We start from the raw sequence: 109,707 nt of genomic DNA on the forward strand, positions 1-109,707 counted from the left end.
CTCGAGCTCACGCAGCCGCACGGCCTCGCTGACCTGCWGGCCGCCGTACTTGGCCCGCCACTTGTAGAAGGTGGCCTCGCTGAAGCCTTCCTTGCGGCACAGCTCCTTGATGCCCATCCCGGCTGTGGCCTGGTTCAAGAAGCCAATGATCTGCTGCTCGCTGTACTTGCTGGTTCTCATATCCGTCATTCTCCAAAAGGACGGACTCACTCTCGTTTAGATTGGTACGGCGGGGAGGGAGCAGGTCAGAAACCCTGGCTGCCGTGATGCCGGGGCGTCCACTCATCTTTGACCTTTGCCTTGACCTCTTCAACCGTTCCGACGATTGGGAAGACGGTGACCTTTGGACTGACGGCGAGGTACTCCAGTTTCTGGATACGGTGGGTCACCACGTCAAGAACGCAGTGATGGTCACCGTCTCGATTTCCTTTGGCTACTCCGGTACGGCCGAAGACTCTCGGCATTTGGCGGAGCTCGTAGTTCCTCGAATTTTGGAAATGCGGAGCTGACTGCTCAAAGAAAAGCCTGCGGCCAACAGCCTTGATCCTTCGGAGCGGCTCAGCAGTCGGTGGCGCGACTCCTACTGCTTGGAGCCGTGTGAGCGTCGGCTTAGAAGCGCCTTCAAGCGCACATTGAGAACGGTGCGCACATGCTTCATGACCTCATCGAAGTCGCCACTCTTCGGCGGGGCCTTCACACCCGGAACAAACATGTCGCAGACGTGAGCCGTAGCCTCTTTCAAGTAAATCGGCGACGCCGTGACGCAAGCGACCAGTCGCGCATAAACCTCGCAAGTTCTCCACACCGATCCTCATCGACCAGTCAACATTGATTTGGGTACGGTGGCGTTCACGGTCGCTGGGCGCGGGCATGCAGGGCTATGGCGAGGGCAGCCGAACGAGATTCACCGTGACTGGGTGACCAAAATGCTGCGTGCCAACGGCTTCCGGACGGCGCTGGTGCCGGCGGTCGAGCGCGAAGACGGTGTTCTGGAAGGCCAGTGGCCAGACTTCATAGAGGAGTCCTTGCGGCGCAGGCGACTCCAGCTGCGTGATAGCGCGGCGCGCGGCATGCGTCGCTCGCTCGGTGCGCACGCGCCTCAACGCGATGGCATTACGGGTACTTCTACGAAGCCGCCAAGAAAAAAGCACCTGGCATTACTGCAAGGTGCTTGAGACTTTTGGTGCGCCCGGTTGGGATCGAACCAACAACCCCTGCCTTCGGAGGGCAGTACTCTATCCATTGAGCTACGGGCGCGAAGCCGTGCATTCTAGCAGCGGGGTACCAGGGCCCCGGGGCAGTGTCGGGGCCTGCCTATAATTCGGCGGTTTTTCGTGTCGCGCACCCAGCCCGGCATGAAGCGAGACCCGACCGACGAAGATCGACAAGAGGAATTCATGAGCGCCAGCCACGATCACGACCACGACGACGCCCACACCGGGCCGATCAAGACCCCCAAGCAGCTCGCCTGGGCCGTGCTGTTCGCCTTCGTGGTGCCGGTCATCGTCATCATCCTGCTGGCCAATTACGTCACCACCGACACCAAGCCGGCGGCCGGCACGGCTGCCTTCGAGGCCCAGGCCATTGCCGCGCGCATTGCGCCGGTCGCTCACGTCGAGGTCAAGGACGTCAACGACGCCGCCACCATGAAGACGGGCGAGCAGGTCTTCCAGGCCCAGTGCTCGGCCTGCCACGCCACCGGCGCCGCCGGCGCACCCAAGCTGGGCGACGCCTCGGCCTGGGGCCCGCGCATCAAGAGTGGCTTCGACACGCTGGTGCATTCGGCGCTCAAGGGCAAGGGCAATATGGGCCCGCAGGGCGGCGGCGATTTCAGCGACTTCGAAGTCTCCCGTGCCGTCGTCTACATGGCCAACCAGGGTGGCGCCAAGTTCGACGAGCCCAAGATGGCCGCGCCGGCTGCTTCGGCCGCGCAGTAAAGCTTCGGCTTGAATCCCGCCAAGGGCTGCTTCGGCAGCCCTCGTCGTTTCTGGCTCAGGCGCCAGGGCGGCGCACGAAGCCGAAGCGCTCCGGCAACTCGCCCGACAGGAACTCCTGTGGCGTCCAGCGGCCCTGCTCGACGGCGTCGGCCGCCGGACCCATGTCGGCCGTGTGCACCAGGCCCAGGCCGAGGTTGGTGAGCAGGTAGAGCCGCCCGGCTTCGTCCAGCCAGCTGGACTCCACGGCGGCTTCGATGCCGGTGTGGCTCAGCACGCGGCCATCGGGCTGCAGCCGCCAGATCCACGGCGTTGACTCCAGCTCCACATAGACCCGCTGCGGCCCGTTCTGGAAGAACCAGCAGCCAGCCGCGTCGGCCGCGTAGTTGCGCTCGATGAAGGCACGCAGCTTGTCGTGGTTGATGCGGCTGCCTTTGACCTCGGGGAAGGGGCCGGCGTGCTGGATGCGTTCGTCGCGCATATACCAATCACCACGGGCGTCCAGCGCCAGCCAGCCGTAGCAGTGCGGGACGTTGGGCCACTTCTTGAGGGCCGCTTCGACGATGGGGTCCATGCAAGACCTCCTTCAGCGTTGCTTCCAGAGCCAGTCGCAGACCTGCTCCGGCATGGTCAGCAGATGGCCCGGCAGGCGGCCGGCGGGGAAGCCGACATGGCCGCCGTGGCCAGGCTGCCAGAGTGTCACATGGGCACCCACCTCGGCGGCGTGTGGCAGGCTGCCCCCGGGCACGAAAGGGTCGTTGCGGGCGTTCAGCACCAGGGCCGGGATGCGGATGCGGTGCAGGTGCGGTTTGGCGGCCGCGCGGGTCCAGTAGTCCTCGGTGTTCCTGAAGCCGTGCAGCGGCGCGGTGAACAGGTTGTCGAACTCGTAGATGGTCGACGCGCGCTTGAGCCGCTCGCCATCGAACAGGCCCGGATGCTGCTGCAGCTTGCGCAGGGCCTTGGGAATCATGGTGCGCAGGAAGCGGCGCGCATAGACCTGCCTGTTGAAGCCGCGATCGATGGCCGCGCCAGCGGCGGCGAGGTCGATGGGCGAGCAGATCGAGCAGACCGCCTGGGCGACCTGGGCGGCGCTGTGGCCGGCCTCCTCGGCCCAGCGCATCAGTGCATTGCCGCCCAGGGACACGCCCGCGACGAGGAGCTTGCTGCCATGGTGCTCGCGCAGGCGTTGCAGGATCCAGCCGATCTCCTCGAAGTCGCCCGAGTGGTAGGCGCGCGGGCCGCGGTTCAGTTCACCCGAGCAGCCGCGGAAGTGGGGCAGGGCCATGGCCCAACCGCGTGCGCGGGCGACGCTGGCGAAGGCGACGCTGGAGTGGCTGGTGCGGTCGCCCTCCAGGCCGTGGAACAACACCAGCAGCGGCGTCTCCGGCGGGCGCCCAAGTCGGTCGCCGGGCCGCTCCCAAGACCGACTTGGCCCCCCCGGGGGGCCGGACGCGTACTCGCGTGCGGGCGGCTCACCACCAGCCAGGAAGTCGACATCGATGAAGTCGCCGTCCGGTGTGTCCCAGCGCTCGCGCGTCCAGTTCGGCGGCGGGCCGTCGTGTTGGCGGCTGAAGAGGGCGGGCCAGATGGTCTGGGCGTGGCCGCCGGGCAGCCAGCGGGGGGCGCGGTACTGCATGCGCCGACTCCTAGTGAAGCGTGCCGGCGTCGGCGACGAGCTCCTGGACATCGCCCGCATTGCCGGGGCTGGCGTGGTGCAGCACCAGGCGCCAGCCGAGCGCCGTCTTCAGATAGACATTGGTCGCGATGACCCAAGCCTGCTGGGCCTCGCCATGCAACTGCACGCGCTCCAGCACATGGTGGATGGCGCAATCGCCGCTGTGCAGGCGGCGCACGCGCTCGGGGTGGACGCTGACCGCGCCGCGCTGGAACACCGCTTCGAAGGCCGCGCGAATGGCAGGCAGGCCGACGATGCGCGGGCCGCCCGGGTGGACGCAGGCCACTTCCTCGTCATCGGCCCACAGGGCCATCAGGTGATCCAGGTCGGCGTGCTGCAGCGCCTCGTAGAACTGGGCCTCGGTGTCGTCGGGCGAGGCAAGCAGGGCGGCGGTCTGGGCGGCGGAGCGGGGCATGGCGCGATTGTAGGAAGTCGGACGGCGCTACATTGACCCCGCCCCAACCGCTGCCTGATCCCAACCGATGTTTTCGCTGAAAGCCGTTGCGTCCCTGTTCCTTTGTCTGTTGCTGGTGGCCTGCGGTGGCGGTGGCGGTGATGCCGCGCCAGCGCCCGGGCCGGTCACCGTGCCCCCCCTCGGGGCCCAATGCCTGAGCGGCTCCGTCGCGCGCCTGGCTCTGCCCGCCGCAGCCGGTGCGGGGCACAACCAGGAGCTGGCGGTGCTGGCCTGCCCCGGCTCGCGGCTGGACACGGTGCAGTGGCGCCAGACCGATGGCGCCGCGCAGGCCCTCGGTTCGGCGCGTTCGCAGGCCCTCAGCGTCGCACCGGCTGCGGCGGGCCGTTTCACGTTCAGTGTGGACTTCACCGACGCCAAGGGGGCGAGCTACAGCGGCCAAGCCGAGCTCAACGCCACGGCACCCGACGCGACGCCGATGGTGATCCGCGGCGAACCGTCGGTGTGGGCGGGCGGCCAGACGTCGTTGCGCGCCTGGGTCGAGGGGCTGGCCGTGGCCGACTACCCGCTGGCGCGCGTGCGCTGGAGCCGCGTCGACGGCCCGGACGTGAACCTGGGCGATGCAAGCCAATGGCGCGTCATCTTTACCGCGCCTGCGGTGGCCGAAGACAGCCTGCTGCGCCTGCGCGCCGAGGCCACGCTGGCCGATGGGCGCAGCCTCAGCCAGGATTTCAGCCTGCTCGTGCAGGCCTCACCGCCCGCCGTGGCGTCGCCGCTTTTCGGCGCTGGCAACCTGTCCTCGCGCGCCTACCCCTATGTGGCAGGCGGCGCACACGCGGCCGAATTGCGCGACTGCATCTACACGCCGGCCCTGACCAATGCCACGCTCTGCACGCTGGGCCGCCTGCCGCTGCTCGGCACCGAGACGCGCGGCGAGCTGCCCACCGTGGAGCAGGTGATGGCCCGCGTGCTGGTGTCCAACGACTGGATGGGCCAGCGCTTCGAGGCCTTCCTGCGCGAGCAGGACGTGAATGGCGACTTCCGCCGCTTGCTCAACGCCACCACGGCCATCGTCATCGGCGGCCGGGTGCGGCCGGCCTTCTACTGGAGCGCCACCGGCGCCATCTATCTCGATGCCGACTACCTCTGGCAGACGCCTGCCGAGCGCGACAGCGTCAGCGAAGCGCCCGACCCGCGCAGTGACTATGGGCTAGACCTCGCCTACGCGATGCTGTGGCGCTATGTGCAGGGCAATCAGTCGGCCGGTGGGCGCCCGTCCGTGCTGGCGCGCGGCTCACGCGACAGCGCCGCGCTGATCCCGGCACTCGGCCGCCTGCTGTACCACGAGCTGACGCACGCCAACGACTTCCTGCCGCCCCGCGTGCACCTGCTGCTCAACAGCGGCTTGCGCGTCTACGAGGCCATTCCCGCCAACACTGCGTCCGAACAGCTGCGCACGCAACTGCCGTTCTATTCACAGGAGATGGTCGACCTGGGCCGCGTGCAGTTCTTCGGCGTGGCGTCCACGGCGGTGCAGCGCGCCTACCAGCCGGCCGACATCGTGCGTTTCTTCAGCAGCGACCGCGTCACCGACGACTACAGCTATTCCTGGCCCAGCGGCCAGAGCGTGCCGCGCGAGGATGCGGCGATGCTGGCCGAGGAGGCGCTGATGCAGCTGCGCCACGGCGTGCTGCGCGATGTCGCGGTGACGCCGCAATTCCTGAGCGGATCAAGCGCCGACCAGCCCGTGAGCTGGGGCCAGCGCGGCCGCGTGGGTGATGCCGCCATCAAATCGCGCGTGGCGTTGGTGCTGTCGCAGACCATGCCCTGGCTGCCCGCCGGCTTCACCGACGGCCTGGCTGCGCCGGTTCAGTTGCGCGCCGGGCTGACCTGGGGTCAGAACCTCGACCAGGGTGCGCTGGCTGTTGGGATGGTGAAGCCGCTGTCGGCGACGGAACGCGCGCTGGAGGCTGATCTGGACACCCAGCGGCGCGGCAGCCGCAGGGCCGCCGCGCTGATGCGCTAGTTCATGCGGGCCGAGCGCCGGGCCGCTCCCTAGCCGGCCCGTTCAAGCGATGTGCTTGCGGCTCGATGCCGCAAGCATCGTTGTCCCCTCGGGGGCTGAGGCCGGACACGGTGCGCCCGGTGGGCGCGCTGTGCCTGCCGAAGCGCTGCGGCCTCTGGCCGCGGCGCGGTCCCGCCCAAGGTACTCCTTGGGCGAGGGGCTCAGTGGTGGCCGCCCACCACCTCCCCGGCCTTTAGCTTGTAGGCCGTGCCGCAGTAAGGGCACTGGCCCTGGCCACCATGGGTCAGGTCGATGAAGACCTTGGGATGCGCGCTCCACAGCGGCATCTTGGGGTTGGGGCAGAAGACCGTGCCGTTGTCGTTGCAGTCCTTGGCGGTCACTTCGACAGTGGCGGCGGGCGTGGTGGTGGTGCTCATGTTGTTTGCTCTCAGACCGCGGTCAGCCACTCGGCGTACTTGGGGTTGCGGCCGTTGACGATGTCGAAGAAGGCCGACTGGATCTTTTCGGTGATGGGACCCCGCGACCCCGAACCAATCTCGACACGGTCCAGCTCACGGATGGGCGTCACTTCAGCGGCGGTGCCGGTGAAGAAGGCCTCGTCGCAGATATAGACCTCGTCGCGGGTGATGCGCTTCTCGACCAGCTTGAGGCCCAGGTCCTGGCAGATCGCGAAGATGGTGTTGCGGGTGATGCCGTTGAGCGCGCCGGCCGACAGGTCGGGCGTGTAGACGACGCCGCCCTTGATGACGAACAGGTTCTCGCCGGCGCCTTCGGACACGAAACCGGAGGCGTCCAGCAGCAGGGCCTCGTCGTAGCCGTCGTCGGTGGCTTCCATGTTGGCCAGGATGGAGTTGGTGTAGTTGGACACCGTCTTGGCCTGCGTCATCGTGATGTTGACGTGGTGGCGCGTGTAGGAGCTGGTCTTGACGCGGATGCCGCGCTTCATGCCTTCCTCGCCGAGGTAGGCGCCCCAGCTCCAGGCGGCCACCATCAGGTGCACCTGGTTGCCCTTGGGGCTGACGCCCAGCTTCTCGGAGCCGATCCAGATCAGCGGGCGGATGTAGGCGCTCTTCAGGCCGTTGGCCTTGACCACCTCGCGCTGGGCCTCGTTGACCTGCTCCATCGAGAAGGGGATCTTCATGCGCAGGATCTTGCCGCTGTTGAACAGGCGCTGGGTGTGCTCCTGCAGGCGGAAGATGGCGGTGCCGTTGACCGTGTCATAGGCGCGCACGCCCTCGAAGGCGCCGCAGCCGTAATGCAGGGTGTGGGTCAGCACGTGGATCTTGGCGTCGCGCCAGTCGACGAGCTCGCCGTCCATCCAGATCTTGCCGTCGCGGTCATGCAGGGGGGCGGGAACCATCGTTACTCCAGTGCGTGCGGGGTGAAAGCGGGCGATTTTACGAAGCTTGGGCTGCGCGGATCAGCCGCCACTCGACGAGCTTGCCTTTCACCAGCTTGACTTCGACGGCGTCGCCACCCGCGTCACGCCAGACAAAGGTCTCCGGCGCCTGCTTTTGCCCCAAGCTGCCGGCCAGGCCGATCAGGTCCACCAGCTTCATGCCGGCGTGCAGTTTGCTGTTCAGCATGACAGCATTGGCCACCGAGCCCAGCGGGGCCGCGCCGGCCACCTTCATGACCCGCATCAGCCGCGAGATCTGCAACAGCAGCCAGAAGACGATGCCCGTCGTCGCGAAGATGACGCCCTGCCAGCCGAGCAGCGCACCGCCACCAATGAGGGCCACCAGCGCCAGGCCAACACCGATCCACGGATTCATGCTTGCGGGTCCTTCAGCCCATCGTCGCGTTGCCAGGCATAGGCGCGCTCGACCTTGGCCACGCGCAGCGTGTAGTGCTGGTACCAATCGCTGCGGCCGGTGTCGCGCGCGATCTTGTGCTCGGCGTTGCGGCGCCAGGCGGCAATGTCCTCGGGGCTGCGCCAGTAGGAGACCGTGATGCCCAGGCCATCCTCGCCGCGGGTGCTCTCCACGCCCAGATAACCCGGCTGCTCGGAAGCCAGGGCCGCCATGCGGTCAGCCATGTCGCCATAGCCGCCGTCAACGGGCGTGCGCTGGCTGGTGAAGATGACGGCGTAGTAGGGGGGCTCGGGCAGTGCGCTCATGGCGCACATCCTGCCACGCCGTCAGGCCGCTAGCGGCAGGCGGGTCACCTCGACGCTGTCGGCCGAGCGTTGCGTCGGCCCATGGTAGACAGCCTCGATGTTGTTGCCGTCGGGGTCCAGCACGAAGGCGGCGTAATAGCCCGGGTGGTAATGGCGCGGCCCCGGGGTGCCGTGATCGCGGCCGCCGGCGGACAGCGTCATCGCATGGAAGCGCCGGACCTCATCCTCGCTGTGGGCCTGGAAGGCCAGATGCACATGTGACACGCGGCCATCGGCCTTGTCGACGTAGAACTCGTCGGCGTAGAAGCAGCCCTCTGCTTCGCCGAAGGCCTCGAGCCGCCCGATGGCGTCCAGCGCCGCACGGTAGAAGCGCCGGCTGGCCGCCAGGTCGCTCACGCGCAGATGCACGTGGTCGAGCAGGCGGCCGCAGTGCTCCATATTCGTCCTACTTGGTTACTTTGAGCAGCACGCAGCGCACCCACTGGCCAGACTCCAGCGCGTCCTTGTGGCCGTTCAGGAACTGTTCGGCCGTCGAGTTGCGCGCGGTGAAGCACATGCCGTGCAGGATGCCCATGCGTGGCACGGGCCGCGACCATTTGCGCTCGACGACGCCGTTGAACCAGGACACCTGCTCATCGTCGCTGTCCACGTCGGCGCGGCCCAGCAGCAGCACGACCTCGTATTTGTCCTCGGTCAGCGGCTCCGCGGCGCTGGTCAGCACCTGCAGGCCGCCGTCGCTCATGTTCAGCACCAGGCCGGCCGGCCCCTGGCTGAACTGCACCGGCTTGAAGACCCAACCGGGCAGGGAGTCGGCATCGTGCTGGGCGGCCAGGAAATCGGTGCGGGCGTGCTGCCTGAGATTGGCGGGATCTGACATGAACGGGGTCCTCCGGTGCGAGGCCCCGATCCTAAGCAGACTTTGGCGTGGCGTGCACCATGGAAACCTGTTGTCTCAGTTTCAAATGAGCCCGCGCAAGACCTCGATGGCCTGCTCCACCCGCTCGACAGCATGGATGGTCAGCCCCTCGATGGCCTTCTTGGGTGCATTCGCCTTGGGCACGACGGCGACGCTGAAGCCCAGCTTGGCGGCTTCCTTCAGGCGCTCCTGGCCGCGCGGCGCGGGGCGAACCTCGCCGGCCAGGCCGACCTCGCCAAAGGCGATGAAGCCACGCGGCAGGGCCTTGCCGCGCAGCGAACTCTGGATGGCCAGCAGCACGGCCAGGTCGGCCGCCGGCTCGCTGATGCGCACGCCGCCGACCGCGTTGACGAACACGTCCTGGTCGCCCGTGGCCACGCCCGCATGCCGGTGCAGCACGGCCAGCAGCATCGCGAGGCGGTCGCGGTCCAGGCCGACGGACAGGCGCCGCGGGCTGACGCCGCCGCTGTCCACCAGCGCCTGCAGCTCGACCAGCAGCGGCCGCGTGCCCTCCAGCGTGACGAGCACGCAGCTGCCCGGCACGGGCTCGGCGTGGGTGGACAGGAAGATGGCGCTCGGGTTGGTGACGCCCTTGAGCCCCTTCTCCGTCATCGCGAACACGCCGATCTCGTTGACCGCGCCGAAGCGGTTCTTGATGGCGCGCACCAGGCGGAAGCTGCTGTGCGTGTCGCCCTCGAAATACAGCACCGTGTCGACGATGTGCTCCAGCACACGCGGGCCGGCCAGCGCACCTTCCTTGGTCACATGACCCACCAGCACGATGGCACAGCCGCGCGCCTTGGCCGTGCGTGTGAGCTGGGCCGCGCACTCGCGCACCTGGGCGACCGAACCGGGCGCGGACGAGAGTTGCTCGGAGTAGAGCGTCTGGATGGAGTCGATGACGCAGAAGTCGGGCTCCTCGACGTCGATGGTGGCGAGGATCCGCTCCAGGCTGATCTCGGCCAGCACGCGCACCTTGGCGCCCGACAGGCCCAGGCGCCGCGAGCGCATCGCGACCTGGGCGCCGCTTTCCTCGCCGGTCACGTACAGGACTTTCACGGTTTGCGACAACGACTCAACCGCCTGCAGCAGCAGCGTCGACTTGCCGATGCCCGGATCGCCGCCGATCAGCACGACGCCGCCGGCGACGATGCCTCCGCCCAGCACCCGGTCCAGTTCCTCCTGGCCCGTGGGCGTGCGCTCGAAGTCGCTGGCCTCGATCTCGGAGAGCGTGGCCACCGGCTGGCTCTTGGCCAGCGACTGGTAGCGGTTCTTGACGCCGCCGGTGGGCTCGGCGATGCCCTCGGTCAGCGTGTTCCAGGCGCCGCAGTGCGGGCATTTGCCCAGCCATTTGGCGTTGGTGCCGCCGCATTCGGTGCAGGTGTAGATGCTCTTGCTTGTCGCCATCAGCGCATTGTCTTAGGGTCTGCTGACACGGTGGCAATGGGCCGCGTTGTGACCAGAAGGGTCGCGAGCAAGGCGCAAAGCGGAGCCGGGTTGGGCACCCGGCGAGCATTTGCAACGCCGCGCGCGGCCTTTCTGGTCACAACCCTTCGGGAAGACCGGCAGCCAGGGGCCACTCGGCGTTGCACCGCTTGCCCGCACATGAGTGCGGGCGGCTCGTTGCGCCTTGATTGGCCCCTGGCTGCCGGCCTTCGCGGCCCATTGCCGCCGTGTCAGCAGACCCTGGGGCGCACCCAGGCTGTCAGCAGCAGTGCCGCGGCCAGCGCGCAGCCGGCCGAGAAGCCGAAGGCGACGGTGGCCGACAGGCCTTCCCACAGCCAGCCGAACAGCAGCGAGGCCGGCAGCAGCATGGCGCCCATGACGAGGTTGAGCCAGCCGAAGGCGGTGCCGCGCTGTTCGGCCGGCGCCAGGTCGGCCAGCAGCGCGCGCTCGACGCCCTCCGTCGCGGCCATGAAGATGCCGTAGAGGCCGAACAGCAGGTACAGCCGCCAGCCCGGCGCGGCCCACGCCGCCATGCCGATGTAGAAGGCGGCATAGGCGACATAGCCGGCCACCAGCAGGTGAACGCGGCCGACGCGGTCCGACAACCCGCCCAGCGGCACCGCGAACAGCGCCGCGACGCCCGACACCGCGGCCCACAGCAACGGCACCTGGGCCTCGGCCACGCCGAGCTCCTTGGCGCGCAGCAGCAGGAACATGTTGCTGGAGTTGCCCAGCGTGAACAGCGAGACGACGACGAGGTAGCGCCGCAGCGGCCGGGGCAGGCCAGCCAGCCTCCAGCTGAAGCGCGGTGGCGCGGTGGCCGGTGGCGGGCCTTCCCGCACCGCCAGCGTCAGCCCCAGGCAGAGCAGGCCGGGAATGATGGCCCACAGGAAGACCTGGCCCAGCGGCACGCCCGCACGCAGCAGCGCCCAGGCCAGCAGCGGCCCGATGACGGCGCCGGCGTTGTCCATGGCGCGGTGCAGGCCGAAGGCCAGGCCGCGCTGGCCCGGCTCGATGTTGGCAGCCAGCAGCGCGTCGCGCGGCGCGGCGCGCACGGCCTTGGCGATACGGTCGGTCAGGCGCAGGGCTAGCAGCATGGGCCAGCCGGTCACGAAGGCGATCAGCGGCCGTGCGATGCCGGCCAGGCCGTAGCCGGCGATGACCCAGGGTTTGCTGCGCCCGCTGCGGTCCACCATGACGCCGGCCCAGAGCTTGAGCAGGCTGGCCAGCGCCTCGGCCAGGCCCTCGATGAGGCCCAGCACCCGCGGGCCGGCCATCAGCACGCCGCTCAGATACAAGGGTACGAGGGGGTAGACCAGCTCGCTGGCGCTGTCGTTGACGAGGCTGATCAGGCCGAGCAGCCAGACGCTGCGCGGCAGCGAGAAAAGGGCCCTGAGCATCGGGGCATGTTATGTCCTGGGTGCCAGACCGCCCGAGCGCAGCGAGTAGCTCTGGCATCCACTGAGCAGGGGCGTGGGACACTCGGCGCCTTGCAGTTTCTCGATGGAGCCGGTCATGGAGTTTTCGGTCTGGTTGGCCTTTTTTGCCGCATCCTGGGCGATCAGCCTGTCCCCCGGCGCAGGTGCTGTCGCGGCGATGAGCGCCGGCCTGTCGCATGGCTTCAGGCGCGGCTATTTCATGACCTTCGGCCTCATCCTGGGCATCCTGACCCAGGTCGTCCTCGTCGGCGCCGGCCTGGGCGCGCTGATCGCGGCCTCGTCGCTGGGTTTTGCCCTCGTCAAATGGGCTGGCGTGGCCTACCTGGTCTGGCTGGGTGTGCAGCAATGGCGTGCACCGGCCAAGCCCATGGTGGCGGCGGATGACGGCGCCGTGCTGGCCACGCGCCGCCAGCTGGTGCTGCGCGGCTGGGGCATCAATGCCGTCAACCCCAAGGGCACGGTCTTCCTGCTGGCCGTCGTGCCGCAGTTCCTCGACCTGCATGCCGCGTTGGCGCCGCAATACCTCGTCATCGGCTGCACGCTGGCCTTCACCGACCTGGTCGTCATGGCCGGCTACACCGTGCTGGCCGCGCGGGTGCTGGCGGCGCTGAAGAGCGAGAGCCACATCAAGGTGCTCAACCGCGTCTTTGGCTCGCTGTTCGTCGCGGCCGGTGCGCTGCTCGCGACCTTCAAGCGCGCGGCCTGATGGCGGCGGGAGACAAGCCCGGCCGCCTGCCCACCTGGTTCCTCTTCCTGGCCCCGGTCGCGATCTGGGCCAGCACCTGGCACGTCATCCTGTACCAGCTCGCGTCGACTGTGCCGGCGCTGACGTCGGTGGGCTGGCGCTTCGCGCTGTCGGCGCTGATGCTCGCCGGGCTGGCGCGCTGGCAGGGCACGTCGCTGAAGCTGCCGCGTTATGCCCACGGCTACATGCTGGGCACCGGCGTCATCCAGTACGCCGGCAACTACTGGTCCATCTACGAGGCTGAGCGCTTTGTCCCCAGCGGCCTCGTCGCGGTGCTGTTCTGCCTGATGGTGTTCATGAATGCACTCGTCGCCTGGCTGCTGTGGCGCCAGCCGGTGAGCCGGCGCTTCCTCGTCGCGTCCAGCGGCGCGGTGCTGGGCGTGGCGCTGATCTTCTGGCCCGAACTCGCGTCTACCGGCGCGCGGCCGAATGCGGCCCTGGGGCTGGGCCTGAGCTTCTTCGCCGTCGTGGTGGCGGTCATCGGTGGCTTCTTCACCTTGGTGTTGACGCGCCGCGGCCTGCCGCTGGTGCCGGTGCTGGCCTGGAGCATGGGCTATGGCGCGGCCTTCCTGCTGGGGATGTCGCTGGCGCTGGGCCACGGCCTGCCCTTCGACGGCGCCTGGACCTATGTCGGCAGCCTCGTCTACCTGGCCGCCTTTGGCTCGGTCATCGCCTTCACGCTGTACTACAAGCTCGCCGAGCGCCGCGGCCCCGCTCAGGCGGCGCTCATCGGCGTGCTGGTGCCCGTCATCGCGCTGATCGTGTCGGCCGTGCTGGAGGGCTGGCAGGCGACGCCGCTAGCCATCGGCGGCATGGTGCTGTGCCTGGCCAGCCTGTTCGTCGCGACGCGGCCGCAGCGCTAAATGCGCTCGGCCGCCGCTTCGGCCTGGGCCCGCCGGACCTGCTTCAGCGCGGCCAGCGAGGTGGGGTCGGTCAGCGTGGGTGCGATGACGATCTCCTGCGCCACTTTGATGCCCAGGAAGCCGAGCCAGGCGCGCATCGCGGCCTTTTGCGTGTCCAGGTGACCCTGGGCCGAGCGGCCCTCGCTGCCATAGTCGCTCGCGCTGCTGTAGACCAGCACGGCGCGCTTGCCCGACAGCAACGGCCGGTAGCCGGTGTCACGCTGCCAGGCCCAGTTCTGGCCTGGCAGCGTGACCACGTCGATGTAGTGTTTGAGGCGGTAGGGCAGGCCCAGGTTCCACATCGGCAGGTTGATGACGTAGTGGTCGGCCCGGTTGAAGGCTTCGGCCAGCGCGACGGCGCGCGCCCAGTGGCGGCGCTGGTCGTGGGTCGCCTGCTGGCTGCGCAGCACGGCGAACTTGGCCGCGATCATGTCGGCGTCGAATTCGGGCAGCGCGAGCTGCCAGACGTCGGCCACTTCGACCTGGGCGTCGGCGCGGACGGCGCGGTAGCGGGCGACGAAGGCCTCGGCGATCTCGCGCGATGTGGAGGCCGGATTCGGCGAGCCCTGGATGTGCAGCAGCCGGCTCATCTTCAGCCCTCCAGCCAGCGCAGGCCGGCGATGCCGGCCACGATGAGGGCCATGCAGCCCAGCCGTGCGGGCGAGGCGCTGTCGCCGTGCACCCAGACGCCCAGCAGCGCCACGCCAACGGCGCCGATGCCGGTCCAGACTGCATAGGCCGTGCCGGTCGGCAGGCTTTTGAGCGACTGCGTCAGCAGCACGATGGACAGCAGCGCGGCGAGCACGCCGGCCGCGCCTGGCAGCGGCCGGCGCCAGCCGTCGGACGCCTTCAACGCCGCGGCCATGGCGATCTCGACCAGACCGGCACTCACCAACAGAAACCATGCCATGGGGTCTCTCCAAGTTGCAATGGGCTCACTGTGGGAGGCCAGGCACAGAATCGGAAGTACGCACCTTTTGGTAACCAGGGAAATCCAGACGATGGCCGACACCTCAACCGGCAATGTGCTCAGCGCCAACTGCCCCTCGCGTGCCGCACTGGAGGTGGTGGGCAGCAAATGGGCGCTGCTGATCGTGCCGCTGCTGGCCCGGCAGCCGCTGCGCAACAACGAGCTGCTGCGCCAGGTGGGCGGCATCTCGCAGAAGATGCTGACGCAGACGTTGCGCGAACTGGAGCGCCACGGCCTGGTGCAGCGCACCGACCATCAGACCGTGCCGCCGCACGTCGACTACCAGTTGACCGAACTGGGCCGGTCCCTGAGCGAGGCGCTGGTGGTGGTGGACCGCTGGGCCGAACGGCACTACCCCGCCGTAGCATCGGCGCGCATGGCGTTCGACCGCCGGCGCTAGCCCTTCAGCTGCGCCTGTGCGCCGTCGATCAGCAGGCGCAAGGCGCGGTCGAACAGGCTGTCGGGGTCGCCGCCCAGCGTCTGCGCCCAGCCGGCGGCCAGCAGCGGGTATTGCACCGCGTCGGGCTCGCTCAGCATCGACGAGGGCGGCGCATCGGGCGCTTGCGCGGACTGCTCCTCCAGCACCCAGCCGACGACGAAGCGCCCCACCGACATCATCAGCCGGGTGGCCTGCCCCGGCTCGAAGCCGGCATCGCACAGCAGGCGCAGGCGGGCCTCGATGGAATCGAAGTGCAAGGGGCTCGGCCGTGTGCCGGCATGCAGGCGCGCGCCGTCGCGGTAGGCCAGCAGCGCGCGGCGAAAGCTGTGGCCGTTGGCCATAAGCCAGTCCTGCCAATGCTGGCCCGGCGCCGGCTCCGCCTGGGCGTGGTTCTCCAGCACGACGGCCTCGGACATCGCGTCCAGCAGCGCCGCCTTGCTCTTGAAGTGCCAGTACAGCGTCGGCGACTGCACGCCCAGGCGTTCGGCCAGCTTGCGGGTGCTCAGCGCGTCGATGCCGACCTCGTTGAGCAGGTAGAGGGCGGCACGCAGCACATCGTCGCGGTTGAGTCGACTGGAACGTTCGGTGGCATTCATCTCTAGCAATGATAGAGAGGCTGCGGCAGAATGTTCCCTATCAACGATAGAGAGACCGACGTGAATCGAGCCTTGACCGTCATCCTGATGACGCTGCTGCTGGACGCCGTGGGCATGAGCCTGGTGTTCCCCATCCTGCCCGGCCTGCTGCGCGAGCTGGCCGGCGCCGAGGCCACGACCCACCACTACGGCGCCCTGCTGGCCGTCTACGCGGCGATGCAGTTCCTGTTTTCCCCGGTGCTGGGTGCGCTGAGCGACCGTTTCGGTCGCCGGCCGGTGTTGCTGGCCTCGCTGGGCGGCGCCGCGGCGGACTATGTGCTGATGGCGTTGGCGCCCAACCTGGCCTGGCTCTATGTCGGGCGGGTGCTGTCCGGCATCACCGGCGCCAGCATGGCCGTGGGCACGGCCTACATCACCGATGTGACGCCCGAGGCCGACCGCGCCAGGCGCTACGGCCAGATGGGCGCGGCCATGGGCCTGGGCTTTGTCGTCGGGCCGCTGATCGGTGGTGCTTTAGGCGAGTGGTCGCTGCGAGCGCCCTTCGTCGCCGCGGCCGTCATGAATGCCTTGAACCTGGGGATGGCCTGGTTCGCCCTGCCCGAATCCAACCAGAACCGCACGGCCCGGCTGGACGCCAGCAAGTTCAACGCCTTCTCGGCACTGCATCGCCTGGAGGGCAAGCGGCCCTTGCTGCCGCTGGTGGGGGTCTTTGCCGTCGTCGCGCTGGTGTCGCAGGTGCCGGCGGCGCTGTGGATCCTGTACGGCCAGGACCGCTACGGCTGGACTGCCTGGGTGGCGGGCCTGTCGTTGGCCTGCTATGGCGGCCTGCATGCCATCTCGCAGGCCTTTGTCACCGGGCCGATGGTGGCCAGGCTCGGCGAGAAGCGCGCGCTGCTGGCCGGCATGGCGGCGGACGGCCTGGGTTTTGTCGGCATGGGTGTGGCGGTGGCGGGCTGGATGCCGTTTGCGCTGCTGCCGCTGTTCGCCATCGGCGGGCTGGCCCTGCCGGCGCTGCAGGCCATGCTGGCGCGGCAGGTGGACGAGCAGCGCCAGGGCGGGTTGCAGGGCACGCTGGCCAGCCTGACCAGCCTGATCGGCATCGGCGGGCCGCTGGTGGTCACGGCCGGCTTTGCGGCGACGCAGGGCGCCTGGCCTGGCTGCGTCTGGGTGATCGCCGCGGTGCTGTATCTGATCGCGCTGCCCATGCTGTTCAGTCGCCGCGCTCGCACCGCGTAACAACCAGCCGTTCCCCACCACTCGGCAAGGGCGTTACGCTGGCGCGCTCTTCACGGGGAGAACAGATGGCCTGGCAATTCGCTCTGACGCGCCTGTGCGGCGCTTTTGCCCTCGCGGGTGCCGCGCTGCTGGCCCATGCCGCCGACCCGGGCGCGCCGCCGACGCCGGTGACGCCGGTCACCGACCGCTACGGCGACGTCAGCGTCAGGGACCCCTACCGCTGGCTGGAGAAAGCCAGCGACCCCAAGGTGAAGCAGTGGAGCGCTGCGCAAGACAAGCGCACGCGCGCCTATTTCGGCAAGCTGCCGGCGCGCCAGCCGATGTTCGACTGGCTGATGAAGCAGGCCACGGCCAGCTCCAGCGCCTATTACGACCTGCACGCCACGCCGGGCCAGCTGTTCGCGCTATACAACCAGCCGCCCAGGCAGCAGCCCATGCTGGCCGTGCTGGGCCAGGACGCCGACCCCGCCAAGGCCCGCGTGGTGCTGGACCCGAACACGCTCAACCCCAAAGGCACGACGGCCATCGACTGGTATGTGCCGTCGCCCACGGGCAAGCTGGTGGCGGTGTCGATGTCGGAGAACGGCAGCGAGGACGGCTCGCTGCACATCGTCGACGTGGCCACGGGCAAGGATGTCGACAAGGTCATTCCCAACGTCCAGTACCCCACCGGCGGCGGCAGCCTGGCCTGGCGCGAGGATGGCTCCGGCTTCTGGTACACGCGCTACCCCGGCGCCAAGGAACCGGCCGAGCGCCAGCACTTCTACCAGCAGATCTACTACCACCGCGTCGGCGACGATCCGGCAAAGGACGTCTATGTGCTGGGCAAGGACTTCCCGCGCGTCGCCGAAATCGCACTGGACGCCCGGCCCGGCGCGCCTGGCGTCATCGCCTCGGTCGCCAATGGCGATGGCGGCGAGTTCGCCCACTACCTGATCGCCAGGGATGGAGGCATCCGCCAGGTCACACGCTTCGAGGACAAGGTCGTCGCCGCAGCCCTAGGACCGGACGGGCTCTATCTCATCTCCCGCCAGGACGCGCCGCGCGGCAAGCTGCTCAAGCTGGCGCTGGACGACCTGACGTTAGCCAAGGCGCAGACCATCGTGCCCGAGTCCGATGCCGCGCTGGAGCCCGGCGGCGAGTTCGGCGCGGGCAACATCACCCTCACCAGGAACGCCATCTACCTGCGTGAGATCGTCGGCGGGCCGTCGCGCGTGGCCATCTACGGCCTGGACGGCAAGCCTCGCGGGCAGCTGCAGCTGCCCGAGGTGGCGACCGTGGACGAGATGACCGTGATGGACGACGGCAGCCTGCTCGTCGCGGTGAAGACCTATCTCGAGCCGCCGCAGTTCATGCGCGTCGACGCCGACAGCGGCAGGAGCAAGCCCACGGCGCTGCGCCAGACCAGCCCGGTGTCCTTCGGCGACGTGGAGGTCGTGCGTGAGTTCGCGACAAGCAAGGACGGCACCCGCATCCCCCTCAACATCGTGCGCAGGAAGGGGCTGAAGCTGGATGGCAGCGCGCCGCTGCTGCTCAACGGCTATGGTGGCTACAACGTCAGCCTGGTGCCGCGCTTCCTGGGTGCGGCGACAAGGCTGTGGCTGGACGCCGGCGGCGTCTACGTCATCGCCAACCTGCGCGGCGGCGGTGAGTTCGGCGAGACCTGGCATACCCAGGGCGCGTTGACGAACAAGCAGAACGTTTTTGACGACTTCGCCGCCTCGGCCCAATACCTGGTCGACAAGGGCTACACCTCAAAGGAACGCATGGCGGCGATAGGCGGCAGCAACGGCGGGCTGCTGATGGGGGCGGTCTTCACCCAGCACCCGGAGCTGTTCCGCGCCGTCGTCTCGACGGTGGGCATCTACGACATGCTGCGCGTGGAGTTGGACCCGAACGGCGCATTCAACGTCACCGAATTCGGCACGGTGAAGAACCCTGAGCAATTCCAGGCGCTGTACGCCTACTCGCCCTATCACCACGTGAATGGCGGTGCGAAGTACCCGGCCATCTTCATGGCCACCGGCGAGACGGACGGGCGCGTCAACCCGATGCACTCGCGCAAGATGGTTGCGCGCCTGCAGGCGGCAACCGGCTCCGGCCGGCCGGTGCTGCTGAGCATCAACGCCCACGCCGGCCATGGCATGGGCAGCTCGCTGTCCATCCGCGTGAACCAGATGGCGGACATCTACGCCTTCCTGTTCGACCAGCTGGGTATGACGTCCCCGCTTCAGTAATCCTTGCTGCGCCGCCCGGCCTTGATGTCGCTGCGCTTGGACTTGCCTTCCAGCCGGCGCTGCTTGGAGCCATAGGTCGGCTTGGTCGCGCGGCGCGCCTTGGGCACGTGGGCGGCGGCCTGCACCAGCTCGATCAACCGCGCGACGGCGTCCGCCCGGTTGCGTTCCAGGCTGCGCGAGTCCTGGGCCTTGATGACGACGACGCCCTCCGAGGTGATGCGCTGGTCGGCCCAGTTCAGCAGCCGCGCCTTGACGGCCTCGGGCAGGCTGGAGGCGCGGATGTCGAAGCGCAGATGGACGGCGTTCGAAACCTTGTTGACGTTCTGGCCGCCGGGGCCGCTGGCGCGGATGGCGTCGAACTCGAGTTCGTCCGGCCGCGGGGTCCAGTGGAGATCAGGCATTGCCAACACTGCGAACAGGCACGCGCGGCGCGACGGCGCACATCAACTCGTAGCCGATGGTGCCGGCCGATTGCGCCACTTCGTCGATGGGCAGGCGCGAGCCATGCGGGCCTTCGCCCCACAGCGTCACCTCGCTGCCAAAGCCGCTGGCAGGCAGCTCGGACAGGTCCACCGCCAGCATGTCCATCGACACCCGGCCCAGCGTGCGCGTGCGCTTGCCATCCACCAGCACCGGCGTGCCGGTGGGCGCGTGGCGCGGATAGCCGTCGGCATAGCCGCAGGCGACGATGCCTGCGCGCGTGACCTGCTCGGCCGTGAAGGCGCTGCCGTAGCCGATGGTGTCGCCGGGCTGCAGCTGCTGCACGCCGATGATCTTTGAGCGCAGCGTCATCGCCGGCCGCAGGTCCCAGTGGGCGGCATCGTGTTCGGGGAAGTCGGGCACGCCGCCATAGCTCATGATGCCGGCGCGCACCCAGTCCTGGGCTGTGCGAGCTGGGTGGCGCAGTGTTGCCGCGCTGTTGGCGATGCTGCGCTCGCCGGCCAACCCCTCGGTCACGGCTTCGAAGGCGGCGAGCTGGTGGGTGATGCCGTCGACACCTTGCCGCAAGCTGTCGGCGTCCGAAAAATGCGTCATCAAGCCGATCTCGTCGACCTGGGGCAGGGCGTCCAGGCGCGCATAGGCGGCGCGAAAGGCGGCCGGCGTGAAGCCCAGCCGGTTCATGCCCGAGTTCAATTTGAGGAAGACGCGGTGCGGCTCGTGCGTCTTGTGCATGGCCAGCCAGTCGATCTGCTGCTCGCAGTGCACGGTGTGCCAGAGCTTGAGGCGCGAGCACAGCTCCAGGTCGCGAGGCTCGAACACGCCTTCCAGCAGCAGGATGGGGCCGCGCCAGTCCAGGGCGCGCAACCGTTCGGCCTCGGCCAGGTCCAGCAGCGCGAAACCGTCGGCGGCGCGCAGGCCCTCAAAGGCGCGTTCGATGCCGTGACCATAGGCATTGGCCTTGACGACGGCCCAGACTCGGGCGTTGGGGGCTTGAGCGCGCGCGCGACCCAGGTTGTGAGCGAGCGCTTCGGTATGAATCAGGGCTTCAATCGGGCGAGGCATGGCCGGATTTTGCGCCCGGGTTTGGGGCGCCGCTGCCGAACTAGGGGCGTGCTATAAACCCGCGCCGCTCCCGTTTTACCGGCCTACAAGCAGAAGACAGTTCAGGATTGCGCTCCGACCGATGAAACGCGGCTTTTACACCATCATGTCGGCGCAGTTCTTCAGCTCGCTGGCTGATAACGCACTGTTCGTCGCGGCCGTCGAGCTGTTGCGTTCCTCCGGCGCCGCCGAGTGGCAGCGCGCCGCGCTGGTGCCGATGTTCGCCCTGTTCTACGTCGTGCTGGCGCCCTTCGTCGGAGCCTTTGCCGACGCCGTGCCCAAGGGCAAGGTGATGTTCTTCTCGAACAGCATCAAGGTGGTGGGCTGCCTGATGATGCTGTTCGGCGCCCACCCACTGGCGGCGTATGCCATCGTCGGCCTGGGCGCGGCCGCCTATTCGCCGGCCAAGTACGGCATCCTGACCGAACTGCTGCCACCGTCCCAGCTCGTCAAGGCCAATGGCTGGATCGAGGGCCTGACCATCACGTCCATCATCCTGGGCGTGCTGCTCGGTGGTCAGTTGATCGGTGACCGCGTCTCGCACCTGCTGCTGCTGATCGACATGCCGATGATGGAGACCGGCATCGACTCCCCACCCGAGGCGGCGATCGCCAGCCTCGTCGGCCTGTATGTGCTGGCGGCCCTGTTCAATCTGCGCATCCCGCGCACCTCGGCGCCGCTGCAGCCCTATGCGCACAGCTTCCTGGGCCTGGTGCGCGACTTCTCGTCCTGCAACAGCAGGCTCTGGCAGGACAAGCTCGGGCAGATCTCGCTGGCGACGACGACGCTGTTCTGGGGTGTCAGCGGCAATCTGCGCTACATCGTGCTGGCCTGGGCCGCGGCCGCCCTGGGCTACGGCACGACGCAGGCGTCCTCGCTGGTGGGCGTCGTCGCCATTGGCACGGCGGTTGGTGCCGTCGTCGCATCGCTGTATTGCCGGCTGGACCGCGCCACCTCCGTCATCCCGCTGGGCATCGCGATGGGGCTGCTGGTCATCTTCATGAACCTCATCCACAACGTGTGGGTGGCCGCCCCCTTCCTGATCCTGCTGGGCGGCATCGGCGGCTACCTCGTCGTGCCGATGAACGCGCTGCTGCAGCACCGCGGCCACAACCTGATGGGGGCCGGCCGCAGCATCGCGGTGCAGAACTTCAACGAGCAAGCCTGCATCCTGGGCCTGGGCGCCTTCTACACGGCGATGACCCGCTTCGGCCTGTCGGCCTTCGGCGCGATCACGATCTTCGGCGTCGTCGTGGCCGGTGCCATGTGGTGGATCCGGCGCTGGCACCAGCGCAACCTGGTCGTGCACAAGGAAGAGGTCGAGCATCTGCTCGACCTGGCCCGCACCGATCACCTGCCGCAGGACCGGTAATCCGGGCCCGGCAGACCTGGCAGACCTGCCAGAAAGACGGGACGTTCAGCTGCTGGCGCTGCTGCCGCGGCCCTTGCGGCCGGTGGGAACCGGGATCAGGTGCTTGCCTTCCAGCACCATCTCGATGTGCTCGCTCCAGGCGCGTGCGATCTTGAAGCAGCCGCTGTGGTTGAGGTGGATCTCGTTGTGCCAGTCGCCGCTGATGCCGGTGGAGCCCGGCGCGGCCAGGGCTAGCGGCACGGCGGTCGAATCAAAGATGAAGAGGCCGCGGAAGGCTTCCTTGTCTGCGGCCATGCTCTTCAGCAGCTGGGCCAGATGGAAGACCATCAGCCGGCTGACGGCAGCCCAATCGGCGGCGGGCACGCCATAGGCCTTCAGCGCCGGGTAAAGCCAGGGGCCGCCCGCGCCCAGGTCATCGCCGCCCTCGGCGGCCGCCGGGCGCGGCATGGGCACGGCGTAGCAATGCATGAAGACGGGCTTGCCCGTGGACGGGCCCTGGTCGCGCAAGGACAGCAGGTGCTTGACGTTGGCACGCAGGTAGTCGGAATAGGTCGCCCAGCCGGGCTCGGAGAAATAGCGCGCGACGCCGGCCGAAGGCGGCCCCCATTCGGTCTGGCGGCGCAGCAGGCGCAGCTCCAGGGGGATGGGCTCGCCATTCCAGTTCTGGGCCGGCGTGCGTGCCGCGGCGATCAGGTCATTGCCACCGACGGACAGCAGGATGCCGTCCCAGGTCGGCGCGTCGGGGCCGGTCAAGAGGCGCACGAAGTCCGGGCTGGACTCGAGGTCCACCATGTGCGACAGCGCATTGCCGGTGCCGGCGCAATTGACCGCGGCCGTGTTGGACTTGAAGACCAGCTCCTGCAGCAGGTTGGCGTGGGCGTTGAGCTTGGCGCGCGCATTCGAGAACCACGAGTCGCCCTGGGCCAGCAGCTTCCAGCGGAAGGTGCTGAAGTCGGGCGGGGTGCGTCCGGCCAGGTCGGCCGGGGTGTAGCAAGCCAGGTGATCCATGAATGGGGTGGTTTCCGAAGTTGCTGACGTGAGCCTGTCCCGGAGGACGGGGCGCCAAGTTCGCGCGATTGGACGGCCAGCCGCGCGGGCGGCGCCATGCTACAAACCCTCGGGCCTGCCTGGGGTTAGTATGGACGGCCTTTCTAGGGAGGAAGCCCATGAGCGAGAGCGTCTTCGACTTCCAGGCCGTTTCCATCCGCGGCGAGCCGGCCGACCTGGCCTCGCAGCGCGGCAAGGTCCTGCTCATCGTCAACACGGCCAGCGAATGCGGTTTCACGCCGCAGTTCAAGGGCCTGGAGCAGCTTTGGGAGGATTACGGCCCCAGGGGGCTGGTCGTCATTGGCTTCCCGAGCAACGAGTTCGGCGGCCAGGACCCAGGCAGCAACGACCAGATCGCGTCTTTTTGCGAGCTGAACTACGGCGTCAGCTTCCCGATGATGGCCAAGACCAAGGTCAATGGCGGCGAGGCCCACCCGCTGTGGAAGTTCCTGAAGAGCGAGAAGCCGGGCTTCCTGGGCACCGAGGCCATCAAGTGGAACTTCACCAAGTTCCTGATCGGCCGCGACGGCCAGGTCATCAAGCGCTATGCGCCAAATGACCCGCCTGAAAAGATGCGGGGCGACATTGAAGCGGCACTCGCCGCGACCTGACTCGCTTCAGTGAGCTGTTACCTGCGGGGCCATCCCCTGCTGGCTGCGCAGATAGTCCCGCATCGTCGGTGACTGCTCCGATGCCGCGCGGCGGACGTCACGCACATGGGCCAGGGCCTGCTGGCTGACCTCCGCGGAGATGTGGGCGGCCAGGCCGATGCCCTGGCTGGGCAGGCGATGCAGGCCGGCCAGCACATAGGACCAGTTGGACGGGCCGAAGGGCGACAGGCGACTGTCCAGATCGGTGGCCGTCGGCACCTTGGCATCCCACAGGGCCAGCAACTCGACGAGGCGCGGCGGCAGGGCCGCTGCGTCGGTGCAGGTACGCCAGAACGGCGTGTCACGCCGTTGCGAGAGTGTGTAGTGGGCGACGATGAAGTCGCGCAGCTCCTCGTGGAAGTCGCCCGCCAGGCGGTTCAGCCGGTCGCGGCAAACCGCGCTGTTGCCCGAGGGCGCGACATGGTCGACGAACATCTGCAGCGCCCATTCGACCAGGTAGAGGCTGGTGGACTCCAGCGGCTCGACGAAGCCGCCCGCCGCACCCAGGGCCAGGCAGTTCTGCTCCCAGATCCGCGCGGCATGGCCGGCCCGCAGCGTCGTGAAATGAGGCGCGGCCAGCGCGCGGTGCCCGGCATTGAGCTGTTGCAGCCGCTGCAGGGCCTCGTCGTCGCTGCAAAAGCGCGACGCATAGACATAGCCCGTGCCGCGGCGGCTTTGCAGGTCGATCTCCCAGCTCCAGCCGGCGTCCTGGGCCGTGATGGCGGTGTGGCTGCGCAGCGCGGTGTCGTCCCGCGCATAGGCCACCGGCACGGCGATGCTGCGGTCGCAGGGCAGCCAGTCGGCATAGGACACCCAGGGCACGCCCAGGGCCCGCTGCAGCAGCAGTGAATCTGCCCCGCTGCAGTCGACGAAGAAGCTGGCGGCAAAGCGCCGGCCGTCGGCCAGTTCGACCGCCTCGATGCCGGCTGCGCCGCGCTGCACCTGGGCCACCTCGCCCTGCACATGGCGCACGCCGCGCCGCAGCGCGGTCTGCTGCAGCAGCATGGCCAGCTTGGCGGCATCCAGGTGGTAGCCATAGTTGACCGGCGCCTGGTAGTCGGGCGAGTCCATCAGCTTCGGTGACTGGTGGCCGTCGAACAGCGTCGTCTGCACCGTGCAGGCCTGGGCCATGGGCTGTTGGGTCAGGCCGCGCTGCATCAGGTTCAGCCAGTGGGCCGTCGTCGCGAAGCCGCCGAAGGGCGGGGGCGCGTCGAAGGGGTGGTCGTAACTGTCGTCGGCCGCGCTGCCGCCGCTGCGCCAGCCGTGAAAGCGCACGCCGTTGTTCAGCGTCGCATCGGCCGCGCCGAACAGGGCGGCCTCGGGCAGGCCCAGCGCCTGCATCATGCCGCGCAGCGTCGGCAGCGTGGCCTCGCCCACGCCGATGCCGGCAATGCGCGGTGACTCGATCAGCGTGATGGGCAAGGGTGTCTGGCGCACCGCGCCGAGGGCGCGCTGCAGGAAGCAGGCCGCCAGCCAGCCGGCGCTGCCGCCGCCCACGATGACGATGGATTGGATGTCGGACAAGGCAGTAGCTCCGGAAAAACGCCGGCGGGTCGGGAAGCCCGGGCCGGTGGTTGCCACATTACGGCCGAAGCCCGGCGCGCCGACATGTAACGCGGCGAGCGAGCGTGCCGTCCTGCACGCCCGTTCCGGCCGTTACCGAGCCCGCCACAGCCAGCGGCCTCGGCCCCGCCTGACCTGGCCGGCGGCCTCCGCCTCGCCCAGCAGCTCGTTGGCCGTCTGCCGCGACAGATGGGCCAGGCGCGCCAGCTCGGCCTGCGTGGCCTGCACTTCGACCCAACCCTCGTCAGCCGCACGGCCACGCTCGCGGGCCAGCTGCGCCAGCGCCAATGCGAAGCGTTCGGCTGCACCCTGGTGGCGCGCCGCCTGCAGCAGGCGCAGCGTGCCGTCATAGCGGCGGGCTAACTCGGCCAGCAGGGCGCGCGCGAAGCCCGGCACCTCGTCCATCAGGCGCGTATAGGCCTCGCGGCCGAAGACCAGCACCTCGGTGGCGCCGCGCGCGATCGCCTCGTATTCCGAAGGCTGGCCGGCGGCGAAGGCGGCGAGGCCGAAGAGTCGCGGCGGGCCGACGTTCTCGATGACCGACACCGTGCCGTCCGCGGCCGTGAAACGGGTCTCGATCTCGCCGGCCGCGACCGCGTAGAAGGCCGCCGTTTTCTGGCCCTGCACGAAGAGGCTGCGCCCATCGGCCAGGCGTCGCCGTGCGATGCCGGCCGCGATGTCGATTGGCAACGCGATCCCCGGGAAATGGGCCGCGAAGACGCGCTGCAAGGCGGGGTCGTGGGACATGCTGCATTGTCGGCTGGCCGACACAAGGCGACGCCCGGCCTGCCTATGCTGGGTGCATGGAAAGACCTGACCTGTCGATGCTGCTGGCCCGTTTCGGGCGCGAGGAATGCAGCCAGGAACCGCTCTACGTTGCGCTGTGCGGCGTGGCCGCCCACGACGACCGGGCGCTGGCCCTGCTGGCCGAGGCGCCCCCCGAGCAGCGCAAGGCCAATCTGCTGCTGGCGGCCTTGCATGAACGCGTGCTGGCCGGTGCGGCGCCCGAACTGGCCGCCTACTATCCCAGCGCCGGCGGCAGCCGTGAGCCGGACGCGGCCTTGGCCACCGCGCTGTCGGCCTGCCTCGAGCGCGAATGGCCGGCGCTGCTGCATCACCTGCGTCATGGCGCGACGCAGACCAACGAGATCGCCCGCGGCGCGGCCCTCTGGCCGGCTTTAGGCGATGCGGCGCGTGCCACCGGCGCCCGCCACCTCGCGCTGTTGGACCTGGGTTGCAGTGCCGGCCTCAACCTCGGTGTCGACCAATACGCGCTGCGCTATCGCACTGACGATGGTCGCTGGCATGAGCGCGGTCCGGCCCGCGATGGTCGGCGCGCCGAGATCGAATCGCGCTGGCTGGGCACTGCGCCGCCGCCCGCGGCCGCCGACTGGCGACTGACGCTGCGCTACGGCCTCGATCCCGCCCCCGTCGATCCGGGCGACCCGGAGCGCCTGCGCTGGTTGCAGGCCTGTTTGTGGCCGCACGACGCCACCCGCCGCGAACGCCTGGCTCGCGCCGCGCATCAGATGCGGTCTCTGCCGCACACGGTGCGCCAGGCCGACGACTGCATCGCCGCGATCGAGCCGTGGCTGGCCGGTCTGCCCGCGGGCGTTCAACCGGTGCTGCTGACGAGCTGGGTGCTGTACTACTTGAATGACGCCGACCTCGACCGGCTGCGCACGACGGTCGACCGGCTGGCGCTGAGCCACGGCCTGGCCTGGATCTGCGGCGATCTGCCGGCTTTGAGTGCGCAAGAGGCGGTGCCTCCCGAACCGGTCCTGCCTGCCGACGAGGCCGCCTCGTCGATGACCTTGTGGACGCTGCGCCACCTCGAAGCCGGCCGGGTCGCTGAGCGAGCGCTGGGCTGGAGCCACCCGCACGGGCGCTGGGTGGCCTGGCGCTAGACCGGCGCCGCCGCCGTGCGTCGGGCCCGGCGCTTCACGCGGTCACGGTGCGCCTGAGCGCGTGCACCCACCTCCTGCACGTACTGGGCGACGTGCGACGGGAATTCGGGATCGTTCAGCGCCGCCTTGCGCTTGGCGCGGAACTGGGCCGGCGTCAGCGGCTTCAGATTGCCGACGGGGCGATCGCCCGATGCGGCCGTCATCGCACGGTCGAGCTCGTGCGCGATCAGCGCGCGGCCGGCGAGGAAGCCGTCCACCTCGTCGCGGTGAGGCGGCGCGGCGGCCGGCGCGGCATCGCGCACCGGGTCCGCCAGCGTCAGCGGGCCGGCGGCGGCGCCCTGGCGGGCCGCGGCCAGCAGGCCGGAGGTCCAGCTGGGCGCTGCCGCGTCACGGGCTGTCAGCGCCGGGCCGAGGCCGAAGGTGTCGAACACCGATCTGACCACCGAGCTGTGGTCGAAAGACTGGCCGGGGAAAACCTGGCTGCCCAGGCTGCCGCGCGCCACCCACGGCGAGACGAGCAGGGCGGGCACGCGCACGCCCAGGCGGTCAAAGGCGAAGCCCACGTCGGGCGTCGGCCGGTTCAGCGGCGCGTCGCCCGGCGGGGTGGCGCCCGGCGGCGGCTCCCGGTCGTAGAAGCCGCCATGCTCGTCCCAGGTGATGAGCAGCAGGCTGTCGGGCCACAGTGGCGAATTGCGCAGGCTCTCGTAGGTGGACTTGATCAGCGCCTCGCCGGCGCTGACCCGGCCCAGCGGGTGCTGGGAGTTGCCGCTGCCGAAGCTGCCGCTGGGGTCATAGGCGGGCTCGATGAAGGTGTAGACGGGGGCGTAGTTGGCGTGGGCGACGTCGGTCGCGAAATCGCTGTGCACGGGGTGCTCTTCATCGCCATTGCTGAACGGATGAAAGCGTTCGTTGGGCTTGATGAAGGTGCTGGCCATGCCGGGCAGGGCCAGCACCTGGGGAACGACGTCGCCGTGATAGATGCGCCAGGGCTGGCTACGCTGGTTGAGGCGGTCGAAGAGGGTGCCGTGCTCGAAGCGGAAGACCGAATTGCTCGCGATCACCGAGCCGGCGATCTGCAGGTTCGTCGGGCTGGTGGCCAGGCCGCCGCTGGACGCGGCATGCACGAAGAAGCGGTTGGGCCAGGTCGGGCCCGGCAGGGAAGAGAACCAGTTGTCGAACAGCAGGAACTCGTCGGCGAGCTGCTGGATCACGGGCACCTGTGCAGGCTCGAAGCCCTGCCAGCCGACGCCCTGGAAGCCGTCCATCGCGCCGCCGTTGATCTGCTGGCGAACGGCATCGAACTCGTGCGGCGGATCAGCGCTGGCGCGGTCGGTGGCGCCGGGGCCGAAGCGAGGGTCGGCGGGCCGGGGCACGCGGCCGCTGAGCCCGAAGAAGTGATCGAAGGAGCGGTTCTCCAACATCAACACGAAGACATGACGCACCGGCATAGGGCTCTCCCTGAGCCGCCGCAGGCTAGCACCGGTGGGTTCAACCGCAGTCCACAGCCTTGATGACGAGGCTCTGGATAATCGGCACTTCCCATCGGAGACCCACCCCATGTTCGAGCACGTCGATGCCTATGCCGGCGATCCCATCCTGAGCCTCAACGAGGCCTTCCAGAAGGACCCCCGCGCCGGCAAGATCAACCTGTCCATCGGCATCTATTTCGACAACGACGGCCGCATCCCCATGCTGCCCTCGGTGCGCGCGGCCGAACTGGCCGTTGTCGAGGTGGCCGGCCCGCGGCCCTATCTGCCGATGGAAGGCGCGGCCAACTTTCGCAGCGCCGTGCAGGCCCTGCTGTTCGGCGTGGATCACCCGGCCATCAAGGCCGGCCGCATCGCCACCATCCAGGGTGTCGGCTCCAGTGGCGGCCTGAAGGTCGGCGCCGATCTGCTGAAGCGCTATTTCCCGGACAGCAAGATTTATCTTTCCGACCCGACCTGGGACAACCATCGTGCGGTCTTCGAGGGTTCGGGCCACACCTGCGAGACCTATCCCTACTACGACCCGGCCACCGGCGGCCTGCGCTTTGACGCGATGCTGGCCTTCTTCAAGGCCCTGCCCACGCGCAGCATCGTCGTCATGCACGCCTGCTGCCACAACCCGACCGGCGTCGACCTGACGCAGGACCAATGGCGCGCGCTGGTGCCCGTCATCCGCGAGCGCGGCCTGCTGCCCTTCCTGGACCTGGCCTACCAGGGCTATGGCGACGGCATCGACGAAGACGCCTTTGCGCCGCGCCTGCTGGCCGACGAGGGCCTGTCCTTCCTGATCGCCAACAGCTTCTCCAAGAGCATGAGCCTGTACGGCGAGCGCTGCGGAGGCCTGAGCGTCGTCTGCCCGGATGCCGACCAGGCTGCGCGCGTGCTCGGCCAGATGAAATTCATGATCCGCCGCAACTACTCCAACCCGCCGATGCATGGCGGCCAGGTCGTGGCCAAGGTGCTGACCACGCCGGTGCTGCGCGAGATGTGGGAGGCCGAAGTGGCCGACATGCGCGAGCGCATCCAGTCCATGCGCCGCCAGCTGCACGATGTGCTCGCCGCCAAGCTGCCGGGCCGCGATTTCAGCTACTTCCTGACCCAGCGCGGCATGTTCAGCTACACCGGCCTCACCGCCGAGCAGGCCGAGCGGCTCAAGACCGAGTTCGGCGTCTACATCCTGCGCTCCGGCCGCATGTGCGTGGCCGGGTTGAACACCCGCAACGTCGAAGCCACCGCCGAGGCGATGGCGGCCGTGCTGGCTGGTTGAGGACCCGCGCATGCGAGTCCGGGAGGCCGGCCTTGCCCTTGCTATTGCGGTAGCCAGCAGCACCGGCAAGGCCGCCGACGCGCCGCCGGCGGTCGACTCCATCCTCTGGCTGGTCAGCAACACCATGGTGGTGCCGGATGGCGACGTCATGCGCCACCCCGCAGACGAGCTGACGCGCTGGCTGCAGGCGCGGCTGCCCGGTGTGGCCTTGCAGCCCACGGTGGCCAATGCCGAGCGCAGCTGGGTGCTCATCCGCGAGCGTCGGCGGGCCTGCCATGCCGGCGCCGCGCGCACACCGGAGCGCGAGCGCCTGGCCTATTTCACCGACACCTGGCTGGTGCCGCCGCCCCAGCTCATCGTGCGCCGGGACCGCCGCGCCGCGCTGCCGCTGGACGCAAACGGCGCCGTGGACCTCAAGGCCCTGCTGGCCGACGCCTCGCTGCGCGGCGTGCTCGCCCAGGGACGCAGCTACGGGCCGGCCCTGGATGCGCTGATCAAGGCCCAGCCCGCCGGCCCGCAGGTGCAGCACCTGTTCGGCGGCGACTACGGCAGCAGCCTGTTGCCCATGCTCATGCAGCGCCGGGCGGACTACACCCTCGACTACCCGAACGTCCTGATCGCCCAGGCCAGCCAGCCCGCGGACGAACAATCGGGCGAACCGGCGCTGGCGGCGCTGCCCATCAAGGGTGCGAGCGAGGCCATCGTCAGCGGCATCGCCTGTCCGCGCACCGCCTGGGGCCACGCGGCCATCCGCATCATCGACGCGGCTCTGGGTACGCCAGAGGGCGCCGCGATGCTGCGCGACACCTTGCGCATCTCATTGCCGCCCGACACGCAGCGCGCCTATCTGGATGTGCTTGACGATCATTTCAACCGCCGCGCCAGGCCGACGCCCGGCCTCTGAGTGCGCCCGCTCCCATGTCGCACGGTTATGGCCGTGGCCGCCGGTTTCATTGGCAGCGGCCGCACGCCGTCTTTACCCTGCCGCCAGGTTCAAGAAGTTCAGGGCAGGATGAAGCATTGCGTGGTGATCGGCGGCGGTGTGGTGGGCCTGACCACCGCCTGGGCGCTGCTGGAGCGTGGCCACGGCGTCACGCTGATCGAGCGCGACGGCGAGGTGGCCCAGGGCGCCAGCCGTGCCAATGGCGGCCAGCTCAGCTATCGCTACGTGTCGCCGCTGGCCGACGCTGGCGTGCCGCTGAAGGCGCTGCGCTGGTTGCTCGACCCCGACGGCCCGCTGCGCTTCAAACCCGAGGCCCATTGGGCGCAATGGGCCTGGTTGATCGCCTTTTTGCGCAATTGCCGCGGGCCGGTCAACCGGCGCACCACCGAGAGGCTGCTGGCCCTGGGCGCCTACAGCCAGGCCTCGTTCGCGCGGCTGCAGGCCCAGGCGCAGCTGGGCGACAGCATCGCGCTGCGCACGCCGGGCAAGCTGGTCGTCTACCGCAAGCCGACGGAGTTCGTGCGTGTCGCCGCCCGTGTGAAGGGCAGTGGTGCCGAACAGGCCCTGTCGCATGACGAGTGCGTCGCGCTGGAACCCGCCCTGGCTGACACCGAGGCCACGCTGGCCGGCGGCATCTTCACGCCCGGCGAGGCGGTGGCCGACTGCCATGCCTTCTGCACGGCGCTGTACGAAAGGCTGGGCCAGCACGAGCGCTTTCGCGGCCGGCTCGGCGGCCGCGTCAAGAGCCTGCAGCGCGATGCCCAGGGCGGCGTGCTGGGCGTGCAGACCGAACTCGGCGGCATTGGCGCGGATGCGGTCGTCCTCGCCGCCGGCCTGCACAGCCGGGCGCTGGCGGCCACGGTGGGCGTCGAGCTGCCGATCTACCCGTTGAAGGGCTACAGCCTGACGGCGCCCATCCAGCCTGGTCACCGGCCGCCCGAGGTCAGCGTGACCGACTTCGAGAAGAAGATCCTCTACGCCCGCATCGGCCAGGAGCTGCGCATCGCGGCCATGGTCGACCTGGTCGGCGACGACCTGAGTCTGGATGGCAGGCGGCTGGCCTCGCTGCAGCGTTCGGTGCGAGCCACCTTCCCGCACGCGGCCGACTATGACCGCGCCATGCCCTGGGCCGGCCTGCGCCCGGCCACGCCCAGCGGCGCGCCCATCCTCGGCGCCAGCGGCGTGCCCGGGCTGTGGCTGAATGTCGGGCATGGTGCCCTGGGGTTCACGTTCTCTTTCGCAACGGCCAACATCGTGGCCGAACTGGTGTCGGGCCGCGCGAGCCCGCTGCCCCTGGAGGGATTGAGCTTGTGAGGAAAGACGACCTGGCTGCAGCGCTGCTGCAAGCCGTCCAGGCCCGGCATTTCGAGCAGACGGCCGACAGCCTGCGTGGCGGCGAGCCGCTGGATGCCCAGCCCAGCATCGACCTCGCGGTGGCGGTTTTTCCGCGCGACGGCAAGGCGCCGGTCTGCGCCAATGTGCTGTTCTCGCGCGAGCATCCGCAGGGGCTGATTGCGCGCTTCGATGCCACCACCGGTGCCGTCGCCAACATCGCCTTTCATGCCGACGTGCGCGACGCCAAGGGCGATTCCTACGCCTGGCTGCCTGGCGCGGACTGGACTCGCATCGACTTCCCGGCCTGGTTCGGCAGCGGGCCGCGCTTTGTCGCGCCCTATCCGGCCTCGTTGCTGAAGATGATGGTGGCCGTCGGCATCGGTCACCTCGTCGATGCGGGTCGCAGCGACTGGGCGCTGCCTCTGAACTTCACGGGCAAGACCCGCGCAATGGCCGACTGGCTGTTTGACATGATCACCGTCAGCAGCAACGAAGCGACCTCGGCGCTGGTTGCCCATCTGCACGAGCGCCGTGCCATCCGTCGCGAAGGCGGCCGCGAGGTGCACAACGAGATGCACGAGTTGTTCGCTGCCGCTGGCCTGCCGGGCTTGATGATCGCCAACACCCAGCCCGATGGCGGTTGGGGCAATGCGGCCGGCTCGGGCGTGGGCCAGATCCAGATGACGGCCTGGGACGCACTGCGGCTGATGTGGCGGCTGGACGCTGATGCGCCCGCCCAGCCCACGCTGATCAGCCCCGCCAGCCGCGAAGTCATCCGCCGCGCGCTCGATGCACAGAAGCTGCACCACAACCTCAGCAGCGAGTCGCTGCGAGCCTTGCCGGGTTGGGTGCCCGGCATCCCGGTGCACTTCGCGCACAAGACCGGCAACACGCAGAACTACACGAGCGATGCCGGCATCGTGCACGACGGCGACTTGCACTACTTGATTGCGGTGACCACCAGCCTGGGGATGCGTTACGCACCGCATCCGGAGGCTTCGACAACCTGGAAGCTGCCGGCCCTGGGCGCAGCCGTTCACCAATGGCTGAAGACGAATTCCTGATCCCGCCGCTGCGCCCGGGCGCATGCGTCGCCGTCATCGCGCCGGCCGGCCCGCCCAAGCCAGGTCGGCTCGATTCAGTTGAAGGCTGGTTGTGCGAGCGCGGTTATCAAGCCCGTCTGTTGCCAAGCTGCTTCGGCCCGCCACCGCTGGACTTCCTCGCCGCACCCGACGCCGTGCGCCTGGCCGACGTGCACGCGGCCTTCGGCGACCCGCAGTTCGACGCCGTGCTCGCGCTGCGCGGCGGCTCCGGTTGCATCCGGCTGATGGATGGCATCGACCTCGGCCTGCTGGCGCACACGCGCAAGCTGCTGATCGGCTACAGCGACCTGACCGTGCTGCATGCACTGCGCAGCCAGGCGGGCATCCCGTCCCTGCACGCGCCCATGCCGGCCAGCGACTGGGGCCTGCCCGGCGCGCAAGCCGACACCGATGCGCTGTTCGAGGGCCTGGCCCGCGGTTGGCGCGTCGGTGACGTCATCGGTCAGCCTCCACCACATGCGCTCAGCCACGGCGGTAGCGCAAGGGGCCACCTGATCGGCGGCAATCTGGCGATGTTCTGTGCGTTGCTCGGCACGCCTTATCTGCCCGATGCCGACGGCGCCTTGCTCTTCATCGAGGACATCAGTGAAGAGCCCTATCGTGTCGACCGCATGCTGAGCCAGCTGCGCCTGGCCGGCGTGCTGGACCGTATTGCCGGTCTTGTCGTTGGCAGCTTCAGCGGCGCTGAGAGTCCCGACGCCGTGCTGGCTGATCACCTCCCCAAGCTGCGCTGCCCGGTGCTCGCCGGCTGGCCTTCGGGCCATGGTCAGCCGAATCGGCCGCTGCCGTTGGGCGTAGCCGCCGAGATGGCCGTCGCTGCCGGCACGCTGACCCTCGTGTGAACGGCCTTCTCGACTGCGAAGCAGCCGAGTGAGGAGGGCCAGTCACGCGCCGCCAGGCGTGCCGCGCTTGCGCGGGTTGGGCCGCCTCGCGGCACAACTGGCACTCATCAAAAAAACAGCCCCGACACAGGCGGGGCTGGAAACCGGCTTCCGGGGCCGGCAGGGAGTCAGAGGGGTCAGAACATGCGGTACTCAAGGCGCAGCGTGAACGAGCGGCCGCGCGGGTCGGCCACGCGCGGTTCCCAGCTGGAGCCGGCGCCGGTGTTGGTGTCGTAGGTGACGCTGAACGGCGGGTCTTCGTTGAGCAGGTTCTTGATGCCGGCCGTGATGGTCAGGTTCTTGATGCCGCCGTAGGCCAGGCTGGCGTTCAGGATGGAGTAGGCCGCCACGCGCGGGTTCCAGTTCGCCGGCGTCACGGTGCCGTTAGCCACGCCGGGCAGCACGAAGTCCTGGTAGCCGGTGCGGTAGACATGCTGGAACGTGGCCGCCCAGTCGCCCTCGGTGCGGGTCAGCGTGGCGGTGTGCTTCCAGCGGATGCCCAGGTCGCCGGCGCGGGTGAAGCGGCCGACCTCGCTGCTGCCCATCGGCGCGCTCGGCACCAGGCGCGACTTCTTGTCGAGCAGGTAGGACACGTCGAAGCTGCCCGTCCACGCCGCGCCGAAGGCGTTGGTGTTGCCGCGCAGGCCCAGTTCCAGACCCTTGGTGTTGGTCTCGCCGGCGTTCACATAGCGGGTGTCGACGGCGAGGAGCTTGCCGCTGCCGTCACGGATGAAGTTGTCCTTGAAGTACTGGTAGTTCTCGGCCAGCGTCGTCAGGCCGAAGGACTGGATCGTGCCGGTGCGTTCGATCGACCACCAGTCCAGGCTGGCCACCAGGTCTTTCGTTGGCTGGAAAACGACGCCCGCGCTGTACATCTTGGCCTCTTCAGGGCCCAGCGTCGATTTGCCGCCGAACAGGGTGCTGAAGTCGCGCACGGACTGGCAGCCCGGCGTGTTGGAGACGACGCGCGAGGAGCAGGTGGCCGGGTCGGTGAAGTCGGCGCCGACGAAGGTGCTCTCCGTGATCGGGTCGAACATCTGCTTGAAGGTCGGCACGCGGAAGCCCGTGCTGTAGGCGCCGCGGAACAGCAGCTGCTCGGTCGGGTTGTACCGCAGCGAGACCTTGGGGTTGGTCGTCGAGCCGAAGCCGGTGTAGTCGTCGCGACGGATGGCGCCGGTGATCTCCATGTCCTTCATGACTGGCACGGCCACCTCGGCGAACACTGCCTTGATGGTGCGCTTGAGGGTGCCGGCCGTGGCCAGTGCGTTGTCGAAGGGCACGTTGAAGATCTGTGCGGCGACGGTGTTGGCATTGGAGCGCTGGTCGCCGTCGAACTTGTACTTTTCGGTGCGCGAGTCGACACCCAATGCAGCCATCACCGTGCCGCCGGGCAGCTTGAACACCGGGCCCGACACGGTCGCGTCGGCCTGCTCCATCGTGAATTTGCCGCCGTACAGCGTCACGCCCTCGGCTGTGATGGCGTCCAGCGCCTTCAGGGCCTCGGGCGTCTGCGTCAGCGAGAAGGGATTGAGCACGCCGGTGTTGATCAGGTCGGCGAAGGGCTGCCAGTAGTGATAGCCCTTGCCGACCGTGGAGCTGCCTTTGCTCTCGGCGCGCGAGAAACCGACGCGGTAGTCCCAATCGGTGAGGAAAGGCAAGGCACCGTCCGCGCCGACCAGGAAGCGCGCGGTGTCGGCCGTGGTGTCGATCTCGCGGTTGCCGCAGGGCATGCAGCGCCAGCGGAAGGCCATCGGCAGGCCGCGGTTGACCTCCAGCGCCGGGAATGACTTGACCAGTGCGTTGAACACGTCGTTGTAGCCTGCGCCGGTGCTGGGGTAGCGCAGGTTGCGGAAGGGGCTGGGGTAAACAGTGCCGGCCAGATTGATGGTGGCGGTGCCCGAACCGCTGGTGATCTGGTTGGGCGAGAAGCTCTTGGTGGACTCGGCCCGGCCCAGCACGGCCTCGCCGAACACGCGGTGGTCGCCCAGCTTGAAGGTCAGGCGGCTGACGAGGTTGGTGTTCTTGATCGGCTGCTGGATGACGGCGGCACGGCCGGTGTCCCAGGCGCAGCCGTACTTGGACGCCGCGGTGGCCCAGAGCGTCTCCTGGTAAGGGCTCATGCCATCCACCGACGAGCAGCCGGCGCCGCCGGGCAGGTCGAGGATGTTGATGCCGTTGACGCGCAGCGCCGGGTTGGCGAAGTCGAACGGCCCGGCGGTGTTGTTGCCACCCTGGCTGAGCACGTTGCCCAGCGCAGCGCCGGTTGGCGTGGTGCCGGCCACAGCGAACAGCGTCGCAATCGGCGTGCCGCGCGTGTCGGGCGACAGGCCGCGATCGGGCTGGTAGGTGTTGACGAAGTCGCGCTGGTCGCCGCGCAGCACCTTGTTGTCGCGCACCGACAGCGAGGCCAGGAAGTTGAAGCCGTCGGTATCCAGGTTGCCGTAGCCGGCCGTCACCGAGGCGCCGTAGATCTCACCGCCTTTTTGCTGCGGCACGTCGGCCAGCGCGTTGATCGTCACGCCGCTGTAGTTCTGGCGCAGGATGAAGTTGATGACACCACCGATGGCGTCGGTACCGTAGATGGCCGAGGCGCCGTCCTTGAGGATCTCGACGCGGTCGATGGCGGCGAAGGGAATCTGGTTCAGGTCGACCGTGCCCCCGTTCAGGCCGTGGGCCGCCACGCGGCGGCCGTTCAGCAGGATCAGCGTCGCATTGCTGCCCTGGCCGCGCAGGTTGGCGCTGCTGGCGCCGTTGTTGCCGCGCGCGGCGCCGTCCACCACGTCGGCATTGCCGGCCAGGTTGTCCAGGCCGTTGCCGTTGATGTTGAGCTGCATGATCATCTGCTCGGCCGACGCGATGCCGGCCCGCTCCAGCTCACGCCGGCTGATCACCTGGATGGGCAGGGCGCCCTCATCCTTGATCCGCTTGATGCTGGAACCCGTCACCTCGACGCGCTCCAGTCGCGCGCTGTCGTTCTGCGCCAGGGCAGCGCCGGTATGGCCGGCGAGGCCGACGATGGCGAGCTGGGTTGCCAGACGATTCAACTTCATCTCAAGGACTCCTGCATGTGATTCGATTGCCGCCGATGTTCGCTGGCGCGCGGGGGAGCGCCCAGGGGGCCGCACCCCAGGTGTTGCGCGCTGTTCAATGAATGCTTGTGCGCTGCACATAACCTGCGGGAATGCGTGCTGATGTGAAAGCACGCGCACGGTGCGCGGCGGCCCTCATACAGTGCCGGCGGAGGTTTTCTTCATGCGATTGATCACTGAGGCCGATGTCGCGGCCGTACTCGACCCGGACAGCGCCGTGGCCGCCCTGCGTGCCGCCTTTGCCCAGCACGGCCGCGGCCAGGCGCAGGTGCTGGCCCGCCACCGTGCCACCGCCACGCAGGGCAGCGCCGCGCTCGCGATCAGCGCGATGGGGGCCATCCTCGACGCCGACGGTGAGTTGCCGGCGGTGCTCGGCACCAAGGTCTATTCGGCGCGCAACGGCAAGTACCACTTCCTCGTCAGCCTATTCTCGGCCGAGACCGGCGAGGCGATTGCGACGCTGGAGGCCAACGAGTTCACGCGGCTGCGCACGGCCGCGGCCAGCGCCGTGGCGGCCGACCTGCTGGCTTTGCCAGAGGCCAGGACGTTGGCCGTCTTTGGCGCCGGCATCCAGGCGCGAGCCCATGTCGAGGCGCTGACGCGGGTGCGGCGCTTCGAGCGCGTGCTCGTCTGCGCGCGCAGTGGCGGCGAGGCCTTCGCGAGCGACATCGAGGCGCAGATCGGCTTCCCGGCCCAGGTTGTGGACGCCGCCACGGCGGCTGCCGAGGCCGAGGTGGTTGTCACGGCGACGCGCTCGGCCACGCCTTTGTTCGGCGGCGCTCTCGTCAAGCCCGGTGCCTTCGTTGCCGCGGTTGGTTCCAGCACGAAGACGGCGCGCGAGCTGGACGATGCGTTGCTGGCCCGTGCGGCCCTGGTCGTCGTTGAATGGCGCACCGCCGCCGAGCTGGAAGCCGGCGACATCGTGCAGGCCGTGCCGGGCGTCATCGCGCCCGAGCGGCTCGTTGAGCTGGGCGAACTGATCGTCAGCCCGCGTCCGCGCGAGGCGCAGGACATCGTCGTCTACAAGAGCGTGGGCATCGGCCTGGAGGATGTGGCCCTGGCCCGCTTCGTCGCTTATTCCCTGGGGCTGTGCTGATGCGCGCCTGGCTACTTGCTGCCGCGCTGGCCTTGGCCGGCTGCGCGACGACCTCGGTGCCCGACCCCGTACAGGCTGCGCTGGCCAAGGCCGGCCTGCCGGCGGAAAGCCTCGGCTTTGTGCTGCAACCGCTGGACGGCTCTCGGCCGGCCTTGAGCCAACGCGCCGACGCGGCGATGGCGCCGGCCTCGACGATGAAGCTGGTGACGGCGACCGTCGCCATGGACAAGCTCGGCATCAACCACCGCGGCCGCACCGAGCTGCTGGCAGGTTCGGTTCCTGTCGGAGGGACCATTGACGGCCCGTTGATCCTGCGAGGAGGCGCCGATCCCGACCTTGACTGGCCGGCGTTGTGGTGGCTGCTGCGCCAGCTGCGCGAAAGCGGCGTGCGCGAGATCCGCGGCGGCCTCGTCATCGACCGCACACTGTTCAAACCGACCCGCTTCGATGTCGGCCTGCCGCCCTTCGACGATGCCCCCGAGTTCGACTACAACGTCATCCCCGACGCCTTGCATCTCAACGGCAGCCTGCTCGACTTCGAGCTGCAAGCCACGGCCACCGGCGTTACGGCGCGCGCCCTGCCGGCCCTGCCAGGGCTGAGCGTGGATGCGAGCTCGATGACCTTGTCAGCAAGGCCGTGCAAGGACTGGGACGAGGATTGGAAACCCGCTCTTGTCCAGCCCGCCAGCGAGGGCTGGGCGCTGAAGCTGCAAGGGGCCTTCCCGGCTGGCTGCCATCAGCGCGCCCCGCTGCAGATCGTCGACCGGCAGTGGCTGGCCACACGGGCCGTGCGCCAGCTCTGGGCCGAACTGGGCGGCAGCATGGGGCCGGGTGACGCCGAGGCGGCCGCGCCGGCCGGTGCCGTCGTGCTCGCCACGCACCGCGGCCGGCCGCTGGCCGAGGTGCTGCGCGGGGTCATGAAGCGCAGCGACAACGCGCTGACGCGGCTCATCTACCTGCAGCTCGGCGCCCAGGCGGCGCAACCCGGCGAGCCGACGCTGGCGGCGTCTGAGCGCGTCGTGCGCGACTGGCTTGCGGGCCATGGCGTCGACACGGCAGCGCTGGTGCTGGACAACGGCTCGGGCCTGTCGCGCGGCGAGCGGGTCAGCCCGGCCCTGCTGGCCGGCGTGCTGCGCGCAGGGCAGCGTGGCGCCCAGGCGCCAGAACTGCTCGGCACCCTGCCCATTGCCGGTGTCGACGGCACGCTGTCACGCCGTCTGAAGGACGGCCCCGCCGCTGGGCAAGCGCGCCTCAAGACCGGCACGCTGCGCGATGCCGTCGGCCTGGCCGGCTTTGTGCCAGACGCGTCGGGCAAGCCCTGGGTCTTCGTCGCGCTGCTCAACCATCCCGAGGCTGCGGCCAAGGGGCGGCCGGTGCTGGATGCGCTGGTGGAGTGGGTGGCAGGGCAGCGCTGAAGGCTTGATCCCGAGCGGCGTCAGGCGGCGGCGTTTGTTGGCCGACTGACCGCGCTGCAACACGACCCGTCGACATCACGCCGGATCGTGTGTGTCAATCGCCTTGCCGAACCCCTAGTTGGAAAGTTGCTTAAGCCGCAGCGTCACCTATGTTTTCTGCTCGGCACCCGGTTAGGTATCGGGCGCCATGCCAAGGCAACAGGAGATCGCGATGGCTAGATTTGCAGGGTTCAGGCAGGCGGCATTGGCATTGGCATTGGCCGCGACGTGGTTCGCGACAATGGTGGGGCAAGCGCACGCGATGACCCGGGAGGTCGACTTCAACGTGCTCAATGCCACAGCGACGCTCCAGGGAACGTTCGGCTCTGGCGACACGCTGATCGTCGACACGGTGGTGACGCAGGAAACCGGTGCGCTGTCGCAGAGCGTCACGTTCACGCTAGGGGCGGGCATCACCGGCTTGACCGGGCGTGCAGTGTGGGAGATCTCGACTGCCGCCGGCCCGGGGCCGCGCCTCGTCGGCGTCAACATCGACATCTTCGATGCCAGCAACACCCTCGTTATCAGCGATGCGTTCGGTGGTGTCCTGGCCGGATACGCCGTGTCGACCTTCGACGGGGCCATCGGTCCCGGCACCTATCACCTGGTGGCCAATGGCACTGCAGTGCGCGATGCGGTGCTCAATATTTCCATCAGCGCGGTTCCCGAGCCGCGCACCTACGCGTTGCTGCTCGCCGGGATTGGGGCGGTGGGTCTGCTGGCGCGCAGGCGGCGCTTGGGTTGAGGCTCTTGGGCGTGCGGCAGGCGGTCCGTCGCAGTTGCGTCGGGACGTCCCACCGTGACGGCAGCGCCTTCATCGGGCAAGCCAGCGCAAGGACTGAGGGCGCCGCCGGGGAGGCGGCTTCGGCCGTGGCCCTCAGGCGACGGCCGGCGCCAGCAGGCGCAGCGTGACGGCGTCGGCATCCATCTGGGCCATCGCTCCCACCGGCACGGTCAGCTTGCGCTTGATGTGGCCGATGGCTGCGCCGCGGAAGACGGGGATGTTCAGAGGCAGGAAGTAGTCGTCGCCGGGCTCGCGCGTCGTGAAGCGAGCCCAGCCCGACGCCGACCCTGTGTTGTCATCCCGCAGTGCTCACCGGCGACCGTCTTCGTGCCGATCGGGCGTTGAAATCCATGCGTAGACGCTTGCGACGCAATGGCCACAGGCGCGGGCGCTTCGTGCCGCCGCCTGAGCTGCTCGCGGCGAACGCGCGGAGGCGGGATTCCATCGAAACGGGAGCGACGTCCAGGTTTTGCGTGATGGTCCTACGATCCCATTCCTGAACCGGGATATCTCCATGCGCCTGCCGCTCCTGTCGCTCCTCATTGCCTGCCTGACGATCCAGCCCGCGCCAGCGCAGGCCGACGCGGCCGATGCGCCAGTCAGGGTCAGTTTGTCGGTCAAGAGTGGCCGGGCGGCGTTCAAGGCCGGCGAGCCCATTGCGCTGGATCTGAGATTCCACGCGCTGCAGGCGCCGGAGCGCATCGTCACCAATTCGCTGGGCGACTACCTCTCTGACGAGGTCGTCATCACGGCGCTTGAGGGCAGCCCTCCCGCCGCGATCGATCACGAGCGCTGGATGCCGCAGCAGCACGACGTGATCAACCGGCAGGCTGTGCCCGAGGGGCAGGAGTTGTCGCTACCGCTGGTTCTCGATCAGCGGTACCGCTTCGATCGCCCGGGGCGTTATTCGGTGCACGTCGTTACTCGGCGGGCGGGACGCAAAACACTCACCACGAACGACGTCACGTTTGCCGTGGAGATGCCGTCGCCCGATGAGGATGCGGCGCGCGTCCGCATGCTGGCTGCAGAAATCACCGGTGCGCGGTCAGGGCGCAAGGCGGCGGCGGCCGTGCAAGCGCTGGCCCAAATGTCTTCCGATGCCGCGACGCAGGCCAAGCTCGATCTGGTTCTCGAACCGCAAGGCGCTCATCCGTACCGCATCGACATCCTGCGGGGGCTTTGGCATGCCAGCGACCGTCAGCGAGTCATCGAGGCGCTTGAGAAGGCTGTCATGGACCCGGCGCTGGCGCGCACGGATCTGATCGACGACCTCGTGCTCCTGAAGAGCAGCGTCGAGGCTTCATGGCCGGCGGATTGGGCGGCAGACGCCGCGCTCAGCAAGCGCATCCGCGCGGCGGCGCTGCATCGACTCGCTGCGACCCTGCCGCTGCGCGATGGGGAGTCCCGTCTGCAGGCCAGTTGGCTGGTTCTCGAACCCTTCCGCGGTGACGCAGCGGCCATGGATGTGACCGACTTTGTCGTCGCTCGGGATTTCATTGCCGCGCATCTCGACAAGTTGCAAAGCTACCAACTGGTCGGCTTGGCGCGCGACTTCCGCGGCGCCTTCGACGGCCTCGCCATCGTCGCCGCGTTGCAGCACTACCTGGACGCGCATCCGGACGACGCCAACGCGCTGAGCCTGGTCGTGAACCAATATCCCGACCTGGCCCAGCCATATGTCGTCCGCCACGCGTGCGGCGATCATCCGATGTATTTCGAGCAGGTCCGGGACTTGCCCGTGGCGACGCTGGCCGGTGTTGACGATTGTCTTCGCCGCAAGCTGCTGAAGGAGGCGCCGACAGCGGCAACAACCTCCGGTCAGATCGGGCTGGGTGTGACCCTGGCTTTCGTGGCGCGTTTCGCCACACCGGATCTGATCCAGGACGTCGCCCGGCTGATGCCCTCGCTTCAGGGGCGCTGGTTGCCCAATGCCAGAGCTGCCGCGCTTGTCTACCTGATGCGCTGGGACCCCAAGACCTATTCGGCGCAGTTCGAGGTCGCTGCGCAACAAGACGAGGGCGATGTGATGAGCTACACCGCCAAGGTCACCAGCCACTTACCCGCTGACGCGATGCGCGCCTTTTATCGCAGGACTCTGGAGAACGGTTCCGCGCACGACACGGCGCAGGCGGCGATGGTGCTGGCCAGCATCGGCGCAGTGGACGACCGGCCGTTGTTGAACGCGCGCCTGCAGCGCCTGCGCGAGGCACTGCGGGCGGGCCGAGGCTCTCATGATGACGAGAACCTGGAGGCGTCCTTGGTCTTCGCGATCCTCGACGGCTACGGCTGGCCGCGGGAGGAAGGTCTTGCGCTGGTGGCGACGTGCGTTTCCTCTTTCTGCAAGACAAGCTTTCACGTTCAATGACCTGCGCTGGGGTGCGTGACAGTCGATCCGGCGCCTTCGGGATGCCGGAGCTGTTGCGTCATCAAGAAGCCGTAAGCGGTAATGCTCAGGCTGGCGTGATGATGGAAGCCCCGCCAGCCTCTGCCTTTGTAGTGCCCCAGCCCCAGCTGCTGCTTGAGGTCTTGGTAGTCGCGCTCGATGCGCCAGCGCATCTTGCCCTCCAACACCATGCTGGATGCGCTCGTGAACTGGGTCACGGCGCAGCGCTGACGGCGCGGCCTTGCGACCGCCGCTGGTTCACTGCGCCGGTGGCGACGCCAGCGACCGAGCCACGACCGCCTCGTTGCGTGCCATCACCGCCGACCAATCGAATTCCAGCCGCGCACGCGCCAGCCCGTTGCCGGCCAGGCGGCTGGCCTGCGCCGGTGTGCGCAGCAGCGACCTGATCGCCGCGGCCAGCGCCTGGGCGTCGCCCGGCGCCACGAGCAGGCCGTTGTCGGCGTCACGCAGCACACTCGGCGTTCCGCCGCTGGCGGTGGCCACCACGGGCACGCCGGCGGCGTTGGCCTCGCACAGCACGCGGCCCATGGTCTCCACGTCACGCGCGCCGGCGTGGTGGCTTTCGTAGCTGGCCAACGCAAACACGTCGCTCGCCCAGTAGTAGCGGGCAATCTTCTCGTGGGGCACACGGCCTTCGAAGCGCACCACGTCAGCCAGCCCCAGGCGCGCGCAACAGGCTTCGTAGGCCCGGCGCCGGCGGCCGTCGCCAACGACCAACAGGCGGATGGCAGGGAATTCACCGCGCAACCTGGCCAAGGCATCGAGCAGGACTTCAACGCCCTTCTTTTCGACGAGCCGGCACACCGTCAGCACCACCTGCGCAGCCTCGGGCATGCCGAGTTCCGCGCGCGCTGCAGACCGCGCACCGGGCGGCGGGCGGAACTCGCCAGCGGCGACCCCGCCCGAGACGACCTCGATCCGCTCGCCCGCCACGCCAATCGCCCGCAGCAGGTTCGCCGTGTAGTCGCTGTTGGCCAGGATGCCGTTGTGGGCCGCCGCGGCGTGGCGCATCACGCGGTGGCGGCCGTCACGGAACAGCCGGTCGACCCAGTCGGGATGCTGGCCATGCTCCAGCCACCAGCTCAGCGCACGCTGCATGGCCGCCGAGCCGATGGCCCGGCTGCCCCAGGGGTAGGGATAGCCCAGCCAGGGCCGCAGCACGTCGTTGCCCACCGAGCGACAGACGACCGGAACGCCGGCGCGCGAGCGCAGCAGGCCGTAGAACACGGTCGATGCATAGATCGCATCGGGCCGGAACACGCGGATGCGGTCCAGCAGCAGCTCCTGGTTGTGCCAATAGCCCAGCCGCGACAGGACCCGATGCACCGCATGGGAGCAGCCGGCATCGAACGCGCGCGCGGCCTCGGCCATGGCCGGGTCGGTCACGCGATAAGTCAGCACTTCCACGCAGGCGGCGTGGCGCGCGAAGTGCGCCGCCAGATACCTGGCGTGCGTCTGCATGCCGCCGATGGCGGGCGGCCATTCGGTGAGGATGAGCAGCAGGCGCGGTCCGCTGGCACGCATGCGGCAGTCTCGGGGGGCGCCGGGGAACCTAGGCCACGGCCGGGCTCAGCAGCCGGATCGTTCCCGCGTCGGCATCCATCTCGGCCGGCGCACCGACCGGCACGGTCAGCTTGCGCTTGATGTGGCCGATGGCCGCACCCCGGTAGACGGGCACGTTCAGCGGCAGGAAGTAGTCGTCGAACACCTCGTCCAGCGTCAGGCTGCCGTAGCCCTCGCCGGGCTCGCATTTGGTGAAGCGGCCGAGCACGACGCCGCTCAGCTGCGACAGCGCGCCGGCCAGGCGCAGCGTCGAGAGGCAGCGGTCGATGCGGTAGATGTACTCGTTGATGTCCTCGAGAAAGAGCAGGGCGCCACGGCAATCGGGGAAATAGGCCGAGCCGGCCATCGACGCCAGCACGGTGAGATTGCCGCCCACCAGCCGGCCTTGCGCCTTGCCGGGGCGCACGGTGGTGATGCGCTCCTCGCGGGCGATCAGGTCGTCCACCGGCTTGACGACAGGGTTGCGCAGCACGGCGGCCTCGGCATTTATCGCGATGGCCTTGAAGCTTTGCACCGAGTAGTCGTTCCATTCCGACACGGCCACGGGGCTGTGGAAGGCGACGAGGCCGGTCTGGCGGTGGATGGCGTTCACCAGGCAGGTCAGATCGCTGAAGCCGCCGAAGAATTTCGGCTTGCGACGGATCAGCTCGTAGTCGAGCTTGTCGACGATGCGGTTGCAGCCCGAGCCGCCGGTCATGGCGAGGATGCCGGCCACGGAATCGTCGGCAAACATGGCGTTGATGTCGGCGGCACGCTGGGCGTCGGTGCCGGCGAAGGGCCCACGGCGTGCGGCGACGAATTCGCCCGGCTTGACCTTGAAGCCCAGGGCCTGCAGCACCTCGACGGCCATCTTCAGCGGCTCGCGCTCGAAGGTGGCGTTGGCGGGGCTGACGAGGCCGATCGTGTCGCCCGGGCGCAGCCGTGGCGCGAGCAATGGCCCGCCCGCGGCGCGCACCGGTTGGGCGGCGGCCAGCAGGCCGGCCGTGGCGGCGCTGAACTGCAGGAGTTGACGGCGTGACGGGTTCATATCGCTCGCAAACAATCAGAGATGAGGGGCTGGCCGCGTGCTCGGTCGCGCGGATTCGACGATTTGCGCGGCATTGTGTGCGCCCTGGCGGCATCAGCTGCCGCGGCCTGTTGCCAGTCGCGTGCAAGGGCAGGCACGGGTGGCTGTCCTCAAGGTGAATTTTTCGGGGCCTTCGAAGGATTGACGCTATGGCCGTAGCCTCGCTATGTTGCGCGATCTGCGAAGAACAAGACGAGGAGAAGCTCATGAAGCATGCACTCACCTGGCTGCTGCTCACGCCGATGCTGCTGGCCGGCTGCATCAGCACCACCCCCCAGGCCAGCCTGGACGACACCAGGAACTGCACGGCCATGGTGGCCGGGGGCTTTCGCAAGGTGGCCGACGAGCGCGGCGAGCGCTTCAATGGCAAGGTCGGCGAAGAGGTGGCGCGCTGCCGCGGCAGCGACAAGGCCGCGGCCTTCCGCAACACGCCCTATGTCGACTGGTCCAACTACTGGGCCACCGGCGACAAGGCCACGCTGCTGCCGGGAACGAGTGGCGTCGGGAGTCATCTCGGGCCCAACGGCCGGGGCGTCGACGGTGCGCTGCTGGACCTCGAGTACCAGCGCATGGAGCTGATCAAGTTCAACCTGTTCGACAACTCCGGCAGCTTTGCCGACTACGCCCAGGGCCGTGAAGGCGTGGCGGGCGCGGCCGTCAAGACCTGGCCCTCGATGCGGCTGGCGGCCGATTCACCGTTCTACGCGGCCGTGGGCGGCGACGGGCAGCAGCTCTGCCAGGGTGATCTGATCCGCTGGCGCCAGCTCAGCGGCGTCTGCAACGACATCCGCAATCCCAAGATGGGCTCGGCCGGCGCGTTGTTCGCGCGCAATGTGCAGTTCGAGGCGACCTACCCCGACATCAGCGACGACGCCCTGGCGCGCAACCGCCATGGTGACCGCATCGCGTTGCTGCAGCCCGACCCGCAGCTGATCAGCCGCAAGCTCTTCACCCGCGCGCAGAGCGACCCCGCCAAATGCCGCGACGGGCAAGGCCTGCCCGGCAATCCGGTGGACGCCAACTGCGACTACCAGAAGGCGCCTTTCTTCAACGTGCTGGCGGCGTTCTGGATCCAGTACATGACGCATGACTGGTTCTCCCACATGGAGGAGGGCCGCAACGAACCCAAGTGGATGCCGGTGGGCTGCACGGGCGATGCGGCCAAGCTGGGCTGCCGGCCCGATGACCGCATCGACCGCGCCTTTGTCGCCGACGGCAATGCGCCGCCGCGCTACACGGCGGCTGACGGAACCAAGCCGCTGGCACGCGCCTTCCGCACCCATGCCAACAACAACACGGCCTGGTGGGACGCCTCGCAGATCTATGGCTACAACAACGTCTCGCGCCAGCGCGTGAAACGCGACCCGGCCGACCCGGCCAAGCTGCTGATGCCGCCCGGCGCACGTGGCGGCGCGGGCGAGGCCCTGGGCCAGTTGCCCGTCTTCGCGGCGAACGACCCCATCCTGCCGCAATGGGCCGGCCAAGGCGCGGCAGCCTTCCCCGACAACTGGAGCATTGGCGTCGGCTTCTATCAGACGGTGTTCTCGCGTGAGCACAACGCCTTCGTCGCCGAGTTCCGCCGCCGCGCCGCGGCCACGCCGGATGCCGACTCGGGCCTGCGCGACCCGGCGAACCCGACAGCCGTGATCCGCTACCGCGACGTGTCGCCCGACGTGCTGTTCGAGGTGGGGCGCCTCGTCGTCGCCGCCGAGATCGCCAAGATCCACACCATCGAGTGGACGACGCAGCTGCTCTACGACGAGCCCCTGTACCTCGGCATGAACGCCAACTGGGGCGGCCTGTTCGAAGGGCATCCGTTCGTCGAGAACGCGCTGGAAGCCATCGTCGTGCAGAACTACGGCAAGAGCACCGACGCCAAGAAAGCCGGCCAGTGGTACTCGGCCCTGGCCTCGGGGCCGGGCATCTTTGGCCTCGGTGCGCGGGTCTACAAGGACGACAGCTTCTTTGCGCGCCATGACGCCAAGAAGGACGACATCTGGAACCTCGCCAACCCCGACCACGTGAACGGCGGCGTCAACCACTTCGGCTCGCCCTTCAACTTCCCCGAGGAGTTCGTCAGCGTCTACCGCCTGCATGCTTTGGTGCCGGACCTCATCGAGCTGCGCCACTGGGACAGCGACCCCAATCGCATCGCCGCCAAGGTGCCCGTCATCGAGACCTTCCGCGGCAAGGCCACCGGCGCGCTCGCCAACGAAGGCGCGGCCGACTGGGCGCTGTCGATGGGCCGCCAGCGCCTGGGCCTGCTGACGCTGGGCAACACGCCGGCCTTCCTGCAGAACCTGGCCATACCGCGGCTGCAGTCCAGCACCGGCAAGATCGACGTCGCGGCCCTGGACATCATCCGCGACCGCGAGCACGGTGTGCCACGCTTCAACGAGTTCCGCCGCCAGTACGGGCTGCGCCAGCTGACCAGCTTCGACGACTTCATCGACGCCCGCCTGCCGGCGGATTCACCCGAACGCGCTCGCCAGCAGAAGGTCATCAACGACCTGCGCGGCATCTATGGCCAGCACAAATGCGATGCGAAGAAGGTCATCACCGCCGCGCAGAGGAACCTCGACGGCAGCCCCATCAACGACTGCCTGGGCAAGCCCGACGGCAGCCTGGTGGACAACATCGAGGACGTGGACACGGTGGTGGGCTGGCTCTCGGAGTTCACGCGGCCGCATGGCTATGCGATCTCGGAGACGCAGTTCCAGGTCTTCATCCTGAATGCGTCGCGGCGCCTGTTCAGCGACCGCTTCTTCACCAGCAGTTTCCGCCCCGAGTTCTACGGCAACCTGGGCATCGAATGGCTGATGAACAACGGCCCGACGGGCAAGCAGTTCGAGGCCAAGGAAAGCAACGGCCACCGCATCGAGGTCTCTCCCTTCAAGCGCGTGCTGCTGCGCACCGTGCCCGAATTGGCGCCCGAGCTGGCGCATGTGACCAACGCCTTCGACCCCTGGGCGCGTGACCGCGGCGAGTATTACGGCCTGGGCTGGCAGCCGCGCCGCGGCGCGGAAAGCGACCCCGCATTCCGGTGAACCCCTCGTCCAGTCTCGCCCCGCTGCACGCGGGCGTGCCCAGCCGGTCCCCCGAGGGGACGGCGATGCTTGCGGCATTGAGCCGCAAGCACATCGCCAGAGCGGGCCGGCTAGGGAGCGGCCCGGCGCTCGGCCCGCAAGAACGTCGGTACGTCGACCACTGAGGTGAAATCGGGGGCATGAGCTCAGACCTGCCCCCGCTGCCCCACCTGGCCCCCGGCCGCTACCGTCACTACAAGGGCGGCGAATACGAAGTGCTTCATGTGGCTCGCCATAGCGAGACGCTGGAGGTCGTGGTGTTCTACCGGCCGCTGTACAACGACAGCGGCTGGTGGGTGAGGCCTTACGAGATGTTCACCGGCACACTGGAGGTTGACGGCGTCGTGCGGCAGCGCTTCGAGTGCATCGGCTAGAGACGGTGGCCGGCAGGGGAGGGCGGGTGGATGAATGAAGAAGATCAGGCGCAGGACGCGCCTGCAGGCGGGCCGTTGCTGACGGCTGCGGCGCTGGACGACGGTGCGCCCGCAGTGGGTGGCGCGTCATGGCTGCGCGAAGGCGCGCGCGTGCTGGTGTTCCTCCCGCCGCGATGGGAGGGCCTGGAGGCCGCGCCGGTGACGGTGGCGGCGCCGATCCTGGCGGGCTATCTGCTGCAGTTCATTGCTCAGCGCGTGATGATGCAGGGCGCGCCGATGTTGCTCTGGCAAGGCTTTCTCGCAGGTTGGGCGGGCATCGCCATCATGGCCTGGCTGTGCTGGGTGGTGGCGCGGTCTCGCTCGGCACAAGCGCCAGCGACGCCAAGGCCAGCCACGCTGTTTGCACTGGTTTGCATTGCCGGGCTGATGCTCGGCCTGTTTTCCGGCGGTGTCTTTCTTGGGATGCGAGCCGCGCTCGATCCGTTTGAGAGCTGGCCCCTGAGCCTGCAGCTGACGGCATGGCTGGTGCCCTTGTGCTGGGCTGGCCTGACGCGGCTCGTGCTGCTGTGGCGGGCGGCGGGTTCCGGGCTGGCGCGTGGTGCTGCCCTGTTGCTGGTCCCTATCCCGCTGATGCTGAACGGCTGGCTCGCGCCGCCGACATTCTGGTGGGCCGAGCCAGTGGCCAGTGCCGAGGCGGACGCCGAACCCGAGGTCGGGTTGCCGTTGACCGACGAGACCATAGGCAGGCAAGCGCAGCTCGTCGCTGTTGCATTGCAGGGCCTGCGACCACCGCAGCCGGGCCGGGTCAACGTCTACGCAGCGACTTACGCGCCCAACGCCTCGGAAGACGTCTTCATGCGCGAGAGTGCCACCGTTGCCAAGACGATGCGCGAACGCTTCGGCGCGGACGGTCGTCTGGTGGAGCTGGTGGCCAACCGCGCCACCACTGACACGCTGCCCTGGGGCACGCCGGCCAACCTGCGCCAGACCATCGCCCGCATGGCCGCGGTGATGGACCGCGACCGGGACGTGCTCTTTCTGCACCTGACCTCGCACGGCGGCCGCGACGGCAAGCTGGCCAACGACACCTGGCCGCTGAAGACCGAGCCCGTCACGCCCGACCTGCTCAAGCGCTGGCTGGACGAAGCCGGCGTGCGCTGGCGCGTGATCTCGGTGTCGGCCTGCTACTCGGGCAGCTGGATCGCGCCGCTGGCCGGCGACGGCACGCTGGTGATGACGGCGGCCGACGCGGACCACACCTCCTACGGCTGCGGCAAGCGCTCCGAGCTGACCTTTTTCGGCCGGGCGATGTACGAGGAGGCGCTGCGCAAGACCTGGTCCTTCACCGAGGCACATGCATGGGCCCGCCAGGTCATCGAGGTGAGGGAGAAGGAGGCGGGCAAGAGCGACGGCTATTCCAACCCGCAGATCAGCGAAGGCGCCGGCATCCGCGCTGTGCTCGAGCGCCTGGCGGACGAGCGACGGGCGCGCTGATCACGCCACCCGCGTCCAATCCATAGCCCAGTCCATCACCCAGGTCTTGCCGCCGTCGCGCGACGCGGCCTGCTGCCAGCGGCAGCTCGTCGGCGTGATGCGGTCCCAGACGCTCCGGTAGAGCACGGGCTTGCCGTCCTCCTCGGACTGCTCCTGGAAGATGCCCGCCCCGCCTTCGAAGCTGCCTGGCAGACCTTGTGCGCCCAGCTCGCCCGAAGCGGCGTTGACCCAGAAGTCCGACCACTGAGCCTTCTTCATGTCCAGCAGCCGCAGGCCCATGCCGCCGAACTGCCGTGCTGGGATGCGCAGCTCCTCGACGCTGCAGACGCCGGCCAGGATGGCGTGCACCGTGGCCTCGCCCTCGAAGACATCCCAGACACCATTGCGACGCCTGTGGTTGAGGATCTTCCAGCGGCCGCTCAGGAAGTCAAAGTCGCCGGGCTTGCCGGGCGTGCGCGTGGTGGGCAGGGCGCCCGTCATGGCCGGGCCGGGCTGGGGTTCGGCGGGTTCGGCAGGTGCGGCCCTGCTCGGCGTCAGCGCAAGGGCTGCGGCAGCTTGCAGCAGGCGGCGGCGTTCGGAGTTGTCGGTCATGCGCATCTCGTGAGTGAGTGGAGGTGGCGCATGCTGCGCGGCATGACATGACAATCGGCGTCATGTTTTGCGGAACATCATCCAACCTGGACTCGGCAGTCGGGCGCGCCCGAGGGGGTGGCGAGGCGGGCCGCGGGCAAGGCGCGCCGACGATGTGGGCTCAAGCCCACAAGGAGAAGCAACGCAGCCGGCGGCCCGAAGCGCCGAACCAGCGGACGTGCAGCGCCTGGCAACGAAGTGGTGAGGGTGGAGGCCACGGCCACTTCATAAAGCGCCGAGGTTTTTGATGAGTAGCAAGCGGCCAACTGCCGAGTCCAGGTTTCAAGCATGCGCGCCAGCCGACTCCTCTCCATCCTGATCCTGCTGCAGCTGCGCCCGCAGATCACGGCGCCGGCGCTGGCGCGCGAGTTCGAGGTGTCGGTGCGCACCATCCTGCGCGACATCGATGAGCTGTCCGCCGCCGGTGTGCCCGTCTATGCCGAACGCGGCCGCAGCGGCGGCTTCAAGCTGCGCGAGGGCTTTGCAACACGCCTCAACGGCCTGCTCGGCGACGAGGCCCAGGCCCTGCCGCTGCTGGGCCTGCCGGGGGCGGCCAGCGAACTGGGCCTGGGCGGTGCCTCGCAGCGGCTGCGGCTCAAGCTGCAGTCGGCGCTGCCGGGCGAGTCCGCCGCGCTGGCCGGCCGGTTGCAGGCGCGGCTGCATGTGGACCCGCTGGACTGGTACCAGGGCGGCGAGCCGGCAGCGCACCTGCCGGCGCTGGCCCAGGCGGTGCTGGAGTGCCGCCGCGTCGAACTGCGCTATCTGAGCTGGAAGGGCGAACGGGATTGGCGCGCCGAGCCGCTCGGCCTCGTGCTCAAGGGCGGCAGTTGGTATGCCGTCGCACGGGCCGGGGCGCGCACGCTGACGCTGAAGGTCGCCAACATCCAGTCGCTCAGCGTCGGCGAGGAGAGCTTCGAGCGCCCGGCTGACTTCGATCTGTCGACTTGGTGGCAGGCTTCGCTGCAGCGCTTTGAGAGGGAGTTGCGGCCCGAGGTCGCCGTCATCCGCATCACCGCCGAGGGCCGCCGGCGGCTGGCCGAGAAGGGCAGCTATGCCGCCCAGGCCGTCGCTGCCGCGGTGCCCGAGAAGCCGGCGGGGCCGCAGCGTTGGGCCAGGGTCAAGTTGCCCATCGAGAGCGTGGACCAGGCGGCGCGGCTGGTGTTGTCGCTGGCGCCGGAGGCTGAAGCAATGGGGCCGGCGGAGGTGAGGGCGAGGGTGGCGGAATGGGCAGGAGAGTTGGTGCGGCGTCATGCAATGGCATAGGCAACTCGCTGCAGTGCCATCAGGCGGAGAACTTGTAACTTCGCGCCGCTTTTGCCGATGTTTTATTGGCATAGTCATTGCCCATCAAACACTTGCAACGGCTGCTCCGGTTTTATGCAGCAGTGGCTGTCGCCCTAGAACACGTTCCCTTGATCTTCTGCTGCAGAAAACCTAACAGGATAAAGCGACGACTGTATGTTTATACAGCATCGAAAAACTGCTAGCTTGCGCTGCGTAGCAGGCGCGCACGCCCAAGCGGGCTTGGTGCGGACGAGCCAGCAACGCAGCGTGAACGTATCAGCCTTGCGTAGGCTGTTTTGCGCACAGAGTGGTGAGCTAAACCCCGTCGGAAAGTGCCCCGCAGAAGCTCCAGAGAACCTGCCACTAGAACGGACGCCACTGCGTGGCGCCGCTCACCTTCCACGTTGAACAGCAATGGCTACATCCGTGCCTGAACGCGCGAACGACTATCGACCACCAGAAACTCGGGCTGAGCTTGAAAGCCGCTACGCCGCGGGAGAGCGCTGCTTTCCGGAAACCGATCTGAGTGACGCCGATCTGTCGGGCGTGCAGCTAGATGGCGCTGACTTTGAAAAGCATTCGTGGTTCCACAGCGCCAACTTTGCTGGCGCCAGTTTGCGCGGCACGAGCTTTCGGGAATGCAACGTCAAGTGCGCCGACTTCTCCAACGCTGACCTCACGGGTGCCATATTCGAGCTCGCTTCAATCGAGTCGATCAGGGCAACGGGTGCCGTCCTCAGAGGCGTTAAGGTCAGAGGCGCCACCTTCTACGGCTGCGAGTTGCCCGATGGTGCGGAACTGCCGTCGTGGGAGTGGCAATGAATGCCGTCCAACCTTTCGCTGCAGCGGACGGCTCCGCCGTCCGCTGAGCTCGCGCGTTAGGCGGCATGGAAGCCAAGTTCATCGAACCGACCATCGCGAGTCGCGTCAAGCTGGCGCTGTGCGTGGTCTTCGGAATCGCTCTGTCTGTCGCCATGGATCGCTGGTGGGATCCATTCATGGAATTCGTCAAGGGTCTTCCCACATGCGAGTCACTGCCTTGGTATCGCGGCATCATCATTGCCTTCGTCCTCTTGTTCCTATCGGCGGGCTTCTCAGCCTCGCGCGCCGCAATCCTGACGCTTCGTTCCGGTCAGTCCCCTTTTCCCGGCGCCTGGGTGTGGTCCCGAACCAAGGTCCGAACGGGTTGGAAGGCAAGAGTCGATGGGTGGGTTTTCGCCCTTCTAGCGCTCGTTTGCTTCTCAGGGCCCGTCGTGGCAGGGTATCTTCTCCGCGTCAATGTCATCTTCTGCTGGCCAGTCTCATGCGGCTGCTAAATCCTCATTCACGCCTGCCGCCTAACCTTTCACTGCAGCAGACGGCTTTGCCGTCCGCTGAGTTTGCACGCTATCCAGCATGAACACGCGGCGCGTCCACGACCTGATGAGGCAAAAGTTTCCGCCGATCGGACATGCACGTCGGGAATGGGCGGTCGTCGCCGACAGCGACCAAATCGAAGCTCTCCTGACTGAGTACGTTCGCTCGTCAGAGGCATTGGTGGAAGTCCATCGGAAGCTGGGTGCGCTGTTGCCCATCGGCGAGGCCGCCCGCTTCGCGGCAACTCACATCGGGGAAGGCGAGATCCGCATTGCTGATCGCGAGTTCAGCGGCTTCGTTGTTATTGCGCAGAACGGGGTCGCCACTGGGTGGCGCATGCCGGACAACCCTTTGCTGCAGCGGACGTTGGGCGCCATGAGAACCGTCTACTCTTTGAGAAGCGATCCCGGCTTGGCGAGCATGCAGGCTGCCTCGCAAGGGGATGGTCCCCATGGGCTGAAGCAGACTCATGGACTCGTCGGCTCGGCTGACTGGTGGGAGCAAGTCGACAAGGGATCGCTGCCAACAAACACGACCAGCGGAACCGTCATTCATTTCTGGCCCGGCCACCACGGCGATTGGCCCGAAATCGAACTGCGTGAATCGGGCGGAGCATCTTCAAACTGGGGCTGTCTTATCCCCGCGCTAGAGGCTACGCAGCACTTTATGCTTGACGCTCAAGTTGAGATTGACCACGTCGAGCAAGAGTTGAAGGCCCCCTTCAATGGGGCTACTGCAACATGCGTGGTCACTGCCATCCGTGTGGCCCAACCGGGCACTGCAGCGGACGGCCTCGCCGTCCGCTGAGCTCACACGTCAGAGCGCATCAATGAAATCCTACGCAACCATCGCTCGCCGAGCGGTACGCATCCTCGGGCACCCAAACAGTGGGTGGTCGCCCGCAGATCCTGATGACGATAACGCGCTGGAGATCGAGTTTCGATTCGAGATCACAGACGATGGAAACAAGAACTTCTTGCTTGTTTGCCATTCGTTGGATGGGCGCTATGCCGCCGATACCTGGCATGAAACCCTTGAGGAGGCCGTTGCCTGTGCACAAGACTCCTATGACATCGCGCCATCGGAATGGATGATGTCTGGGCCCACCACCTAACTGAGTGAGCAGGCCGTGACGCAGACCGGCGCGTCAGGCGAGTTATGCCTTCCCTACAAGCCATGGAGCCATTTGCTTGACGAGCATCACCTTTGAATCTGCCAACCAGCCGGAGGTCATCGCCCTCATCGCCGAGTTGGACGCCTACCAGGACACCCTTTATCCGCCCGAAGCCCGGTATGCCTTGGACCTGGCTTCGCTGACCCAGCCGAACGTCGTCTTCGCCGTGGCCCGGGATACGGTGGGGCGGGCCGTGGGCTGCGGCGCAGTCGTGCTGACCCCGGAGTTCGGCGAGCTCAAGCGCATGTTCATCAGCCCGGCGGCACGTGGCCAGGGGCTGGCCCAGCGGCTGCTGTCCGAGCTGGAAGCCGAAGCGGCCGCTCGGGGTTGCAGGCTGGTGACGCTGGAGTCGGGGCCCTACCAGCTCGAAGCGCTGGCGCTGTATGCCCGATGCGGCTACGTTCGCCGCGGGCCCTACGGCGGCTATGCCGACGATCCCTTGAGCGTCTTCATGGAGAAGCGCATCGACGTCAAAGCACCCGCGGCAGATCCCGCCTGACCGCCACGCGGTCGCCGAAGTCGAAATGCCACCACTCGGTGGTGATGCCGTGAAAGCCCGCCTCGCGCATCGCTGCGCGCAGCCAGCCACGCTCCACAAGGTGTTCGGGCGTCAGCGCGCCCAGGGCCAGGTGCTCGGCCTCGTGGTCGGGGTGGGAGGCCAGCGTCATCTCGTCGAAGCCGCTGCCCATGTCGACCTCGCGGCCTTGCGGGTCGAGCAGCGTCAGGTCCACGGCCATGCCAAAACTGTGGATGGAGCCGCGCTCGGGGTGGGCGAGATACATCGTCAACGGCGTGCCCTGCAGCTCGTCCCACAGGCGCTGCTGCACGCGCTGGGGGCGCAGGGCGTCCAGCACGAGCAGGCGGTAGCCGGGGCGGCGCTCATGCAGCCAGGCGGCGGCCTGCTCCAGCGCGTCCGCGGCCTCGCGGCGCAGCCAGGCGCAATCGATGCCGGCGTAAACGGAATGGCCGACGAAGTTGTCGGCCGTCGCGTAGCGCAGATCCACGGCGATGCCGTGCTGCAGCGACGCGAGCGGGCGGAAGTCCGAATGCGAGGCAATGTCTTCGATGCGAATCACGGCAGTCGAGAAAGGTGTTCGTGCGCAGCGGCCGTGATGAACTTGACCAGGCGGCGCGAGGCCTGGCCCAGCGGCGCGCTGGCGGCGCTGAGCAGATAGAGCTGCACCGGCACGGTGGGTGACAGCGGCCGCACGCGGACCTTGCTGGCGTCGGCGCTGGCGGCGGTGAAGGGGTCCACCAGCGTCATGCCCACACCGGCCTCGACGAGGGCGCGTGCGAGCTGGTAGGTCTGCACGGTGATGCGGCTGGCCAGCGGCTGGCCCAGGGCCTCGCCGGCGTGGTGCAGCAGGCCGGCGAGCGGGTCGTCGCTCTGCAGGCCGACGATCTCGGTGCGGATGTCGGCCAGGCCCAGCGGCCCCTCGCCCTTGGCCTCGGGGCTGCTCAAGGGGCACAGGGCAACCATGGCGCCGCTGGCGATGACCTCGGCCTTGATGCCGGGATGGCGCGGGTCCTGCAGCGACAGGGCCAGGTCGGCCTCGCCGAGCAGCAGCGCCGAGACGATCTCGCGCGTGTGATGGGTGGCCAGCGAGCAGCTCGCGTTCGGGTAGGCCTTGCACCAGGGCGTCATCGCGGCCGGCACGATGGCCATCGCGAGGGCTGGTGTGGCAACGAGGCGCACCTGCTCGCTCTCGCCGCTCTTCAGGTTGGCCGCCAGGCGGCGGATGCCGACGAGATCGCGGTTGAGCTTGTCGATCTCGACGAAGAGGCGCTGGGCTTCGGGCGTCGGGTAGAGCTTGCCGCGCACGCGGTCGAACAGGGCCATGCCGAGCTGCAGCTCGCAATGCTGCAGCACCTTGGTCACGGCGGGCTGGGAGATGTGCAACAGCTGGGCGGCACCGCTGATGGTGCCGGCCTGCATGATGGCGTGGAAGACTTCGATGTGGCGCAGCCTCACTTGCGATACACCCCTTCGAAGTTCACTGAGCCGTTGGGCGCCATCTTGAAGCCCACCACGTCCTTGCGGATGGGGATGTAGACGGTGGAGTGGGCCATCGTGATCCAGGGCCGCTCGTGCTTGAAGATCTCCTGGGCCTTCTCGTACAGCGCGACGCGCTTCTTCTGGTCGGGCGTCGCGCGGGCTTCGTCGATGAGCTTCTCGAATTCGGCGTTGCAGAACTTGATGCCGCTCTTGTTGGCCGCGCAGCTCAGGTTGGGCGTCAGGAAGTCATCGGCGTCGCCGGTCTCGCCGCTCCAGCCGCTCATGTAGACGTTGTGCTCGCCGTTGTTGGCGCGCTTGAGGTACTCGCCCCATTCGAAGGTCTTGATGTTCGCCTTCACGCCGATCTTGGCCCAGTCCTGCTGGATGAGCTGGGCCATCAACTGGCCGTTCGGGTTGGTCGGGCGCTGCACGGGCAGGGCCCAGAGGTCGATCTCGAAGCCGTTGGGAAAGCCCGCCTTGGCCAGCAGCGCCTTGGCCTTCGCCGGGTCGAACTCGTTCTTCAGCTTCTTGTTGTAGCCGGGGATGGCCGGCGGGAAGGCGCTGACGGCCTGCATGGCGTCGCCGCGCGGGAACAGGGCCTTGAAGATGGCGTCGCGGTCGACGGCAATGTCCAGGGCCTCGCGCACCTCGCGCTTGTCGGTGGGCGGCTTCTTCAGGTTGAAGCTCAGGTAGGAGATGTTGAGCGCCTGGATCTTCTCGATGCTGATGTTGGCGTTGTTCGCCAGCGGGGCGATGTCGACGTCGCGCAGGGCTGCCGTTACATGGCATTCGCCGGCGGCGATCTTCTGCACGCGCACATTGGGCTCACGGCTGATGCTGAAGACCAGATTCGACGTGGGCTGCTTGCCGCCCCAGTAATCTGGGTGCGCTTCCATACGCAGCACGTCGTCCTTGGCATAACTTTTGAAGCGAAAGGGCCCCGCGCCGACCGGCTGCACATTGATTTGCGAGGCCTTTCCTTCCTTCAGTAGCTGCGCGGCGTACTCGGCGGACTGGATGCCCGCCCAGGCGAAGGCGAAGTTTGCGACGAATGTCACATTGGGCTGACGAAGCCGGAAACGAATTGTGCGGTCGTCGATTTTGTCGATGCCCTCGATCAGCTTGGTCAGTCCAAGGTTCTGCGGGTAGATGAAATTTGCCGGAAACGCCCTGTTGAACGGGTGGTTGGGGTCGATGAAGCGTTGAAAAGTGAACAGCACATCATCTGCATTGAGGTTGCGGGTGGGCCTGAACCAGGGGGTGGTGTGGAACTTCACGCCGTCCCGCAATCTGAAAATGAAGCTCTTCGCGTCGGGCGAGATTTCCCAGCTTGTGGCGAGCTTGGGGGTCAGCTCCGTCGTGGGTCGTTTGAAGCCAAGCAACCCGTCGAACATCTGTGCGCTGACCGTGTTGGTGCTAGCGCTGTCCCACATTCCAGGGTCAAAACCTTCCGGACTGGCGTCGGCGCAGTAGATCAGCGGCTTGTTTTGGGCTTGCACCGCAGGCGCGCTGGCCAGCGCAACCAGGGTCAGCAGGGCGAAGTGCAGGGGCTTCATGACGGTGGCTTTTCAGAGGGAGAACGGGCGGGAATTGTTTGGAGCACGACCCGTCGCGGCAAGGGCGGTGAAGGTCGAGACGCATAACCCAAACTTATACCCTCCGCGCCCCCTAGTTCGTAACGTTTAGCCACGGTCCCGTCAGGGCCTGCCATCAGAATCCGTTCCGCCCCCCTAGGCCACCCCCCTAGTACCGAAGTGCAGCGACGTTCGCTGCTAAGGATTGCTTTTCCATGACTGACCCCCAGCGCCGTAAATTCCTCCAGTATTCAGCCGCTCTTGGCGGAGCTGTTCCCTTGGCCGGTTGCGGTGGTGGAGGGGGAGAGGCCATGGCCGAGGCGACTGCGTCGGACGGAGCGACCGTCACTGCTTCGGTGATCAAGCTGCCCACGACCGCTCCTGCCCCCGCACCCGTTCCGGCTCCGCCCCCGGCTCCAGCTCCGGCCCCCGCACCTGTGGCCACTCCGACGCTCGGCCTGTTTACTGGCGCGATGCAGTTCAGCTTGGTCAGTACCAAGACGCAAGCCAAGGCGCCCTTCAGCCTGGGCTTCGCCTTCAAGCGCGGCGACATCCCGGCGGGCAGCACGGTGGGCTCTAGCCTGTCTGTGTTGCAGGTCACACCACGTACGACCTGGCCTGACGGCTCCCTGAAGTTCGCCCAGATCGCCGGCTTTGCCGACCTGACGGCCAACAGCTTGCTGACCGTGCGGCTGCGTCGCGTTGCAGCCAGCGCTGGCAGCGCTGCGCTGCTGACCGTTGCGGACCTGAAGAAAACTGGCATCACCGCCGAGGTTGGCGCCGGCAGCCTCGGCACGGCCAGCTTTGGCGCTGCCGACTGGGATGCGCCGCAGGCCACCTGGGTCAGTGGCGCGCAGATGTCGTCCTGGGTCTTCCGCAAGCCGGTGGGCAGTGACGCTCACCTGGTGGCCTGGTTGGAGGTGCGCCTGTTCGCCGGCGGCGCCGTCGAGATCCTGCCCTGGATCGAGAACGGCTACCTGATGGTGGCGGGCCCGACCAGCAAGGCGGCGACCTACACCTTCAAGATCAATGGCACGCAGCGTTTCTCGGCCACCATCGACCTGTCCCACCATTGCCGCACGGCGCTGATCAACGGCACGGCCCTGTCCTACTGGCTAGGCACCGACCCCGACGTGACGCCGCGCCATGACCTGGCCTATCTGCAGGCCACCGAGCAGGTGCCGACCTACAGCGCCCGCGTGGACGCCAATGGCGCCGTCGCCCAGTGGCTGGTGACCAGCTACACGCCGCTGGACAAGGCCAATTTCACCTACGCAGGTGACTCCATGGCGGCCACCGGCTACCAGGAACCCATCGGCCTGCTGCCGATGCATGACGCGCTCTATCTGACCTGCGAAAGCAGCAACACCTATGCGGCCGTCGTGCGCAACGGCTTCGCCGCCGGTCGCTATCCGCTGTTCTACCGCGACGAGAAGACGCAGCGCCCGATCCGCTTTTCCCAGTACCCCAACCTGGTGTTGCACAAGGACAGCCGCGTCAGCGACCTCGGCAGTTCGACGCGCAGCCAGTTCACGCCCCAGCCCACCGGCACGCAGTCGCCGCGCTGGGACTGCGCCCACAGCCCCTCGGTGGGTTATATGGCCTATCTGGTCACGGGGCGCTGGTACTTCATGGAGCAGGTGCAGTTCGCCGCCACGCTGAACTACCTGAGCAAGGCCGACGAGCCCAATATGCGCCGTGGCTCGCAAGGCCTGGTGCAGTCCTGCTTCGGCGGCTGGCAGACCCGTTCCGCTGCGTGGCAGTGGCGCGCTCTGACTCAGGCGCTGAACGTGACGCCGGACGACGACACCACGCTGCGCCAGGAGTTCATCAACTGCGTGCAGTCCAACATCGAGAACTTCCACGCCGTCTACGTCGCCCAGCCCAACAACCCCTATGGCTGGATCCAGCCGGGCGAAGGCTACGAGAACACCATGCAGTTCGGTGCGGTCTGGCAGCAGGACTTCGTCACCGCCGCCTTCGGCTACTCGTTGTCCATGGGCCTGCCGGTACCGGCGGCCGTCGAAACCAAGCACGCGGCCTTCTTCCGCTGGAAGGCGCGCAGCGCCGTCATGCGCCTGGGGCCGGCCACCGGCTTCTGGTACGTGAACGCGGCCGTGTACACCATGAGCATTTCGCCTGTTGCGGTGCCCGACTTCCAGACCGGCAAGGGACCCTGGTATCCCAACGATGCGGCCGTCTACCTGGCCAGCTATGCCAGCCTGCCGGCCTGGTTCGGCGCCGTTGAAGGCAAGCTGGCGGGCGAGATCATGCCGGGTGATCGCGCGGCATGGGGCAACCTGACGACGGCCATGGCCTATGCAGTCAGGCATGGCGTCGACGGCGCTGCCACTGCCTACCAGCGCCTCATTTCGGCCAGCAACTATCCGGCGCTGCGAGATGCCTTCAACAGCGCGCCGGTCTGGTCGGTGGCGCCGGCGCGGGTCATTCCAAGCTGGCTGGCCAGCAAGCCCTTGAACACCTGGTTCGAGATCCCCGGCACGGCTGGCGCCGGCGGCGCGGCAGTCGATGCCTACAGCGGCATCGCCATCAACGACCGAACCAGCGAAATCATCATCGCGGCGGCCGGTGGCCATACCGATTCCTATGACAACCGGGTCGTCTCCATCAGCCTCGCGTCGGACGCGCCGACCTGGAAGGTGCGCTTGGCGGCCAGCAAGAGCTACGCGCAGAATGTTGCCCACTACACCGATGGCATGCCCTCGTCGCGCCACCTCTACAGCACGGCTCATTTCATTCCGCAGATCAACCGCCTGATGCTGTTCGGTGCGCGCGGTGTGTACGGTTCATCCTGGGACTTTGCCAAGGTCGACGCCTTCAACCTCGACACCAACACCTGGGACAAGGCCGGCACCTGGGCCGACATGCCCTCGGGCTATTACGGTGCTGCGCAGATCCGCGCGACCGGCGAGGTTGTCAGCACCGGCCTGAAAAAGTGGTCGCCCGTCGATAAGAAGTGGACGGACCTCGTCACCAACCCCGTGGGTGACGCGGTGCGCTGGCCCATCGCCTTCGATGCGCGACGCAACCAGATGTTCTGCCTGCAATGGGGCGACGGCCAGGGCTTCGACCCGCAGCGCATGGTGGCCAGCCGCGTCCCCCTGGGCAGCGGCCAGCAGATCGCCGTCACATTCAACGCCAGCAGCGCGCTGACGCAATGGCAGAACGAAAAGCCGAGCTATGCGGCGATGGACTATGACCCGGACAGTGACCGCTTCCTGTTCTACAGCGGCCAGGGCGAAGCGGCGGGTCGCGTCTATGTCGTCACGCCCAATGACAGCAATGTCTGGGACATGAGCCTGCTCAATGGTGGCAGCCAGAAGATCGCGCCCACCCCCGACAACGGCAGCGGCCTGCAGAACCGCATGCGCTACGTGCCGGCTCTGCGTGGCTTCGTGCTGCTGACGCGTGGCAGCGCCAACCTCTACTTCCTGCGCACGGCCTGACATGCAGCCCCTCGTCCGGCCGCACACCGCTGAACGCGGTGCGACCGACCGGTCTTGCAGACCGCGCTGCGGCAGTGCCGCAGCCCTTCGGCAGGCACATGGCGCCCACTGGGCGCCATGTGTCCGGCCTCAGCCCCCGGGGGGACGGCGATGCTTGCGGCATCGAACCGCAAGCACATCGCCAGCGCGGGCCGGCTCGGGAGCGGCCTAGCGCTCGGCCCGCAAGATGTCGACCCCGTCGGCTGCGGCACCGGCACTGCGCCGCGGACAACTGAAGGTGGCGGCAGAATCGGTCCACGATGTGGGCCGACTTCCAACCGCTAACCGTTCAGCGCGACGGCGTCACGCTGTTCGCCCGCCAGGGCGGCCCGTCGGATTCCGGCAGGCCGCCCTTGCTGCTTTTGCACGGCCACCCGCAGACCATGGCGATGTGGCACCGGGTTGCGCCCACCTTGGCGAAGACGCGACGCGTCGTGCTGATGGACCTGCGCGGCTATGGCGACAGCGACCGCCCGCCGGCCGGTGAGAGCAGCGCGGCCTATGCCAAGCGAGAAATGGCGCGGGATGCCATCGCGCTGATGCAGTCCCTGGGCCATGAGCGCTTCGCCGTGCTCGCCCATGACCGCGGCGCGCGGGTGGCCCACCGGCTGGCGCTGGACCACCCCCAGGCTGTGACAAGACTGATGCTGCTGGACATCGCGCCCACGCTGGCCATGTACGAGGGCACGACCGAGGCCTTTGCGCGTGCCTACTGGCACTGGTTCTTCCTGATCCAGCCGGCGCCGCTGCCGGAGCGCCTGATCGAGGCTGATCCGATCGCCTATCTGCGCGACGGCATGGGCCGGCGGGGCAGCGGCTTCTTCGACAAGCGGGCCTGGGCGGAATACGAGCGCTGTATGGTGCGACCGGGTTCGGCCGCGGGCGTCTGCGCCGACTATCGTGCCAGCGCCGGCATTGATCTCGAACACGACCGTGCCGACCGTGCCGCGGGCCGGCGTGTGACCCCGCCGCTGCGCGTGCTGTGGGGTGCCAATGGCGTGGTGGGTCGTTGCTTTGACCCGCTCAAGCTCTGGCAGGCGGCGGCCGAACACGTCAGCGGCCGCGCCGTTGACAGCGGCCACTACATCGCCGAGGAAGTGCCCGAGGTGGTGCTGGCCGAGGCGCAAGCCTTTTTCAACGAGGATTAAGGGCTTTCGAGGCCATTGCCCGAGCTGCGACATGGTCTTGGCGCGTTGATTCCTATCGTAGGAATGCTCGCAAATCAGGGTTTCCTGCGCGTCAACGGTTCACGCGCCAGGAGCCAGCGAAAATAGCGCCATGAAGTCCATCGCCCAAACCCCCAAGTACAGCCGCGCCCAGGGCCTGCCCGCCCTGCTCCAGCAACGCATCGCCGTGCTCGACGGTGCGATGGGCACCATGATCCAGCGCTACAAGCTGGTCGAGGCCGACTACCGCGGCGAGCGCTTCAAGGACCATCACAAGGACCTGAAGGGCAACAACGAGATGCTGATGTTCACGCGGCCCGACGTGCTCAGCGAGATCCACGAGCAGTACCTGGCCGCCGGCGCCGACCTGATCGAGACCAACACCTTCGGCGCGACCTCGGTCGCCCAGGAGGACTACGACCTCGCCGGCCTGGCCTACGAGATGAACGTCGAGGCCGCCAAGCTGGCCCGCGCCGCCTGCGACAAGTACTCGACGCCCGACAAGCCGCGCTATGTGGCGGGCGCCCTGGGCCCTACCCCGCGCACCGCGTCGATCAGCCCCGACGTCAACGACCCGGGCGCGCGCAATGTCGACTTCGACACCCTGCGGGCCGCCTACTACGAGCAGGCCAAGGGGCTGCTGGAAGGCGGATGCGACCTCTTCCTGGTCGAGACCATCTTCGACACGCTCAACGCCAAGGCCGCCATCTTTGCGCTGGACGAGCTGATGGAAGACACCGGCGAGCGCCTGCCCGTCATCATCTCCGGCACGGTGACCGACGCCTCCGGCCGCATCCTGTCCGGCCAGACGGTGACCGCCTTCTGGCATTCGGTGCGCCATGCGCGGCCCATCGCCATCGGCCTGAATTGCGCCCTCGGTGCGACGCTGATGCGCCCCTACATCGAGGAGCTGTCCAAGGTGGCGGGCGACGTGGCGGTGAGCTGCTACCCCAACGCCGGCCTGCCCAACCCGATGAGCGACACCGGCTTCGACGAGACGCCGGACGTGACTGCGCGGCTCGTGGGCGAGTTCGCCAAGGCCGGCTTCCTGAACATCGCCGGCGGCTGCTGCGGCACGACGCCCGACCACATCGCGGCGATTGCCAAGGCCGTGTCGGCCTACAAGCCGCGCGTCAGTGGCGAGAAGTTCTTCAGCCAGATGCTGGCGGCGGCCTGAGCCTCAGGAGGCGCGGTTCGGCGCGCTTGCTGGCTTGGCGCTGCGCCGCGGGCTCTCGCTGAATTCCGCCGGCGGCTTCATCAGCGCCGGGTCGGGCTCACCCCGCTTGAGCTTCTCCAGCCGGTAGTTCTGTTCGCCCATCCGCGGGTCGGCGTCGCGGCTCATGACCGTCAGCATCAGTTCCGGACTGCGCCAGACCTCGCGCGTGCTGACGATGGGCTTCTCGTTGCCGATCTTGCCGGCCTCGATGGTCCAGGTGGTGCGTTCGCCGCTGACCTTGAGGCCGTCGATCTCCTTGGGCGCCAGCGCCGTCGTCGTGCCGCCTTCGCGCGGCAGCATGCCAGGCAGCAGCAGCGGCATGGGCGGCACCGGCGGCGTGGGCACCATCAGCGGTGTGGGTGGGGCGGGCATGGCAGGCGGCGCGGGCATTTCGCTGGCGCGGATGACGCGCAGCTCACGGCGACGCTCGACGGCGCTGGCACCCGGTGCGGGTGTTGTCATCAGCTCCTGCTCGATGACGATGCCCGGCTCACCGGCCATCGCCCGGGCGCGCACGCGCTCCGCATCCACGCTGCGCGCCCGCTCGGCGACCCGACCTCCCCATTCCTTCCAGCGCGCCGCCTGTTCCTTCATGCGCTCGCCCCAGTCCTGCATCGAAGCTTCCCAGGCGGCATGGGCCGCCGCGTCGGCGCCAGGCGCCCAGGCCGCGTTGCTGCGCAGTCGCTGCACGCGTTTCTGGTCGGGGTAGACGACCCAGCTCTCCTTGGCCACCGGGTCGTTCAGGTAGATGACCTTGGGGCCGCCTTCGCGCTGCACCTCGCGGCGAGTGCGGCCCTCGCCGTCGCGGCAGAGCTGGCTTTGCTGCTTGCGCACGATGCGGTTGCCGTCACCCAGCGTCTGTACGTTCTCGTGCACGGCGGTGGCGCAGTAGGGCGCGCCCCTGACGACGCGCTCGCTCTCCAGCTCGCGGCCGGCGAAGCTCAAGGCCTGGTCGCCCAAAGCGATGCGCACGGGCATGTCGGACAGGGCGATCTGCACGCTGCGCTCGATATCCCGTTCGAAATCGCGCTCGATCAGGCGGTCGGCCTCCAGCGCGGTGGCCGAGGCCGCCAGGGCCAACAGTGCCAGGCCGGTGATGGGTTTCTTCATGTCGTTCTCCGTCGTCAAGTCAATTCAGGATGCGCACGGCCAGCACCTGGCCGCTCGGGTTCAGCATCAGTTCGGCGCGCACCGTTTCGTCGGCGCGTGCGGCGTCAAAGGGCAGGCCCAGCAGCGCCAGGCGCTCGCGCGGCAGTTCGGTGGGCTGCAGCCACACGGCGGCGCTGCGCTCGGCCGTCAGCGCGGCCTGGAACTCGCGCTCGGACACCAGCGGGATGAAGCCGCTGCCGGCCGTGGCGGCCTGGGCGGTCTGGCTGCCCGGCGGGTCGAGCAAAAGCATGGCGCTCAACAGCACGGCGGCCGTGGCGCCGAGCGCGCCGCTGCCCCAGGCGAGACGGCGCAGCCAGCGCGGCTCATGGGCTTCGGCCCTTTCAGCCGCCATGCGGCGCACGCGCAGCAGGTGCTGCTGCTCGGCCAAGCAGGCAAGTACGGCGGCGTCCTGTTCCGCGCCGGGTTGCAGCTTGGAAAAGTCCGCGCGGGCTGGCAGCAGCCAGGCTGGCGTGTCGTTGTCGATGCTCATGGTCGTTCTCCCACGGCCAGCAGGTCGGCCAGCCGCTGGCGGGCGCGGTGCAGGCGGGTGCGCAGCGCGTCGACGCTGACGCCGGCAATCGCCGCGGCGTCGTCGTAGCTGCGCTCCTGCAGGTCCACCAGCACGATGGCCTCGCGCTGCGGCCAGCTCAGCCGGCGGATGGCGGCCCAGAGGCCATCCTGCTGCTGGTTTTGATTCAAACGCGTGTCGCTGCTCGGCATGAGCTCGGCGGTGTCGTCGGTGTCGAGCGAGTCGTCCAGCGGCACGTGGCGGCGTGCGTCGCGCCACTGGGTCAGCAATTGGTGCCTGGCCATGCCGGCGAGGTAGGCGCCGAGCGAGCCGCGGCCGGGCTGGTAAGCCTGCGGGCCGCGCAGCAGCTGGGCAAAAGCCTCCTGCACGGCGTCCAGCGCGGTGGCCTCGTCGCCGGCCAGGGCCAGCGCGTAGCGATACACCGAGCCGCTCTCGCGCCGGTAGAGCAGGGCCAGCGCATCGGCATCGCCATTGGCCACGCGGGCCATCAGGGCGGCCTCGTCCCCTGACGCCGAAGCGGCCGGCGCGACAAAGCCGAGGCGGGTCAGCCAGCTCATTCCGGGCAGCATGGTGTGAGGGCCTGCGGGGTTTGCATGCCTCTATTGAGCGTGGGCAGGCCCTTTCGTTACTCCGGACAAACCCGCCGTCACTTTCAGCACAGGCCCGGCGCGGCATGATGCTGCGCACCGAAAAAAGGAGAACGCCGCGATGCTGAAGCTGCAAGGCATTGACCACCTCGTGCTGCGTGTCATCGACCTGGACACGATGGTGCGCTTCTACGTCGACACGCTGGGCTGCTCGATCGAGCGCCGCCAGGACGAGATCGGCCTGGTGCAACTGCGCGCTGGCCACTCGCTGATCGACCTCGTGCCGGTGGCCGGCAAGCTCGGCCGCATGGGTGGCGCAGCGCCCGGCGCCGAGGGTCGCAACATGGACCACTTCTGCCTGCGCGTCGAACCCTTCGACGCGGCAGCCATCCGTGCCCACCTGGTTTCTCACGGTGTCGAAGCCGGCAAGACCGAGAGCCGCTACGGCGCCGAAGGCGAGGGGCCGTCCATCTATCTGAGCGACCCCGAAGGCAATGTCGTCGAACTCAAGGGCCCGCCCGGGAGCATCACATGAGCATGAAACCACTGACCCGCGCCATCTTCTGGGGCGGCCTGCTGGCCGGCACCGGCGACCTGATCTTTGCGCTGAGCTACTACGGCATGAAGCTGCGCGTTTTCCAGGGCGTCGCCGCCGGCCTCATCGGCCGCGAGGCGGCCTTTGGCGGCGGGCCGGAGACCTTTGCGCTGGGCGTGGCGCTGCACTACGGCATCGCATGGATCTGGGCCGCCATCTTCTGCGTGGTGGCGCTGCGCCTGCCCGTCCTGCTGCGCAATGCGACCGCCGCCGGCCTGGCCTACGGCTTTGTCGTCTACTTCGGCATGAACAACGTCGTGCTGCCGCTGTCGGCCCTGCACACGCCGTTCTGGCCGCCCAAGCTGGATGCGGCGGCGATTGCGGCGCATTGCTTCGTGTTCGGCTTTCCGATCGCGCTGGCGGCGCGGCGGATGTTGCTGGGCGGGCCTAAGGCCGCCTGAGCTCCCGTGCCAGCACACGGTTGCCATAGCTGTTGCCTTCGAAGCTGTAGCTGGTGGCGCCGATGTCGGCATAGCCCTCGCGGGCGTAGAACGCCAGTGCGCGCTGGTTGCCGTCCCAGGCTGTGAGCCACAGTGCGCTCAGGCCGGCTTCGGCGGCCAGCGCCTGTGCGGCGCTGATCAGCCGCCGGCCCAGCCCCGTGCCTTGAGCGGTGGGCTGCACATACAGGCGCACCAGCTCGGCGCCCGCGCACTGGCCCGCGGGCGCGGCCTGGTCGGTGAGTGTCAATTCAGCAAACCCCAGCAGCCCCGTGCCGCGCTCGGCCAGCACGAAGCGCCGCTGCGGCTCGCGCAGCCGCAGGTCGAAGGCCTCGGTCGCGTACTCCCGCAGGGCTTCACGGGCCAGGTCGGGGCGTACACCCTCGGTGGCATAGGTGTCCAGAAAGACCTGGATGGCCAGCGCGGAAATCGTCGTCGCGTCGTCCGGCGTGCCGGCGCGCAGAGTGAGTGGCATCGAGGTCAAGGGCTGTGTGAGGAACGCCAGACGCATCAGCATAGGCGCTTGGTGAGGATGGGGCCGCCGCCTCGCGCAGAATCACCGACCATGCCTGCACTGCCCACCAAGCTGCCCAACACCGGCACCACCATCTTCACCGTCATGTCGGCCCTGGCGGCCGAGCATGGCGCCGTCAACCTCGGCCAGGGCTTCCCGGACTTCGGCGCCGACCCGGCCCTGCTGAAGGCCGTCACGGATGCGATGGCCGCCGGCCACAACCAGTACCCGCCGATGACCGGCGTGCCGGCGCTGCGCCAGGCCGTGGCCGCCAAGCTGAATGCGCTCTACGGCTCGGCCTACGACGCGGACCGCGACATCACGATCACGGCTGGCGGCACGCAAGGCCTGATCACGGCGTTGCACAGCTGCGTTGGCGCAGGTGATGAGGTCATCATCATCGAGCCGGCCTACGACAGCTACGACCCGGCCATCCGCCTGGCCGGTGCGGTGCCCGTCGGCGTGCCGATGACTCTGGACTACCGCATCGACTGGACGGCGGTGCGCGCAGCCATCACGCCGCGCACGCGGGCGCTGGTGATCAACACACCGCACAACCCCAGTGGCCGCATCGCGACCGCCGAGGACCTGCGCGAGCTGGAGCGCATCGCCGAAGCGCACGACCTCTTCATCGTCAGCGACGAGGTCTACGAGCACATGGTGTTCGACGGTGCGCCGCATGAGAGCGTGGCGCGTTACCCGGGTCTGCGCGAGCGCAGCTTCCTCGTCAGCAGCTTTGGCAAGACTTTTCACGTAACGGGCTGGAAGGTCGGCTTCGTCGCCGCGCCGCCGGCGTTGAGTGCGGCCTTCCGGCGCCTGCACCAGTACACGGTGTTCACGGTCCACACGCCGACGCAGCACGCCATCGCGGCCTACCTCGCCAACCCTGCGCCCTGGCAGGGCCTGAGCGACTTCTATCAAGCCAAGCGCGATGGCTTCCGCGCCGCGTTGGAAGCCACGCCGCTGAAGCTGCTGCCCTGCGAGGGCACCTACTTCCAGACGGTGGACTACAGCGCGGTGTCGGATCGGCCCGAGCTGGACTTCGCCAAATGGCTGACCACCGAGGTCGGCGTCGCGGCCATCCCGCTGTCGGTCTTCTACCAGCAGCCCCAGGAGCGCGGGCATGTGCGGTTTTGCTTTGCGAAGCGGGGCGAGACCTTGGCACTGGCGACGCAGCGTTTGCAACGTGGCTTGCCCCGCTGAAGGGCGCCCGTCCCTGGCGCTGGCACGCTCCGTGCAAACCCGAGGTCACATGACCGGCACGCCCGCTGTACGAGGCGTCGGTCGAGAACCAGTTCACGGAGTCCTTCATGTTGCACCACACGCGTGCGCTTGCCGATGCACCAAAGCGGGCGTCTGCTGCACCCAAGCAGACCGCGGGCGAGCTGTTCGGCAAGACCATCAACCTGTCGGGCCGCCGCCGCTTCACGTCGCAGCGCGTCGTGCTCTATGCAGTGCTCGCCTCGCAGGGCCGCGACGGTGCACTGACCATTGCCCGCGACGCACTGACCACCTTCGGCGACGCACATGGGGCGCTGCTGCAGGGCGAGCTGTCACCCGACGCGCTGGGCGGCGAGCTGAAACAGGCCTATTTCGGCCCTGACCGCGCCAACGAGCGCATCGTCGGCTTCATCGAACTGGCCCGGCGCGCCATCGAGGCCATCTCGGCCAGCGCACACAGCGCACCGGCCCTGCTTGAGGAACTCGTCGAGGCCGCGACGCCGCTGCTTGCCACGCTGAACCGGTTGACCCAGATCTACGAGGACCTCGCCCGCCAGCAGGCCGCCACGGCCAAGAAACAGCTGACGGCCGTCATGGGCGACATCGAGCTCATCGCCAGGCATGCGCGCATCGTGTCCTTCAACGCCCAGGTCGTCGCGGCGCGGGCGGGCACTTCGGGCCGCGAGTTCGCGGTCGTGTCGGGAGAGTTCACGCAGATCACCGGCAAGCTCGACGGCCTGGTGCGCGAGGCCGTGAGAAGCGCGGTGGCTTGATCGGTCAGGCGGTAGGTCGCAGCGGGCAGCTCGCGCCTGTCTCGGGAGTCTCGGCCAACCGCATGGACAGCTCGGCCCTCAGCCCCTGCAACGCCGCAATGCGCGCGTCGATGTCTGCCAGCTTGCGCGCCAGCGCCGCCCGCAGCGCCGGGCCGGCCTCTTCACCCTGGGCGAGCAAGGGCATGTCGGCCGCGATCTCGGTCAGCGTGAAGCCCAGCTGCTGGGCCGTGCGCACATAGCCCAGCCATTGCACGGTCTCCTCGGGGTAGTCGCGGTAGCCGTTGTCAGCGCGGCGCGCCTGCAGCAGCCCGCGCTTCTCGTAGAAGCGCAGGCTGTCGCGGCTCAGGCCGGTGCGGGCGGAGAGAGTGCCGATCTGCATGGCGTGGTTGCTCAAGGGGCTTGACCTTGGAGCGTACTCGAGGGTTGAGCATGGCGGCCTTCGTCACTTCTCGACCCTCTATGTCCTCGTTCAGCCCGCCGCAATTTCGTCGTGTCGTGTGGGCCAGCGCGGCCTACGACCTGCTCGTCACGGCACCGTTTGCCACGCCGTGGAGCTTTGCGCTGGCCTTCGGCCACCTAAGCGCCGTCAACCAGGCGCTTGGCGGCCAGGCCCTGCCTGCGTTCGAGCCCATGCAGATGCTGTTCGCACTGCTGATGGGCAGCGTCGTCATCGTCTGGGCCGTGCTGCGGCTGCGCGGGCCGACCGCGCAGCTCGGCCGCTACGACGCGGTGGCGCGAGGGCTGTTCAGTCTGTGGATGGGCTGGACATGGACGCAGACCGGCGAGCCGGTGCTGCTGCTCTTCCTGCTGCCCGAGACGAGTTGGGCCGTGGTGCAGATGTGGGCTGTGCGGAAACCGCTGGCATCCTGACGGTACGACTTGCAGTAGCTCAAGGCCTTTTCAATTCAGCCAAAGACCACCTTGGACTTTTTGAGGTACTCCAGAAAATTCAGACAAGAAACCTCGACCGTCTGCAGCCCGCAGACAGCAGGAATCTTGTAATTCGCTTTGGTGCGTGGCAGGTCTGGTTGACGCCGTTCGTCAGTGATGAGAACGGCGCCTTTCGATCTTGCCGCCGCGATGATCAACAGATCGTTTTCGCCTACGCCCCCGCCAAACCGATCCCCTTCAATAGAAAGAAGCGCCTTGATCCGAACCGCGTCCAGGAGAATCTTCTGGTCCACGTTGTGGACCGAAACATTTTCGGCCTCCAACCACGCCGCGCATTCAGGTGACTTCCGCTCAACTTCTTCAAGCGCCACGGAACTGATTTGCAAGTCTCCGGTGGCTATCTGGCTGCCGAGCCAAAGCCAAAGTGAGGGAAATTGTTCAATGGGGTAGTTGTCCCATGCGTAGAGCGCTGACGACGCGTCAAGCACCTGCATAGAACGCCTCCAACGAGTGGATGTCCTTTACCTTGATTCCATCCAGGTAATCACTCGCCTTGTTCAGGCTAATCTGGCGCGCGTTCAATGCACCAAGCACCGTGCGTACGTAGCGATCACCGAACAAATGCTTCGGCTCCCGATGTCTATACATCCTTGGCGCCGCCTCAGCCGCTGGCCGCGGGCGCGCATCTCGCCATTGTTTGTAGGCTGCATATTGTTCTGCTGGCATCCGCCCAGCCTCGACGAGGCGTAACAAGACGACATCAGCACTCAGGCCCCACAACTTTCGCCACGGACGCAGCCATTCGTGCAGTTCAGCTTGATTCCGGGGGCGACCTGCATCCGGTATCGCACCTAAAAGCTCGTTAGGCAGGAGCAGATGTGCTGCGAAGCGATTGACGTCTCGTTCGCGACCACGAGCAGCCCAAAGATCAGCGTCGTCGTCAATCGAACTGGCCTTATGAAGCAGCAGATGGCCCAACTCATGCATCAACGTGAATGTCTGCCGCGCTTCGGCTTCCTGCTTCTTCACGAGAATCAGAGGTGTTTCTTCGTCGTAAAGCGCGAAACCCAAGACAGGCACATCTTTGGCAATCTGCCAAGGCCCTGCATAGCCATTGGTGCGCATCACCAGTACGCCTTGCGCCTCAATAGCGTTGCGGTAGCCGTCAAAACTGTTGACGCCGCCAAGCTGAAGCCACTCACGCGCGATTGCGGCCGCCGCTACCGGATCTTGAGGAAGCTGAGGAGGGGCGAAGCGTGGTCGATCTTCCGGTGCTAGCTCATCAAGAAGATCTAAGTAGATGCGGCGCTGCCGTTCAACTCGCTCGATCAACTGTCGGATTCGCCGAGTCATCTCCGGCTTAAGGCCTGTCAGCGTTCGAAACTGCGGCGAGTGCACGTCCGCTTCAACGACGCCCCCTTCCTCCATAAAAAAGAGCACCGAACGCCCAAAGTAGTCGGCCAACTTTCGCAGCTGTTGATAGGTGAGCCCTGGTCCTTCCTTGTGAAGCAAGTCATGCAGACGCACGGCCGATAGACCAGTCTCTTTGGATACCTGATCCACCGACGTACGCATGTCCGCCAAGCACCAAGCCAAGCGTTCAGGGTTTATCGCGTCGATCCGTTCCACGCTTGGCATTCTAGAAATGCTTGCGAACTCGCACCGCTTACGCGATTTGGCTCGCCATTGAGGGACTCAAGCTGCGCCCGCGCGTTCCAGCATCGCCTGCAACAGCACATTGCACCCCGCCTCGATGTGCTCGGGCTTGGCGTCCTCGATCTCGTTGTGGCTGATGCCGTCCTTGCAGGGGATGAAGATCATGCCGGCCGGGGCCAGGCGCGCCATGTAGACGGCGTCGTGGCCGGCGCCGGAGACCGCGCGCATATTGCTGTAGCCCAGCGTGTCGGCTGCCTTCTGCACGGCGGCGATGCAGTCGGCGTGGAAGGGCTGGGCCGGGTAGGCGCTGACGGGTGTGATCTCGATGGGCAGGCCGCTGTCGGCGCTGAGCTTGGCGGCCACCGCGCGGATGTCGGCGTCCATCGCCTCGCACAGCGCATCGGTGGCGTTGCGCAGGTCGATGCTGAACTTCACGCGGCCGGGGATGACGTTGCGGCTGTTGGGATGCACCTGCACCATGCCCACCGTGCCGCGGCCATGCGGTGGGTGGCGGTGGGCACAGGCGACGACCTCCTGCATCAGCTTGGTGGCCACCTGCAGTGCGTCCTTGCGCAGCGCCATCGGCGTGGGGCCGGCGTGGGCCTCCATGCCGGTGACGACGCAGTCATACCAGCGAATGCCCAGCACGCCGGTGACGACGCCGATGGTCTTGTCATGGTCCTCCAGCACCGGGCCCTGCTCGATGTGGGTCTCGAAGTAGGCACCGATAGGGTGGTCGCCGGGCACCTGGCTGCCGATGTAGCCGATGCGCTCCAGCTCACCCTTGACCGTCTTGCCTTCGGTGTCGGTCGCCGCGTAGGCGTGCTCCAGCGTGAAGGCCTTGGCGAACACGCCCGAGCCCATCATGACGGGCACGAAGCGCGAGCCTTCCTCGTTGGTCCAGAAGGCGACCTCGATGGGCGCCTCGGTCTCGATGCCGTGGTCGTTGAGCGTGCGCACGACCTCGATGCCGGCCAGCACGCCGTAGTTGCCATCGAACTTGCCGCCGGTGGGCTGGGTGTCGATGTGGCTGCCGGTCATGATGGGAGGCAGGCTGTTGTTGCGGCCCGGCCGGCGCATGAAGCCGTTGCCGATCTGGTCGATGGTGACCGTCATGCCGGCCTCGCGCGCCCAACGCGTGACGAGGTCGCGGCCTTGCTTGTCGAGGTCGGTCAGCGTCAGGCGGCAGACGCCGCCTTTCTCGGTGGCGCCGATCTGGGCCAGTTCCATCAGCGAGTCCCAGAGGCGTTGGCCGTTGACGCGCAGCTTCGTGATGTCGGGGCGGGTGACGACGGTATCCATGACGAATCCTTAGAGCTTCGTGCCGAAGCGCAGCTTGTTGTGGTCGGGGTCGACGAGCAGGAACTCGCGTACGCCCCAGGGCATGTCTTCGATGGCCTTGACGGGCTTCACGCCCTTGGCAATGAAGGCGGCGTAGATGGCGTCAGCGTCGGGCACCCAGAAGTACACGGCGCCACCGGGCTGGCAGTCGCCCGCGTGGCCAGTCAGGAAGATCGTCTGGCCTTCACGGGTGATTTGCAGGAACAGCGGCAGGCCGGGCTCGAACTGGTGCTGCCAGTCGATGCTGAAACCGAGCTGGTCAATGTAGAAAGCTTGCGCTCGCGCCGCATCCGTCATGCGCAGCTGCGGGATGACGGTCTGCGTGCTCATCGCGCGACGGCAGTGGGCGCGAGGTCGTGGGCGCGCTTGGCGGCCGCATCGAACTGCGGGCCGAACGGCGGGCGCTTCAGATAGCGGCCCTTGCCTTGTTCCGCCCGCAGCTCGCCCCGAGCGAACACCACGCGGCCTTGCGCGATGGTGTGGCTCGGAATGCCGCGCACGGTGCGCCCCTCGAAGATGTTGAAGTCGTTCTTCGAGAACTGCGTCTTGGCGCTCAGCGTCTTGATGCCGGCCGGGTCCCACAGCACGAGATCGGCGTCCGATCCTTCGGCGATGACGCCCTTGCGCGGGTACATGTTGAACAGCTTGGCCGCGTTGGCGGAGGTGATGGCGACGAACTCGCTGGGGGTGAGGCGGCCCGAGTTGACGCCGGCATCCCACAACACGGCCATGCGCTCTTCCACGCCGCCGCAGCCGTTGGGGATCTTGGCGAAGTTGTCCTTGCCGGCGGCCTTCTGGCTGGCGCAGAAGGTGCAGTGGTCGGTCGCCGTCGTGTGCAACTGGCCCGACTGCAGGCCGCGCCACAGGAACTCCTGGTGGATCTTGGGGCGGAAGGGCGGGCTCATCACATAGGCGGCAGCCTTCTCGAACGACGGGTCGCGATAGACGCTGTCGTCGATGAGCAGATGGCCGGCCAGCACCTCGCCGTAGACCCGTTGGCCACGGGCACGCGCACGCGCAATCGCTTCGGCGCTTTCGATGCAGCTGACGTGCACGATGTAGATGGGCACGCCCAGCACGTCGGCAATCGCGATGGCGCGGTTGGCGGCCTCGCCTTCCACCATCGGCGGGCGCGACATCGGGTGGCCCTCGGGGCCGGTGATGCCCATCTTGGCGACCTCGGCCTGCAGCAGGTAGACGAGCTCGCCGTTCTCGGCGTGCACGGTCGGCATGGCGCCCAGTTCAAGCGCGCGCTTGAAGCTGTTCACCAGCGTCTCGTCGTCGCACATGATGGCGTTCTTGTAGGCCATGAAGTGCTTGAAGCTGTTCACGCCTTCCTCGCGCACGAGCGTGCCCATGTCGGCGTGGACCTGCTCGCTCCACCAAGTCACGGCGACGTGGAAGGCGTAGTCGGAAGCGCTCTTCTCGGCCCAGCCGCGCCATTGCTGGTAGGCGTCCATCAGCGGCTGCTGCGGGTTGGGGATGACGAAGTCGATGATGGACGTCGTGCCGCCCGCCAGGCCAGCGGCGGTGCCGGTGAAGAAGTCGTCCTGCGTCACCGTGCCCATGAAGGGCAGCTGCATATGCGTGTGCGGGTCGATGCCGCCGGGCAGCAGGTACTGGCCGGTGCCGTCCAGCGTCGTGGTGCCGGCCGTTGCTTCGCGCGCGGCGCGTTCGCCGATGGCGGCGATGCGGCCGTCGACGCACAGCACATCAGTGCGGGACTCGGCGTCGGCATTGACGACGACGGCGCCTCGGATCAAGAGAGAAGAAGTCATGTCGCGCGCCTTGTGAGCGTTTGGGGTTGGGTCTTGCCGGCCATCAGTGCGGCGTAGACCATGGCCGCCAGTGCTAGACCGGCGAACCAGGCATAGGTATAGACGGCCTTGAAGACCGCGCCGACCTCGGGGAATGCCGCCGGGAAAGCGGCATTCAGGAAGCCGGGGATGTTGGGCGCGACGCCGACGGCGAAGGCAATGACGGCGGCGATGTTCCAGCCGCCGCGGTAGCTGTAGCGGCCGCCTTCGCGGTAGAGCTCTTCCACCACCAGCTCGGTCTTGCGCAGCACGTAATAGTCAACGATGAGGATGCCCGCCACAGGCCCCAGCAGCGCCGAGTAGCCGATCAGCCAGGTGAAGATATAGCCCTGCGTGGACTCAAGGATCTTCCACGGCATCATGGCGATGGCGATGCCTGCAGTCAGCATGCCGCCGGTCTTGTAGCTGATGCGACCCGGCGCCAGCGCCGAGAAGTCGTAGGCCGGGCCGACGAGGTTGGCGGCGAGGTTGACGCTGACGGTATCGATCAGCAGCACCAGCAAGGCGATCAGCACCGCGGCACCGGTCATGCGGCTGGCCACGTCCACCGGGTCCCACAGCGCCTTGCCGTAGATGACGACGGTGGCCGAGGTCACGAATACGGCCAGCGCTGCCAGCAGGCCCATGGGAAGCGGCAGGCCGATGGCCTGGCCAATGAGCTGATCGCGCTGGGTCTTGGCGAAGCGGGTGAAGTCAGGGATGTTCAGCGCCAGCGTGGCCCAGAAGCCCACCATGGCGGTCAGCGACGGCCAGAACACGGCGGAGAACTGGCCCGCCTTCTTGCCGCCTTCAACAAACGCAGAGGGCTGGTCGAGGATGGGGCCGAAGCCACCGGCCTTGTCCCAGGCCCACCACAGCAGCACGAAGCAGATGACGATCTTGATCGGCGCCGTGTAGGTCTCGAGCTTGCGGATGGCCTCGATGCCGTGCACGACAAACCAGAACTGCAGGGCCCAGAACAGCAGGAAACAGCCCAGCTGCGCAGCGTTGATGCCCAGGCCCGGCAGCGGGTCGCCCGTGAGCGGGTGGCCGATCAGCACGCCGGCCAGCGTGTAGATCATCTGGCCGCCAAACCAGGTCTGGATGCCGTACCAGCCGCAGGCGACCAGCGCCCGCAGCAGCGCCGGCAGCCGCGCGCCCTGCGTGCCGAAGGAGGCCCGCGCCAGCACCGCATATGGGATGCCGTACTTGGCGCCGGCATGGCCGATCAGCAGCATGGGCACCAGCACGATGAGGTTGCCCAGGAAGACCGTGCCGACGGCCTGGCTCCAGCTCATGCCCGACTCGATGAGGCTGGCCGCCAGCGTGTACGCCGGGATGCACATGACCATGCCCACCCACAGCGCTGCAAAGTGGTACCAGCGCCAGGTCCGCTGGGCGGCCGTGGTCGGGACCAGGTCAGGATTGCTCAGCGTCGGATCGTTCATGGTCAGCTTCCGTCGAGTTCAGGTGTTCTGCGGGAAAGCAAATTGCGGGCCCTTGGGCAGGGAATCCGGCCAGCGCTGCATGACCGCCTTGTGCTTGGTATAGAAGCGCACCGCCTCGGGGCCATAGGCATGGTGGTCGCCGAACAGGCTGCGCTTCCAGCCGCCAAAGCTGTTGAAGGCCATGGGCACCGGCAGCGGCACGTTGACGCCCACCATGCCGACCTGGATGTGATGCACGAACTCGCGCGCCACGTGGCCGTCACGCGTGAAGATGGCGACGCCGTTGGCGTACTCGTTCGCTTCGATCAGCGCGATGGCGCCGGCCAGGTCCGGCACGCGCACGACGCACAGCACCGGGCCGAAAATCTCTTCGGTGTAGCAGCTCATGTCGGCCGACACGCCGTCCAGCAGCGTGCCACCGACGAAGAAGCCGTCCTCGAAGCCGGCTACACGGTGGCCACGGCCATCAACGACGGCCTTCGCACCGGCCGCCACGCCTTCGCCGATCAGCTTCTCCACGCGCTGCTGTGAAGCTCGCGTGATCAGCGGCCCCATCTCGATGCCGCTGCCATGGCCTTCACCGATCTTCAGCGCGGCCACCTTGGGTGCCAGCGCCGCCACCAGCGCATCGGCCGCATCGCCCACCGCCACGGCCACCGAGATCGCCATGCAGCGCTCGCCGGCCGAGCCATAGGCCGCACCCATCAGCGCGTCGACGGCCTGTTCGAGGTCGGCGTCGGGCATGACGACCATGTGGTTCTTCGCGCCGCCCAGGGCCTGCACGCGCTTGCCGTGGGCAGAGCCCACCTTGTAGATGTGCTCGGCCACGGGCGTGGAGCCGACGAAGCTGACTGCAGCGATGCCGGGGTGGGCCAGGATGGCGTCGACTATTGTTTTGTCGCCCTGCACGACGCTGAACACGCCGTCGGGCAGGCCGGCGTCCTTGAGCCATTGCGCCATCAAGAGCGACGCCGACGGATCGCGCTCGCTGGGCTTCAGGATGAAGGCATTGCCGCAGCCGATGGCCAGCGGGTACATCCACATGGGCACCATGGCGGGGAAGTTGAACGGCGTGATGCCGGCGACGACACCCAGCGGCTGGCGCACGCTCCAGGCGTCCAGGCCGCGCGCGATCTGCTCGGTGTACTCGCCTTTGAGCAGCTGCGGCATGGCCGTCGCGAACTCGATGTTCTCGATGCCACGGGCCACTTCGCCCAAGGCATCCGGCATGGTCTTGCCATGCTCGCGCACCAGCGCGGCGGCCAGTTCTTCGCGCTTGTCCTGCACGATGGACAGGAACTTGAACAGCACGCGGGAGCGCGCCAGCGCCGGCGTCTGGCCCCAGGCCTTGGCGGCCTTGGCAGCGGACGCGACCGCGGCGTCCAGGTCGGCCACGCTGCCCAGCAGCAGCTTGCCCTGCACCGCGCCGGTGGCGGGGTTGTAGATGTCCTGCTGGCGCTCGCCGCTGCCGCGCGTGATGGCGCCGCTGATCCAATGACCGACTTCGTAGGGACTCATCTCGATTCCTTCAAGTGCATCCGGCACTCATCGGGTTGTTCGGGTGCGTGGTCCAGTTCGCATAGCTGCCGTCGATGACGCGGCCCGTGCGCGCATCGGTCTCGCCCGGCTGCAGCGCGCGCATCGAGATGGTGCCAGGGACGGGGCAGATCGACACGCAGAGATTGCAACCGACGCATTCGGCATCGTTGACCTCGAAATGCCGCTGGCCGTCCTTCATCGCAAAGATGGCCTGGTGCGAGGTGTCCTCGCAGACCACGTGGCAGCGCCCGCACTTGATGCAGCTGTCCTGGTCGATGACGGCTTTCTCGACGTAATTCAGGTTGAGCTGGTTCCAGTTCTTCACGGTGGGCACCGCGCGGCCCTGGAAGTCGGCAATGCTCTTGTAGCCCTTCTCGTCCATGAACGTGTTCAGGCCCGAGCACATGTCCTGCACGATCTTGAAGCCGTAGACCATGGCGGCGGTGCAGACCTGCACCGTGCCGCAGCCCATGGCGATGAACTCGGCCGCGTCGCGCCAGGTGGTGATGCCGCCGATGCCGCTGATTGGCAGGCCGGCGGTTGCCGCGTCGCGGGCGATTTCGGCCACCATGTTCAGCGCGATCGGCTTCACAGCCTGGCCGCAGTAGCCGCCGTGCGAGCCCAGGCCGTCGGTGACCGGGCTCATGGTCATGCGGTCCAGGTCCACGCCCATGACCGAGTTGATGGTGTTGATGAGGCTGACCGCATCGGCGCCGCCCGCATGGGCTGCCCGCGCCGGGAATCGCACGTCGGTGATGTTAGGCGTCAGCTTGACGATGACGGGCATCTTCGTGTGCTTCTTGCACCACTCGGTGACCTGCTGGATGTACTCCGGCACCTGGCCGACGGCCGAGCCCATGCCACGCTCGCTCATGCCGTGGGGGCAGCCGAAGTTCAGCTCCACGCCGTCGGCGCCGGTGTCGGCCACGCGCTCCAGGATGGCCTTCCAGCTCGCCTCGTTGACCGGCACCATCAGCGACACGATCATGGCCCGGTCGGGGAAGTCTCGCTTCACGCGCCGGATCTCGTCGAGGTTGATCTGCAGCGGCCGGTCGGAGATCAGCTCGATGTTGTTGAAGCCGATGACGCGCCGGTCCTGGCTCCACAGCGTGGCGTAGCGCGGGCCGTTGACGTTGACGACCGGCGGGTCCTCGCCGAGCGTCTTCCAGACGACGCCGCCCCAGCCGGCCTCGAAGGCGCGGCGCACGTTGATCTCCTTGTCGGTCGGCGGTGCGGACGCGAGCCAGAAGGGGTTGGGGCTTTGGATGCCCAGGAAGTTGGTGCTCAGGTCAGCCATGGGAGGCCTCCGTATCGTGATGGCGGACGGCGCTCAGGCCCAGAGCGCGGTCGATGCTGATGGCGGCGCGCTTGCCGTGCTCGACGGCTTCGACAGTCAGGTCCCGGCCGCCGGCGCGGCAGTCACCGCCGGCCCAGACGCGGGCCAGGCTGGTCTGGCCGTCCGCATCGGTCTTGATGCGCCCGCCTTCCAGCTCGATGGCATTGCCCGCCGCTTCGGCCCGGTAGGTCTGGCCGATGGCGCGCAGCACCATGTCGGCCTCGATGAAGAACTGTTCGCCGGTGTCGACGAGCTTGCCGCCTTCCAGCTTCGTCGCCGCAAAGCGCATGCCTCGCAGCACGCCGCCCTGGCCTTCCACGCCGAGCGGCCGAGCCCAGCAGCGGATGGTCACGCCGTTCGTCTGCGCCCAGTGCTGCTCGTGGGTCGACGCCGACAGGCCGTCGGGCCCGCGGCGGTAGACCATGGTCACCTGCTCGGCACCCAGCAGCCGGCTCTGCACGGCCGCGTCCACGGCTGTCATGCCGCCGCCGATGACGACGACCTTGCGGCCCACTGTGACGATCTCGGGCGCGCTCTGGCGCAGCTCGGCGATGAAGTCGACGGCGTCGCGCAGGCCCGTGACCTGCGGTTCGGCAATGCCCAATGCATTGACGCCACCCAGGCCCAGCCCGAGGAAGACCGCGTCGTATTCAGCCAGCAGGCCGTCGAGTGTGACGTCACGGCCGAGTCGACAGTTCAACTTGGGCGTGATGCCGCCAATGCTCAGCAGCCAGTCGATCTCCTTCTGCGCGAAGCCGCCGGCCACCTTGTAGGTCGCCAGGCCGTATTCGTTCAGGCCACCGAGCTTGGAGTTGGCGTCGAACAGCACGACGTCATGACCGCGCCACGCCAGGCCGTGGGCCGCAGCCAGGCCGGCCGGCCCGGCGCCGACGACGGCAATGCGCCGGCCCGTCGGCATGCCGCGCTCGAACAGCGGCTTGGCGCCGGGGTTGGCGAAGTGACCCTCCACCGCATAGCGCTGCAGCATGCCGATCTCCACCGGCTTGCTCTCGTTGGTGTTGCGCACGCAGGCCTGCTCGCACAGCACCTCGGTCGGGCAGACGCGGGCGCACATGCCGCCCAGCGGGTTGGCCGTCAGGATGGCCTCGGCCGCGCCGCGCACGTTGTCCTGCGCCACGCGCTGGATGAAGCTGGGGATGTCGATGCCGGTCGGGCAGGCCGTCTGGCAGGGCGCGTCATAGCAGTAATAGCAGCGCTCCGCCTCGATCAGCGCCTGCGTCCGGTTCAGCGGCGGATGGGCGTCGGCAAAATTCTGCGCGTAGTCATCGGGCGTCAGGCGCCCGGATTTCAGATCGGCAAGGTCCACGGGAATCTCCGGGTGGAAAACACCCAAACATTACTACTCCGTAAAAATTGACCTAAGCGTAAAAACCCGCAGCTTCAGCTTGGTGCGCGCCGTCAGAATGCGGGCATGACCGTGACCGCTGCCGCGCGCACCCCGCGCGCCGCCACCCTGCGCAAGCAGGAGGCCATCCTCGCTGAAGCCGAACGCCAGTTCGCCCGATACGGATTCGAAGGTGTCAGCCTCGACAGCATCGCTGCCGTGCTCGATCTGTCGCGCCAGAACCTGCTCTATCACTGGCCCAGCAAGGAGGAGCTTTACCGCGCCGTGCTGGACAGCGTCATGGGCGAGTGGATGGCCAACATGAACGCCATCACCGAGGCCGACGAACCCGAAGCCGCCATCCACACCTATGTGTCGGCAAAACTACGATTCAGCCGTGAACGGCCCAGCGGCAACGCCGTTTTCACGCGCGAGATCATGGCTGGCGCGCCGCGCTACCAGGACGTGCTCAAGGCCCAGGTCATGCCGCTGCTGCATGCCGACGTGGCGCGTTTCGAGGGCTGGGCGGCCGAGGGCCGCATCCGGCGCGTCGATTTCACCCACCTGATGTTCCTGATCTGGTCGTCCACCCAGGCCTATGCCGACCTGGGGCCGCAGTTCGCTCTCTACATGGGCAAGCCAGCATTGGAAGAAGAGGACTTCGACCGTGCCCGCGAGCTGATCACGGGGCTGATCTGGCGCAGTCTGAAAGTGGCCTGATGAAGCGTCGCGGTCTCTTGATGGGGTTGATGCTGGCAGCCGGCCTGGCCCAGGCCGCCCCGCCGGCCGACCTGCTCGCGCTGCTCAAGGCCCAGTCGGACGCCTGGGACCAGGCCATCGTCCGCCGGGACCGCGCCGCCATCGAGGCCAACATGGCCGAGGATTTCCGCCAGATCGACGGCCGCGGCAATGTCGAAACCAAGGCCAGCTTTGTCGAAGGGCTGGTCTCGCCCGACCTTGTCATCGACCCTTACACCGTCGAGGACTTTGAGGTCCGCGTCTATGGCGACACGGCCCTGCTCAGCGGCCGCACGCGCATGACGGGCCGCTATCAGGGCCAGGCCTTCAAGAGCCATTACCGCTACATCGACATCTACGTGAAGCGCGGCGGCGCCTGGAAGATCGTCAGCGTGCAGATCAGCCGCATCCCCGAACCCTGACTGCTGACCAAGGGGCGCGGCAGTTGAGTTGAGCACGCGGCTCAAGCTGTCGGCCCGTCCTCGTCTTCATGCATGACCCAGCGGCCCTTGCCGGTGCGCTTGCCGGCCAGCATGGCCCGGTCGGCGCAGGTGATCAGGGTGTTGACGTCGCGCCCATGCCGCGGGTACATGGCCACGCCGATGCTGATCCCCACCCGGGCCTCGCCGCCGCCCGGCAGGGGGATGGGTGCCTCGAAGGCGGTCAGCAGCCGGTTCAGCGCATGCCTTTCGTCGTAGAGGCCGTTGAGCTGGTTGAGCACCAGCACGAACTCATCGCCGCCGATACGCGCCACCACGTCGTTGCCGCGCACGCTGGCGCTCAGGCGCTCGGCGGTGATGCGCAGCAGCGCGTCGCCGGCGTCATGGCCCTGGGCGTCATTGATGGCCTTGAAGCCGTCCAGGTCCAGATAGCAGACAGCCAGCCAGCGGTCGTTGCGTTCGGCGTCGCGCAGCAGGAAGGCCAGGCGCTCGAACAGCAGGTGCCGGTTGGGCAGGCCGGTCAGCATGTCGTGGAAGGCCAGGTGGCGGGCCTGCTCCTCGCTGTGCTTGATGGCCGTGATGTCCAGCATCAGCCACAACGACTCGCCGTCCGGCAGGGCTGTGCCGCTCAGGTCGATCCAGACCGGGCTGCCGTCCTTGCGCCGCATGCGCAGCTGGGTGCGGTAGCGGTGCGGTGCCTCCAGGCGCTGGGAGGCGCGGCCGATCTGGGCGTAGGACTCATCGTCGAGATAGAGCAACCGTGAGGGCTGGCCGCTCAGCTCGCCAGGCTCGTAGCCGAACAGCCGATCCAGGGCGGCGTTGTGCCAGACCTCGCTGCGGCCGCGCAGCCTGACCATCGCCACCAGCTCGTTGTCCAGCAGCGCGCCGCGCTCGGCGGCCAGCAGCTCGACGCGGCTGCGCTCCTGCACCTGCCGGGCCTGGGCGCGGTAGATGAAGACCGAGAACGCGACCAGCAGCGCCTCCAGCAGCAACAGCAGCGCGGCCAGCACGCCGACCTCCCGGCGCCAGCCGGCGTAGAAGTCCTCGGTGGCCAGGCCCGCCAGCATCAGCATCGGGTAGTCGGGCACGGTCTCGTAGGCGGTGGCGCGTTCCACGCCGTCCAGCGCCGTGCGTGTGACGAAGCTGCCCTGCTTCGGGTTCGCGGCCAGTGCCGCGCGCAGCTGTTCGGACACCCGGGTCGTGCCGGTGCCGGCCTCGGGGTTGGCATCCAGCGGTGAATACCGCGCGATCAGCTGCAGCGAGCTGGAGCGCAGCGTCACGGCCCCCTGGGCGCCGACGTTGGCACGCTTGAAGTCGTCACGGAAGCGCTCCGTCTTGATGCTGGCATAGACCACGCCCAAGAAGCGGCCATCCGCGGCGGTGCGGGCGCGTGCCAGGACCAGGCCCCAGCCGCCGATGATGCGCCCGCGCTGGGGCTCGGAAACGGCCGTGCGCGTCGGGTCGGCCTGCGCCGCGCGGAAATAGTCGCGGTCGGCCATGGACACGGCCGGCCTGTCGCCGGGGTTGAGCACCAGGCCGTTGGCGTCGGTCACGCGCAGCGCATCGATGGTGGGCACCAGGGCCCGCTGCTCCTCGGCAATGCGCGCGATCTCGCGAAGGTCCGCCCCTTTGGCCGGCAGCTCATCCAGCCGCTTCAGCAAGGACTGCAGGCTGTTGTCCACCAGCCTGAAGCCCGCGCTGACGTTCTGCCCCAGCGTGTGCGCCAGATTGGCCGCCGTCTGGCGCGCCTGCGCCTCATGGGTCTGCTGGCTGGCATAGGCGACCCGCAGCGCGACCAGGACAACCATCGCCAGGATGACGAGGTTGCCGAGGATCAGGTAGCGCTTGAAGCGCAGCAGGCTTGCAGAGATTCGCCAGGGCATGCGAAGGCAAAGCTAGGGGTTGGTATGTGGTTTGCCCTCCCCGGCTGCCCCATGCTAGCCCAGCCGCGGTGCTTTCAGTGCCAGCCGGCGTCGCGCGCGGTGCGCTCCTGCTCGGCGTTGAGGGCTTCGCCGGCGATGAGCCCGTCCATCGCACCCAGCACGGCGGGTGGCAGGGCGGTGGCGGCCTGGCGCATGCCGGTGCCGGGCGTGGGCGCCACGGCCGCGACCTGCTGCAGGGCCCAGGCGCCGTCGCCGTCGCGGCAGGCCAGGCCGGCCGAGGCGGTGGTCGTGAAGCTGCGGCAGTAGCGGCCGTCCCTGGCCTTGAAGCTGACCTGCACGGCCACTGCGCCGCCTGGTGCGCTGGCGAGCTGGCGGTCCAGCGCCTGGGCGATGGCGCCGGTGGCGACAAGGCGGTTCTCGTCGGTCGCGCCGGGTGGCGTCAGGCGGGTGCCGATCAGCGTGCCCAGCAGCAGTGTCGCGGCCATGCCGCCCCAGGCGGCCCAACTGGACATGGCACGCCGCTGGGCGCGCACGGCGCCGAGATCCACGACCTGGGCGGCAGGTTCGGCCAGCAGGGCCTTGAGCCGCTCCGGCACAGGCTCCTTCAGCACGCCGTCAAAGGCGGCGGCCAGGCGGCGGCGCTCGGCTTTCAGTTGATCCTCGTTCATGTTCATGGCCACTCTCCCAGCAGTTCCTGCAGCGCCTCGCGGGCGCGGGCGACGCGGCTCGTCACAGTGCCGACCGGCACGCCCAGCGTCTCGGCGGTTTCCTGATAGCTCAGGCCTTCAACCAGCACCAGGCCGACCACCGTGCGGTGCTCCTCGCTGAGTCTGGCCACGGCCTTGCGCACGAGGATGGCGTCGAGCTGAGAACCCGAAGCGCCGTCATCGCCCACGTGCTCGCCTTCCTCCTCGGGCAGGAAAGTCTGGCCGCGCCGTTCACGGGCCCTCAGTTCATCGATCCACGCGTTCTGCATGATGCGAAACATCCAGCTGTCCAGACGCGTTCCAGGCGTCCACTGGTCGGTGCGGTTCAGCGCCTTCTCGATGGCGACCTGCACAAGGTCGTCGGCGTCTTCGCGGGAGTGGGCCAGCGTGCGGCCGAAACGGCGCAGCCGCGGCAGCAGGGCAGCAATTTCCTGGCGAAGTTCGGAAAGGTTCTCGGGCATCGATACAGGGACAACGGACGAGGCATGGATTTTGTTCCCTCCCTCGCTCGTTATCCTCACAAAAGCTGTTGCGACGCCATGAAACCTCTTCTCGCTCTGACCCTCGCCGCCCTGGCCGTGCCGGCCCAGGCCCAACTGCGCCTGCCGCAACTGCCGGGCGTGTCGCGCCTGCCCGGTGTGGTGGACCGTGTCGTGGACCGCGTCGTGCAACCCCTGCCCGAGCTGCTGTCGTCGACCACGCAGCTGGTGGACCTGCGCGCGACGACGGTGCGCGACCTGCTGCAGCGCCATTCGGACGTCGTCGAGGCCGACCCGCGCGGCGAGCTGATGCGCCGCCGCGAACTCGTGCTGCTCTCGCCCAGCGATGCCGCCTTGGCCGCAGCGGCGGCCCTGGGCCTCATCAAGCTGCGCGAGGAGGCCTGGCCCGAGCTGGAACTTCGCGAGGTCGTGCTGAGTGTGCCCGCGAGCCTGGGCACGGCCGAGGCGCTGGACAAGCTGCGCGCCGCCCAGCCCGATCTGCAGGCCGACTTCAACCATCTGTATTCGCGCAGCGGGGAGCTCGTGCCCGGTGCTGCTGTCGCCCCGGCCAGACCGCGCGGCCCGGTGCGGGTGGGCCTCATCGATGGTGGCGTGGACCGCCGTCACACCGCCCTGCGCCATGCGGCCGGCGGCAGCTTCGGCTGCGCTGGCAGCGTGGTGGCGAGCGAACATGGCACGGCCATCGCCTCCCTGCTCGTCGGCCGCGACCGCGGCTTTGCGGGCGCTTCACCCAAGGCCGAGCTGTTTGCTGCCGACGTGTACTGCGACAAGCCCGACGGCGGCTCGGCCGAGGAGGTCGTGCGCGCCCTGGCCTGGATGGCGCGCGAGCGCGTCGCCGTCATCAACCTGAGCCTGGTCGGCCCACCGAACCGGCTGCTGGAGCAGGGCGTCGCGGCCCTGGTCAAGCGCGGGCATCTGCTCGTCGCGGCGGTCGGCAACGACGGCCCGGCCGCGCCGCCGCTGTTCCCGGCTTCCTATGCCGGCGTCATCGGCGTGACCGGCGTCAACCCATCGCGCCGCGTGCTGCCCGAGGCGGCGCAGGGGCCACAGGTGCTGCTGACGGCGCCGGGCGCCGATGTCGCCGTGGCCCGCAGTGGCGGCGGCTATGGCATCGCGCGCGGCACCTCGTTTGCGGCACCGCTGGTGGCGGGCCTGCTTGCTGCGGAACTGCGCGAGCCCGACCCGGCCGCCGCTGCGGCAGTGCTGGAGCGCCTGGCCGCTGCCGCCATCGATCTGGGCGCGCCCGGCCGCGATCCGGTCTATGGCCGTGGCCTCGTCGCCGAAGACCTGCGCGTGGTACCCGAGCAGCTGCAAGCACGCCAGGCACGCTGAAACAGACACTTGCATCTCGATCGGGAAGGAAGTCTCGGCAGCGGTCGTTGTACTCAGTGAAAGGGCCGGAATGGCTGGCTCTTCCGCAACAACCACCCGGAGATCCATCATGTTTGCAACTCGTCGCACCCAAGTTCTTCGCACCACGCTGAGCACCGTGTTGACCATTTCGGCCGTCGCAGCCGGCCTGCTCGCTTCCAACGCCCACGCCGGCCTGCTCGGCGGTGGCGGTGGCGGCCTCACCGGTGGCTTGACCGGCGGTGTGAATGGCGCGCTGTCGCCCCGCCAGCTCGATGTCGGTGGCCGCGCGAACGGCAATGCCAGCGGCTCGGCGGACGGTTCCCTCGTCAAGGGCACGCTGGACAAGACCAAGGGCGCCGTCGGCGGCGTCAAGGACACGGCGACGGCCAAGGTCGGCGAGGTGAAGTCCACCGCGACCGACAAGGTGGGTGAGCTGAAGACCGCCGGCGAAGGCGCCAAGGACTCGCTGGGCAATGCTGCCGGCAGCGCCTCGGGCAGCGCCGATGGCAGCATCAGCGGCGCGTTGAATGGCACGGCCAACGGCGTCAGTGGCAATCTGGCGGGCCAAGGCAGCGGCATGCTGAACGGTACGCTGAGCCGTGGCGATACGCCGGCCGCGACGACGCCCGCCAACCCGGCCACGCCGACGGCCACGACACCCGCCATGCCGGCAACTCCGGCCACGCCCACGGCCTCCACCGCGCCCGCCGCCACCTCGCCGCTGACGCTGGGGGGTGCCGCCGCGGGCAGCGCCAGCAAGAAGGAAGTCAGCGGCAATGCCAGCGGCCAGGCCACCGGCCGCCAGACCCAGGCTGCGGGCGGCGCCTCGGCCAAGGCCTCGCGCACCGACAAGTCGGTGGCCGTGGACGGCGCGGCCAATGGCTCGGTCAAGCGCTGATCGACATCGGGGCTGAAGAGCAAGGGCGGCCTGCGGGCCGCCCTTGTGTTTGTCAGCCGCGCCGCTTCAGGCGGTACAGCGCAATCCCGGAGCAAAGCACCGTGAACCCGAACAGCATGGCGAAGGCCATCTCCGGTGCGATCCAGCGGAACTTCTCCACCCCGCCCGCGGCGAAGACGAGCTGGTTGAGGTGGAACTGCGGCCAGAACGGCGCCTGGAAGTACATGGACTTGGGCAGCGGGAAGAACACGCCCGACAGGTAGAGCCCCGGCAGGTAGAGCAGGTGGGCGTAGGCCGGCGCGGCCGAACCGCTGGCCAGCGCGCCGACCATCAGACCCAGGGCGCAAAAAGGGATGGCACCGGTGATGACCACGACGCTCATGGCCGCGAGTTGGCCGGCGCTCAAGCCAGCCTGGCCGCTGACGGCGGTGACGACGAGGATGGGCAGGTAGGCGATCACGCCGGTCACGACGCCAGCGACGATCTTGGCCGTCAGCCAGGCGCCGGGCGGCGCGGGCTGGGCGCGCTTGAGGGTCAGCAGGCCCAGCTCTCGTTCCATGGCGATGGACGGGCAGGTGGCGAACACCGCGGCCATGGTCACGGCCATCAGCGAGAAGCCGGCGAACATGAAGCGGGCGGCGTCCGGGTCCTTGGCCGTCATCTCGCCGGCCACCGCGAAGGCGAACAGCAGGTACAGGGCCACCGGCAGCACGAACATCGGCAGCGCAAAGGCCGGCGCGCGCAGCAGGCGGATGAGTTCGAGGCGGATCTCGGCCGTGTAGGGCGATGTGGTGCGGTGGGCCGGCGCGAAAGCCGGGGTGGGGCGGGTCAAGGTGGTCATGCGGCCTCCCGGGTCAGTTCGTTGAAAGCGTCATTGAGCCCGGCCTGCTTCACTTCCAGGCGCGAGAGCTGCGGGTCGGCCGCGAGCAGGCGGCGCACCACCGCTTCGGCATCCGTGGCGACGATGGCGAGCTGGTCGTGGTCACAACTCACGTCCACCACGCCCGGCCACCGGCGCACGTCGCCCGGCACCAGCGAGGTCTCGCAGCGGATGTGGCGGCGAGATACGAGCGCGCGCATCTCAGCCACGCTGCCCGAGGCGATGACGCGGCCCTTGCCGAGCACGGCCACGCGGGTCGCCAGTGCTTCCGCCTCTTCCAGATAGTGCGTCGTCAGCAGGATGGAGCAGCCCTCGCGCAGCAGTGCACGGATGTTGGCCCACATCAGCTCGCGGGCCTGGATGTCGAGACCGACGGTGGGCTCGTCCAGGAACAGCACCCGAGGGCGCCCGCAGACGGCGATGGCGAACTGCACCTGGCGCTTCTGGCCGCCGGAGAGCTTGCCGTAGGGCCGATTGGCCAGCGCCGTGATGCCGGCGCGCTCCAGCGCGTCCTTCACGCTCAGCGGGTGCTGGTAGTAGCTGGCCGACAGCGCGACCAGCTCATGCACCTTGAGGTCCTTGGGCAACTCAACGTCCTGCATCATGACGCCCAGCCCCTGGCGCCGCGCAATCTCCTGCGGCGAGCCGCCGAGCAGGCGCACGATGCCGGCGTCGGCGTCGTGCAGGCCCAGCCACAGCGAGATGGCCGTGGACTTGCCGGCGCCGTTGGGGCCGAGCAGTGCGAGCAGCTCGCCGCGCCTGAGCTGCAGGTCGACGCTGCTGAGCGCCTCCAGCTTGCCGTAGCGCTTGGACACGCCGCACAGCGAGGCGACGACGTCATCGGTCGTCGCTTCTTCGGTGGAGACGGCAACGGCGCGACGGGGATAAGCCTTGCCGTTGAGGACCTTGCCGATGACCGTCGAGCGCACCAGCCCCTGGTAGCTCAGCAGCAGCACGGCGAGGCTGCTCAGCAGGACGAGCGGGTACTTCACGCCCCAGTGCAGCGGCCAGTCGCCCACCCAGACCTGCAGAGCGCAGACCAGCGGCAGGTGGACGAGGTAGATCCAGTAGGACGCATCGGCCACGTAGCGCAGGGCCGGGCTGTGGCCGGACAGGAAACGCAGCGCGAGGCCCGTGATGGCGAAGGTCCACGACCAGGTCGATGCAACGAAGGACAGCGCGAAGATCAGCTTCGGCGTATCGGGCATGCCGAATGGCGGCTGGGTTCTCAGGATGTAGAGGCAGACGGCCGAGGACGCGATGGCCAGCGCCAGATGCGGCAGCCAGCGTGCGCTCAGCGTCGCCAGCGCATCTGGCGCGCGATGCACCAGCCAGCCGAACATGAAGGCCGTGCCGAAGCCGACCGTGGCGGGCAGTTGCGGGATCAACGACTGGTCCGGTGTGGGGATGCCGACCGCGGGCATCCACATCTGCAGGGACAGCAGGCAGCCCGCGAGTGGCAGGCCCAGCAGCAACGCACCGGCCGGCCAGCGCAGCGCAGCGGTCGTGACGCCGTCCAGCCAGCCGCGCAGCACCTGGCCTCGGTCCAGCGCCGCGACGATGCTGCGCACCAGCAAGGCGCCGGCATACAGCCACAGCAGCTGGTAGAGGAACCACAGGTGGAACAGCGGCAGCGCGCCAAAGGTCCTGGGCATTTCCGGAGCGGCCGGCGGCGCGCCGTTGAACACCTTCTGCATGCCCACTCCCCACACGAAGATGATGGCGACGAACACCAGTGGCCAGCCGACGACCAGCGGCACGGCGATGCGCTTGCCGCGGTTGAGCCAGAAGCCCGCGGTGCCCAGCTTCTGGTGCTGCAGCCGCGCGAAGTAGCCGGCGATGAAGAAGAACAGCGTCATGCGGAAGCTGTGCGCGACGAAGGCCGCGTCGCCCAGGAAGGCACTGGGCGAGTTGTCGCTCATGGCCCATAGCCCCTTGGGGATGCCGGGGATGAAGGACATGCTGGCGTGGAAGGCCACGCCCAGCAAAAGGGCAAAGCTCCGCACTGCGTCGAGGGCGTGCAGCCTCTCGCCGTTGGGTTGTGAAGTCATGGTGTTTCCCTAGGAGGTGTGGATCGACCCCGCGCGGCCGAGCAGGCCGTCGCGGCGTCGCCAATCAAGGCGCAAAGCGGAGCCGTAGCCCGTGCTACGGCGAGCATTTGCAACGCCGAGTGGCGGCGTTGCGGTGGGATGAGCGGGCGTGAGGGGTTGGTTCATGCCTCCTCACAGGAAGTCGCGCCGACGTGCGGCGGTGAACAGGGGCAGGGACAGGGCGAGGACGGTGAGCGCCGCTTCAGCGGCGAGGAGCAGCCAGAACGTGCCGTTCCAGACGGGGGTGGCGGCGAGCATGTACTGCCCCACCTCGGGAATGCGGCCGACGCCCATCATGAAGAGCGAGACCGACATGTTCGTGAGGATGATGACGCCGCCCATGCCCGCCTCGGAGCTGATGTTCAGCGCGGCGCACAGCACCAGCGCGAAGTTCAGCAGCAGGAAGACGCACAGCAGCACGGCGTAGGGCAGCAGCCCGTCCGCGATGCCCGGCATGACGAGGATCAGCGCCACCGCGCCGGCGCTTAAGCCAGCCCACGGCAACAGGAAGCTGGCGAGCAGGCCCAGCAGCTTGGCGCGCACATAGTCGCCTGGCGACAGCGGCAGGCTCAGCACGAAAAGCAGCGAGCGCTCCTTGCGCTCGGAGGCGACGCCGAACAGCGCCAGCATGACGCCCAACGCAATGATCGCTGTCAGCCAGACGATGAAGCCGATGTTGAAGCCCACCTCGCCGCTGGCCGCGGTCAGCAGCCCGGCAAAGCCGGCAGCGGTGGCGCCGACGAGCAGCCAGCGGTAGACGTAGAGCTCCTTGGCGACGAGCTTGCGGGTGAGCAGCTTCATGACGGGCGTGCCTCCTGCGCTTGCCTGCTGTGCATGACGGTGGCGACGAAGACTTCTTCCAGGCTCATGCGGTGCACCTCCTGCACGGGCGCGCCGAGGCGGGCGAGGAAGTCGTCGCTGAAGCCGTCGATGGTCAGCGTGACGTTGGGACCGTCGACGTCGCGGTGGACGATCTCTGGCAGACGCCAATCGGGCGCACCGTCCGGTAGCCGCAAACGCAGCGTGCGCCAGCGTTCGAGGAAATCTTCCTTGTTGTTGGACGCCACGACACGGCCACGATCGATGAAGGTGATGCGGTCGGAAATGCGCTCCACGTCCAGCGTGTTGTGCGACGAGAACAGGATGGAGCGGCTGTCGTCGCGCAGCACGTCCATGAACTCGGTCAGCAGCTCCTGGCGGGCGACCGGGTCCATGCCCGAGGTGGGCTCGTCCAGCACCAGCAGGCGCGGGCGGCGAGCCAAGGCCAGCAGCAGCAGAGCCTTGGCCTGCTCGCCGGTGGAAAGGCTCTTGGCGGTCTGCCCCGCATGCAGGCCAAAGCGCTTGAGCAACTGGGTGGCGTACTGCGCGTCCCAGCCGGGGTAGATGGACGCGACGAAGTCCATGTGCCAGGCGAGTGTGGCCTGCGGCAGCAGCTTCATGTCGTCGCTGACGAAACCGACATCGGCTTTGGCGGCGGCCTGGTCTTGAGGCATGTCATGGCCAAGCAGTCGGATGCTGCCGGCGTCGGCCGTCAGCAGGCCCATCAGCAGCCGGATGGTGGTGCTCTTGCCGGCGCCGTTCGGGCCGACGAGCCCCATGATCTGGCCTTGTTCGAGGTCGAGGGACACGTTCTCCAGCGTGAAGAAGCGGAACGCCTTGCGCACGCCGTTCATCTCAATGGCTTTCGCGCTCATTTGTCGGGCTCCTGATTCAGCGCGTTGCGCAGTCGTTCGATCAAATCCGGCTCGGGCATGGCCAGCGACCTGGCAATCTCGCCGGCCGCGCTCAGGTGGGTGTCGAGCTGCGCCAGGCGCATGTCCTTGGCCAAGCCTTGCGCGTCGGCCACAAAGGAGCCCTTGCCGTGGCGGGTGACGATGACGCCTTCGGATTCCAGGTCCAGGTAGGCGCGCTTCACGGTGATGACGCTGATCCGCAGGTCCGCCGCCAGCGCGCGGATGGACGGCAGCTCCTGCCCGGCCGGCCAGTCCCCGGCGGCAACGCGCTGGCGAATCTGCTCGACGATCTGGAGGTACATCGGCCTCGCGTCGGTCTGCGAGATGAAGAGACTGCTGTGCATAATGTGTATACACAGAATATATGCACAGTCCGGCGAATGCAAGCGGCGGAATGAAAAGAGCGGCCCGCGGGCCGCTCTTGCCGGTCGATTCAACCGCCGTCTAGAGCTTCAGCAGGGCTTCCAGATTCACGCGCAGCTTGAAATCCGCCGGTGCCAGGCTGGCCGAGATGGCCTGGGCGGCCAGTCGCGTATCGCGTGGCACGGGGTTGCTCAACGGGCTGCCGCTCTTGCCGATCAATGCAGCGACGAGAGGCTCGTTGGCGCTGAAGCCGCGCTTGAAGACGAGCCCGACTTCGCCATTGGCCAAGCGCACGATGCTGCCGGGTGGGTACAGGCCCACGGTCTTGATCAGCGCCGCGCCGGCTTCGTCAGGCTGGCCGAGTTCGTCGAGGAAGACGGCGCGGGCGGCCGCGGCGCCGCTCATGGCCTGGCGGCTGCGGCGGGGCGACAAGCGCGCGCCGAACAGGTCGATGCGGCGCAGCAGTCGGGCCAGCTTCTCGCCATCGCTGCGGCTGCCGAGCGGGCCGGGCCCGGCCTCGTGATGGAGGCGCACGGCGGTCAGCCAGACGGGGTCGGTGACGCCGACCTGGGCCAGGCGCTGCGCAGCGCGGTCGCCGTGAGCGGCCAGGGCCTGGCGCTGGGCGGGCGTGGCCGCGTCGAGCTGGTTGGCCAGCCGGTCATGGGCGGGGCCGGCGCCGTAGTTCATCGTCAGCGCGGCGCCCTGCAGCGCGCTGCGCAGTTCCGGTGCCAGTTGCATCTGCTGGGCGACCAGGTCGCAGAGCAGCAGCGTCAGCAGCGCGTGACGGGCGCTGTAGTCGCCGAATTCCTGGCTGCTCTCGAAGATCAGCAGCATCAGGGTTGCGTCAGGGTGGGCGTGCAGGCGCTTCAGCGCGGTGTCGCGCAGCGCGGCCAGTCGGGCGGTGAAATCAACCGGATCGGCCTCGCGCAGCAGGCTGTGGGTGTGCAGCAGCAGGTTGGACCAGGCCTCGCGCGGGCCGAGTTCCACCTTGGTCGGTGCCAGAGTGTCGAGCCGGAAACTGCCGTCGGCTTTGACGATGTCGGACAGCGGCACGTCCTGCATGACCATGGTGTCCAGCCGATGGGCCAGCGCGCGCTGGTACTCCATGGTGTCTGCGGAGTTCACCCACGCGCCGCCATCGACGAGGCTGCGCACCAGCGGCGAGTCACGCAGCACCTGGCCGCGCGCGAACAGCAGCTTGCCGTTGGCGTCGAAGAGGTCGTAGGGCAGGGTCATGCCCAGGCGCAGCGTGCGGGTCGGTAGAGGGATGAGTTCAGAGGCCATGGATTGAGGCATTCTCAACGGCCTTCGGCTTCGGCAAGCCGATCTTGAGCGAGGACGAAGGGGTGGCTGCGTAGAATTCCCGGCCATCCGAGGAGCGCTGCGACGGGTTTTCTTGCCTGCCAGGCTCGGATTTCTGAAAACGGCGCTCATCGATCCTCTGCCTGAGCCCCATCGATGACCACGCCCCCTTCGCCTCCTGCACTGAAGCTCTCTGGCCTCGAGCCCGTCGCCATCGATGCCGGCAGCCTGTTCGTCAACATCGGCGAGCGCACCAACGTCACCGGCTCCAAGGCCTTCGCGCGCATGATCCTGGCGGGGGAGTTCGAGAAGGCGCTGGCCGTCGCGCGCCAGCAGGTCGAGAACGGCGCCCAGGTCATCGACATCAACATGGACGAGGCCATGCTGGACAGCCAGGCGGCCATGGTGCGCTTCCTGAACCTGATCGCCGGTGAGCCCGAGATCGCGCGCGTGCCGATCATGATCGACTCGTCCAAGTGGAGCGTCATCGAGGCTGGCCTCAAGTGCATCCAGGGCAAGGGCATCGTCAACTCCATCTCGATGAAGGAAGGCGAGGATGAGTTCCGCCGCCAGGCCAAGCTCGTGCGCCGCTACGGTGCCGCGGCCGTGGTGATGGCCTTCGACGAGAAGGGCCAGGCCGACACCTTCGCCCGCAAGACCGAAATCTGCGAGCGGGCCTACCGCATCCTGGTCGACGAGGTCGGCTTCCCGGCCGAGGACATCATCTTCGACCCCAACATCTTCGCCATCGCGACCGGCATCGAGGAGCACGACAACTACGCCGTGGACTTCATCGAAGCCACGCGCTGGATCAAGCAGAACCTGCCCGGTGCCAAGGTGTCGGGTGGCGTCAGCAACGTGTCGTTCAGCTTCCGCGGCAACGAGCCGGTGCGCGAGGCCATCCACACCGTCTTCCTGTACCACGCCATCCAGGCGGGCATGGACATGGGCATCGTCAACGCCGGCATGGTGGGCGTGTACGACGACCTCGACGCCGAGCTGCGCGAGCGCGTCGAGGACGTTGTGCTGAACCGCCGCGCGGATGCGGGCGAGCGCCTCATCGAGATCGCCGACCGCGCCAAGAGTGCCGGCAAGGACGATTCGGCCCGCCTGGCCTGGCGCGCCGGCGATGTGAACCAGCGGCTGTCGCACGCGCTGGTGCATGGCATCACCGACTTCATCACCGAAGACACCGAGGAAGCCTGGCAGGCCATTCTGGCCAAGGGCGGCCGGCCGCTGCACGTCATCGAAGGCCCGTTGATGGCCGGCATGAACGTCGTCGGCGACCTGTTCGGCCAGGGCAAGATGTTCTTGCCGCAGGTTGTCAAGAGCGCCCGCGTCATGAAGCAGGCCGTGGCCCACCTGCTGCCCTATATCGAGGAAGAAAAGCGGCTGCTGATCGAGGGCGGCGGCGACGCCAAGCCCAAGGGGAAGATCGTCATCGCCACCGTCAAGGGCGACGTGCACGACATCGGCAAGAACATCGTCACGGTGGTCTTGCAGTGCAACAACTACGAAGTCGTCAACATGGGCGTCATGGTGCCGGCCCAGGACATTCTGCGCAAAGCCAAGGAAGAGGGCGCGGACATCATCGGCCTGTCCGGGCTGATCACGCCGAGCCTGGAAGAGATGCAGCACGTCGCGGCCGAGATGCAGCGCGACGACTACTTTTCGTCGCGCCACATGCCGCTGCTGATCGGCGGCGCCACGACCAGCCGCGTGCACACGGCCGTCAAGATCTCGCCGCACTACGACGGCCCGGTGGTCTACGTGCCCGATGCGTCGCGCGCCGTGGGCGTGTGCACCGAGCTGCTCAGCGATGACCGCGCCGCGGCCTATATCGCAGAGCTGAAAGCCGACATCGAGAAGACCCGCGAACTGCATGCCAACAAGAAGCAGACGCCGCTGGTGACGCTGGCTGCCGCACGGGCCAACAAGGCCGTGCTGGACCTGAGCCGCGTCGCGCCCGCCCCGAAGTTCACCGGTCGTCGTGTGCTGAAGAACCTGGACCTTGCGGAACTGGCCCGCTACATCGACTGGGGCCCTTATTTCCAGACCTGGGACCTGGCTGGCCCGTATCCGGCCATCCTTGATGACGCTGTCGTTGGCAGCGAGGCGCGCAAGGTGTTTGCCGATGCGCAGGCGATGCTGAAAAAGATCATCGACGGCCGCTGGCTGCAGGCGCATGCCGTCTTCGGCCTCTACCCGGCCGCGCGCGTCAACGAGGACGACATTGCCATTCGCAGCGAACCGCCCATGGTCTGGCACGGCCTGCGCATGCAGTCAGAGAGGCCCGTCGTCGAAGGAGTGAAGCGCCCCAACCGCTGCCTGTCCGATTTTGTTGCGGAAGAGGGCGACCACGTCGGCATGTTCGCCGTCACCGCGGGCCTGGGCGTCGACAAGAAGGAGGCGGACTTCCTCGCCACCCATGACGACTATTCGGCCATCATGCTCAAGGCCCTGGCCGACCGCCTGGCCGAGGCCGCCGCAGAGTGGCTGCACGAGCGCGTGCGGCGTGAGTTCTGGGGCTATGCGCCGGCCGAGGCGCTGAGCAATGCAGAGCTCGTGGCCGAGAAGTACGAAGGCATCCGCCCCGCGCCCGGCTACCCGGCCTGCCCCGACCATCTCTCCAAGCGCGACCTGTTTCGCGTGCTCGCGCCCGACGAGATCGGCATGGGCCTGACCGACAGCATGGCAATGACGCCAGCGGCCAGCGTCAGCGGCTTCTACCTGGCGCACCCTGACGCGGCGTACTTCAATGTCGGCCGCATCGGCGACGACCAGCTCGCCGACTGGGCCGTGCGCTGTGGCTTGGACGAGACCGAGGCGCGCCGCGCGCTGGCGCCGCTGTTGGGCTAGGTCGACACCCTGGGCCTGAAGCGGTTTCGTCCTACAGGGAGGGCCGCTGTAGGGGCGGCATGCTTCGGGTCATACCAACCACATCGGAGGCCCCATGTCGACCCCCATGAATTCCGTCAAGTCCACGCAGATCGTCGCCGGCGTCGCCGTCGTGCTGGCGCTGCTCGGTGGCGCCTATGCAGTGGGCCGGTCGCAGACGGTCACCAGTGAGCCGATTGCCGCGACGACACAGCAGCAGACCACCGCCGCACCGCAACGGCTGGCCAGTGCCGACCCGGTACGCCAGGCCCAGCCGGCGCCCGTGGTTGAAACCCAGGCCCCGCCCGCGCTGTGCGACAGCTGCGGCCGCGTGACCGACGTGCATACCGAGGCGCGCCGTGGCAAGGGCAGCGGCGTCGGTGCCGTGGGCGGCGCCGTCGTCGGCGGCCTGCTGGGCAATATGGTGGGTGGCGGCAACGGCAAGAAGCTCGCCACCGTGGCGGGCGCCGTGGGTGGCGGTTATGCCGGCAACGAGATCGAGAAGAACCAGAAGAGCTACAACGTCTGGATCGTGCAGGTGCGCGAGCGTGATGGCCGTCTGCGCCGCTTCGAGCGCAGCGCCGACCCGGGCCTGCGCGTCGGCGATGAGGTCAGGCTGACCGAGAACGGCTTCGTGCGCGCCTGACGCGGCGCGAAGCCAGGGCAGGGCGGGTTCCAAGGAGTGATGCGATGAAGTTGCTGATTGCCACCGCGGCCCTGGCGGCCACCCTGTCCACTTCCGTTCGCGCCGAGGACAACCCGGCCCCGGTGCTGTCCGTCCCGACGCAGGCTCAGCGCAGCGCGCTCTGCGACGGCTGCTTGTGGGTGCAGGAAATCCACAGCGAGACCCGCAAGGGCAAGGGCAGCGGCCTGGGTGTCGTGGGTGGTGCCGTCATTGGCGGCCTGCTGGGCAACCAGGTGGGCGGCGGCACCGGCAAGAAGCTGGCGACCGTCGGCGGGGCTGCCGCTGGCGGCTATGCCGGTAATGAGGTCGAGAAGAACGCCAAGAAGTCCACCGTCTGGGTCGCGCAGGTCGTCGACCGCCATGGCCGTATGCGCAGCGTCGAACTCGGCGCCGATCCCATGCTGAGGGCCGGCGACACCGTGCGCGAGAAAAACGGCCAGCTCGTCAGGCCCTGACGAGGCCTGCTACGACGCGTGCAACCGGTACTGGTTGCGCCCCGCGCCCTTGGCGAGATACAGCGCCTGATCGGCACGGCCGAGCAGTTCCTCGCCGCCGAGTTCGTCTCGCGGGTGAACGGCAATGCCGATGCTCGTCGCTATCGACAGTTCGCCGGCCGATGTGGCAAACGGCCGGTTGATGGCCTCGATGATCTTGCCGGCGACGATCTCGGCCTCGGTGGCAGCGCGCAGGCCTTCCAGCACGACGACGAATTCGTCTCCCGCCAGCCGGCCGACAAAGTCGGTGCCCCTGACCAGTTGCTGCAGCCGCCGCGCAAACTCGCACAGCACCTCGTCGCCGACACCGTGGCCATGGCTGTCGTTGATGAGCTTGAATCGGTCGATATCAAGGAACAGCAGCGCCGTGAAGCTCTGCGCCCGGTGGGCCCGCTTGATCACCGCGGCCAGCTGCTCGTTGAAGCTGTAGCGGTTGGGCAGCCCGGTCAGCGCGTCAGTGCGGGCCAGCTCGGCAAGCTGGCGCTCGAGCTGCCGGCGTTCGGTCACGTCCGTGCTGAGCGCATAGAGGCCGCGGACTGAGCCGTCCTCGGCGATGTCGGGCAGGTAGAGGTTGTGCAGCGAGCGGGCCGCGCCGGCCGCCGTGGATTCGACATGGAACTCGACACGCTCGCCGCCAAGCGCCCGCGCCAGGTGCTCGCGGCGCTGTTCGTACAGTGCCGCCGGCACGGCCTCCGCGACGGTCTTGCCGACGGTGGTGCGGTGATCCAGGCCCGTCCACTTGCTGAAGGTCTCGTTCAGGAACAGCAGGCGCTGGTCCTTGTCGATATAGGAAATCATCACCGGCAGGTTGTCGGCGATGTCACGCAACCGTTTCTCGCTTTCGGCCAGCTTCGCCTCGGCTTGGCGACGTTCCGTGATGTCGAAGGAGACGGAATAGAAGCCCTGGACCTGGCCGGCCGCATCGACGTCGGGCACATAACGCTGCGCGAAGTACAGGGTGCCATCGCCATGGGTCACGAAGGATTCGAACTGGCGGGGCTGCCCTTGCATCACGGCGTCGATATGGGGCTTGGCGATCTCCCACACCGCGTCTCCCCGGATCTCGCGGAAGGTCTGCCCCAGCAGCTCGGAGATGGGGCGCCGCAGCACGCGCTCGGCGGCAAGGTTGCCAAAGTCCGCGCGCAGGTCCTTGTCGAAGTGGGAGACCACAACGGGGATGTTGTCCGTGATGTCCTTCAGCCGATGTTCCGAAGCCTGGACGGCCAGCTCGGCGGCCTTGCGTTCGGTGATGTCCATCGACACCGAATAAAAGCCCACCACCGTGTCGAGCGCGTCGCGCCTGGGTACATAGAGTTGATGGAAATGCCGCTGCGCCCCGGGCAGTGCCTGCGTGCTGTCGAACTCGACGGACTGACCCTGCAGCACAGCCTCGATGTGGGGTTGCAGTTGCCGCGCCCCGTCCTCGCCGCGCACGTCGCTGACGTGCTTGCCGACAAGCGCTTCGGCCGGCACGCCGTAGATCCGCCCGGCCGTTGCATTGGCGAACACGATGCGGGCGCCGGCATCGAACTCGGTGATGAGCACGGGGACGTTGTCCGCAACGGCGCGCATGCGTTGCTCGGCTTCGCGCAGCTCGCCCGTGCGGCGCTGCAGGGCGATGGTCATGGCGTCAAAGCGGCGCTTGAGGGTGCCGAGCTCGTCCCGGGCCGTGCTGCCGAACAACGGCACCTGCTCGCCGCGCTCGAGGGCCTCGGTGGCCTGCGTGAGCAGGGCCAGCGGCCGCAGCACGCGGCGCACGCCAACACTGGCCAGTACGACCAGCAGCATGCTGAAGGCGACCACCGCGGCCATGGTGACCTGCTCGTGCACGTCCTCCGCGAGCCTGCGCGCGTCGCCAGCGTTGCGTGACCAGCGGAAGGCCGCGTCCGCCATGGCCTGGGTGTCGCCGAGCAGCAGCTCGAAGGCCTGGTCGTGGCGGCGGCGCTGGAAGTCGCTGTCTGGCGCGGCTGCCGTTTTCAGCGCGCGCTCAAAGAGAGCAGGCAGCCGGCCGGCCGCGTCTCTCAGCAACTCGACTTCGGCATGCGCTGATCCCTGAAGATCGGCGCCTGCCAGGTCACGCACGATGTTGGCGTGCCAGCTCTTCCACTCCGAGACCGAGAGCTCGTCGCGCTCGCGCTGGAACACGTAGGTCGCGCCGACCAGGCCCGCCACGTCGCGCGCCACCTGCTGCGCCCGTTGCTGCTGGGCTTCCGCGCGGCCTTCCAGCCGGGTGGCGGTCCACATCGCGACGATGGCCGACGTGCCCACCAGCGCGGCGACGGCCCCAGCGGCAATGAAGAGGGAGCGGATCTTCATGGTGGTGCAGGTCAGCGAGGCAGGCCGACGGCGTTGGGCAGCACGGCACGCAGCGGCGCGGCGTCGACCAAGGCGCGGTAATCGGCAGGCTTCCTGCCGGTGGCATAGCCCTCCCGCACCGCCCAGTTCGCCTGCGACTGCAGCGTGCGCAGCAAGGCCTCGTCCAGGGACAGCTCGGCGTGGGTGCGCTGCATCGACCAGCGCGCAAAGCCGGGCTCGACGCCCAGCCGGTTCACGAAGATGGCCTCGGCCCGGCGCGGCTGGGCGCGGATGAATTCGTTGGCGCGGTGGATGGCCTTGAGGAAGCGCTCCAGGTCGGGCCGCCGCGCCTTCAGGACGCTCGTCTGGACCACGAGGTTGAAGGTCTGCTTGTAGTCCCCGGATTCGCTCAGCACGACACCGTCCACGCGCGGGCTGTGCGCCGCCGCATAGGCAAAGGGCTGGAAGACGGCCACCGCGTCCACCTGGCCGGCGGCCATGGCGTCCAGCGCGCCCTCGGGCTGGATGGCGACCTGCAGGACGTTCTTGGGATCAACATCGTTGTTGAGCAGGAAGGTGTCCAGGAAGTATTGGGCCGAGGTGCCTTTGACGACGCCGACGCGCTTGCCGATGAGGTCGCGGGCGGCCTTGATGCCGGCGCTGCGGCGGGTGACCAGTTCGACGTCGCTGGATGTGCTGGAGAAGGTCGCGATGACGGAGAAATCGGTGCGTTCGAAGGATTCGAAGGCGATGGCGGTGTCGGCAGCCGTGCCGAGGTGGGCCTGGCCTTCGGCCATCAGCTTCAGGCAGCGGCGGCCGCTGGGCGCCTCGATGGCCTTGACCGTCAGGCCTTCGGCCTCGAACAGACCTTCGGACAGGGCCACCAGCACCGGCAGCGAATGCGGCGACCGGGACACCGCCACGGTCAGCGGCGCCGCGGCGACGGTACCTGCCAGCCATGCCACCAGCAATGCCAGCAGGCGTCGTGTGTTCAAGGCGAACCTCATCGTGTCAGCGTGACCGAGCCCGGGGCGAGTGACTGCAGCGGGCGGGCGTCGATCAGCTGCTGCATGGAAGGGACCGGTTCCGTCGCCTTGCCGTCCTGGCCCAGTTGCCAGCGGATCTGGCTGAGCATCGTCGCCGGTAGCGAGGTATGCAGGGCGAGTCGGTAGTCCTGCTCGGCCATCAGGCGCTGCGCCACGGCGGCGCTGACCTTCAGGTTGGCCGCCAGGATGGCCTGGGCCTCGTTGGGCGATTCGGCGATGAAGCGCTGGGCCCGCAGCAGGGCACGCAGGACTTTCTCGAAACGCGGCCGGTCCCGGTCGACTGCGCGGGCCTGGGCCACGATGCAGAAGTGCTGGGTGTAGACATGGGCCGAAGGCAGGCGGACCGCATCGGCGCCAAGCCGCTCCTCGATGCGGGCCGCCTCCGGCTCCCACACGACCGCCGCGGCGGCCTTGCCCTGCTGCACGAGATCGCCCAACGCGCCGGGCTCGGCGAAGCTCAGCTTGACGCGGTCGGGGTCGATGCCTTGATAGGTGAGCCAGCGGTCCAGGAAGTACTCGGCCGAGGTGCCCGCCACCGTGGCGATGCGCTTGCCGGCCATGTCCCGGCTCTCGCGCACGCCGGCGCGCCGGCTGGCGATGAGCTTGATCTGAGCGGTCGACTCGCCGATGGACGCCAGGATGGTGACGGCCGGTGTCTGCGCAGCCGTCATCGCGACGGCAAATTCGGCGCCCGCGGCGACTTCGGCGACGCCAGAGCGCAGCGCGGCCAGGCAGGCTTTGCCGCTGTTGCAGGGAATGCGTACGACGTCCAGCCCCTCGGCCTGGAACAGGTGCTGCTCGATGGCGACCAGCAGCGGCAGGGCGACCGGGCCGCTGGGCACGGCAATGCTGATCGTCGCGGCCTGCGACGGCACCGCGATCGCCGCCAGCAGCAGCGCGGTGGCCAGCCCGAGCGCCAGCCCGATGCGGCGGCGCATGGTCAGCCCGCCTGCCCGGGCAGCCCCCGGCGGAGCTGGATGGCTTCGGCGACATGGGCGCTGCCAATCGCCGCCGCTCCCGCCAGATCGGCCACCGTGCGGGCCACGCGCAGCACGCGGTGAAAGCTGCGTGCCGACCAGCCCAGGCGCTCGGCCGAGCGCTCCAGCAAAGCCTTGGCTGCGGGCTCCAGCACCGCATGTTCGGCCAGGTCCTGGGCCTGCAGCTGGGCGTTGGCCACGCCCTGGCGCGCCACGGCCCGCTCACGCGCTGCGGCGACCCGTTCCGCGACGACGGCGCTGGGCTCGCCCGGGGCCAGGTCCTGCAGGTCGCGCGGCGGCACGGCAGCCACTTCGATGAGCAGGTCGAGCCGATCGAGGAAGGGGCCGCTGAGGCGGCCCTGGTAGCGTGAGACCTGGTCCGGCGAGCAGCGGCAGGCTTTCAGGGGGCTGCCCAGATGACCACAGGGGCAGGGGTTCATCGCGGCGACGAGCTGGAAGCGCGCCGGGAATTCGGCCTGGCGCGCGGCGCGCGAGATCAGGATGCGACCGGTCTCCAGCGGCTCGCGCAGGGCTTCCAGCGCGGCGCGGGGGAATTCAGGAAGTTCATCCAGGAAGAGCACACCGTGCTGGGCCAGCGAGATTTCGCCCGGCCGGGGCGGTGAGCCGCCGCCCACCAGCGCCACGCTCGACGCCGAGTGGTGGGGCGAGCGCAGCGGGCGCAGCCCCCAGCGCGCGATGTCGAACTGGCCGGCCAGGCTGAGCACGGCGGCGGATTCCAGCGCAGCCTCGTCATCCAGCGCCGGCAGCAGCGCGGACAGGCGTTGCGCCAGCATGGACTTGCCGGTGCCGGGCGGACCGACCATCAGCAGGCTGTGGCCGCCCGCCGCGGCGATCTCCAGCGCCCGCTTGGGGCCGGCCTGGCCCTTGATGTCGGCGAGATCGGGCAGGCCGCGTGCGGCCTCGCGGGTCAGGGCGATGGCGCGCGGCAGGGCTTCGCCGTCGGGCTGCAGGGCCGCCACCACGTCAAGAAGATGGCGGGCCTGCCGCACCACCAGGCCGTCGACGAGGGCCGCCTCGGCGGCGCTGGCCTCGGGGAGCAGCAGTTCTCGCTCGCCACCGTCCTGGCGCAGCGCCAGGGCCATGGCCAGGGCGCCGCGCACTGCGCGCACCTCGCCGGCCAGCGACAGTTCGCCCGCACACTCGAAACGCGCGAGCCTGGCGGCATCGATCTGGCCGTTCGCGGCGAGCAGGCCCAGTGCCATCGGCAAATCAAATCGGCCGCCTTCCTTGGGCAGGTCGGCCGGGGCCAGGTTCACCGTGATGCGCTTGTTCGCTGGGAATGACAGCCCGCTGTTCTGCAGCGCCGCGCGCACGCGCTCGCGGGCTTCCTTGACCTCGGTGTCTGCGAGCCCGACGACCGTGAACGACGGCAGGCCGTTGGCCAGATGGACTTCCACGGTGACCGGCGCGGCGGCGAGGCCATCGAGAGCGCGGCTGTAGACGGTGGCGAGACTCATTGAAGGTCGGCTGGCGGGGGTAGTTGACGCTGGCGGCTGCATTGATCGTGCCGGGGGCGGACGATCCCGGCATCAGTGCGGCTCCTGAGCCGGCGGGCCAGTCTAGCCGCCGGTCCGTCGCAGATCGGCCCGGTGCTTCTCCCAGGAATGCACCGTATAAGTGCCATCCAAACCGCACGAAGATCCAATTTGGTGCAAATGCCTGACTTGGGGGCGCGACCCGCCCAGATTCGTGCGGGGTGACAAGGTGTGACGCTTGGCACGGAAGCTGCAAATACCCCGCCGGATCGAAACCCCCCACTTTTTTACTCAGGAGCTCCCCGCCATGAAGTTGTCCCCTTCGCTGCTCGTTCTGGCACTGGCCGCGGCCGCTCTGCCTGCGTTTGCCGATGAGCCGGCGCCAGCGCCGGACCCGTTGTCGTTCAACGTCGGCGTCGTCAGCGAATACCGCTACCGCGGCATTTCCCAGTCGCGCCTGAAGCCGGCCCTGCAAGGCGGCCTGGACTACGCCGCGCCGAGCGGTTTCTACGTGGGCGCCTGGGCGTCGACGATCAAGTGGATCAAGGACGCGGGCGGCGACGGCCAGGTCGAGGTCGACCTGTACGGCGGCTACAAGACCGAAGTCGCCACGGGCCTGACGCTGGACGTCGGCGTGCTGCAGTACTACTACCCCAGCAACAAGCTGTCCACCAGCGCCAACACCTTCGAAATCTACGGCGCACTCAGCTACGGCCCCGTGACGGCGAAGTACTCCAACACCAACGGCACCAACCTGTTCGGCGTGCCGGGCACCAAGTACAGCGGCTACTTCGACGTGTCGGCCAATTTCGACCTGGGCGATGGCATGACGCTGACGCCGCACATCGGCCATCAGACGATGCGCCACGTGCCCGCCGGCTCCTACTCCGACTACTCGCTGACGCTGGCCAAGGACTTCTCCGGCCTGGTGCTGAGCGGCGCCGTGATCGGTACCGATGCCGACAAGAGCTTCTACGCCAGTCCCGCCAACGGCAAGTTCATGGGCAAGACCATGCTGGTTGTCGGCCTGAAGAAGACCTTCTGATTACTGGAGAGCGACATGAAATTGATCACTGCCGTCATCAAGCCCTTCAAGCTCGACGAGGTGCGTGAGGCCCTGAGCGCCATCGGCGTGCAGGGGCTGACGGTCACCGAAGTCAAAGGCTTCGGGCGCCAGAAGGGCCACACCGAGCTGTACCGCGGCGCCGAATACGTCGTCGACTTCCTGCCCAAGGTCAAGATCGAGGCCGCCGTGAACGACGACGTCGTCGAGCGCGTCATCGAGGCCATCGAGTCCTCCGCCCGCACCGGCAAGATCGGTGACGGCAAGATTTTCGTGTCGCCGCTGGATCAGGTCGTACGCATCCGCACCGGCGAAACCGGCAACGACGCGCTCTGAAGCGCGTCCATAACAACCGTTTGGAGATCACTCAAATGAAGAAACTCCTCGCCGGCCTTGCGCTTGCCGCCGGCCTGCTGGCGCCGGCCGCCTGGGCCCAGGAAGCTGCTTCGGCGCCTGCCGCCGCCGTGGCGGCCACGGCTGCTCCCGCAGCTTCCGCAGCCGATTCTGCCGCCTCCGCGCCGGCTGATGCAGCCTCTGCCCCGGCCGCTGCCGTGCCCAACAAGGGCGACACCGCCTGGATGCTGCTGTCCACGCTGCTCGTCATCATGATGACGGTGCCTGGCCTCGCGCTGTTCTACGGCGGCCTGGTGCGCAGCAAGAACATGCTGTCGGTGCTGATGCAGGTCATGGTCGGCTTCTCGCTGATCGTCGTGCTGTGGGTGCTGTACGGCTACAGCTTCGCGTTCACCGAGGGCAATGCCTTCATCGGTGGCACGGATCGCCTCTTCATGAAGGGCATCTGGGACAACGTCGCAGGCACCTTCGCCACCGGCGGCACCTTCAGCAAGGGTGTGCCGATGTACGAGATGGTGTTCGCCGTCTTCCAGGCCACCTTCGCCGGCATCACCGCCTGCCTGATCATTGGTGCCTTCGCCGAACGCATCAAGTTTTCGGCGGCCCTGGCCTTCCTGACGCTGTGGTTCACGTTCAGCTACCTGCCGATCGCCCACATGGTCTGGTTCTGGATGGGCCCGGATGCCTACTCCGCCAAGGAAGTCGCCGATGCGATGAACGCCAAGGCCGGCTATATCTGGCAGATGGGTGCGCTGGACTTCGCCGGCGGCACCGTGGTGCACATCAACGCCGCCGTTGCGGGCCTGGTGGGTGCCTTCATGATCGGCAAGCGCGTCGGCTACGGCAAGGAGCAGTTCACGCCGCACAGCCTGACGCTGACCATGGTCGGTGCCTCGCTGCTGTGGGTGGGCTGGTTCGGCTTCAACGCCGGCTCCGCACTGGAAGCCAACGGCTTCGCGGCTCTGGCCTTCATCAACACCTTCGCTGCCACGGCTGCCGCCGTGCTGGCCTGGTGCGTGGGTGAAGCGCTGCTCAAGGGCAAGGCCTCGATGCTGGGTGCTGCCTCGGGTGCCGTCGCCGGCCTCGTGGCCATCACGCCGGCCGCCGGCAACGTCGGTATCGGTGGCGGTCTCGTCATCGGCATCGTCGCCGGCTTCGCCTGCCTGTGGGGTGTGTCGGGCCTGAAGAAGCTGCTGGGTGCGGACGACTCGCTGGACGTCTTCGGCGTGCACGGTGTCGGCGGTATCGTCGGCGCCCTGCTGACCGGCGTGTTCGCCTCGCCCAACCTGGGTGGCCCCAGCGCCATGGGTGACTGGGTCACGGCGACCATGATCACGCCGGCCGACTTCTCGATCGGCGCGCAGTTCTGGATCCAGGCCAAGGCCGTCGGCATCACCATCGTCTGGTCGGGCATCGTCTCGCTGATCGCCTACAAGCTGGTCGATATGACCATCGGCCTGCGCGTCACCGAAGAGGAAGAGCGCGAAGGTCTGGACATCTCGTCGCACGGCGAGACGGCCTACCACAAGTGATCCCGGGGACCGGCGCCAAGCTGGCCCCTCTTTCACGCCAGGCCGCCCCTCGGGGCGGCTTTTTCTTGGCCCCTGCGGACCCGCCGTTATGCTGGCCCGTATGGATGTCATCACCCTCCTCGGGGCGGTGCTGGTCAACGCGCTGTTGATGAGCCTGGCGCTGGCCGTCGGCGTTGGGCTGCGCACCCGCAGCGGCTTGCAGGCCTGGCAGTTCATGCTCCTCGGCCAGGCATTCGGCTTCGGCCTGTTGATTGGCGCCACCTTTGGCGCACCGCGCCTGCTGGCGACGCTCGGGGTCATGGCGCTGAGCGGGTCGGCCTCGGCCACGGTGATCACGGCCTGTCGTTTCCTGGGGTTGAGGGCCTCACGGCGCTGGCTGCTGGGTGCGCCGCTGGGGCTGGGCGTCGTGCATGCCCTGGTCTTCAGCGACCTCGGCGTCGCCACCGGCCTGACCAACCTGACCATCGGCGCCCAGATCATCTGGGCCAGCGTGCTGCTGCTGCGCGGCGCGGGCGGCATGCGCTGGCGCTGGTTGTGCGGCGGCGCTGCGCTGGCCAACGGCGCGATGACGCTGGCCCGCGGCTGCCTGGCGCTGGGCTGGCCCGAGATCTATCCGCGCTTTCTCACGCCCAATCCGCTCAACATCGGCTCGATGATGCTGCTCAACGCCAGCCTCGTGCTCGGCACCATGGGCTTTTTGCTGGCGCATCGTGACGCGGCCGAGCAGGCCCTGGTGCGGCTGGCCTCGCTGGACACGTTGACCGGCCTGCTGAACCGCCGCGAATGGATGAACCGCGCCGGCCGGGCGCTGGGGATCGGCGCCACGAGGGAGGCGGCTCCCGTGCTGATGATGCTGGACCTGGATCACTTCAAGCGCGTCAACGACGAACGCGGCCACCCGGTCGGGGACGAGGTGCTCAAGCTCACCGGCGAGGTGCTGCGCGGCGAACTGCGCGCCAGCGACCTGGTCGGCCGCTACGGCGGCGAGGAGTTCTGCCTGCTGCTGCAGCACTGCGAGCCCGAGGCCTTCGGCCGGTTGGACTCGCGCCTGCACATGGCACTGACGCGACGCTGTGAGGCGAGCCTGGGCTTCGTCGTCGACTTCAGTGCCGGCGCCGTGCGCGTCCAGCCCGGCGAGGCCCTGGCCGCTGCCATCAAGCGGGCCGACGATGAGCTCTACCGGGCCAAGCACGCCGGGCGCGGGCGCACCTCCTGCGCGGGCGGCGTCTTGTGATCCGTCCGGTCGCCCCCAGGTGGGTCGACCTGCAGAAGCTGCAAACGAACACCGCACGCCCGCTCATCTCGCCGCAACGCCGCCACTCGGCGTTGCAAAACTTGCCGTAGCCCCCAGCTACGGCGGCGTTTTGCGCCTTGATTGGCGACGCTGCGGCGGTCTGCTCGGCCGCGCAGAGTCCATTCACAGCTTCTGAGATCATTCGGCCATGGTTCCCCATCTGATCACCGCCCTCAACGGCCCCATCAATGAGCTGGAGGCCCGCATCCTGGAATCCATGCCGGCCACGGAACGCTGGTTCAGGCTGGAATGGATGGAGCACACGCCGACCTTCTACGCCTCGGTGGACCTGCGCAATGCCGGCTTCAAGCTGGCGCCGGTCGACACCAACCTGTTCCCCGGCGGCTTCAACCACCTCACGGCCCAGATGCTGCCCCAGGCCGTGCAGGCCGCCATGGCGGCCATCGAGAAGATCTGCCCCGAGGCGCGCAACCTGCTGGTCATCCCCGAAACCGGTGCGCAGTGCAGCTTCTACCTGGACAACCTCGCCACGCTGGCCCGCATCTTCACGCAGGCCGGCCTGAACGTGCGCTTCGGCACGCTGGACACCAGCGTCACCGAGCCCACCGAGCTGCGCATGCAAAACGGCGAGACCCTGGTCGTCGAGCCCCTGGTGCGCAAGCGTGGCCGGCTGATGCTCAAGGGCTTCGACCCCTGCACCATCCTGCTCAACAACGACCTCTCGGCCGGCACGCCGCCGCAGCTGATGGGCTTGCATGAGCAATACCTGCTGCCGCCGCTGCATGCCGGCTGGACGGTGCGGCGCAAGAGCCAGCATTTCCGCGCCTATGAGGAAGTGGCCAAGCGCTTCGGCAAGCTGCTGGGCATGGACCCCTGGCTGATCACGCCCATGTCCAGCAGCGTCGACCTGCACGGCAAGAAGGGCCTGGAGGCGCTGCAGACGGCGGCCGACGCCCAGCTGACCAAGGTGCGCCGCAAGTACAAGGAATACGGCATCAACGAGAAGCCCTTCGTCATCATCAAGAGCGACGTGGGCAGCTATGGCAAGGGCGTCATGACCGTGCGCGACGCCAAGGACATCGAGGGCC

At 68.1% G+C, this 109,707-nt stretch carries 105 protein-coding genes, 1 tRNA gene, 1 pseudogene and 1 riboswitch (1 of these 108 only partly in view); of the genes and pseudogenes, 48 read left to right on the plus strand and 59 right to left on the minus strand.

The window, feature by feature from the left end; genetic code table 11:
* Both AC1DW0_RS08060 and AC1DW0_RS08065 read right to left on the minus strand, forming a co-directional pair.
* Positions 1-180: transposase (locus tag AC1DW0_RS08060; RefSeq protein ID WP_477945344.1), on the minus strand; the 180-nt coding region annotated here is incomplete at its 3' end.
* Between the two features lie 65 nt (positions 181-245).
* Positions 246-464 (minus strand): hypothetical protein, encoded by a 219-nt coding sequence (locus AC1DW0_RS08065; RefSeq protein WP_477945345.1) that lies wholly within the window; start codon positions 462-464, stop codon positions 246-248.
* A gap of 462 nt (positions 465-926) precedes the next feature.
* Between AC1DW0_RS08065 and AC1DW0_RS08070 the strand changes: the two genes are divergently transcribed.
* Complete coding sequence (locus AC1DW0_RS08070; protein ID WP_477855978.1) at positions 927-1,175, plus strand: hypothetical protein; 249 nt, start codon at positions 927-929, stop codon at positions 1,173-1,175.
* A 6-nt stretch (positions 1,176-1,181) separates the two neighbouring features.
* Here the strand turns inward: AC1DW0_RS08070 and AC1DW0_RS08075 are convergent.
* Positions 1,182-1,257, minus strand: a tRNA-Arg gene (locus AC1DW0_RS08075).
* A gap of 140 nt (positions 1,258-1,397) precedes the next feature.
* Between AC1DW0_RS08075 and AC1DW0_RS08080 the strand changes: the two genes are divergently transcribed.
* The gene (locus AC1DW0_RS08080; protein WP_056192630.1) at positions 1,398-1,937 is read left to right on the plus strand and encodes a c-type cytochrome; all 540 of its coding nucleotides are present in this window, start codon (positions 1,398-1,400) and stop codon (positions 1,935-1,937) included.
* A 55-nt stretch (positions 1,938-1,992) separates the two neighbouring features.
* Here the strand turns inward: AC1DW0_RS08080 and AC1DW0_RS08085 are convergent, their stop codons facing one another.
* The 3 genes from AC1DW0_RS08085 to AC1DW0_RS08095 are packed head-to-tail and all read right to left on the minus strand — an operon-like array spanning position 1,993 to position 4,024.
* Positions 1,993-2,508 (minus strand): DUF2946 family protein, encoded by a 516-nt coding sequence (locus AC1DW0_RS08085; RefSeq protein WP_477945346.1) that lies wholly within the window; start codon positions 2,506-2,508, stop codon positions 1,993-1,995.
* A 12-nt stretch (positions 2,509-2,520) separates the two neighbouring features.
* A complete protein-coding gene (locus AC1DW0_RS08090) occupies positions 2,521-3,570 on the minus strand; it encodes a YheT family hydrolase (RefSeq protein WP_477945347.1) in 1,050 nt (349 codons plus the stop codon).
* A gap of 10 nt (positions 3,571-3,580) precedes the next feature.
* The gene (locus AC1DW0_RS08095; RefSeq protein ID WP_056191962.1) at positions 3,581-4,024 is read right to left on the minus strand and encodes a YybH family protein; all 444 of its coding nucleotides are present in this window, start codon (positions 4,022-4,024) and stop codon (positions 3,581-3,583) included.
* Positions 4,025-4,091: 67 nt separating this feature from the next.
* Between AC1DW0_RS08095 and AC1DW0_RS08100 the strand changes: the two genes are divergently transcribed.
* Positions 4,092-6,047, plus strand: coding sequence for a hypothetical protein (locus AC1DW0_RS08100; protein WP_477945348.1), 1,956 nt, complete (start codon positions 4,092-4,094; stop codon positions 6,045-6,047).
* A 200-nt stretch (positions 6,048-6,247) separates the two neighbouring features.
* Here the strand turns inward: AC1DW0_RS08100 and AC1DW0_RS08105 are convergent, their stop codons facing one another.
* The 8 genes from AC1DW0_RS08105 to AC1DW0_RS08140 all read right to left on the minus strand — a co-directional run bounded on the left by AC1DW0_RS08105 (position 6,248) and on the right by AC1DW0_RS08140 (position 11,928).
* Positions 6,248-6,463 carry a zinc-finger domain-containing protein gene (locus tag AC1DW0_RS08105; protein WP_457447707.1) on the minus strand — a complete coding sequence of 72 codons (216 nt, stop codon included), beginning with the start codon at positions 6,461-6,463 and terminating at the stop codon, positions 6,248-6,250.
* Between the two features lie 11 nt (positions 6,464-6,474).
* A complete protein-coding gene (locus AC1DW0_RS08110; protein ID WP_477945349.1) occupies positions 6,475-7,407 on the minus strand; it encodes a branched-chain amino acid transaminase in 933 nt (310 codons plus the stop codon).
* 37 nt (positions 7,408-7,444) lie between these two features.
* Positions 7,445-7,822 (minus strand): hypothetical protein, encoded by a 378-nt coding sequence (locus tag AC1DW0_RS08115; RefSeq protein WP_056191972.1) that lies wholly within the window; start codon positions 7,820-7,822, stop codon positions 7,445-7,447.
* Positions 7,819-8,166, minus strand: a complete 348-nt coding sequence (locus AC1DW0_RS08120) for an antibiotic biosynthesis monooxygenase family protein (protein ID WP_457351071.1) — start codon at positions 8,164-8,166, stop codon at positions 7,819-7,821. The genes AC1DW0_RS08115 and AC1DW0_RS08120 overlap by 4 nt, the downstream gene beginning before the upstream one ends.
* Before the next feature lie 21 nt (positions 8,167-8,187).
* Complete coding sequence (locus AC1DW0_RS08125) at positions 8,188-8,604, minus strand: VOC family protein (protein ID WP_056191978.1); 417 nt, start codon at positions 8,602-8,604, stop codon at positions 8,188-8,190.
* 7 nt (positions 8,605-8,611) lie between these two features.
* Positions 8,612-9,043 carry a hypothetical protein gene (locus AC1DW0_RS08130; protein WP_056191980.1) on the minus strand — a complete coding sequence of 144 codons (432 nt, stop codon included), beginning with the start codon at positions 9,041-9,043 and terminating at the stop codon, positions 8,612-8,614.
* A gap of 81 nt (positions 9,044-9,124) precedes the next feature.
* Positions 9,125-10,489 carry a DNA repair protein RadA gene (gene radA / locus AC1DW0_RS08135; protein ID WP_056191984.1) on the minus strand — a complete coding sequence of 455 codons (1,365 nt, stop codon included), beginning with the start codon at positions 10,487-10,489 and terminating at the stop codon, positions 9,125-9,127.
* 269 nt (positions 10,490-10,758) lie between these two features.
* A complete protein-coding gene (locus AC1DW0_RS08140; protein WP_477945350.1) occupies positions 10,759-11,928 on the minus strand; it encodes an MFS transporter in 1,170 nt (389 codons plus the stop codon).
* A 115-nt stretch (positions 11,929-12,043) separates the two neighbouring features.
* On the opposite strand from AC1DW0_RS08140, the gene AC1DW0_RS08145 reads away from it, so the two are divergent.
* Complete coding sequence (locus tag AC1DW0_RS08145) at positions 12,044-12,673, plus strand: LysE family transporter (RefSeq protein ID WP_477855983.1); 630 nt, start codon at positions 12,044-12,046, stop codon at positions 12,671-12,673.
* Entirely contained in the window at positions 12,673-13,575 is a 903-nt protein-coding gene (locus tag AC1DW0_RS08150) for a DMT family transporter (protein WP_457324116.1), read from the plus strand. Before AC1DW0_RS08145 ends, AC1DW0_RS08150 begins: the two co-directional genes overlap by 1 nt.
* Here the strand turns inward: AC1DW0_RS08150 and AC1DW0_RS08155 are convergent.
* Entirely contained in the window at positions 13,572-14,204 is a 633-nt protein-coding gene (locus tag AC1DW0_RS08155) for an FMN-dependent NADH-azoreductase (protein WP_457351066.1), read from the minus strand. The genes AC1DW0_RS08150 and AC1DW0_RS08155 overlap by 4 nt on opposite strands.
* A gap of 2 nt (positions 14,205-14,206) precedes the next feature.
* Entirely contained in the window at positions 14,207-14,524 is a 318-nt protein-coding gene (locus tag AC1DW0_RS08160; protein WP_056191993.1) for a DMT family transporter, read from the minus strand.
* Between the two features lie 91 nt (positions 14,525-14,615).
* Here AC1DW0_RS08160 and AC1DW0_RS08165 point away from each other — a divergent pair, with 91 nt between their 5' ends.
* Positions 14,616-14,984, plus strand: coding sequence for a winged helix-turn-helix transcriptional regulator (locus AC1DW0_RS08165; protein ID WP_477945351.1), 369 nt, complete (start codon positions 14,616-14,618; stop codon positions 14,982-14,984).
* On the opposite strand, the gene tetR is transcribed toward AC1DW0_RS08165, so the two are convergent.
* The gene (gene tetR, locus AC1DW0_RS08170) at positions 14,981-15,619 is read right to left on the minus strand and encodes a tetracycline resistance transcriptional repressor TetR (RefSeq protein ID WP_477945352.1); all 639 of its coding nucleotides are present in this window, start codon (positions 15,617-15,619) and stop codon (positions 14,981-14,983) included. The genes AC1DW0_RS08165 and tetR overlap by 4 nt on opposite strands.
* Before the next feature lie 30 nt (positions 15,620-15,649).
* Between tetR and tet the strand changes: the two genes are divergently transcribed.
* Positions 15,650-16,855: a Tet(A)/Tet(B)/Tet(C) family tetracycline efflux MFS transporter gene (tet, locus tag AC1DW0_RS08175; RefSeq protein WP_477945353.1), complete on the plus strand. Its 1,206-nt coding sequence runs from the start codon at positions 15,650-15,652 to the stop codon at positions 16,853-16,855.
* A gap of 65 nt (positions 16,856-16,920) precedes the next feature.
* Positions 16,921-19,092, plus strand: a complete 2,172-nt coding sequence (locus tag AC1DW0_RS08180; protein ID WP_082532369.1) for a prolyl oligopeptidase family serine peptidase — start codon at positions 16,921-16,923, stop codon at positions 19,090-19,092.
* Here AC1DW0_RS08180 and arfB read toward each other — a convergent pair.
* Positions 19,086-19,493 carry an alternative ribosome rescue aminoacyl-tRNA hydrolase ArfB gene (arfB, locus tag AC1DW0_RS08185; RefSeq protein WP_477945354.1) on the minus strand — a complete coding sequence of 136 codons (408 nt, stop codon included), beginning with the start codon at positions 19,491-19,493 and terminating at the stop codon, positions 19,086-19,088. The two genes, AC1DW0_RS08180 and arfB, sit on opposite strands and share 7 nt — an antisense overlap.
* Positions 19,486-20,595: an alanine racemase gene (alr, locus tag AC1DW0_RS08190; protein ID WP_477945355.1), complete on the minus strand. Its 1,110-nt coding sequence runs from the start codon at positions 20,593-20,595 to the stop codon at positions 19,486-19,488. The genes arfB and alr overlap by 8 nt, the downstream gene beginning before the upstream one ends.
* A gap of 121 nt (positions 20,596-20,716) precedes the next feature.
* On the opposite strand from alr, the gene lplT reads away from it, so the two are divergent.
* Positions 20,717-22,006 (plus strand): lysophospholipid transporter LplT, encoded by a 1,290-nt coding sequence (gene lplT, locus AC1DW0_RS08195; protein WP_056192011.1) that lies wholly within the window; start codon positions 20,717-20,719, stop codon positions 22,004-22,006.
* A 45-nt stretch (positions 22,007-22,051) separates the two neighbouring features.
* Here lplT and AC1DW0_RS08200 read toward each other — a convergent pair whose 3' ends face one another.
* Positions 22,052-23,014 (minus strand): hypothetical protein, encoded by a 963-nt coding sequence (locus AC1DW0_RS08200; protein ID WP_457351053.1) that lies wholly within the window; start codon positions 23,012-23,014, stop codon positions 22,052-22,054.
* A 158-nt stretch (positions 23,015-23,172) separates the two neighbouring features.
* Between AC1DW0_RS08200 and AC1DW0_RS08205 the strand changes: the two genes are divergently transcribed.
* On the plus strand, positions 23,173-23,664 hold the full coding sequence (locus tag AC1DW0_RS08205; RefSeq protein WP_457351051.1) for a glutathione peroxidase: 492 nt from the start codon (positions 23,173-23,175) through the stop codon (positions 23,662-23,664).
* Between the two features lie 6 nt (positions 23,665-23,670).
* Here the strand turns inward: AC1DW0_RS08205 and AC1DW0_RS08210 are convergent, their stop codons facing one another.
* Complete coding sequence (locus tag AC1DW0_RS08210) at positions 23,671-25,227, minus strand: tryptophan halogenase family protein (RefSeq protein ID WP_457351050.1); 1,557 nt, start codon at positions 25,225-25,227, stop codon at positions 23,671-23,673.
* A gap of 132 nt (positions 25,228-25,359) precedes the next feature.
* Positions 25,360-26,013, minus strand: a complete 654-nt coding sequence (locus tag AC1DW0_RS08215; protein WP_477945356.1) for a Crp/Fnr family transcriptional regulator — start codon at positions 26,011-26,013, stop codon at positions 25,360-25,362.
* A gap of 56 nt (positions 26,014-26,069) precedes the next feature.
* Here AC1DW0_RS08215 and AC1DW0_RS08220 point away from each other — a divergent pair, with 56 nt between their 5' ends.
* Complete coding sequence (locus tag AC1DW0_RS08220) at positions 26,070-27,173, plus strand: DUF2332 domain-containing protein (RefSeq protein ID WP_477945357.1); 1,104 nt, start codon at positions 26,070-26,072, stop codon at positions 27,171-27,173.
* Here the strand turns inward: AC1DW0_RS08220 and AC1DW0_RS08225 are convergent.
* Positions 27,170-28,621 (minus strand): alkaline phosphatase family protein, encoded by a 1,452-nt coding sequence (locus AC1DW0_RS08225; RefSeq protein WP_457351045.1) that lies wholly within the window; start codon positions 28,619-28,621, stop codon positions 27,170-27,172. The genes AC1DW0_RS08220 and AC1DW0_RS08225 overlap by 4 nt on opposite strands.
* A 109-nt stretch (positions 28,622-28,730) precedes the next feature.
* Between AC1DW0_RS08225 and AC1DW0_RS08230 the strand changes: the two genes are divergently transcribed.
* The 5 genes from AC1DW0_RS08230 to AC1DW0_RS08250 all read left to right on the plus strand — a co-directional run bounded on the left by AC1DW0_RS08230 (position 28,731) and on the right by AC1DW0_RS08250 (position 34,150).
* The gene (locus tag AC1DW0_RS08230; protein ID WP_457447729.1) at positions 28,731-29,927 is read left to right on the plus strand and encodes an amino acid aminotransferase; all 1,197 of its coding nucleotides are present in this window, start codon (positions 28,731-28,733) and stop codon (positions 29,925-29,927) included.
* A gap of 10 nt (positions 29,928-29,937) precedes the next feature.
* Entirely contained in the window at positions 29,938-30,831 is an 894-nt protein-coding gene (locus AC1DW0_RS08235; protein WP_477945358.1) for a hypothetical protein, read from the plus strand.
* Between the two features lie 108 nt (positions 30,832-30,939).
* Positions 30,940-32,184 (plus strand): D-amino acid dehydrogenase, encoded by a 1,245-nt coding sequence (locus tag AC1DW0_RS08240; RefSeq protein ID WP_477945359.1) that lies wholly within the window; start codon positions 30,940-30,942, stop codon positions 32,182-32,184.
* Positions 32,181-33,269, plus strand: a complete 1,089-nt coding sequence (locus AC1DW0_RS08245; RefSeq protein WP_477945360.1) for a serine hydrolase — start codon at positions 32,181-32,183, stop codon at positions 33,267-33,269. The genes AC1DW0_RS08240 and AC1DW0_RS08245 overlap by 4 nt, the downstream gene beginning before the upstream one ends.
* Positions 33,248-34,150 (plus strand): S66 peptidase family protein, encoded by a 903-nt coding sequence (locus tag AC1DW0_RS08250; RefSeq protein WP_477945361.1) that lies wholly within the window; start codon positions 33,248-33,250, stop codon positions 34,148-34,150. The genes AC1DW0_RS08245 and AC1DW0_RS08250 overlap by 22 nt, the downstream gene beginning before the upstream one ends.
* Positions 34,151-34,326: 176 nt before the next feature.
* Here the strand turns inward: AC1DW0_RS08250 and AC1DW0_RS08255 are convergent, their stop codons facing one another.
* Entirely contained in the window at positions 34,327-37,239 is a 2,913-nt protein-coding gene (locus AC1DW0_RS08255) for a TonB-dependent receptor domain-containing protein (protein WP_477945362.1), read from the minus strand.
* A gap of 202 nt (positions 37,240-37,441) precedes the next feature.
* On the opposite strand from AC1DW0_RS08255, the gene AC1DW0_RS08260 reads away from it, so the two are divergent.
* The 3 genes from AC1DW0_RS08260 (at position 37,442) to AC1DW0_RS08270 (ending at position 40,573) form a co-directional block, all read left to right on the plus strand.
* Entirely contained in the window at positions 37,442-38,374 is a 933-nt protein-coding gene (locus AC1DW0_RS08260; protein WP_457447739.1) for an ornithine cyclodeaminase family protein, read from the plus strand.
* Positions 38,374-39,789 (plus strand): D-alanyl-D-alanine carboxypeptidase/D-alanyl-D-alanine endopeptidase, encoded by a 1,416-nt coding sequence (dacB, locus tag AC1DW0_RS08265; protein ID WP_477945363.1) that lies wholly within the window; start codon positions 38,374-38,376, stop codon positions 39,787-39,789. Before AC1DW0_RS08260 ends, dacB begins: the two co-directional genes overlap by 1 nt.
* A gap of 211 nt (positions 39,790-40,000) precedes the next feature.
* Positions 40,001-40,573, plus strand: a complete 573-nt coding sequence (locus AC1DW0_RS08270; protein WP_457447743.1) for an FxDxF family PEP-CTERM protein — start codon at positions 40,001-40,003, stop codon at positions 40,571-40,573.
* Between the two features lie 132 nt (positions 40,574-40,705).
* Here the strand turns inward: AC1DW0_RS08270 and AC1DW0_RS08275 are convergent, their stop codons facing one another.
* Positions 40,706-40,918, minus strand: coding sequence for a hypothetical protein (locus AC1DW0_RS08275; RefSeq protein ID WP_162247734.1), 213 nt, complete (start codon positions 40,916-40,918; stop codon positions 40,706-40,708).
* 208 nt (positions 40,919-41,126) lie between these two features.
* Here AC1DW0_RS08275 and AC1DW0_RS08280 point away from each other — a divergent pair, with 208 nt between their 5' ends.
* Positions 41,127-42,977 carry a hypothetical protein gene (locus AC1DW0_RS08280; RefSeq protein ID WP_477945364.1) on the plus strand — a complete coding sequence of 617 codons (1,851 nt, stop codon included), beginning with the start codon at positions 41,127-41,129 and terminating at the stop codon, positions 42,975-42,977.
* A 38-nt stretch (positions 42,978-43,015) separates the two neighbouring features.
* On the opposite strand, the pseudogene AC1DW0_RS08285 reads toward AC1DW0_RS08280, so the two are convergent.
* From AC1DW0_RS08285 to AC1DW0_RS08295, 3 genes and pseudogenes are all read right to left on the minus strand, one after another.
* Positions 43,016-43,174 (minus strand): annotated as a pseudogene (locus AC1DW0_RS08285) (transposase); the annotation flags it as partial.
* Between the two features lie 79 nt (positions 43,175-43,253).
* Complete coding sequence (locus AC1DW0_RS08290; RefSeq protein WP_477945365.1) at positions 43,254-44,540, minus strand: glycosyltransferase family 4 protein; 1,287 nt, start codon at positions 44,538-44,540, stop codon at positions 43,254-43,256.
* Between the two features lie 28 nt (positions 44,541-44,568).
* On the minus strand, positions 44,569-45,606 hold the full coding sequence (locus AC1DW0_RS08295) for a S66 peptidase family protein (RefSeq protein WP_477945366.1): 1,038 nt from the start codon (positions 45,604-45,606) through the stop codon (positions 44,569-44,571).
* A gap of 245 nt (positions 45,607-45,851) precedes the next feature.
* Between AC1DW0_RS08295 and AC1DW0_RS08300 the strand changes: the two genes are divergently transcribed.
* The 3 genes from AC1DW0_RS08300 (at position 45,852) to AC1DW0_RS08310 (ending at position 50,599) form a co-directional block, all read left to right on the plus strand.
* Complete coding sequence (locus AC1DW0_RS08300; RefSeq protein WP_477945367.1) at positions 45,852-48,692, plus strand: peroxidase family protein; 2,841 nt, start codon at positions 45,852-45,854, stop codon at positions 48,690-48,692.
* 179 nt (positions 48,693-48,871) lie between these two features.
* Positions 48,872-49,105, plus strand: coding sequence for a DUF1653 domain-containing protein (locus AC1DW0_RS08305; protein WP_457351020.1), 234 nt, complete (start codon positions 48,872-48,874; stop codon positions 49,103-49,105).
* A gap of 30 nt (positions 49,106-49,135) precedes the next feature.
* Positions 49,136-50,599, plus strand: a complete 1,464-nt coding sequence (locus tag AC1DW0_RS08310) for a C13 family peptidase (RefSeq protein WP_477945368.1) — start codon at positions 49,136-49,138, stop codon at positions 50,597-50,599.
* On the opposite strand, the gene AC1DW0_RS08315 is transcribed toward AC1DW0_RS08310, so the two are convergent.
* A complete protein-coding gene (locus AC1DW0_RS08315) occupies positions 50,600-51,190 on the minus strand; it encodes a hypothetical protein (RefSeq protein WP_457351016.1) in 591 nt (196 codons plus the stop codon).
* 327 nt (positions 51,191-51,517) lie between these two features.
* On the opposite strand from AC1DW0_RS08315, the gene AC1DW0_RS08320 reads away from it, so the two are divergent.
* The 5 genes from AC1DW0_RS08320 to AC1DW0_RS08340 all read left to right on the plus strand — a co-directional run bounded on the left by AC1DW0_RS08320 (position 51,518) and on the right by AC1DW0_RS08340 (position 55,542).
* Positions 51,518-52,492 carry a helix-turn-helix transcriptional regulator gene (locus AC1DW0_RS08320; RefSeq protein ID WP_457325274.1) on the plus strand — a complete coding sequence of 325 codons (975 nt, stop codon included), beginning with the start codon at positions 51,518-51,520 and terminating at the stop codon, positions 52,490-52,492.
* Between the two features lie 447 nt (positions 52,493-52,939).
* A complete protein-coding gene (locus AC1DW0_RS08325; protein ID WP_457351012.1) occupies positions 52,940-53,335 on the plus strand; it encodes a pentapeptide repeat-containing protein in 396 nt (131 codons plus the stop codon).
* A gap of 573 nt (positions 53,336-53,908) precedes the next feature.
* Positions 53,909-54,676, plus strand: a complete 768-nt coding sequence (locus tag AC1DW0_RS08330) for a hypothetical protein (RefSeq protein WP_477945369.1) — start codon at positions 53,909-53,911, stop codon at positions 54,674-54,676.
* Positions 54,677-54,698: 22 nt separating this feature from the next.
* Positions 54,699-54,983 carry a hypothetical protein gene (locus AC1DW0_RS08335; protein ID WP_457326247.1) on the plus strand — a complete coding sequence of 95 codons (285 nt, stop codon included), beginning with the start codon at positions 54,699-54,701 and terminating at the stop codon, positions 54,981-54,983.
* Between the two features lie 76 nt (positions 54,984-55,059).
* The gene (locus AC1DW0_RS08340; protein WP_457351008.1) at positions 55,060-55,542 is read left to right on the plus strand and encodes a GNAT family N-acetyltransferase; all 483 of its coding nucleotides are present in this window, start codon (positions 55,060-55,062) and stop codon (positions 55,540-55,542) included.
* Here AC1DW0_RS08340 and AC1DW0_RS08345 read toward each other — a convergent pair.
* From AC1DW0_RS08345 to AC1DW0_RS08355, 3 genes are read right to left on the minus strand one after another with little or no spacing between them, the layout of a single operon-like run.
* Positions 55,514-56,119, minus strand: coding sequence for a M15 family metallopeptidase (locus AC1DW0_RS08345; RefSeq protein WP_457351006.1), 606 nt, complete (start codon positions 56,117-56,119; stop codon positions 55,514-55,516). The two genes, AC1DW0_RS08340 and AC1DW0_RS08345, sit on opposite strands and share 29 nt — an antisense overlap.
* On the minus strand, positions 56,116-57,015 hold the full coding sequence (locus AC1DW0_RS08350) for a LysR family transcriptional regulator (RefSeq protein WP_457351004.1): 900 nt from the start codon (positions 57,013-57,015) through the stop codon (positions 56,116-56,118). The genes AC1DW0_RS08345 and AC1DW0_RS08350 overlap by 4 nt, the downstream gene beginning before the upstream one ends.
* On the minus strand, positions 57,012-58,595 hold the full coding sequence (locus AC1DW0_RS08355; protein ID WP_457351002.1) for an ABC transporter substrate-binding protein: 1,584 nt from the start codon (positions 58,593-58,595) through the stop codon (positions 57,012-57,014). Before AC1DW0_RS08355 ends, AC1DW0_RS08350 begins: the two co-directional genes overlap by 4 nt.
* 491 nt (positions 58,596-59,086) lie before the next feature.
* Between AC1DW0_RS08355 and AC1DW0_RS08360 the strand changes: the two genes are divergently transcribed.
* The 3 genes from AC1DW0_RS08360 (at position 59,087) to AC1DW0_RS08370 (ending at position 64,462) form a co-directional block, all read left to right on the plus strand.
* Positions 59,087-62,080 (plus strand): hypothetical protein, encoded by a 2,994-nt coding sequence (locus tag AC1DW0_RS08360; RefSeq protein WP_477945370.1) that lies wholly within the window; start codon positions 59,087-59,089, stop codon positions 62,078-62,080.
* Positions 62,081-62,379: 299 nt separating this feature from the next.
* Positions 62,380-63,267, plus strand: a complete 888-nt coding sequence (locus tag AC1DW0_RS08365) for an alpha/beta fold hydrolase (RefSeq protein WP_477945371.1) — start codon at positions 62,380-62,382, stop codon at positions 63,265-63,267.
* 130 nt (positions 63,268-63,397) lie between these two features.
* Positions 63,398-64,462, plus strand: a complete 1,065-nt coding sequence (locus AC1DW0_RS08370; protein ID WP_457350996.1) for a homocysteine S-methyltransferase family protein — start codon at positions 63,398-63,400, stop codon at positions 64,460-64,462.
* A 3-nt stretch (positions 64,463-64,465) separates the two neighbouring features.
* On the opposite strand, the gene AC1DW0_RS08375 is transcribed toward AC1DW0_RS08370, so the two are convergent.
* Genes AC1DW0_RS08375 through AC1DW0_RS08385 form a run of 3 tightly spaced genes read right to left on the minus strand, consistent with a single transcriptional unit; the run spans position 64,466 to position 66,736 of the window.
* Positions 64,466-65,611: a hypothetical protein gene (locus AC1DW0_RS08375; RefSeq protein ID WP_477945372.1), complete on the minus strand. Its 1,146-nt coding sequence runs from the start codon at positions 65,609-65,611 to the stop codon at positions 64,466-64,468.
* Positions 65,612-65,630: 19 nt separating this feature from the next.
* Positions 65,631-66,140 carry a hypothetical protein gene (locus AC1DW0_RS08380; RefSeq protein ID WP_056192094.1) on the minus strand — a complete coding sequence of 170 codons (510 nt, stop codon included), beginning with the start codon at positions 66,138-66,140 and terminating at the stop codon, positions 65,631-65,633.
* Positions 66,137-66,736, minus strand: coding sequence for an RNA polymerase sigma factor (locus AC1DW0_RS08385; RefSeq protein ID WP_056192097.1), 600 nt, complete (start codon positions 66,734-66,736; stop codon positions 66,137-66,139). Before AC1DW0_RS08385 ends, AC1DW0_RS08380 begins: the two co-directional genes overlap by 4 nt.
* A gap of 151 nt (positions 66,737-66,887) precedes the next feature.
* Here AC1DW0_RS08385 and AC1DW0_RS08390 point away from each other — a divergent pair, with 151 nt between their 5' ends.
* Both AC1DW0_RS08390 and AC1DW0_RS08395 read left to right on the plus strand, forming a co-directional pair.
* A complete protein-coding gene (locus AC1DW0_RS08390) occupies positions 66,888-67,301 on the plus strand; it encodes a VOC family protein (protein ID WP_457390516.1) in 414 nt (137 codons plus the stop codon).
* A complete protein-coding gene (locus AC1DW0_RS08395) occupies positions 67,298-67,762 on the plus strand; it encodes a hypothetical protein (protein WP_477945373.1) in 465 nt (154 codons plus the stop codon). The genes AC1DW0_RS08390 and AC1DW0_RS08395 overlap by 4 nt, the downstream gene beginning before the upstream one ends.
* Here the strand turns inward: AC1DW0_RS08395 and AC1DW0_RS08400 are convergent.
* A complete protein-coding gene (locus AC1DW0_RS08400) occupies positions 67,749-68,273 on the minus strand; it encodes an N-acetyltransferase family protein (RefSeq protein ID WP_477945374.1) in 525 nt (174 codons plus the stop codon). The genes AC1DW0_RS08395 and AC1DW0_RS08400 overlap by 14 nt on opposite strands.
* Positions 68,274-68,363: 90 nt before the next feature.
* On the opposite strand from AC1DW0_RS08400, the gene AC1DW0_RS08405 reads away from it, so the two are divergent.
* Complete coding sequence (locus AC1DW0_RS08405; protein ID WP_477945375.1) at positions 68,364-69,515, plus strand: methionine aminotransferase; 1,152 nt, start codon at positions 68,364-68,366, stop codon at positions 69,513-69,515.
* A 107-nt stretch (positions 69,516-69,622) separates the two neighbouring features.
* The gene (locus tag AC1DW0_RS08410; protein ID WP_477945376.1) at positions 69,623-70,306 is read left to right on the plus strand and encodes a methyl-accepting chemotaxis protein; all 684 of its coding nucleotides are present in this window, start codon (positions 69,623-69,625) and stop codon (positions 70,304-70,306) included.
* Between the two features lie 4 nt (positions 70,307-70,310).
* Here AC1DW0_RS08410 and AC1DW0_RS08415 read toward each other — a convergent pair whose 3' ends face one another.
* A complete protein-coding gene (locus AC1DW0_RS08415) occupies positions 70,311-70,685 on the minus strand; it encodes a MerR family transcriptional regulator (RefSeq protein WP_477945669.1) in 375 nt (124 codons plus the stop codon).
* An 80-nt stretch (positions 70,686-70,765) separates the two neighbouring features.
* Here AC1DW0_RS08415 and AC1DW0_RS08420 point away from each other — a divergent pair, with 80 nt between their 5' ends.
* Positions 70,766-71,176, plus strand: coding sequence for a hypothetical protein (locus AC1DW0_RS08420; RefSeq protein ID WP_477945377.1), 411 nt, complete (start codon positions 70,766-70,768; stop codon positions 71,174-71,176).
* Positions 71,177-71,211: 35 nt separating this feature from the next.
* On the opposite strand, the gene AC1DW0_RS08425 is transcribed toward AC1DW0_RS08420, so the two are convergent.
* The 9 genes from AC1DW0_RS08425 to AC1DW0_RS08465 are packed head-to-tail and all read right to left on the minus strand — an operon-like array spanning position 71,212 to position 81,640.
* Entirely contained in the window at positions 71,212-71,691 is a 480-nt protein-coding gene (locus AC1DW0_RS08425; protein WP_477945378.1) for a DUF4411 family protein, read from the minus strand.
* Positions 71,678-72,835 carry an ImmA/IrrE family metallo-endopeptidase gene (locus AC1DW0_RS08430; protein WP_477945379.1) on the minus strand — a complete coding sequence of 386 codons (1,158 nt, stop codon included), beginning with the start codon at positions 72,833-72,835 and terminating at the stop codon, positions 71,678-71,680. Before AC1DW0_RS08430 ends, AC1DW0_RS08425 begins: the two co-directional genes overlap by 14 nt.
* 57 nt (positions 72,836-72,892) lie before the next feature.
* Positions 72,893-74,155 carry a Zn-dependent hydrolase gene (locus AC1DW0_RS08435; RefSeq protein ID WP_477945380.1) on the minus strand — a complete coding sequence of 421 codons (1,263 nt, stop codon included), beginning with the start codon at positions 74,153-74,155 and terminating at the stop codon, positions 72,893-72,895.
* A 9-nt stretch (positions 74,156-74,164) separates the two neighbouring features.
* A complete protein-coding gene (locus AC1DW0_RS08440) occupies positions 74,165-74,524 on the minus strand; it encodes a bleomycin resistance protein (RefSeq protein ID WP_477945381.1) in 360 nt (119 codons plus the stop codon).
* Positions 74,521-75,972: a dihydropyrimidinase gene (hydA, locus tag AC1DW0_RS08445; RefSeq protein ID WP_477945382.1), complete on the minus strand. Its 1,452-nt coding sequence runs from the start codon at positions 75,970-75,972 to the stop codon at positions 74,521-74,523. Before hydA ends, AC1DW0_RS08440 begins: the two co-directional genes overlap by 4 nt.
* On the minus strand, positions 75,969-77,438 hold the full coding sequence (locus tag AC1DW0_RS08450) for an NCS1 family nucleobase:cation symporter-1 (protein WP_056192134.1): 1,470 nt from the start codon (positions 77,436-77,438) through the stop codon (positions 75,969-75,971). The genes hydA and AC1DW0_RS08450 overlap by 4 nt, the downstream gene beginning before the upstream one ends.
* An 18-nt stretch (positions 77,439-77,456) precedes the next feature.
* The gene (locus AC1DW0_RS08455; protein ID WP_477945383.1) at positions 77,457-78,956 is read right to left on the minus strand and encodes a CoA-acylating methylmalonate-semialdehyde dehydrogenase; all 1,500 of its coding nucleotides are present in this window, start codon (positions 78,954-78,956) and stop codon (positions 77,457-77,459) included.
* A 10-nt stretch (positions 78,957-78,966) separates the two neighbouring features.
* Entirely contained in the window at positions 78,967-80,274 is a 1,308-nt protein-coding gene (preA, locus tag AC1DW0_RS08460; protein ID WP_477945384.1) for an NAD-dependent dihydropyrimidine dehydrogenase subunit PreA, read from the minus strand.
* On the minus strand, positions 80,267-81,640 hold the full coding sequence (locus tag AC1DW0_RS08465; protein WP_477945385.1) for an NAD(P)-dependent oxidoreductase: 1,374 nt from the start codon (positions 81,638-81,640) through the stop codon (positions 80,267-80,269). The genes preA and AC1DW0_RS08465 overlap by 8 nt, the downstream gene beginning before the upstream one ends.
* A gap of 105 nt (positions 81,641-81,745) precedes the next feature.
* Here AC1DW0_RS08465 and AC1DW0_RS08470 point away from each other — a divergent pair, with 105 nt between their 5' ends.
* The gene (locus AC1DW0_RS08470; protein ID WP_457320468.1) at positions 81,746-82,378 is read left to right on the plus strand and encodes a TetR family transcriptional regulator C-terminal domain-containing protein; all 633 of its coding nucleotides are present in this window, start codon (positions 81,746-81,748) and stop codon (positions 82,376-82,378) included.
* A complete protein-coding gene (locus tag AC1DW0_RS08475; protein ID WP_477945386.1) occupies positions 82,378-82,818 on the plus strand; it encodes a nuclear transport factor 2 family protein in 441 nt (146 codons plus the stop codon). Before AC1DW0_RS08470 ends, AC1DW0_RS08475 begins: the two co-directional genes overlap by 1 nt.
* 41 nt (positions 82,819-82,859) lie before the next feature.
* On the opposite strand, the gene AC1DW0_RS08480 is transcribed toward AC1DW0_RS08475, so the two are convergent.
* From AC1DW0_RS08480 to AC1DW0_RS08490, 3 genes are all read right to left on the minus strand, one after another.
* A complete protein-coding gene (locus AC1DW0_RS08480) occupies positions 82,860-84,719 on the minus strand; it encodes a sensor domain-containing diguanylate cyclase (protein ID WP_457350962.1) in 1,860 nt (619 codons plus the stop codon).
* Between the two features lie 74 nt (positions 84,720-84,793).
* Complete coding sequence (locus tag AC1DW0_RS08485) at positions 84,794-85,393, minus strand: hypothetical protein (protein ID WP_477945387.1); 600 nt, start codon at positions 85,391-85,393, stop codon at positions 84,794-84,796.
* Positions 85,390-85,887 (minus strand): RNA polymerase sigma factor, encoded by a 498-nt coding sequence (locus AC1DW0_RS08490; protein ID WP_056192153.1) that lies wholly within the window; start codon positions 85,885-85,887, stop codon positions 85,390-85,392. The genes AC1DW0_RS08485 and AC1DW0_RS08490 overlap by 4 nt, the downstream gene beginning before the upstream one ends.
* A gap of 78 nt (positions 85,888-85,965) precedes the next feature.
* On the opposite strand from AC1DW0_RS08490, the gene AC1DW0_RS08495 reads away from it, so the two are divergent.
* A complete protein-coding gene (locus AC1DW0_RS08495; RefSeq protein WP_477945388.1) occupies positions 85,966-87,258 on the plus strand; it encodes a S8 family serine peptidase in 1,293 nt (430 codons plus the stop codon).
* Positions 87,259-87,367: 109 nt separating this feature from the next.
* Entirely contained in the window at positions 87,368-88,177 is an 810-nt protein-coding gene (locus AC1DW0_RS08500) for a hypothetical protein (RefSeq protein ID WP_477945389.1), read from the plus strand.
* A gap of 52 nt (positions 88,178-88,229) precedes the next feature.
* Here AC1DW0_RS08500 and AC1DW0_RS08505 read toward each other — a convergent pair whose 3' ends face one another.
* The 6 genes from AC1DW0_RS08505 to AC1DW0_RS08530 all read right to left on the minus strand — a co-directional run bounded on the left by AC1DW0_RS08505 (position 88,230) and on the right by AC1DW0_RS08530 (position 94,527).
* Positions 88,230-89,018, minus strand: a complete 789-nt coding sequence (locus tag AC1DW0_RS08505) for an ABC transporter permease (protein WP_477945390.1) — start codon at positions 89,016-89,018, stop codon at positions 88,230-88,232.
* On the minus strand, positions 89,015-91,108 hold the full coding sequence (locus AC1DW0_RS08510; protein WP_477945391.1) for an ATP-binding cassette domain-containing protein: 2,094 nt from the start codon (positions 91,106-91,108) through the stop codon (positions 89,015-89,017). The genes AC1DW0_RS08505 and AC1DW0_RS08510 overlap by 4 nt, the downstream gene beginning before the upstream one ends.
* A 171-nt stretch (positions 91,109-91,279) precedes the next feature.
* Positions 91,280-91,948: a hypothetical protein gene (locus tag AC1DW0_RS08515; protein WP_477945392.1), complete on the minus strand. Its 669-nt coding sequence runs from the start codon at positions 91,946-91,948 to the stop codon at positions 91,280-91,282.
* Entirely contained in the window at positions 91,945-92,841 is an 897-nt protein-coding gene (locus AC1DW0_RS08520) for an ABC transporter ATP-binding protein (RefSeq protein WP_477945393.1), read from the minus strand. The genes AC1DW0_RS08515 and AC1DW0_RS08520 overlap by 4 nt, the downstream gene beginning before the upstream one ends.
* On the minus strand, positions 92,838-93,182 hold the full coding sequence (locus AC1DW0_RS08525; protein WP_477945394.1) for a GntR family transcriptional regulator: 345 nt from the start codon (positions 93,180-93,182) through the stop codon (positions 92,838-92,840). Before AC1DW0_RS08525 ends, AC1DW0_RS08520 begins: the two co-directional genes overlap by 4 nt.
* 142 nt (positions 93,183-93,324) lie before the next feature.
* A complete protein-coding gene (locus AC1DW0_RS08530) occupies positions 93,325-94,527 on the minus strand; it encodes an HD-GYP domain-containing protein (protein ID WP_477945395.1) in 1,203 nt (400 codons plus the stop codon).
* 83 nt (positions 94,528-94,610) lie between these two features.
* Positions 94,611-94,682: riboswitch (S-adenosyl-L-homocysteine riboswitch) on the plus strand.
* Between the two features lie 19 nt (positions 94,683-94,701).
* Here AC1DW0_RS08530 and metH point away from each other — a divergent pair.
* The 3 genes from metH (at position 94,702) to AC1DW0_RS08545 (ending at position 98,562) form a co-directional block, all read left to right on the plus strand.
* Positions 94,702-97,404, plus strand: coding sequence for a methionine synthase (metH, locus tag AC1DW0_RS08535; protein ID WP_477945396.1), 2,703 nt, complete (start codon positions 94,702-94,704; stop codon positions 97,402-97,404).
* Between the two features lie 94 nt (positions 97,405-97,498).
* Positions 97,499-98,068: a glycine zipper 2TM domain-containing protein gene (locus AC1DW0_RS08540; RefSeq protein WP_056192176.1), complete on the plus strand. Its 570-nt coding sequence runs from the start codon at positions 97,499-97,501 to the stop codon at positions 98,066-98,068.
* Between the two features lie 44 nt (positions 98,069-98,112).
* A complete protein-coding gene (locus AC1DW0_RS08545) occupies positions 98,113-98,562 on the plus strand; it encodes a glycine zipper 2TM domain-containing protein (protein WP_477945397.1) in 450 nt (149 codons plus the stop codon).
* A gap of 9 nt (positions 98,563-98,571) precedes the next feature.
* Here AC1DW0_RS08545 and AC1DW0_RS08550 read toward each other — a convergent pair whose 3' ends face one another.
* Genes AC1DW0_RS08550 through AC1DW0_RS08565 form a run of 4 tightly spaced genes read right to left on the minus strand, consistent with a single transcriptional unit; the run spans position 98,572 to position 104,397 of the window.
* On the minus strand, positions 98,572-100,917 hold the full coding sequence (locus tag AC1DW0_RS08550) for a diguanylate cyclase domain-containing protein (RefSeq protein ID WP_477945398.1): 2,346 nt from the start codon (positions 100,915-100,917) through the stop codon (positions 98,572-98,574).
* A gap of 11 nt (positions 100,918-100,928) precedes the next feature.
* Positions 100,929-101,891 carry an ABC transporter substrate-binding protein gene (locus AC1DW0_RS08555; protein WP_477945399.1) on the minus strand — a complete coding sequence of 321 codons (963 nt, stop codon included), beginning with the start codon at positions 101,889-101,891 and terminating at the stop codon, positions 100,929-100,931.
* A gap of 8 nt (positions 101,892-101,899) precedes the next feature.
* The gene (locus tag AC1DW0_RS08560; protein ID WP_457390544.1) at positions 101,900-102,880 is read right to left on the minus strand and encodes an ABC transporter substrate-binding protein; all 981 of its coding nucleotides are present in this window, start codon (positions 102,878-102,880) and stop codon (positions 101,900-101,902) included.
* A gap of 2 nt (positions 102,881-102,882) precedes the next feature.
* Positions 102,883-104,397 carry a YifB family Mg chelatase-like AAA ATPase gene (locus AC1DW0_RS08565; protein WP_457390545.1) on the minus strand — a complete coding sequence of 505 codons (1,515 nt, stop codon included), beginning with the start codon at positions 104,395-104,397 and terminating at the stop codon, positions 102,883-102,885.
* 325 nt (positions 104,398-104,722) lie between these two features.
* Here AC1DW0_RS08565 and AC1DW0_RS08570 point away from each other — a divergent pair, with 325 nt between their 5' ends.
* The 5 genes from AC1DW0_RS08570 to gshA form a co-directional block, all read left to right on the plus strand.
* Positions 104,723-105,460: a TorF family putative porin gene (locus AC1DW0_RS08570; protein ID WP_056192317.1), complete on the plus strand. Its 738-nt coding sequence runs from the start codon at positions 104,723-104,725 to the stop codon at positions 105,458-105,460.
* Positions 105,461-105,475: 15 nt separating this feature from the next.
* Positions 105,476-105,814, plus strand: a complete 339-nt coding sequence (gene glnK, locus AC1DW0_RS08575) for a P-II family nitrogen regulator (protein WP_056192325.1) — start codon at positions 105,476-105,478, stop codon at positions 105,812-105,814.
* A 35-nt stretch (positions 105,815-105,849) separates the two neighbouring features.
* Complete coding sequence (gene amt / locus AC1DW0_RS08580) at positions 105,850-107,364, plus strand: ammonium transporter (RefSeq protein ID WP_457350938.1); 1,515 nt, start codon at positions 105,850-105,852, stop codon at positions 107,362-107,364.
* A gap of 88 nt (positions 107,365-107,452) precedes the next feature.
* Positions 107,453-108,598, plus strand: a complete 1,146-nt coding sequence (locus tag AC1DW0_RS08585; protein ID WP_477855944.1) for a GGDEF domain-containing protein — start codon at positions 107,453-107,455, stop codon at positions 108,596-108,598.
* A 208-nt stretch (positions 108,599-108,806) separates the two neighbouring features.
* Positions 108,807-109,707, plus strand: the 5' portion of a protein-coding gene (gene gshA / locus AC1DW0_RS08590) for a glutamate--cysteine ligase (protein WP_056192333.1). The gene runs 365 nt beyond the window's last position; the window shows 901 of its 1,266 coding nt (coding positions 1-901); it begins with the start codon at positions 108,807-108,809; the stop codon falls past the right edge of the window.

The sequence above is a fragment of the Roseateles sp. P4_D2 genome (genome assembly GCF_056401875.1).

What these genes read in the sequence shown, in the direction of transcription:
- AC1DW0_RS08065 (WP_477945345.1), bottom strand. Translation starts at nt 464, where the DNA reads ATGCCGAGAGTCTTCGGCCGTACCGGAGTAGCCAAAGGAAATCGAGAC.
- AC1DW0_RS08070 (WP_477855978.1), top strand. Translation starts at nt 927, where the DNA reads ATGCTGCGTGCCAACGGCTTCCGGACGGCGCTGGTGCCGGCGGTCGAG.
- AC1DW0_RS08080 (WP_056192630.1), top strand. Translation starts at nt 1,398, where the DNA reads ATGAGCGCCAGCCACGATCACGACCACGACGACGCCCACACCGGGCCG.
- AC1DW0_RS08085 (WP_477945346.1), bottom strand. Translation starts at nt 2,508, where the DNA reads ATGGACCCCATCGTCGAAGCGGCCCTCAAGAAGTGGCCCAACGTCCCG.
- AC1DW0_RS08090 (WP_477945347.1), bottom strand. Translation starts at nt 3,570, where the DNA reads ATGCAGTACCGCGCCCCCCGCTGGCTGCCCGGCGGCCACGCCCAGACC.
- AC1DW0_RS08095 (WP_056191962.1), bottom strand. Translation starts at nt 4,024, where the DNA reads ATGCCCCGCTCCGCCGCCCAGACCGCCGCCCTGCTTGCCTCGCCCGAC.
- AC1DW0_RS08100 (WP_477945348.1), top strand. Translation starts at nt 4,092, where the DNA reads ATGTTTTCGCTGAAAGCCGTTGCGTCCCTGTTCCTTTGTCTGTTGCTG.
- AC1DW0_RS08105 (WP_457447707.1), bottom strand. Translation starts at nt 6,463, where the DNA reads ATGAGCACCACCACCACGCCCGCCGCCACTGTCGAAGTGACCGCCAAG.
- AC1DW0_RS08110 (WP_477945349.1), bottom strand. Translation starts at nt 7,407, where the DNA reads ATGGTTCCCGCCCCCCTGCATGACCGCGACGGCAAGATCTGGATGGAC.
- AC1DW0_RS08115 (WP_056191972.1), bottom strand. Translation starts at nt 7,822, where the DNA reads ATGAATCCGTGGATCGGTGTTGGCCTGGCGCTGGTGGCCCTCATTGGT.
- AC1DW0_RS08120 (WP_457351071.1), bottom strand. Translation starts at nt 8,166, where the DNA reads ATGAGCGCACTGCCCGAGCCCCCCTACTACGCCGTCATCTTCACCAGC.
- AC1DW0_RS08125 (WP_056191978.1), bottom strand. Translation starts at nt 8,604, where the DNA reads ATGGAGCACTGCGGCCGCCTGCTCGACCACGTGCATCTGCGCGTGAGC.
- AC1DW0_RS08130 (WP_056191980.1), bottom strand. Translation starts at nt 9,043, where the DNA reads ATGTCAGATCCCGCCAATCTCAGGCAGCACGCCCGCACCGATTTCCTG.
- radA (WP_056191984.1), bottom strand. Translation starts at nt 10,489, where the DNA reads ATGGCGACAAGCAAGAGCATCTACACCTGCACCGAATGCGGCGGCACC.
- AC1DW0_RS08140 (WP_477945350.1), bottom strand. Translation starts at nt 11,928, where the DNA reads ATGCTCAGGGCCCTTTTCTCGCTGCCGCGCAGCGTCTGGCTGCTCGGC.
- AC1DW0_RS08145 (WP_477855983.1), top strand. Translation starts at nt 12,044, where the DNA reads ATGGAGTTTTCGGTCTGGTTGGCCTTTTTTGCCGCATCCTGGGCGATC.
- AC1DW0_RS08150 (WP_457324116.1), top strand. Translation starts at nt 12,673, where the DNA reads ATGGCGGCGGGAGACAAGCCCGGCCGCCTGCCCACCTGGTTCCTCTTC.
- AC1DW0_RS08155 (WP_457351066.1), bottom strand. Translation starts at nt 14,204, where the DNA reads ATGAGCCGGCTGCTGCACATCCAGGGCTCGCCGAATCCGGCCTCCACA.
- AC1DW0_RS08160 (WP_056191993.1), bottom strand. Translation starts at nt 14,524, where the DNA reads ATGGCATGGTTTCTGTTGGTGAGTGCCGGTCTGGTCGAGATCGCCATG.
- AC1DW0_RS08165 (WP_477945351.1), top strand. Translation starts at nt 14,616, where the DNA reads ATGGCCGACACCTCAACCGGCAATGTGCTCAGCGCCAACTGCCCCTCG.
- tetR (WP_477945352.1), bottom strand. Translation starts at nt 15,619, where the DNA reads ATGAATGCCACCGAACGTTCCAGTCGACTCAACCGCGACGATGTGCTG.
- tet (WP_477945353.1), top strand. Translation starts at nt 15,650, where the DNA reads ATGTTCCCTATCAACGATAGAGAGACCGACGTGAATCGAGCCTTGACC.
- AC1DW0_RS08180 (WP_082532369.1), top strand. Translation starts at nt 16,921, where the DNA reads ATGGCCTGGCAATTCGCTCTGACGCGCCTGTGCGGCGCTTTTGCCCTC.
- arfB (WP_477945354.1), bottom strand. Translation starts at nt 19,493, where the DNA reads ATGCCTGATCTCCACTGGACCCCGCGGCCGGACGAACTCGAGTTCGAC.
- alr (WP_477945355.1), bottom strand. Translation starts at nt 20,595, where the DNA reads ATGCCTCGCCCGATTGAAGCCCTGATTCATACCGAAGCGCTCGCTCAC.
- lplT (WP_056192011.1), top strand. Translation starts at nt 20,717, where the DNA reads ATGAAACGCGGCTTTTACACCATCATGTCGGCGCAGTTCTTCAGCTCG.
- AC1DW0_RS08200 (WP_457351053.1), bottom strand. Translation starts at nt 23,014, where the DNA reads ATGGATCACCTGGCTTGCTACACCCCGGCCGACCTGGCCGGACGCACC.
- AC1DW0_RS08205 (WP_457351051.1), top strand. Translation starts at nt 23,173, where the DNA reads ATGAGCGAGAGCGTCTTCGACTTCCAGGCCGTTTCCATCCGCGGCGAG.
- AC1DW0_RS08215 (WP_477945356.1), bottom strand. Translation starts at nt 26,013, where the DNA reads ATGTCCCACGACCCCGCCTTGCAGCGCGTCTTCGCGGCCCATTTCCCG.
- AC1DW0_RS08220 (WP_477945357.1), top strand. Translation starts at nt 26,070, where the DNA reads ATGGAAAGACCTGACCTGTCGATGCTGCTGGCCCGTTTCGGGCGCGAG.
- AC1DW0_RS08225 (WP_457351045.1), bottom strand. Translation starts at nt 28,621, where the DNA reads ATGCCGGTGCGTCATGTCTTCGTGTTGATGTTGGAGAACCGCTCCTTC.
- AC1DW0_RS08230 (WP_457447729.1), top strand. Translation starts at nt 28,731, where the DNA reads ATGTTCGAGCACGTCGATGCCTATGCCGGCGATCCCATCCTGAGCCTC.
- AC1DW0_RS08235 (WP_477945358.1), top strand. Translation starts at nt 29,938, where the DNA reads ATGCGAGTCCGGGAGGCCGGCCTTGCCCTTGCTATTGCGGTAGCCAGC.
- AC1DW0_RS08240 (WP_477945359.1), top strand. Translation starts at nt 30,940, where the DNA reads ATGAAGCATTGCGTGGTGATCGGCGGCGGTGTGGTGGGCCTGACCACC.
- AC1DW0_RS08250 (WP_477945361.1), top strand. Translation starts at nt 33,248, where the DNA reads ATGGCTGAAGACGAATTCCTGATCCCGCCGCTGCGCCCGGGCGCATGC.
- AC1DW0_RS08255 (WP_477945362.1), bottom strand. Translation starts at nt 37,239, where the DNA reads ATGAAGTTGAATCGTCTGGCAACCCAGCTCGCCATCGTCGGCCTCGCC.
- AC1DW0_RS08260 (WP_457447739.1), top strand. Translation starts at nt 37,442, where the DNA reads ATGCGATTGATCACTGAGGCCGATGTCGCGGCCGTACTCGACCCGGAC.
- dacB (WP_477945363.1), top strand. Translation starts at nt 38,374, where the DNA reads ATGCGCGCCTGGCTACTTGCTGCCGCGCTGGCCTTGGCCGGCTGCGCG.
- AC1DW0_RS08270 (WP_457447743.1), top strand. Translation starts at nt 40,001, where the DNA reads ATGGCTAGATTTGCAGGGTTCAGGCAGGCGGCATTGGCATTGGCATTG.
- AC1DW0_RS08280 (WP_477945364.1), top strand. Translation starts at nt 41,127, where the DNA reads ATGCGCCTGCCGCTCCTGTCGCTCCTCATTGCCTGCCTGACGATCCAG.
- AC1DW0_RS08290 (WP_477945365.1), bottom strand. Translation starts at nt 44,540, where the DNA reads ATGCGTGCCAGCGGACCGCGCCTGCTGCTCATCCTCACCGAATGGCCG.
- AC1DW0_RS08295 (WP_477945366.1), bottom strand. Translation starts at nt 45,606, where the DNA reads ATGAACCCGTCACGCCGTCAACTCCTGCAGTTCAGCGCCGCCACGGCC.
- AC1DW0_RS08300 (WP_477945367.1), top strand. Translation starts at nt 45,852, where the DNA reads ATGAAGCATGCACTCACCTGGCTGCTGCTCACGCCGATGCTGCTGGCC.
- AC1DW0_RS08305 (WP_457351020.1), top strand. Translation starts at nt 48,872, where the DNA reads ATGAGCTCAGACCTGCCCCCGCTGCCCCACCTGGCCCCCGGCCGCTAC.
- AC1DW0_RS08310 (WP_477945368.1), top strand. Translation starts at nt 49,136, where the DNA reads ATGAATGAAGAAGATCAGGCGCAGGACGCGCCTGCAGGCGGGCCGTTG.
- AC1DW0_RS08315 (WP_457351016.1), bottom strand. Translation starts at nt 51,190, where the DNA reads ATGACCGACAACTCCGAACGCCGCCGCCTGCTGCAAGCTGCCGCAGCC.
- AC1DW0_RS08320 (WP_457325274.1), top strand. Translation starts at nt 51,518, where the DNA reads ATGCGCGCCAGCCGACTCCTCTCCATCCTGATCCTGCTGCAGCTGCGC.
- AC1DW0_RS08330 (WP_477945369.1), top strand. Translation starts at nt 53,909, where the DNA reads ATGAACACGCGGCGCGTCCACGACCTGATGAGGCAAAAGTTTCCGCCG.
- AC1DW0_RS08335 (WP_457326247.1), top strand. Translation starts at nt 54,699, where the DNA reads ATGAAATCCTACGCAACCATCGCTCGCCGAGCGGTACGCATCCTCGGG.
- AC1DW0_RS08355 (WP_457351002.1), bottom strand. Translation starts at nt 58,595, where the DNA reads ATGAAGCCCCTGCACTTCGCCCTGCTGACCCTGGTTGCGCTGGCCAGC.
- AC1DW0_RS08360 (WP_477945370.1), top strand. Translation starts at nt 59,087, where the DNA reads ATGCAGTTCAGCTTGGTCAGTACCAAGACGCAAGCCAAGGCGCCCTTC.
- AC1DW0_RS08365 (WP_477945371.1), top strand. Translation starts at nt 62,380, where the DNA reads ATGTGGGCCGACTTCCAACCGCTAACCGTTCAGCGCGACGGCGTCACG.
- AC1DW0_RS08370 (WP_457350996.1), top strand. Translation starts at nt 63,398, where the DNA reads ATGAAGTCCATCGCCCAAACCCCCAAGTACAGCCGCGCCCAGGGCCTG.
- AC1DW0_RS08375 (WP_477945372.1), bottom strand. Translation starts at nt 65,611, where the DNA reads ATGAAGAAACCCATCACCGGCCTGGCACTGTTGGCCCTGGCGGCCTCG.
- AC1DW0_RS08380 (WP_056192094.1), bottom strand. Translation starts at nt 66,140, where the DNA reads ATGAGCATCGACAACGACACGCCAGCCTGGCTGCTGCCAGCCCGCGCG.
- AC1DW0_RS08385 (WP_056192097.1), bottom strand. Translation starts at nt 66,736, where the DNA reads ATGAGCTGGCTGACCCGCCTCGGCTTTGTCGCGCCGGCCGCTTCGGCG.
- AC1DW0_RS08390 (WP_457390516.1), top strand. Translation starts at nt 66,888, where the DNA reads ATGCTGAAGCTGCAAGGCATTGACCACCTCGTGCTGCGTGTCATCGAC.
- AC1DW0_RS08395 (WP_477945373.1), top strand. Translation starts at nt 67,298, where the DNA reads ATGAGCATGAAACCACTGACCCGCGCCATCTTCTGGGGCGGCCTGCTG.
- AC1DW0_RS08400 (WP_477945374.1), bottom strand. Translation starts at nt 68,273, where the DNA reads ATGCCACTCACTCTGCGCGCCGGCACGCCGGACGACGCGACGACGATT.
- AC1DW0_RS08405 (WP_477945375.1), top strand. Translation starts at nt 68,364, where the DNA reads ATGCCTGCACTGCCCACCAAGCTGCCCAACACCGGCACCACCATCTTC.
- AC1DW0_RS08410 (WP_477945376.1), top strand. Translation starts at nt 69,623, where the DNA reads ATGTTGCACCACACGCGTGCGCTTGCCGATGCACCAAAGCGGGCGTCT.
- AC1DW0_RS08415 (WP_477945669.1), bottom strand. Translation starts at nt 70,685, where the DNA reads ATGCAGATCGGCACTCTCTCCGCCCGCACCGGCCTGAGCCGCGACAGC.
- AC1DW0_RS08420 (WP_477945377.1), top strand. Translation starts at nt 70,766, where the DNA reads ATGTCCTCGTTCAGCCCGCCGCAATTTCGTCGTGTCGTGTGGGCCAGC.
- AC1DW0_RS08425 (WP_477945378.1), bottom strand. Translation starts at nt 71,691, where the DNA reads ATGCAGGTGCTTGACGCGTCGTCAGCGCTCTACGCATGGGACAACTAC.
- AC1DW0_RS08430 (WP_477945379.1), bottom strand. Translation starts at nt 72,835, where the DNA reads ATGCCAAGCGTGGAACGGATCGACGCGATAAACCCTGAACGCTTGGCT.
- AC1DW0_RS08435 (WP_477945380.1), bottom strand. Translation starts at nt 74,155, where the DNA reads ATGGATACCGTCGTCACCCGCCCCGACATCACGAAGCTGCGCGTCAAC.
- AC1DW0_RS08440 (WP_477945381.1), bottom strand. Translation starts at nt 74,524, where the DNA reads ATGAGCACGCAGACCGTCATCCCGCAGCTGCGCATGACGGATGCGGCG.
- hydA (WP_477945382.1), bottom strand. Translation starts at nt 75,972, where the DNA reads ATGACTTCTTCTCTCTTGATCCGAGGCGCCGTCGTCGTCAATGCCGAC.
- AC1DW0_RS08450 (WP_056192134.1), bottom strand. Translation starts at nt 77,438, where the DNA reads ATGAACGATCCGACGCTGAGCAATCCTGACCTGGTCCCGACCACGGCC.
- AC1DW0_RS08455 (WP_477945383.1), bottom strand. Translation starts at nt 78,956, where the DNA reads ATGAGTCCCTACGAAGTCGGTCATTGGATCAGCGGCGCCATCACGCGC.
- preA (WP_477945384.1), bottom strand. Translation starts at nt 80,274, where the DNA reads ATGGCTGACCTGAGCACCAACTTCCTGGGCATCCAAAGCCCCAACCCC.
- AC1DW0_RS08470 (WP_457320468.1), top strand. Translation starts at nt 81,746, where the DNA reads ATGACCGTGACCGCTGCCGCGCGCACCCCGCGCGCCGCCACCCTGCGC.
- AC1DW0_RS08475 (WP_477945386.1), top strand. Translation starts at nt 82,378, where the DNA reads ATGAAGCGTCGCGGTCTCTTGATGGGGTTGATGCTGGCAGCCGGCCTG.
- AC1DW0_RS08480 (WP_457350962.1), bottom strand. Translation starts at nt 84,719, where the DNA reads ATGCCCTGGCGAATCTCTGCAAGCCTGCTGCGCTTCAAGCGCTACCTG.
- AC1DW0_RS08485 (WP_477945387.1), bottom strand. Translation starts at nt 85,393, where the DNA reads ATGAACATGAACGAGGATCAACTGAAAGCCGAGCGCCGCCGCCTGGCC.
- AC1DW0_RS08490 (WP_056192153.1), bottom strand. Translation starts at nt 85,887, where the DNA reads ATGCCCGAGAACCTTTCCGAACTTCGCCAGGAAATTGCTGCCCTGCTG.
- AC1DW0_RS08495 (WP_477945388.1), top strand. Translation starts at nt 85,966, where the DNA reads ATGAAACCTCTTCTCGCTCTGACCCTCGCCGCCCTGGCCGTGCCGGCC.
- AC1DW0_RS08500 (WP_477945389.1), top strand. Translation starts at nt 87,368, where the DNA reads ATGTTTGCAACTCGTCGCACCCAAGTTCTTCGCACCACGCTGAGCACC.
- AC1DW0_RS08505 (WP_477945390.1), bottom strand. Translation starts at nt 89,018, where the DNA reads ATGACCACCTTGACCCGCCCCACCCCGGCTTTCGCGCCGGCCCACCGC.
- AC1DW0_RS08510 (WP_477945391.1), bottom strand. Translation starts at nt 91,108, where the DNA reads ATGACTTCACAACCCAACGGCGAGAGGCTGCACGCCCTCGACGCAGTG.
- AC1DW0_RS08515 (WP_477945392.1), bottom strand. Translation starts at nt 91,948, where the DNA reads ATGAAGCTGCTCACCCGCAAGCTCGTCGCCAAGGAGCTCTACGTCTAC.
- AC1DW0_RS08520 (WP_477945393.1), bottom strand. Translation starts at nt 92,841, where the DNA reads ATGAGCGCGAAAGCCATTGAGATGAACGGCGTGCGCAAGGCGTTCCGC.
- AC1DW0_RS08525 (WP_477945394.1), bottom strand. Translation starts at nt 93,182, where the DNA reads ATGTACCTCCAGATCGTCGAGCAGATTCGCCAGCGCGTTGCCGCCGGG.
- AC1DW0_RS08530 (WP_477945395.1), bottom strand. Translation starts at nt 94,527, where the DNA reads ATGGCCTCTGAACTCATCCCTCTACCGACCCGCACGCTGCGCCTGGGC.
- metH (WP_477945396.1), top strand. Translation starts at nt 94,702, where the DNA reads ATGACCACGCCCCCTTCGCCTCCTGCACTGAAGCTCTCTGGCCTCGAG.
- AC1DW0_RS08540 (WP_056192176.1), top strand. Translation starts at nt 97,499, where the DNA reads ATGTCGACCCCCATGAATTCCGTCAAGTCCACGCAGATCGTCGCCGGC.
- AC1DW0_RS08545 (WP_477945397.1), top strand. Translation starts at nt 98,113, where the DNA reads ATGAAGTTGCTGATTGCCACCGCGGCCCTGGCGGCCACCCTGTCCACT.
- AC1DW0_RS08550 (WP_477945398.1), bottom strand. Translation starts at nt 100,917, where the DNA reads ATGAAGATCCGCTCCCTCTTCATTGCCGCTGGGGCCGTCGCCGCGCTG.
- AC1DW0_RS08560 (WP_457390544.1), bottom strand. Translation starts at nt 102,880, where the DNA reads ATGCGCCGCCGCATCGGGCTGGCGCTCGGGCTGGCCACCGCGCTGCTG.
- AC1DW0_RS08565 (WP_457390545.1), bottom strand. Translation starts at nt 104,397, where the DNA reads ATGAGTCTCGCCACCGTCTACAGCCGCGCTCTCGATGGCCTCGCCGCC.
- AC1DW0_RS08570 (WP_056192317.1), top strand. Translation starts at nt 104,723, where the DNA reads ATGAAGTTGTCCCCTTCGCTGCTCGTTCTGGCACTGGCCGCGGCCGCT.
- glnK (WP_056192325.1), top strand. Translation starts at nt 105,476, where the DNA reads ATGAAATTGATCACTGCCGTCATCAAGCCCTTCAAGCTCGACGAGGTG.
- amt (WP_457350938.1), top strand. Translation starts at nt 105,850, where the DNA reads ATGAAGAAACTCCTCGCCGGCCTTGCGCTTGCCGCCGGCCTGCTGGCG.
- AC1DW0_RS08585 (WP_477855944.1), top strand. Translation starts at nt 107,453, where the DNA reads ATGCTGGCCCGTATGGATGTCATCACCCTCCTCGGGGCGGTGCTGGTC.